Annotated in this window: 109 protein-coding genes, 3 tRNA genes, 3 rRNA genes and 1 pseudogene (2 of these 116 running past the window's edge); 43 read left to right on the top strand and 73 right to left on the bottom strand. The window is 72.6% G+C overall.

What is annotated here, in order from left to right; genetic code table 11:
• Window positions 1–2,781, top strand: the 3' portion of a protein-coding gene (gene aceE / locus LN652_RS20910) for a pyruvate dehydrogenase (acetyl-transferring), homodimeric type (protein ID WP_230442503.1). 3 nt of this gene lie to the left of the window's left edge; 2,781 of the gene's 2,784 nt are visible here — the last part of the coding sequence; its start codon lies beyond the left edge, outside the window; it ends in the stop codon at window positions 2,779–2,781.
• Window positions 2,782–2,882: 101 nt separating this feature from the next.
• On the opposite strand, the gene LN652_RS20905 is transcribed toward aceE, so the two are convergent.
• Window positions 2,883–3,686 carry a helix-turn-helix domain-containing protein gene (locus tag LN652_RS20905; protein WP_230442502.1) on the bottom strand — a complete coding sequence of 268 codons (804 nt, stop codon included), beginning with the start codon at window positions 3,684–3,686 and terminating at the stop codon, window positions 2,883–2,885.
• 102 nt (window positions 3,687–3,788) lie between these two features.
• Between LN652_RS20905 and LN652_RS20900 the strand changes: the two genes are divergently transcribed.
• A complete protein-coding gene (locus tag LN652_RS20900; RefSeq protein ID WP_230442501.1) occupies window positions 3,789–4,175 on the top strand; it encodes a VOC family protein in 387 nt (128 codons plus the stop codon).
• Window positions 4,176–4,184: 9 nt separating this feature from the next.
• Here the strand turns inward: LN652_RS20900 and LN652_RS20895 are convergent, their stop codons facing one another.
• Complete coding sequence (locus LN652_RS20895) at window positions 4,185–5,171, bottom strand: alpha/beta fold hydrolase (RefSeq protein WP_230442500.1); 987 nt, start codon at window positions 5,169–5,171, stop codon at window positions 4,185–4,187.
• A gap of 249 nt (window positions 5,172–5,420) precedes the next feature.
• On the opposite strand from LN652_RS20895, the pseudogene LN652_RS22205 reads away from it, so the two are divergent.
• The 8 genes and pseudogenes from LN652_RS22205 to LN652_RS20860 form a co-directional block, all read left to right on the top strand.
• Window positions 5,421–6,101, top strand: a pseudogene (locus LN652_RS22205) (PucR family transcriptional regulator); the annotation flags it as partial.
• Between the two features lie 100 nt (window positions 6,102–6,201).
• Window positions 6,202–6,516, top strand: coding sequence for a PucR family transcriptional regulator (locus tag LN652_RS22200; protein ID WP_407941565.1), 315 nt, complete (start codon window positions 6,202–6,204; stop codon window positions 6,514–6,516).
• 101 nt (window positions 6,517–6,617) lie between these two features.
• Window positions 6,618–7,802 (top strand): acyltransferase domain-containing protein, encoded by a 1,185-nt coding sequence (locus LN652_RS20885; protein WP_230442498.1) that lies wholly within the window; start codon window positions 6,618–6,620, stop codon window positions 7,800–7,802.
• A complete protein-coding gene (locus tag LN652_RS20880; protein WP_230442497.1) occupies window positions 7,802–8,815 on the top strand; it encodes a beta-ketoacyl-ACP synthase III in 1,014 nt (337 codons plus the stop codon). The genes LN652_RS20885 and LN652_RS20880 overlap by 1 nt, the downstream gene beginning before the upstream one ends.
• A 50-nt stretch (window positions 8,816–8,865) precedes the next feature.
• Window positions 8,866–9,111, top strand: coding sequence for an acyl carrier protein (locus tag LN652_RS20875; protein WP_129456799.1), 246 nt, complete (start codon window positions 8,866–8,868; stop codon window positions 9,109–9,111).
• Window positions 9,112–9,198: 87 nt separating this feature from the next.
• Window positions 9,199–10,449, top strand: a complete 1,251-nt coding sequence (gene fabF / locus LN652_RS20870) for a beta-ketoacyl-ACP synthase II (RefSeq protein WP_230442496.1) — start codon at window positions 9,199–9,201, stop codon at window positions 10,447–10,449.
• Window positions 10,450–10,472: 23 nt separating this feature from the next.
• The gene (locus LN652_RS20865) at window positions 10,473–11,903 is read left to right on the top strand and encodes an acyl-CoA carboxylase subunit beta (RefSeq protein ID WP_230442495.1); all 1,431 of its coding nucleotides are present in this window, start codon (window positions 10,473–10,475) and stop codon (window positions 11,901–11,903) included.
• A 71-nt stretch (window positions 11,904–11,974) separates the two neighbouring features.
• Window positions 11,975–12,397 carry a hypothetical protein gene (locus tag LN652_RS20860; RefSeq protein ID WP_230442494.1) on the top strand — a complete coding sequence of 141 codons (423 nt, stop codon included), beginning with the start codon at window positions 11,975–11,977 and terminating at the stop codon, window positions 12,395–12,397.
• Window positions 12,398–12,406: 9 nt separating this feature from the next.
• On the opposite strand, the gene LN652_RS20855 is transcribed toward LN652_RS20860, so the two are convergent.
• The 6 genes from LN652_RS20855 to tyrS all read right to left on the bottom strand — a co-directional run bounded on the left by LN652_RS20855 (window position 12,407) and on the right by tyrS (window position 21,610).
• Window positions 12,407–12,937: a DUF3145 domain-containing protein gene (locus tag LN652_RS20855; RefSeq protein WP_230442493.1), complete on the bottom strand. Its 531-nt coding sequence runs from the start codon at window positions 12,935–12,937 to the stop codon at window positions 12,407–12,409.
• Window positions 12,938–13,133: 196 nt separating this feature from the next.
• On the bottom strand, window positions 13,134–14,168 hold the full coding sequence (locus LN652_RS20850; RefSeq protein ID WP_230442492.1) for a tetratricopeptide repeat protein: 1,035 nt from the start codon (window positions 14,166–14,168) through the stop codon (window positions 13,134–13,136).
• 114 nt (window positions 14,169–14,282) lie between these two features.
• A 5S ribosomal RNA gene (rrf, locus tag LN652_RS20845) occupies window positions 14,283–14,400 on the bottom strand.
• A 153-nt stretch (window positions 14,401–14,553) separates the two neighbouring features.
• Window positions 14,554–17,689 (bottom strand): 23S ribosomal RNA (locus LN652_RS20840).
• Window positions 17,690–18,269: 580 nt separating this feature from the next.
• Window positions 18,270–19,791, bottom strand: a 16S ribosomal RNA gene (locus LN652_RS20835).
• Together the 16S, 23S and 5S rRNA genes form the textbook arrangement of a ribosomal RNA operon.
• Window positions 19,792–20,344: 553 nt before the next feature.
• The gene (gene tyrS, locus LN652_RS20830) at window positions 20,345–21,610 is read right to left on the bottom strand and encodes a tyrosine--tRNA ligase (RefSeq protein WP_230442491.1); all 1,266 of its coding nucleotides are present in this window, start codon (window positions 21,608–21,610) and stop codon (window positions 20,345–20,347) included.
• Between the two features lie 73 nt (window positions 21,611–21,683).
• Between tyrS and LN652_RS20825 the strand changes: the two genes are divergently transcribed.
• Window positions 21,684–23,057, top strand: a complete 1,374-nt coding sequence (locus tag LN652_RS20825; protein WP_230442490.1) for a serine/threonine-protein kinase — start codon at window positions 21,684–21,686, stop codon at window positions 23,055–23,057.
• 14 nt (window positions 23,058–23,071) lie between these two features.
• Here the strand turns inward: LN652_RS20825 and LN652_RS20820 are convergent.
• Window positions 23,072–23,145, bottom strand: a tRNA-Ile gene (locus tag LN652_RS20820).
• A 13-nt stretch (window positions 23,146–23,158) separates the two neighbouring features.
• Window positions 23,159–24,127: a GNAT family N-acetyltransferase gene (locus LN652_RS20815; protein ID WP_230442489.1), complete on the bottom strand. Its 969-nt coding sequence runs from the start codon at window positions 24,125–24,127 to the stop codon at window positions 23,159–23,161.
• A 124-nt stretch (window positions 24,128–24,251) separates the two neighbouring features.
• Between LN652_RS20815 and LN652_RS20810 the strand changes: the two genes are divergently transcribed.
• Together LN652_RS20810 and LN652_RS20805 are read left to right on the top strand one after the other, a co-directional pair.
• The gene (locus LN652_RS20810; RefSeq protein ID WP_230442488.1) at window positions 24,252–25,700 is read left to right on the top strand and encodes a DUF1800 domain-containing protein; all 1,449 of its coding nucleotides are present in this window, start codon (window positions 24,252–24,254) and stop codon (window positions 25,698–25,700) included.
• 1 nt (window position 25,701) lies between these two features.
• Window positions 25,702–26,988, top strand: a complete 1,287-nt coding sequence (locus LN652_RS20805) for a DUF1501 domain-containing protein (RefSeq protein ID WP_230442487.1) — start codon at window positions 25,702–25,704, stop codon at window positions 26,986–26,988.
• Window positions 26,989–27,001: 13 nt separating this feature from the next.
• On the opposite strand, the gene LN652_RS20800 is transcribed toward LN652_RS20805, so the two are convergent.
• The gene (locus LN652_RS20800; RefSeq protein WP_230442486.1) at window positions 27,002–28,204 is read right to left on the bottom strand and encodes a sulfite oxidase; all 1,203 of its coding nucleotides are present in this window, start codon (window positions 28,202–28,204) and stop codon (window positions 27,002–27,004) included.
• A gap of 67 nt (window positions 28,205–28,271) precedes the next feature.
• Between LN652_RS20800 and LN652_RS20795 the strand changes: the two genes are divergently transcribed.
• A complete protein-coding gene (locus tag LN652_RS20795) occupies window positions 28,272–29,024 on the top strand; it encodes a PIG-L deacetylase family protein (RefSeq protein WP_230442485.1) in 753 nt (250 codons plus the stop codon).
• A gap of 66 nt (window positions 29,025–29,090) precedes the next feature.
• On the opposite strand, the gene LN652_RS20790 is transcribed toward LN652_RS20795, so the two are convergent.
• The 3 genes from LN652_RS20790 to dnaG all read right to left on the bottom strand — a co-directional run bounded on the left by LN652_RS20790 (window position 29,091) and on the right by dnaG (window position 31,617).
• A tRNA-Asn gene (locus tag LN652_RS20790) sits at window positions 29,091–29,166 on the bottom strand.
• Window positions 29,167–29,218: 52 nt separating this feature from the next.
• Window positions 29,219–29,725, bottom strand: coding sequence for a hypothetical protein (locus LN652_RS20785; RefSeq protein ID WP_230442484.1), 507 nt, complete (start codon window positions 29,723–29,725; stop codon window positions 29,219–29,221).
• Window positions 29,722–31,617, bottom strand: a complete 1,896-nt coding sequence (gene dnaG / locus LN652_RS20780; RefSeq protein ID WP_230442483.1) for a DNA primase — start codon at window positions 31,615–31,617, stop codon at window positions 29,722–29,724. Before dnaG ends, LN652_RS20785 begins: the two co-directional genes overlap by 4 nt.
• A gap of 141 nt (window positions 31,618–31,758) precedes the next feature.
• Here dnaG and LN652_RS20775 point away from each other — a divergent pair, with 141 nt between their 5' ends.
• From LN652_RS20775 to LN652_RS20765, 3 genes are read left to right on the top strand one after another with little or no spacing between them, the layout of a single operon-like run.
• The gene (locus LN652_RS20775; RefSeq protein ID WP_230442482.1) at window positions 31,759–32,166 is read left to right on the top strand and encodes a phage holin family protein; all 408 of its coding nucleotides are present in this window, start codon (window positions 31,759–31,761) and stop codon (window positions 32,164–32,166) included.
• The gene (locus tag LN652_RS20770) at window positions 32,159–32,413 is read left to right on the top strand and encodes a DUF3618 domain-containing protein (protein WP_230442481.1); all 255 of its coding nucleotides are present in this window, start codon (window positions 32,159–32,161) and stop codon (window positions 32,411–32,413) included. The genes LN652_RS20775 and LN652_RS20770 overlap by 8 nt, the downstream gene beginning before the upstream one ends.
• Window positions 32,414–32,435: 22 nt before the next feature.
• The gene (locus tag LN652_RS20765) at window positions 32,436–32,768 is read left to right on the top strand and encodes a YtxH domain-containing protein (RefSeq protein ID WP_230442480.1); all 333 of its coding nucleotides are present in this window, start codon (window positions 32,436–32,438) and stop codon (window positions 32,766–32,768) included.
• Between the two features lie 6 nt (window positions 32,769–32,774).
• On the opposite strand, the gene LN652_RS20760 is transcribed toward LN652_RS20765, so the two are convergent.
• From LN652_RS20760 to LN652_RS20730, 7 genes are all read right to left on the bottom strand, one after another.
• Window positions 32,775–34,046 (bottom strand): deoxyguanosinetriphosphate triphosphohydrolase, encoded by a 1,272-nt coding sequence (locus tag LN652_RS20760; RefSeq protein WP_230442479.1) that lies wholly within the window; start codon window positions 34,044–34,046, stop codon window positions 32,775–32,777.
• A gap of 58 nt (window positions 34,047–34,104) precedes the next feature.
• Window positions 34,105–34,905, bottom strand: a complete 801-nt coding sequence (locus LN652_RS20755) for an SH3 domain-containing protein (protein ID WP_230442478.1) — start codon at window positions 34,903–34,905, stop codon at window positions 34,105–34,107.
• 289 nt (window positions 34,906–35,194) lie between these two features.
• Window positions 35,195–36,334, bottom strand: coding sequence for a tRNA dihydrouridine synthase DusB (gene dusB, locus LN652_RS20750; RefSeq protein WP_230442477.1), 1,140 nt, complete (start codon window positions 36,332–36,334; stop codon window positions 35,195–35,197).
• 54 nt (window positions 36,335–36,388) lie between these two features.
• Window positions 36,389–37,453, bottom strand: a complete 1,065-nt coding sequence (locus tag LN652_RS20745) for a hypothetical protein (RefSeq protein ID WP_230442476.1) — start codon at window positions 37,451–37,453, stop codon at window positions 36,389–36,391.
• Window positions 37,441–38,526: a hypothetical protein gene (locus LN652_RS20740; protein ID WP_230442475.1), complete on the bottom strand. Its 1,086-nt coding sequence runs from the start codon at window positions 38,524–38,526 to the stop codon at window positions 37,441–37,443. The genes LN652_RS20745 and LN652_RS20740 overlap by 13 nt, the downstream gene beginning before the upstream one ends.
• A 90-nt stretch (window positions 38,527–38,616) precedes the next feature.
• Window positions 38,617–40,017, bottom strand: coding sequence for a glycine--tRNA ligase (locus LN652_RS20735; protein WP_230442474.1), 1,401 nt, complete (start codon window positions 40,015–40,017; stop codon window positions 38,617–38,619).
• A gap of 39 nt (window positions 40,018–40,056) precedes the next feature.
• Window positions 40,057–40,425: an antibiotic biosynthesis monooxygenase family protein gene (locus LN652_RS20730; RefSeq protein ID WP_230442473.1), complete on the bottom strand. Its 369-nt coding sequence runs from the start codon at window positions 40,423–40,425 to the stop codon at window positions 40,057–40,059.
• Window positions 40,426–40,474: 49 nt separating this feature from the next.
• On the opposite strand from LN652_RS20730, the gene LN652_RS20725 reads away from it, so the two are divergent.
• The 4 genes from LN652_RS20725 to LN652_RS20710 are packed head-to-tail and all read left to right on the top strand — an operon-like array spanning window position 40,475 to window position 43,656.
• The gene (locus LN652_RS20725; protein WP_230442472.1) at window positions 40,475–41,461 is read left to right on the top strand and encodes a metal ABC transporter substrate-binding protein; all 987 of its coding nucleotides are present in this window, start codon (window positions 40,475–40,477) and stop codon (window positions 41,459–41,461) included.
• On the top strand, window positions 41,458–42,258 hold the full coding sequence (locus LN652_RS20720; protein ID WP_230442471.1) for a metal ABC transporter ATP-binding protein: 801 nt from the start codon (window positions 41,458–41,460) through the stop codon (window positions 42,256–42,258). The genes LN652_RS20725 and LN652_RS20720 overlap by 4 nt, the downstream gene beginning before the upstream one ends.
• Window positions 42,255–43,259 carry a metal ABC transporter permease gene (locus tag LN652_RS20715; protein WP_230442470.1) on the top strand — a complete coding sequence of 335 codons (1,005 nt, stop codon included), beginning with the start codon at window positions 42,255–42,257 and terminating at the stop codon, window positions 43,257–43,259. Before LN652_RS20720 ends, LN652_RS20715 begins: the two co-directional genes overlap by 4 nt.
• On the top strand, window positions 43,246–43,656 hold the full coding sequence (locus LN652_RS20710) for a Fur family transcriptional regulator (protein WP_230442469.1): 411 nt from the start codon (window positions 43,246–43,248) through the stop codon (window positions 43,654–43,656). Before LN652_RS20715 ends, LN652_RS20710 begins: the two co-directional genes overlap by 14 nt.
• A gap of 4 nt (window positions 43,657–43,660) precedes the next feature.
• On the opposite strand, the gene LN652_RS20705 is transcribed toward LN652_RS20710, so the two are convergent.
• The 9 genes from LN652_RS20705 to LN652_RS20665 all read right to left on the bottom strand — a co-directional run bounded on the left by LN652_RS20705 (window position 43,661) and on the right by LN652_RS20665 (window position 52,315).
• A complete protein-coding gene (locus LN652_RS20705; RefSeq protein WP_230442468.1) occupies window positions 43,661–44,437 on the bottom strand; it encodes an isoprenyl transferase in 777 nt (258 codons plus the stop codon).
• Window positions 44,438–44,532: 95 nt separating this feature from the next.
• The gene (locus LN652_RS20700; RefSeq protein WP_230442467.1) at window positions 44,533–45,087 is read right to left on the bottom strand and encodes a YdcF family protein; all 555 of its coding nucleotides are present in this window, start codon (window positions 45,085–45,087) and stop codon (window positions 44,533–44,535) included.
• 128 nt (window positions 45,088–45,215) lie between these two features.
• A complete protein-coding gene (gene recO, locus LN652_RS20695; protein ID WP_230442466.1) occupies window positions 45,216–45,944 on the bottom strand; it encodes a DNA repair protein RecO in 729 nt (242 codons plus the stop codon).
• 45 nt (window positions 45,945–45,989) lie between these two features.
• Window positions 45,990–46,853 carry an alpha/beta fold hydrolase gene (locus tag LN652_RS20690; protein WP_230442465.1) on the bottom strand — a complete coding sequence of 288 codons (864 nt, stop codon included), beginning with the start codon at window positions 46,851–46,853 and terminating at the stop codon, window positions 45,990–45,992.
• Between the two features lie 19 nt (window positions 46,854–46,872).
• Window positions 46,873–47,658, bottom strand: coding sequence for an FAD:protein FMN transferase (locus LN652_RS20685; protein ID WP_230442464.1), 786 nt, complete (start codon window positions 47,656–47,658; stop codon window positions 46,873–46,875).
• Complete coding sequence (locus LN652_RS20680) at window positions 47,655–48,176, bottom strand: FMN-binding protein (RefSeq protein ID WP_230442463.1); 522 nt, start codon at window positions 48,174–48,176, stop codon at window positions 47,655–47,657. Before LN652_RS20680 ends, LN652_RS20685 begins: the two co-directional genes overlap by 4 nt.
• A gap of 5 nt (window positions 48,177–48,181) precedes the next feature.
• The gene (locus LN652_RS20675; protein WP_230442462.1) at window positions 48,182–49,579 is read right to left on the bottom strand and encodes a ferredoxin reductase family protein; all 1,398 of its coding nucleotides are present in this window, start codon (window positions 49,577–49,579) and stop codon (window positions 48,182–48,184) included.
• 68 nt (window positions 49,580–49,647) lie between these two features.
• Window positions 49,648–51,375, bottom strand: coding sequence for a 2-isopropylmalate synthase (leuA, locus tag LN652_RS20670; RefSeq protein ID WP_230442461.1), 1,728 nt, complete (start codon window positions 51,373–51,375; stop codon window positions 49,648–49,650).
• Window positions 51,376–51,556: 181 nt separating this feature from the next.
• Complete coding sequence (locus tag LN652_RS20665; RefSeq protein WP_230442460.1) at window positions 51,557–52,315, bottom strand: class I SAM-dependent methyltransferase; 759 nt, start codon at window positions 52,313–52,315, stop codon at window positions 51,557–51,559.
• Window positions 52,316–52,350: 35 nt separating this feature from the next.
• On the opposite strand from LN652_RS20665, the gene LN652_RS20660 reads away from it, so the two are divergent.
• Entirely contained in the window at window positions 52,351–52,848 is a 498-nt protein-coding gene (locus LN652_RS20660; RefSeq protein WP_230442459.1) for a flavodoxin family protein, read from the top strand.
• Window positions 52,845–53,669 carry a septum formation family protein gene (locus tag LN652_RS20655; protein WP_230442458.1) on the top strand — a complete coding sequence of 275 codons (825 nt, stop codon included), beginning with the start codon at window positions 52,845–52,847 and terminating at the stop codon, window positions 53,667–53,669. The genes LN652_RS20660 and LN652_RS20655 overlap by 4 nt, the downstream gene beginning before the upstream one ends.
• A gap of 58 nt (window positions 53,670–53,727) precedes the next feature.
• On the opposite strand, the gene LN652_RS20650 is transcribed toward LN652_RS20655, so the two are convergent.
• The 5 genes from LN652_RS20650 to LN652_RS20630 form a co-directional block, all read right to left on the bottom strand.
• Entirely contained in the window at window positions 53,728–54,171 is a 444-nt protein-coding gene (locus tag LN652_RS20650) for a VOC family protein (RefSeq protein ID WP_230442457.1), read from the bottom strand.
• Window positions 54,172–54,253: 82 nt separating this feature from the next.
• The gene (gene era, locus LN652_RS20645; protein ID WP_230442456.1) at window positions 54,254–55,360 is read right to left on the bottom strand and encodes a GTPase Era; all 1,107 of its coding nucleotides are present in this window, start codon (window positions 55,358–55,360) and stop codon (window positions 54,254–54,256) included.
• A complete protein-coding gene (locus LN652_RS20640) occupies window positions 55,353–56,129 on the bottom strand; it encodes a siderophore-interacting protein (protein WP_230442455.1) in 777 nt (258 codons plus the stop codon). Before LN652_RS20640 ends, era begins: the two co-directional genes overlap by 8 nt.
• Window positions 56,130–56,149: 20 nt before the next feature.
• Complete coding sequence (locus LN652_RS20635; protein WP_230442454.1) at window positions 56,150–57,451, bottom strand: class I SAM-dependent methyltransferase; 1,302 nt, start codon at window positions 57,449–57,451, stop codon at window positions 56,150–56,152.
• Entirely contained in the window at window positions 57,448–58,809 is a 1,362-nt protein-coding gene (locus tag LN652_RS20630; RefSeq protein ID WP_407941564.1) for an FAD-binding oxidoreductase, read from the bottom strand. Before LN652_RS20630 ends, LN652_RS20635 begins: the two co-directional genes overlap by 4 nt.
• A gap of 246 nt (window positions 58,810–59,055) precedes the next feature.
• Between LN652_RS20630 and LN652_RS20625 the strand changes: the two genes are divergently transcribed.
• Entirely contained in the window at window positions 59,056–59,643 is a 588-nt protein-coding gene (locus LN652_RS20625; protein ID WP_230442452.1) for a response regulator, read from the top strand.
• Here the strand turns inward: LN652_RS20625 and LN652_RS20620 are convergent.
• The 7 genes from LN652_RS20620 to LN652_RS20590 all read right to left on the bottom strand — a co-directional run bounded on the left by LN652_RS20620 (window position 59,565) and on the right by LN652_RS20590 (window position 66,453).
• Complete coding sequence (locus tag LN652_RS20620; protein ID WP_230442451.1) at window positions 59,565–61,328, bottom strand: sensor histidine kinase; 1,764 nt, start codon at window positions 61,326–61,328, stop codon at window positions 59,565–59,567. The genes LN652_RS20625 and LN652_RS20620 overlap by 79 nt on opposite strands.
• A gap of 184 nt (window positions 61,329–61,512) precedes the next feature.
• The gene (locus LN652_RS20615) at window positions 61,513–61,863 is read right to left on the bottom strand and encodes a cytidine deaminase (protein ID WP_230442450.1); all 351 of its coding nucleotides are present in this window, start codon (window positions 61,861–61,863) and stop codon (window positions 61,513–61,515) included.
• 84 nt (window positions 61,864–61,947) lie between these two features.
• Complete coding sequence (locus LN652_RS20610; RefSeq protein WP_230442449.1) at window positions 61,948–63,264, bottom strand: hemolysin family protein; 1,317 nt, start codon at window positions 63,262–63,264, stop codon at window positions 61,948–61,950.
• On the bottom strand, window positions 63,261–63,719 hold the full coding sequence (gene ybeY / locus LN652_RS20605) for an rRNA maturation RNase YbeY (protein ID WP_230442448.1): 459 nt from the start codon (window positions 63,717–63,719) through the stop codon (window positions 63,261–63,263). Before ybeY ends, LN652_RS20610 begins: the two co-directional genes overlap by 4 nt.
• Window positions 63,716–64,762 (bottom strand): PhoH family protein, encoded by a 1,047-nt coding sequence (locus LN652_RS20600; protein ID WP_230442447.1) that lies wholly within the window; start codon window positions 64,760–64,762, stop codon window positions 63,716–63,718. Before LN652_RS20600 ends, ybeY begins: the two co-directional genes overlap by 4 nt.
• A gap of 105 nt (window positions 64,763–64,867) precedes the next feature.
• The gene (locus tag LN652_RS20595; RefSeq protein ID WP_230442446.1) at window positions 64,868–66,103 is read right to left on the bottom strand and encodes a hypothetical protein; all 1,236 of its coding nucleotides are present in this window, start codon (window positions 66,101–66,103) and stop codon (window positions 64,868–64,870) included.
• Window positions 66,100–66,453 carry an HIT domain-containing protein gene (locus LN652_RS20590; protein WP_230442445.1) on the bottom strand — a complete coding sequence of 118 codons (354 nt, stop codon included), beginning with the start codon at window positions 66,451–66,453 and terminating at the stop codon, window positions 66,100–66,102. Before LN652_RS20590 ends, LN652_RS20595 begins: the two co-directional genes overlap by 4 nt.
• 72 nt (window positions 66,454–66,525) lie before the next feature.
• Here LN652_RS20590 and LN652_RS20585 point away from each other — a divergent pair, with 72 nt between their 5' ends.
• From LN652_RS20585 to LN652_RS20575, 3 genes are all read left to right on the top strand, one after another.
• A complete protein-coding gene (locus tag LN652_RS20585) occupies window positions 66,526–67,482 on the top strand; it encodes a Gmad2 immunoglobulin-like domain-containing protein (protein ID WP_230442444.1) in 957 nt (318 codons plus the stop codon).
• A gap of 76 nt (window positions 67,483–67,558) precedes the next feature.
• Window positions 67,559–68,089 (top strand): SigE family RNA polymerase sigma factor, encoded by a 531-nt coding sequence (locus LN652_RS20580; protein WP_230442443.1) that lies wholly within the window; start codon window positions 67,559–67,561, stop codon window positions 68,087–68,089.
• Entirely contained in the window at window positions 68,086–69,117 is a 1,032-nt protein-coding gene (locus LN652_RS20575; protein ID WP_230442442.1) for a GerMN domain-containing protein, read from the top strand. The genes LN652_RS20580 and LN652_RS20575 overlap by 4 nt, the downstream gene beginning before the upstream one ends.
• An 86-nt stretch (window positions 69,118–69,203) precedes the next feature.
• On the opposite strand, the gene LN652_RS20570 is transcribed toward LN652_RS20575, so the two are convergent.
• From LN652_RS20570 to hrcA, 3 genes are read right to left on the bottom strand one after another with little or no spacing between them, the layout of a single operon-like run.
• The gene (locus LN652_RS20570) at window positions 69,204–69,944 is read right to left on the bottom strand and encodes a 16S rRNA (uracil(1498)-N(3))-methyltransferase (protein ID WP_230442441.1); all 741 of its coding nucleotides are present in this window, start codon (window positions 69,942–69,944) and stop codon (window positions 69,204–69,206) included.
• Between the two features lie 3 nt (window positions 69,945–69,947).
• Window positions 69,948–71,123: a molecular chaperone DnaJ gene (gene dnaJ / locus LN652_RS20565; protein WP_230442440.1), complete on the bottom strand. Its 1,176-nt coding sequence runs from the start codon at window positions 71,121–71,123 to the stop codon at window positions 69,948–69,950.
• Window positions 71,120–72,142 (bottom strand): heat-inducible transcriptional repressor HrcA, encoded by a 1,023-nt coding sequence (hrcA, locus tag LN652_RS20560; protein WP_230442439.1) that lies wholly within the window; start codon window positions 72,140–72,142, stop codon window positions 71,120–71,122. The genes dnaJ and hrcA overlap by 4 nt, the downstream gene beginning before the upstream one ends.
• Before the next feature lie 70 nt (window positions 72,143–72,212).
• On the opposite strand from hrcA, the gene LN652_RS20555 reads away from it, so the two are divergent.
• Both LN652_RS20555 and LN652_RS20550 read left to right on the top strand, forming a co-directional pair.
• The gene (locus tag LN652_RS20555) at window positions 72,213–73,076 is read left to right on the top strand and encodes an MBL fold metallo-hydrolase (RefSeq protein WP_230442438.1); all 864 of its coding nucleotides are present in this window, start codon (window positions 72,213–72,215) and stop codon (window positions 73,074–73,076) included.
• A 54-nt stretch (window positions 73,077–73,130) separates the two neighbouring features.
• A complete protein-coding gene (locus LN652_RS20550; RefSeq protein WP_230442437.1) occupies window positions 73,131–73,496 on the top strand; it encodes a hypothetical protein in 366 nt (121 codons plus the stop codon).
• Window positions 73,497–73,837: 341 nt separating this feature from the next.
• On the opposite strand, the gene LN652_RS20545 is transcribed toward LN652_RS20550, so the two are convergent.
• Window positions 73,838–74,053, bottom strand: coding sequence for a hypothetical protein (locus tag LN652_RS20545; protein ID WP_230442436.1), 216 nt, complete (start codon window positions 74,051–74,053; stop codon window positions 73,838–73,840).
• Window positions 74,054–74,147: 94 nt separating this feature from the next.
• Between LN652_RS20545 and LN652_RS20540 the strand changes: the two genes are divergently transcribed.
• Window positions 74,148–74,993 (top strand): DUF3097 domain-containing protein, encoded by an 846-nt coding sequence (locus tag LN652_RS20540; RefSeq protein WP_230442435.1) that lies wholly within the window; start codon window positions 74,148–74,150, stop codon window positions 74,991–74,993.
• Between the two features lie 361 nt (window positions 74,994–75,354).
• Here the strand turns inward: LN652_RS20540 and hemW are convergent, their stop codons facing one another.
• From hemW to LN652_RS20525, 3 genes are all read right to left on the bottom strand, one after another.
• Window positions 75,355–76,572, bottom strand: coding sequence for a radical SAM family heme chaperone HemW (hemW, locus tag LN652_RS20535; RefSeq protein ID WP_230442434.1), 1,218 nt, complete (start codon window positions 76,570–76,572; stop codon window positions 75,355–75,357).
• Window positions 76,573–76,619: 47 nt separating this feature from the next.
• A complete protein-coding gene (locus LN652_RS20530; RefSeq protein ID WP_230442433.1) occupies window positions 76,620–78,440 on the bottom strand; it encodes an AMP-dependent synthetase/ligase in 1,821 nt (606 codons plus the stop codon).
• Window positions 78,441–78,593: 153 nt separating this feature from the next.
• Entirely contained in the window at window positions 78,594–79,526 is a 933-nt protein-coding gene (locus LN652_RS20525; RefSeq protein WP_230442432.1) for an aminoglycoside phosphotransferase family protein, read from the bottom strand.
• 24 nt (window positions 79,527–79,550) lie between these two features.
• Between LN652_RS20525 and LN652_RS20520 the strand changes: the two genes are divergently transcribed.
• On the top strand, window positions 79,551–79,997 hold the full coding sequence (locus LN652_RS20520; protein WP_230442431.1) for an XdhC family protein: 447 nt from the start codon (window positions 79,551–79,553) through the stop codon (window positions 79,995–79,997).
• Between the two features lie 4 nt (window positions 79,998–80,001).
• The gene (locus LN652_RS20515) at window positions 80,002–81,099 is read left to right on the top strand and encodes a DNA glycosylase AlkZ-like family protein (RefSeq protein ID WP_230442430.1); all 1,098 of its coding nucleotides are present in this window, start codon (window positions 80,002–80,004) and stop codon (window positions 81,097–81,099) included.
• On the opposite strand, the gene LN652_RS20510 is transcribed toward LN652_RS20515, so the two are convergent.
• From LN652_RS20510 to lepA, 3 genes are read right to left on the bottom strand one after another with little or no spacing between them, the layout of a single operon-like run.
• Window positions 81,071–81,925, bottom strand: a complete 855-nt coding sequence (locus tag LN652_RS20510; protein ID WP_230442429.1) for an alpha/beta hydrolase fold domain-containing protein — start codon at window positions 81,923–81,925, stop codon at window positions 81,071–81,073. The genes LN652_RS20515 and LN652_RS20510 overlap by 29 nt on opposite strands.
• Window positions 81,926–81,960: 35 nt before the next feature.
• Entirely contained in the window at window positions 81,961–82,455 is a 495-nt protein-coding gene (locus tag LN652_RS20505; RefSeq protein WP_230442428.1) for a HutD/Ves family protein, read from the bottom strand.
• Window positions 82,455–84,329, bottom strand: a complete 1,875-nt coding sequence (gene lepA / locus LN652_RS20500) for a translation elongation factor 4 (protein WP_230442427.1) — start codon at window positions 84,327–84,329, stop codon at window positions 82,455–82,457. Before lepA ends, LN652_RS20505 begins: the two co-directional genes overlap by 1 nt.
• Window positions 84,330–84,421: 92 nt before the next feature.
• Here lepA and LN652_RS20495 point away from each other — a divergent pair, with 92 nt between their 5' ends.
• Window positions 84,422–85,357, top strand: a complete 936-nt coding sequence (locus LN652_RS20495) for a DMT family transporter (protein ID WP_230442426.1) — start codon at window positions 84,422–84,424, stop codon at window positions 85,355–85,357.
• Here LN652_RS20495 and LN652_RS20490 read toward each other — a convergent pair.
• Window positions 85,336–85,863, bottom strand: a complete 528-nt coding sequence (locus tag LN652_RS20490) for a GNAT family N-acetyltransferase (protein ID WP_230442425.1) — start codon at window positions 85,861–85,863, stop codon at window positions 85,336–85,338. The two genes, LN652_RS20495 and LN652_RS20490, sit on opposite strands and share 22 nt — an antisense overlap.
• An 83-nt stretch (window positions 85,864–85,946) precedes the next feature.
• Between LN652_RS20490 and LN652_RS20485 the strand changes: the two genes are divergently transcribed.
• Together LN652_RS20485 and rpsT are read left to right on the top strand one after the other, a co-directional pair.
• On the top strand, window positions 85,947–86,909 hold the full coding sequence (locus LN652_RS20485) for a phosphotransferase family protein (protein ID WP_230442424.1): 963 nt from the start codon (window positions 85,947–85,949) through the stop codon (window positions 86,907–86,909).
• 217 nt (window positions 86,910–87,126) lie between these two features.
• Window positions 87,127–87,387: a 30S ribosomal protein S20 gene (gene rpsT, locus LN652_RS20480; RefSeq protein WP_230442423.1), complete on the top strand. Its 261-nt coding sequence runs from the start codon at window positions 87,127–87,129 to the stop codon at window positions 87,385–87,387.
• Window positions 87,388–87,462: 75 nt separating this feature from the next.
• On the opposite strand, the gene holA is transcribed toward rpsT, so the two are convergent.
• The 4 genes from holA to LN652_RS20460 all read right to left on the bottom strand — a co-directional run bounded on the left by holA (window position 87,463) and on the right by LN652_RS20460 (window position 92,657).
• Window positions 87,463–88,449, bottom strand: coding sequence for a DNA polymerase III subunit delta (holA, locus tag LN652_RS20475; protein WP_230442422.1), 987 nt, complete (start codon window positions 88,447–88,449; stop codon window positions 87,463–87,465).
• A gap of 13 nt (window positions 88,450–88,462) precedes the next feature.
• Complete coding sequence (locus LN652_RS20470; protein WP_230442421.1) at window positions 88,463–90,757, bottom strand: ComEC/Rec2 family competence protein; 2,295 nt, start codon at window positions 90,755–90,757, stop codon at window positions 88,463–88,465.
• A gap of 10 nt (window positions 90,758–90,767) precedes the next feature.
• Window positions 90,768–91,646: a helix-hairpin-helix domain-containing protein gene (locus LN652_RS20465; protein WP_230442420.1), complete on the bottom strand. Its 879-nt coding sequence runs from the start codon at window positions 91,644–91,646 to the stop codon at window positions 90,768–90,770.
• Window positions 91,647–91,796: 150 nt separating this feature from the next.
• The gene (locus LN652_RS20460) at window positions 91,797–92,657 is read right to left on the bottom strand and encodes a DegV family protein (protein WP_230442419.1); all 861 of its coding nucleotides are present in this window, start codon (window positions 92,655–92,657) and stop codon (window positions 91,797–91,799) included.
• Window positions 92,658–92,720: 63 nt separating this feature from the next.
• Between LN652_RS20460 and LN652_RS20455 the strand changes: the two genes are divergently transcribed.
• Both LN652_RS20455 and LN652_RS20450 read left to right on the top strand, forming a co-directional pair.
• Window positions 92,721–93,590 carry an XRE family transcriptional regulator gene (locus LN652_RS20455; RefSeq protein WP_230442418.1) on the top strand — a complete coding sequence of 290 codons (870 nt, stop codon included), beginning with the start codon at window positions 92,721–92,723 and terminating at the stop codon, window positions 93,588–93,590.
• 89 nt (window positions 93,591–93,679) lie between these two features.
• Window positions 93,680–94,888, top strand: coding sequence for a S8 family peptidase (locus LN652_RS20450; RefSeq protein WP_230442417.1), 1,209 nt, complete (start codon window positions 93,680–93,682; stop codon window positions 94,886–94,888).
• Between the two features lie 70 nt (window positions 94,889–94,958).
• On the opposite strand, the gene leuS is transcribed toward LN652_RS20450, so the two are convergent.
• Window positions 94,959–97,457: a leucine--tRNA ligase gene (gene leuS / locus LN652_RS20445; RefSeq protein ID WP_230442416.1), complete on the bottom strand. Its 2,499-nt coding sequence runs from the start codon at window positions 97,455–97,457 to the stop codon at window positions 94,959–94,961.
• Between the two features lie 165 nt (window positions 97,458–97,622).
• Between leuS and LN652_RS20440 the strand changes: the two genes are divergently transcribed.
• Window positions 97,623–98,414 (top strand): hypothetical protein, encoded by a 792-nt coding sequence (locus LN652_RS20440; protein ID WP_230442415.1) that lies wholly within the window; start codon window positions 97,623–97,625, stop codon window positions 98,412–98,414.
• Here LN652_RS20440 and LN652_RS20435 read toward each other — a convergent pair.
• Window positions 98,392–98,847, bottom strand: coding sequence for a DUF4870 domain-containing protein (locus LN652_RS20435; protein WP_230442414.1), 456 nt, complete (start codon window positions 98,845–98,847; stop codon window positions 98,392–98,394). The genes LN652_RS20440 and LN652_RS20435 overlap by 23 nt on opposite strands.
• A 256-nt stretch (window positions 98,848–99,103) precedes the next feature.
• Between LN652_RS20435 and LN652_RS20430 the strand changes: the two genes are divergently transcribed.
• From LN652_RS20430 to LN652_RS20415, 4 genes are read left to right on the top strand one after another with little or no spacing between them, the layout of a single operon-like run.
• Complete coding sequence (locus tag LN652_RS20430; protein WP_230442413.1) at window positions 99,104–99,673, top strand: ArsR/SmtB family transcription factor; 570 nt, start codon at window positions 99,104–99,106, stop codon at window positions 99,671–99,673.
• The gene (locus tag LN652_RS20425; RefSeq protein WP_230442412.1) at window positions 99,670–100,920 is read left to right on the top strand and encodes an MFS transporter; all 1,251 of its coding nucleotides are present in this window, start codon (window positions 99,670–99,672) and stop codon (window positions 100,918–100,920) included. Before LN652_RS20430 ends, LN652_RS20425 begins: the two co-directional genes overlap by 4 nt.
• 9 nt (window positions 100,921–100,929) lie before the next feature.
• The gene (locus LN652_RS20420) at window positions 100,930–101,691 is read left to right on the top strand and encodes an SDR family NAD(P)-dependent oxidoreductase (protein ID WP_230442411.1); all 762 of its coding nucleotides are present in this window, start codon (window positions 100,930–100,932) and stop codon (window positions 101,689–101,691) included.
• Window positions 101,691–101,972 (top strand): ankyrin repeat domain-containing protein, encoded by a 282-nt coding sequence (locus LN652_RS20415; RefSeq protein ID WP_230442410.1) that lies wholly within the window; start codon window positions 101,691–101,693, stop codon window positions 101,970–101,972. Before LN652_RS20420 ends, LN652_RS20415 begins: the two co-directional genes overlap by 1 nt.
• Here the strand turns inward: LN652_RS20415 and LN652_RS20410 are convergent.
• From LN652_RS20410 to LN652_RS20370, 9 genes are all read right to left on the bottom strand, one after another.
• A complete protein-coding gene (locus tag LN652_RS20410; protein WP_230442409.1) occupies window positions 101,956–103,359 on the bottom strand; it encodes a DUF6226 family protein in 1,404 nt (467 codons plus the stop codon). The genes LN652_RS20415 and LN652_RS20410 overlap by 17 nt on opposite strands.
• A gap of 13 nt (window positions 103,360–103,372) precedes the next feature.
• On the bottom strand, window positions 103,373–104,629 hold the full coding sequence (gene rocD / locus LN652_RS20405) for an ornithine--oxo-acid transaminase (RefSeq protein ID WP_230442408.1): 1,257 nt from the start codon (window positions 104,627–104,629) through the stop codon (window positions 103,373–103,375).
• Window positions 104,630–104,745: 116 nt separating this feature from the next.
• Window positions 104,746–104,818, bottom strand: a tRNA-Ala gene (locus tag LN652_RS20400).
• Between the two features lie 75 nt (window positions 104,819–104,893).
• Window positions 104,894–105,364: a DUF4112 domain-containing protein gene (locus tag LN652_RS20395; protein ID WP_230442407.1), complete on the bottom strand. Its 471-nt coding sequence runs from the start codon at window positions 105,362–105,364 to the stop codon at window positions 104,894–104,896.
• Complete coding sequence (locus LN652_RS20390) at window positions 105,361–105,987, bottom strand: histidine phosphatase family protein (RefSeq protein WP_230442406.1); 627 nt, start codon at window positions 105,985–105,987, stop codon at window positions 105,361–105,363. Before LN652_RS20390 ends, LN652_RS20395 begins: the two co-directional genes overlap by 4 nt.
• On the bottom strand, window positions 105,984–106,343 hold the full coding sequence (rsfS, locus tag LN652_RS20385; RefSeq protein ID WP_230442405.1) for a ribosome silencing factor: 360 nt from the start codon (window positions 106,341–106,343) through the stop codon (window positions 105,984–105,986). The genes LN652_RS20390 and rsfS overlap by 4 nt, the downstream gene beginning before the upstream one ends.
• Complete coding sequence (gene nadD, locus LN652_RS20380) at window positions 106,340–106,933, bottom strand: nicotinate-nucleotide adenylyltransferase (protein ID WP_230444783.1); 594 nt, start codon at window positions 106,931–106,933, stop codon at window positions 106,340–106,342. Before nadD ends, rsfS begins: the two co-directional genes overlap by 4 nt.
• A gap of 41 nt (window positions 106,934–106,974) precedes the next feature.
• Window positions 106,975–107,127, bottom strand: coding sequence for a hypothetical protein (locus LN652_RS20375; protein ID WP_230442404.1), 153 nt, complete (start codon window positions 107,125–107,127; stop codon window positions 106,975–106,977).
• Between the two features lie 29 nt (window positions 107,128–107,156).
• Window positions 107,157–108,419: a glutamate-5-semialdehyde dehydrogenase gene (locus LN652_RS20370; RefSeq protein WP_230442403.1), complete on the bottom strand. Its 1,263-nt coding sequence runs from the start codon at window positions 108,417–108,419 to the stop codon at window positions 107,157–107,159.
• Window positions 108,420–108,475: 56 nt separating this feature from the next.
• On the opposite strand from LN652_RS20370, the gene LN652_RS20365 reads away from it, so the two are divergent.
• Window positions 108,476–109,951 carry a lysyl oxidase family protein gene (locus tag LN652_RS20365; protein WP_230442402.1) on the top strand — a complete coding sequence of 492 codons (1,476 nt, stop codon included), beginning with the start codon at window positions 108,476–108,478 and terminating at the stop codon, window positions 109,949–109,951.
• Window positions 109,952–110,052: 101 nt separating this feature from the next.
• Here LN652_RS20365 and LN652_RS20360 read toward each other — a convergent pair whose 3' ends face one another.
• The 5 genes from LN652_RS20360 to LN652_RS20340 all read right to left on the bottom strand — a co-directional run.
• Window positions 110,053–111,006 carry an electron transfer flavoprotein subunit alpha/FixB family protein gene (locus LN652_RS20360; RefSeq protein ID WP_230442401.1) on the bottom strand — a complete coding sequence of 318 codons (954 nt, stop codon included), beginning with the start codon at window positions 111,004–111,006 and terminating at the stop codon, window positions 110,053–110,055.
• Window positions 111,007–111,020: 14 nt separating this feature from the next.
• Window positions 111,021–111,806: an electron transfer flavoprotein subunit beta/FixA family protein gene (locus LN652_RS20355; protein WP_230442400.1), complete on the bottom strand. Its 786-nt coding sequence runs from the start codon at window positions 111,804–111,806 to the stop codon at window positions 111,021–111,023.
• 160 nt (window positions 111,807–111,966) lie between these two features.
• Window positions 111,967–112,641 carry an Ig-like domain-containing protein gene (locus LN652_RS20350; protein WP_230442399.1) on the bottom strand — a complete coding sequence of 225 codons (675 nt, stop codon included), beginning with the start codon at window positions 112,639–112,641 and terminating at the stop codon, window positions 111,967–111,969.
• 26 nt (window positions 112,642–112,667) lie between these two features.
• Complete coding sequence (locus tag LN652_RS20345; RefSeq protein ID WP_230442398.1) at window positions 112,668–112,967, bottom strand: hypothetical protein; 300 nt, start codon at window positions 112,965–112,967, stop codon at window positions 112,668–112,670.
• Between the two features lie 45 nt (window positions 112,968–113,012).
• Window positions 113,013–113,250 carry the end of an enoyl-CoA hydratase/isomerase family protein gene (locus tag LN652_RS20340; protein ID WP_230442397.1) on the bottom strand. Its footprint extends 539 nt past the window's final position, so the window shows 238 of its 777 coding nt (coding positions 540–777); its start codon lies off the right edge, out of view; its stop codon occupies window positions 113,013–113,015.

Raw genomic sequence — 113,250 nt, 5'->3', positions numbered from 1 at the left:
AGTGACGCCGAGAAGTCCCCGCAGAGCACGACCAGGCAGGCTCCTGCCACGCCGTCGGTCATCCACGAGGGACTCCCCACCCAGCTGCCCGACATCGACCCCGACGAGACCCAGGAGTGGCTCGCGTCCTTCGACGCGATGCTCGACGACCGCGGTCGGGACCGGGCCCGCTACGTCATGCTCCGCCTGCTCGAGCGGGCCCGCGAGAAGCAGGTCGGCGTCCCGGCGCTGCGCTCCACCGACTACATCAACACCATCCCGCCCGAGCGCGAGCCGTGGTTCCCCGGCGACGAGGAGGTCGAGCGCCGCATCCGCGCGTTCATCCGCTGGAACGCCGCGGTGATGGTGTCCAGCGCGAACCGCAAGGGCCTCGAGGTCGGCGGCCACATCGCGACCTACCAGTCCTCGGCCTCCCTCTACGAGGTCGGCTTCAACCACTTCTTCCGCGGCAAGGACCACGAGGGCGGTGGCGACCAGATCTACATCCAGGGCCACGGCTCGCCGGGCGTCTACGCCCGCGCCTTCCTCGAGGGTCGCCTCAGCGAGGAGCAGCTCTACCGCTTCCGCCAGGAGGTCCAGCACGGCACCGGCGCCGGCCTGCCGTCGTACCCCCACCCGCGCCTGATGCCGGACTTCTGGGAGTTCCCGACCGTGTCGATGGGCCTCACCGCCATCAACTCGATCTACCAGGCCCGGTTCAACCGCTACATGGACAACCGCGGCATCAAGGACACCTCGCAGCAGCACGTGTGGGCCTTCATGGGCGACGGCGAGATGGCCGAGCCCGAGTCGCTCGGCGCCATCCGCGTCGCCGCCCGCGAGGAGCTCGACAACCTCACCTGGGTGATCAACTGCAACCTGCAGCAGCTCGACGGTCCCGTGACGGGCAACGGCAAGATCATGCAGGAGCTGGAGGCCAACTTCCGCGGCGCCGGCTGGAACGTCATCAAGGTCGTCTGGGGCCGCGAGTGGGACGCCCTGCTCGCCAAGGACATGGACGGCGTCCTGGTCAACCGGATGAACTCCACGCCCGACGGCCAGTTCCAGACCTACTCCACCGAGGACGGCGCCTACGTCCGCGAGCACTTCTTCGGCTCCGACCCGCGCCTGCGCAAGATGGTCGAGCACATGTCCGACCAGCAGATCGAGAAGCTGCCGCGCGGTGGCCACGACTACCGCAAGGTCTACGCCGCGTTCGACGCCGCGACCAAGCACACCGGTCAGCCGACGGTGATCCTCGCCCACACCATCAAGGGATGGACGATCGACGCCCTCGAGGGCAAGAACGCCACCCACCAGATGAAGAAGCTCACGCTCCCGGACCTGAAGAAGTTCCGCGACCGGCTCTACCTCCCGATCAGCGACCGCGACCTCGAGGAGTCCTACGAGAAGACCGGCGGCGCGCCGTTCTACCACCCGGGCGCCGACTCGCCGGAGATCGCCTACATGCTCGAGCGCCGCCAGGCGCTCGGCGGCTCGATCCCCCGCCGCGTCAACCGGGCCACCGCGCTCAAGCTGCCCGGCGACGAGCTCTACGCCGAGCTGAAGCAGGGCTCGGGCAAGAACAAGTTCGCCACCACGATGGCGGCCGTGCGCCTGCTGCGCGACTGGATGAAGGACCCGGAGATCGGCGAGCGCCTCGTCCCGATCGCCCCCGACGAGTACCGCACGTTCGGCATGGACTCGATGTTCCCGAGCGCCAAGGTCTACAACCCGGGCGGCCAGCAGTACGAGTCGGTCGACCGCAAGATGCTGCTCTCCTACAAGGAGTCCGCGCAGGGCCAGATGCTCCACGAGGGCATCTCCGAGGCGGGCGCGATGGCGTCGGCCACGGCCGCCGGCTCGGCGTACTCCACGCACGGCGAGCACATGATCCCGTTCTACATCTTCTACTCGATGTTCGGCTTCCAGCGCACCGGCGACTCGGTGTGGGCGATGGCCGACCAGCTGTCCCGCGGCTTCCTCATCGGCGCCACCGCCGGTCGCACCACCCTCACCGGCGAGGGCCTGCAGCACGCCGACGGCCACTCGCCGCTGCTCGCGGCGACCAACCCGGCGGTCGTGCACTACGACCCGGCGTTCGGCTACGAGATCGCGCACATCATGCAGAACGGCCTCGAGCGGATGTACGGCGCCGACGCCGAGGACGTCATCTTCTACCTCACCGTCTACAACGAGCCGGTCAGCCAGCCCGCCGAGCCCGCCGACGTCGACGTCGACGGCATCCTCAAGGGCATCCACCGGGTGTCGACCGCCGAGGGCGAGGGCCCGCGGGTCCAGCTGATGGCCTCCGGCGTGGGCTACCCGTGGATCCAGGACGCGGCCCGCATCCTCGCCGAGGACTGGGGCGTCCAGGCTGACCTGTGGTCGGTCACCTCGTGGAACGAGCTGGCCCGTGACGGCGCCGCGGCCGAGCAGTGGAACCTGCTCAACCCCGGCTCCGACAAGCGCACCGCCTACGTCAGCGACAAGCTCGCCGGCGTGCAGGGCCCCGTCGTGGCGGTGTCGGACTACATGCGGGCCGTCCCGCTGCAGATCGCCCGCTGGGTGCCGGCCGACTACCGCGTGCTCGGCGCCGACGGGTTCGGCTTCGCCGACACCCGCCCGGCCGCGCGCCGGTTCTTCCACATCGACGCCGTCAGCGTCGTCGTGCAGGCCCTCCAGGCCCTCGCCGACGCCGGCGAGGTCCCGGTGGAGAAGGTCGTCGAGGCCGCCCGGCGCTACAAGATCGACGACCCGACCGCGACGCAGGACATCAAGCAGGAAGGCGGGGATGCCTGACCGGCGTCTCCCCCGGCACGACCACTTGGTGGGTCACGGGGTCCCCGCTGCGTTCTCGGAGGAGGAGCGCAGCGGGGGAACCGTGAACGCAGTGGGGTGGCTCACGCCTCCCGCGCGTAGGCAGCGGGAGGGTGGCCCACCAGCTGCGTGAAGGCCCGGACCAGGTGCGACTGGTCGGCGTAGCCCAGGCGCGCCGCCAGCCCGGCCCAGTCGACGTCGTCCTCGCCGTGGGCGGCCGCCACCGCGTCGAGCAGCCGGAACCGCTGCACGACCCACTTGGGACCGATGCCGACGTGGCTGCGGAACCAGCGCTGCAGCGTCCGCAGGCTCACCCCGGCCAGGTCCGCGAGCTGTCCGGCGCGCACCAGCGCCGGGTCCTGCTCGGCCCGCTCGACGAGGTCGGCGAGCCGGCCGACCAGCGGGTCGTCCTCGCGCGGCAGCGCCGCGAGCCAGCGGCCGAGCACCTCGGCCCCGTCCTCCGGGCGCTCGCACGCCAGGACCTCCTCGGCCACCGGGCGGTCGTCGACGCCGAGCACCTCCACCGCCCGGACCTCGCGGTCCTGCAGCGCCCCGACGTCACCGCGCAGCAGCGGCCGGAACCCCGCCGGCCGGAACCCGGCGGCGACCGTGTGCCCCTGCCCGACGAGACGCCTGCTGAACATCCGCTGGTGCACGCCGGTCACCACCAGCCGCGGGCCGTCGGCGAGGACCTCGGCCGAGACGTGCACGACCGGGCGCGGCACGACCTCCTGCTCGTGCGGCTCGGGCACGTCCCAGCGCACCCACCAGAAGTAGTCCACCAGGTCGGCGAGCCCGGCGTCCGGTCCGCTGCGGCCGACCTCGATCCGCTGGCGCGCGCGGCTGGGGTGCAGGACGGCGTGCGAGCGACCGGTCGGGGTGGGCACGACGCCACCCTAGGCCGCGCCCGTGTCGCGTTTGTCCAAGCGCGCGGCGCCCGGGCGAGGACAGGATGGGACGACCCCACCCGACGAGCAGAGGAGACGCCCGTGGCCGAGCAGGACCGGACCGCACGCATCGCGATGGTGACCCTGGACTGTGCCGAGGTCGCACCGTCCGCCGACTTCTGGTCGGCGTTCCTGGGCTGGGAGGTGGCGGCGAGCACCGACGACTACGCCATGCTCACCTCCCCCGACGGTGGCCCGGCCCTCGGCCTGGGACGGGTCGAGGGGCACCAACCGCCCGCGTGGCCCGACGAGGGCGGGCGCAAGCAGTTCCACCTCGACCTGGCCGTCGACGACCTCGACGCGGCGGCCGAGCGGGCCGTCGGCCTCGGTGCCCGCCTCGCGGACCCGCAGCCGGGCGAGACCTGGCGGGTGCTCCTCGACCCGGCCGGGCACCCGTTCTGCCTGACCGACGCGGCCAGCTGGGGCTAGGCGGGGCGTTCAGGCGCCCGTCGCGCGCCGCACGGAGTGGACGGGCGCCAACGGCGGCTCCCCCGCGCCGGCGTGCACCGGCGGCACGGGCGCGCCCTCCTCGAGCAGCTCGCGCCACCGCTCGCGGTCGTGGGCGGCGGGCCGGGTCGTGCGGATGAAGTCGCGCACGATCCTCACGAACCGCTCCGGGTGGTCCTTGTGCGGGAAGTGCCCCGCGTTGGGGATCACCTCGATCCGCGCGGTCGGCGCGAGCGCGCCGGCGTTGCTCGCGTGCGTCACCGGCACGACCATGTCGTCGGCGCCCCACACGACCAACATCGGCATCGCCTCGGTGAGGTAGGCGCGGTCGGCCATCGTCACGATCTGCCCGCGCCAGTCGACGACCGCGCGGACCACGTGGCGGATCGCGGCCCGGGTGCGCGGGTCGGCGAAGGAGTCGTAGATGTCGGCGACCTCGTCGAGGTCGCGCAGCTGGCTCACCCCCGAGCGGGACAGCAGGCGCATCGCCGTGGTGGTCGCGTGGCGGAGCCCGGGCAGCGCCAGCACGCCCATCGCCTGCTGGAAGCCGGGCGTGGTGATCGCGCGGACGGCCGGGCTGACCTCGGGGCCGAGGCCGCCGGAGCCGACCAGCACGAGCCGCTCGGTGCGCTCGGGGTACTGGTAGGCGAACTGCATCGCCACGCCGCCGCCGAAGCTGTGGCCGACGACGGTCGCCGTGTCGACGCCCAGCACGGTGAGCAGGTCGCGCATGCCGTTGGCGTAGCCGCCCACGCTGTAGTCGGCCCGGGGCTTGTCCGACGCGCCGTGACCCAGCAGGTCCGGCGCGATGACGGTGTGGGTGCGCGCGAGCGACTCGATCACCGGGTCCCACGTGGTGTGGTCGCACGCCAGCCCGTGCAGCAGCAGCACGACCGGCCCGGACCCGCGCCGGACGTACGCACGGCGGTGCCCGTGCACGGTGACGTGCTGCAGGTGCGGGTTGCTGCGACGGCGCACGCGGACTCCATGGGGGGTGGGCCGGGGGTGGGGGTCCCGGGATTCAACCAGACCGGCGACGCGCCGGGCCCACCCGCACCGGCGGGACGGCGCGCCGATGCCGGATCGTGACCTGTCGGGCGGCGTTCGTGGGAATCCCACTACCAGCCCACCCCCACTACAGTCGACCCCGTGCCCGCCTCCCGTCGTCGCGCCGCCGACGCGCTCCGCAGCTCCGCCGGTGCCCTGAGCACGGCCGCGACCGGCCGGATGGCCACCGACCTGCCCTGGTTCGACGACCTCAGCGCCGAGGACCGCTCGTGGGTCGGCCTGATCGTCCAGGCCGGGATCCGGGGCTTCGTGGACTGGTACGACGGCGAGGTCGAGGCCGCCGCCCACGACCCCCTCGCCGTGGTCGTGTTCGGCGCCGCGCCCCGCGAGCTCACCGGTGTCATCTCGCTGCAGCAGACGGTCGAGCTGGTCCGGCTCAGCATCCGGGTCGTCGAGACCACCATCGACGACCTGCTCCACCCCGAGGACGCCCGCCAGGTCCACGACGCGGTCCTGCGCTACGCCCGCGAGGTGGCGTTCGCCACCGCCGCGGTCTACGCCCGCGCCGCCGAGTCGCGCGGCGCGTGGGACGCCCGGCTCGAGGCGCTGGTCGTCGACGCCGTCGTGCGCGCGGAGGCCGACGAGACGGTGCTCTCGCGTGCCAGCGCGCTGGGGTGGGGTGCGCACGGCGACGTGGCGGTCGTGCTGGGCACCACGGCCCCGCACCGCGCCGAGCTCGACGTCTTCGAGTCCGTGCGCCGCTCGGCGCGCGCCGGCGGCATGGACGCCCTCTGCGCCACCCAGGGCGAGCGGCTCGTCGTGGTCCTCGGCGGGGTCTTCCGACCCGCTCAAGGCCGCCACCCGCCTGCTCGACCACTTCGGCGACGGGCCGGTCGTCGTCGGCCCGGTCACCGCCGACCTCGCCCACGCCAGCGCGTCGGCGCGGGCCGCGCTGTCCGCCCACCGCGCCGCGGCCGGCTGGCCCGACGCCCCGCGCCCGGTGGCCAGCCGCGACCTGCTCCCCGAGCGCGCGCTGGCCGGCGACGGCCACGCCCGGCGACACCTGGTCGACGAGGTCTACCTCCCGCTCGTGGCCACCCGCGGCACCCTGCTGGAGACACTGGGGGCGTGGTTCGAGCACGGCGCCTCGATCGAGGGCACGGCCCGCGCGCTCTTCGTCCACCCCAACACCGTGCGCTACCGGCTGCGCCAGGTCACCGAGGTCACCGGGTGGTCGCCGACGCGCCCGCGCGAGGCGTTCGCGCTCCAGCTCGCGCTCATCCTGGGGCGTCAGTCCGGCCGCACGGAGCTCTGACCCGGTCGCACCGCTTTTGTAGGGAACCTACAAGGTTCCGGGGGTGACTTTCGTCGGCGTCGGACCCGCGGCCACGCCGTCGGACCCGGCAGAGTGGTCCCGTGCTCGTCATCGTCGCCCCCGGTCAAGGGGCCCAGACCCCCGGTTTCCTCACCCCCTGGCTCGAGGACCCGGTGTTCGCCGGTCGCTTCGAGTGGCTCTCCACCGTCGCCGGCATCGACCTGCCGCACTACGGCACCGAGGCCGACGCCGAGACGATCCGCGACACCAAGGTCGCGCAGCCCCTGCTCGTCGCCACCGGCCTGGTCGCCGCGCTGGACCTGTTCCCGCACCCGGCCGACGCGTTCTCGCGCATCGGCGCGGTCGCGGGCCACAGCGTCGGCGAGCTGACCGCCGCGGCGGGCGCGCGGGCGATCACCGCCGAGCAGGCGATGGTCCTCGTGCGCGAGCGGGGCAACGCGATGGCCGAGGCCGCCGCCACCACCGCGACCGGCATGACCGCCGTGCTGGGCGGCGACCGCGACGAGGTCCTCGCCGCCATCGAGGCGCACGGCCTCACCGCCGCCAACGACAACGGTCCCGGCCAGGTCGTCGCCGCCGGCACCATGGAGCAGCTGGCCGCCTTCGCCGAGCAGCCCCCCGCCAAGGCGCGCCTGATGCCGCTCAGCGTCGCCGGCGCCTTCCACACCCACCACATGTCGCCCGCCGTCGACCGGCTCGGCCACCTGGCCCGGTCGGTGTCGACCCACGACCCGCGCACCCCGGTCATCTCCAACAAGGACGGGCAGGTCGTCCACGACGGCCGCGAGGTGCTGCGCCGGATCGTCGGCCAGATCTCGAACCCCGTCCGCTGGGACCTGTGCCTGGAGACGATGACGGACCTCGGCGTGACCGGCATCCTGGAGATGCCTCCGGCCGGCACCCTCACCGGCATCGCCAAGCGGGCCCTCAAGGGCGTCGAGACCTTCGCGCTCAAGACACCCGACCAGCTCGACGCCGCCCGCGAGTTCTGCGACAAGCACGGCGAGGCCTCGATGATCGAGACCACCCCCACCTGGCGGATGATCGTCTCCCCCGCGAAGGGGACCTTCCACCTGTCCTCGGAGGCCGTCGAGCGCGACATGCTCGCCCCGGGCGCCACCATCGGCGCCGTGGCCAGCCTGCGCGACCGGACCGACATCACGGCCCCGCACGGCGGCTCCGTGGTCGAGTGGCTGGTCGAGGACGGCGACCTCGTCTCCCCCGGCCAGCCCCTGCTCCGCCTGCACCCCGAGGCCACGCACTGATGGCTCCCATCGCCGCCACCACCGGCGCTCCGCACGCGCGCATCCTGGGAATGGGCTCCTACCGCCCGACCCGCCTCGTGCCCAACTCCGAGGTCGTCGACGCGATCGACTCCAGCGACGAGTGGATCCAGCAGCGCTCCGGCATCCGGACGCGTCGCTGGGCGGGCCCCGAGGAGTCCGTCCAGATGATGTCGGTCGAGGCGTCGCGAGCCGCGATCGAGCGCGCCGGCCTGTCGGTCAACGAGATCGACTGCGTCGTCGTCGCCACCGTGAGCCACCTGCTGCAGACCCCCGCCGTCGCCACCGCGATCGCCCACGAGCTCGGCACCGACGGCGCGGCCGCCTTCGACATCTCCGCCGCGTGCGCCGGGTTCTGCCACGGCATCGCGATGGCCTCCGACATGGTCCGGGCCGGCAGCGCGCGCCACGTCCTCGTCGTGGGCGTCGAGCGGCTCACGGACATCCTCGACCTCACCGACCGCGGCACCGCGTTCATCTTCGCCGACGGCGCGGGCGCCGCCGTCGTCGGCCCGAGCGACACCCCCGGCATCGGCCCGGTCGTGTGGGGCTCCGACGGCGAGCAGTTCGACCTGATCCGCCAGCGCGAGGACTGGCGCGACGTCGTCGGCACCACCACGCAGCCCGGCTCCGGCGTGATGCCCCACCTGACCATGCAGGGCAACCCGGTGTTCCGGTGGGCGTCCTTCGCGATGGCCAAGATCGGCCAGCAGGCGCTCGACGTCGCCGGCGTGTCCCTCGACGAGCTCGACGTCTTCGTCCCCCACCAGGCCAACATGCGCATCATCGACGCCATGGCGCGGTCGATGAAGCTCCCGCCCTCGGTCCGGATCGCCCGCGACGTCGCGGACCAGGGCAACACCTCCGCCGCCTCGATCCCGCTCGCGCTCGACCGGATGATGCTCGAGGGCGAGGCCCGCAGCGGCGACACCGCCCTGCTCATCGCGTTCGGCGCCGGCCTGGCCTACGCCGCGCAGGTCGTCACCGTCCCCTGACGCACCCCCCGTACCCACCCAGCACCACCACACAGAAGAAGGGAAGGCCCATGGCCACCACCGAAGAAATCCGCGCCGACCTCGCCGACATCGTCAACGAGGTCGCCGGCGTCGACGCCGACGACGTCCAGCTGGACAAGTCGTTCGTGGACGACCTCGACGTCGACTCGCTCTCCATGGTCGAGGTCGTCGTGGCCGCCGAGGAGAAGTTCGGCGTGACCATCCCCGACGACGAGGTCAAGAACCTCAAGACCGTCGGCGACGCCGTCGCCTACATCGAGCGCGCCCAGGGCTGAGCCCGCCCGCGCGTCGCGGGCGGCCGTCCAGCACGGCCGCCCGCGTCCCGGTCCCCTCCACCACTGCGAGAACGGATACCCCTCCTGATGCCCTCGACCCGCGTAGTCGTCACCGGCCTCGGCGCCACCTCCCCCGTCGGCGGGGACGTCCCCACGACCTGGCAGGCCCTGCTGGCCGGCACGTCCGGCATCGCGCGCCTCGACGACGAGTGGGTCGACCAGCTCCCCGTGAAGATCGGCGGCCGCGTCGCGGTCGACCCCTCCGAGGTCCTCGAGCGGGTCAAGGCCCGCCGTCTCGACCGTTCGAGCCAGTTCGCGATGGTCGCGGCCGACCAGGCCTGGGCCGACGCCGGTCTCGAGGGCTCGGGCCTGGAGCCCGAGCGGCTCGGCGTGGCGATCGCCTCCGGCATCGGCGGCGTGACCACGCTGCTCGCCAACTACGACGCGCTGCTCGAGAAGGGCCCGCGCCGCGTCTCGCCGCTGGCCGTCCCGATGCTCATGCCCAACGCCCCGGCCGCCAACGTCAGCCTCAAGTACGGCGCCCGCGCCGCCGTCCACGCACCGACCTCCGCCTGCGCCTCCGGCAACGAGGCCATCGCGATGGCCATCGACCTGATCCGCCTCGGGCGGGCCGACGTCGTCCTGGCCGGCGGCACCGAGGCCGCGATCCACCCGCTCCCGATGGCCGCGTTCGCCAACATGATGGCGCTCTCCAAGACCGGCACCGACGACGACCGCGACCCCGCGTCGGTCTCGCGCCCCTGGGACGTGGCCCGCGACGGCTTCGTGCTCGGCGAGGGCGGCGCCGTGCTGGTCCTCGAGTCCGAGGAGCACGCCCGCGCCCGTGGTGCCACGATCTACGCCGAGGTCCGCGGGGCCGGCATCAGCAACGACGCCCACGACATCGCCCAGCCCGACCCCGAGGGTCGCGGCGGCACCCGCGCGATCCGGATGGCCCTGCGCGAGGGCGACGTCGACCCCGCCACCGTGGTCCACGTCAACGCCCACGCCACCTCCACGCCCAAGGGCGACATCGCCGAGGGCCTCATGCTCCACGCCGTGCTCGGTGAGCACGTCGACCGCTGCGTGGTCACCAGCACCAAGTCGATGACCGGTCACCTGCTCGGTGGTGCCGGCGCGCTGGAGGCCGTCGCGACCGTGATGGCGCTGCACGACCGGGTCAGCCCGCCGACGATCAACCTGGACGACAAGGATCCCGAGGTCGACCTCGACATCCCCACGTCGCGCCGCGACCTGCCCGCGGGCGACGTCGTCGCGCTCAACAACTCCTTCGGCTTCGGGGGCGCCAACGTCGCCGTCGCCTTCTCCAGCCTCTGATCCGCCTCGGAAAGGCCACCACTGTGACTGCCACCGCTGCGAAGCCGGCCAGGCTCCCCCGCGAGGAGGACCCGCGCAACCCGGTCCACCGCCTCACCGCGCTGCTCGACGAGGGCACCCTCGAGCTGATCACGCCGGACGACGAGTCGGGCATGCTCGCCGCGGTCGGTCGCGTCGACGGCACGCAGGTCGTCGCGTTCTGCAGCGACGCCACGGTGATGGGCGGCGCCATGGGCGACGTCGGCTGCCGGGTCGTGGTCGACGCCTACCACCGGGCGATCACCGACGGCGTGCCGATCATCGGTCTCTGGCACTCCGGCGGCGCCCGCCTCGCCGAGGGGGTGCTCTCCCTCCACGCGGTCGGCCGCATCTTCCAGGTGATGACCCAGGCATCCGGCGTGATCCCCCAGATCTCCGTCGTGCTGGGCCCCGCCGCCGGCGGCGCCGCCTACGGGCCGGCGCTCACCGACGTCGTCATCCTGGGCCCGGAGGGCCGGATCTTCGTCACCGGACCCGACGTGGTCCGCTCGGTCACCGGCGAGGACGTCGACATGCTCCGGCTCGGCGGACCCGAGCCGCACGGCCGCCGTTCGGGCGTCGTGCACATCCTCACCGAGTCCGAGCGCGAGGCGCTCGACCGGGCGCGCACCGTGGCGTCCCTGCTCGGCGCCCAGGGCAGCCTGGCCGCCGACTCCGTCGAGGACCGCGACCTCGGCGCCCTGCTGCCGGAGTCGAAGAAGCGGGCCTACGACGTGCACCCGCTGGTCGACGGGCTGCTCGACGAGGGCACCATGCAGGAGCTCCACGCCCGCTGGGCGCCCAACATCGTCACCGCCCTCGGCCGCTTCGGCGGTCGCACCGTCGGCGTCGTCGCCAACAACCCGCTGCGCCTCGGCGGGTGCCTCGACTCGCTGTCGGCGGAGAAGGCGTCCCGCTTCGTCCGCATGTGCGACGCCTTCGGGGTGCCGCTGGTCGTGCTGGTCGACGTCCCCGGCTACCTCCCCGGCGTCGGCCAGGAGTGGGACGGCGTCGTCCGACGTGGCGCCAAGCTGCTGCACGCCTTCGGTGAGTGCGTGGTCCCGCGGGTCACCCTGGTCACCCGCAAGACCTACGGCGGCGCCTACATCGCGATGAACGCCCGCTCGCTCGGCGCGACTCGCGTCCTCGCCTGGCCCGGCGCCGAGGTCGCCGTGATGGGGGCGGTCGCCGCGATCCGCATCCTGCACCGGCGCAAGCTCGCCGAGGTCTCCCCCGAGATCCGTCCCCAGGTCGAGGCCGAGCTTGCCGCCGAGCACGAGCGGATCGCCGGCGGCGTCGACAAGGCCGTCGAGATCGGCGTGGTCGACGAGGTCGTCGAGCCGACCCGGACCCGCGGCGCCATCGCCGCGGCCATGCGCCACGAGATCGACACCGCCGGCGTGCGGCGCGGCCGGCACGGCAACATCCCGCTCTGAGCGCGGGCGACCCGTGACGTAACGCAGGTCACACCCGCTCGTTGGACCTCCAGACCCACTCGGAGGTGCCGATGACGAGCCTGCTCGTGACCGCGGTGATGACGGCCTCGACGCTGCTGCCGCTCCCGCCGCTGCCGCCCACCGGCGAGCCGACACCGGAAGCCACCCCGGACCCGGTCTCCGCGGTCGTCGAGGGTCCGGACGACCGGCTCCGCCGGGGGTGCCACGACTACGCGCTCCGCTACGCCGTGACCGTCCCGGACGACGACTGGTCGCTCGACCTCGCCATGCGCGCCCGCGACGGGCGCGGCGTCAACGCGCAATCGCTGCTCGGCCCGAACGACCCGGTGTCCGGCGTGCTGCCCTTCCGGCTGTGCGGGCGCGCCACGAGCCCCGGTCGGTTCACCGTCACCGGGGTGCTCGTCTCCTACAGCAGCACGCAGGAGGCGCGGGCGGCGGTCACCGAGACCTTCCGCCTGCGCCGGCGTCGCTGACGGCTGCTCTCAGACGACCTGGTGCAGCCACCGCACCGGAGCGCCCTCACCCGCGTGCCGGAAGGTCTCGAGCTCGTCGTCCCACGGCTTGCCGAGGAGCTGGTCGATCTCGAGGAGCAGCGTCGTGTCGCCGAGCGCGGCCTTGACCACGGCGGCCTTGAGCCGGTCCTCCGGGATCAGGATGTCGCCGTGCGGCCCGGTGATCGCGTGGAAGATGCCGAGGTCGGGCGTGCACGAGAAGCGCGTGCCCTCGGTGGAGCTCGTCGGCTCCTCGGTGATCTCGAAGCGCAGGTGGTTCCAGCCCCGCAGCGCCGAGGCGACGGCAGCAGCCGTGCCGGCGCTGCCCGTCCAGGACAGCTCCGCACGGTAGGCCCCCGGCTGGGCAGGCTGAGGCGTCCAGTCGAGCGACACGGCCACGCCGAGCACTCCGCCGACGGCCCACTCGATGTGCGGGCAGAGTGCGGAGGGCGCAGAGTGCACGTAGAGGATGCCCCTCGTTCCCGGACCGTCCGGGCGCGAAGCAATGCGTGTGGTCACCATGACCTCCTTGAGTTCCGACGCTCCAGATGCGCCTTCCCCAGCGTTCTGTCGTCGTTGCTCTCGGAGCCGTAGTGACACGTATGTGATTAGTGGCTCCATTGTGACCCATGAGGCGGCCGAAAGCCAGCACGCCGCGACACGTCCGGGGACGCGTCGCGGCGCGGTTGCTCCGAGGGCCCGGAGGCCGGGGACGGCGCTAGGCCTGGCGGCGCTCGAGCAGCTCGGCACGCTCCGCGGCATCGGTCAGCTGCTCGCTGTCGATCGCGTGGGTGCGGTGGAACCAGGCGAGCGCGTCGGCCTCGCGGCCCGCGGCCTCGAGGGTGTCCGCGTACGCGTAGCGCAGCCGGACCACCCAGGACGAACGGCTCTTGGACATCAGCGGCGCGAGCTCCAGGGTGCGCAGGGCGGCGTCGAGCTGGCCCATGTCGCGACGGGCGCCGGCCTCGACGAGCGTCATCTCCGCCTTCGCCTCGGGGATGAAGTTCGCGACCGACGGGCTCTTCGCCAGCTTGATGGCCTGCTCGGGGTTGCCGAGGGCGCGGTGGCAGTCGGCCATGATCGGGAGGTAGTCGGTGGCGCCGTTCATGCGCTTGGCGGCTCGGAGCTCCGCGAGGGCCTCGGCGTAGTGGCCCGCGGCGTAGGCCGCCTCCCCCGTCGCCTCCCGCACGACCGCGAGGCGCGAGGCGCGCGCGCGAGCCGCGAGGGTGTGCTGGTAGGCCGTCTCCGGGTCCTCGTCGATCAGCAGCCCGGCGGCGGCGAGGTGCCGCGCGACCCGCGCAGCCAGCTTCTCGGGCAGACCCTTCAGCTGCGCCCGCACGCCCCGGTCGAGCTCGGCGCCGGTGACGTCCTCGGGCAGGTCGGGGCCGTCGTAGACCGACTGCTCGGTCGTGCGCGGCCGCTCCTCGGAGCGCGGTCGGAACGCACGGTCCTGCGAGCCGACGGGACGCCGGCCGCTGCCGCCTCCCTTGCCGGCGGGCTTGCCGCCGGCCGGCTTGCCACCACCCGCGGGCTTGCCGCCCTGGTAACCGCCGCGCGACGAGGACCCCTTCGGGCCACCGGTCCGGCCGGCGCCACCCCGGGAGTCGCTGCGGGAGTCGCCACGGGAGTCGCTGCTGCGGCCGCCGCCCTGGGCGCCCCTCGAGGAGCCGCTCCGGCCCGATCCGGACGCGCCACCGCGCCCGCCGCTCGCTCCACCACGAGACGGTCTCTGTCCTCGACGGTCCTCGGCCACAGCCGCACTTCCCTTCTCACGCATCCGGCCCCCGGTCCCGGGGCAACCGTACTCACTTCTGCCATGAAATGGCGCAGGGGCCACCAGTGAACTGGTGGCCCCTGCCAAATGTTTGTCCGGCGGCGTCCTACTCTCCCACAACCTCTCGGTTGCAGTACCATCGGCGCTGAAAGGCTTAACTTCCGGGTTCGGTATGGGACCGGGTGTTTCCCGTTTCGCTATGGCCGCCGTAACTCTTTCAACTCAACTCGTCCTGACTTCACCCCCCGTTTCGCACGTGTGTGCGTGTGGGGGGTGTGTCTGGGTGTGTTGGTTGGGAACTGCCTAGTGGACGCGAACATGTGTGTTCGTTGTTTTTGCGCGTGTGTGTGGTCTTGTACGTGGTTGGGACAAGCCCTCGGCCTATTAGTACCGGTCGGCTGGGCATTACTGCTGTACACCTCCGGCCTATCAACCCCATGTTCTGTGGGGGGCCTTACCCCATTATTGGGTGGGAAACCTCATCTTGAAACGTGCTTCCCGCTTAGATGCATTCAGCGGTTATCACTTCCGAACGTAGCCAACCAGCCGTGCTCTTGGCAGAACAACTGGCACACCAGAGGTTCGTCCATCCCGGTCCTCTCGTACTAGGGACAGCCTTTCTCAAGTTTCCTGCGCGCGCGGCGGATAGGGACCGAACTGTCTCACGACGTTCTAAACCCAGCTCGCGTGCCGCTTTAATGGGCGAACAGCCCAACCCTTGGGACCTACTCCAGCCCCAGGATGCGACGAGCCGACATCGAGGTGCCAAACCATCCCGTCGATATGGACTCTTGGGGAAGATCAGCCTGTTATCCCCGGGGTACCTTTTATCCGTTGAGTGACCACGCTTCCACATGCCGTGGCCAGATCACTAGTTCCGACTTTCGTCCCTGCTCGACATGTCTGTCTCACAGTCAAGCTCCCTTGTGCACTTACACTCGCCACCTGATTGCCAACCAGGCTGAGGGAACCTTTGAGCGCCTCCGTTACATTTTAGGAGGCAACCGCCCCAGTTAAACTACCCATCAGGCACTGTCCCTGATCCGGATAACGGACCTAGGTTAGACATCTAGTACGACCAGAGTGGTATTTCAACGTTGACTCCACCCCCACTGGCGTGAGGGCTTCACAGTCTCCCACCTATCCTACACAAGCCGTACCAAACACCAATACCAAACTATAGTAAAGGTCCCGGGGTCTTTCCGTCCTGCCGCGCGTAACGAGCATCTTTACTCGTAGTGCAATTTCGCCGAGTCCATGGTTGAGACAGTGGGAAAGTCGTTACTCCATTCGTGCAGGTCGGAACTTACCCGACAAGGAATTTCGCTACCTTAGGATGGTTATAGTTACCACCGCCGTTTACTGGGGCTTAAATTCTCAGCTTCGGCCTTGCGGCCTAACCGGTCCTCTTAACCTTCCAGCACCGGGCAGGAGTCAGTCCGTATACATCGTCTTACAACTTCGCACGGACCTGTGTTTTTAGTAAACAGTCGCTTTCCCCTGGTCTCTGCGGCCATCACCGCTTCCCCCAGCAAGTGGGTTCACGGATCCGGCCCCCCTTCTCCCGAAGTTACGGGGGCATTTTGCCGAGTTCCTTAACCATGGTTGTCTCGATCGCCTTAGTATTCTCTACTTGATCACCTGAGTCGGTTTGGGGTACGGGCGGCTCGTTTCTCGCTAGAGGTTTTTCTCGACAGCATAGGATCACCCACTTCACCAAAAGTGGCTCCGCGTCACGTCTCAGACTCCACACCCAAGTGGATCTGGCGGATTTGCCTACCAGACGTCCTACACGCTTGCCCACAGACAACCATCGCTGTGGCTGGGCTACCTTCCTGCGTCACCCCATCGCTTGACTACTACCAGCTCGGGTCCCACGCTCCACACCACGGCCTCGCCCCGAAGGGTCCGGTCCACGATGCTTCGGGTGGTTAGCATCACCAGGTTCGTCATGGGCGAAACTTCGCCGGTACGGGAATATCAACCCGTTGTCCATCGACTACGCCTGTCGGCCTCGCCTTAGGTCCCGACTTACCCAGGGCAGATTAGCTTGACCCTGGAACCCTTGATCATTCGGCGCACGGGTTTCTCACCCGTGATTCGCTACTCATGCCTGCATTCTCACTCGTGTGGCCTCCACACCTGGATCACTCCGGCGCTTCACTGCCCACACGACGCTCCCCTACCCATCCAGCGCACTGAACACCGATCGAGTCGATGCTGATGTATTCGCTGAATGCCATAGCTTCGGCGGATGACTTGAGCCCCGCTACATTGTCGGCGCGGAATCACTTGACCAGTGAGCTATTACGCACTCTTTCAAGGGTGGCTGCTTCCAAGCCAACCTCCTGGTTGTCAATGCGACTCCACATCCTTTTCCACTTAGTCACCGCTTAGGGGCCTTAGCTGATGGTCTGGGCTGTTTCCCTCTCGACTACGGAGCTTATCCCCCGCAGTCTCACTGCTGCGCTCTCACTTACCGGCATTCGGAGTTTGGCTAACGTCAGTAACCTTGTAGGGCCCATCGGCTATCCAGTGCTCTACCTCCGGCAAGAAACACGCAACGCTGCACCTAAATGCATTTCGGGGAGAACCAGCTATCACGAAGTTTGATTGGCCTTTCACCCCTATCCACAGGTCATCCCCTCAGTTTTCAACCTAAGTGGGTTCGGTCCTCCACGTCGTCTTACCGACGCTTCAACCTGCCCATGGATAGATCACTTCGCTTCGGGTCTTGAGCGCGCTACTGAATCGCCCTATTCGGACTCGCTTTCGCTACGGCTTCCCCACACGGGTTAACCTCGCAACACACCGCAAACTCGCAGGCTCATTCTTCAAAAGGCACGCCGTCACCCCGACCAACAAGTTGGCACAAGGCTCCGACGGATTGTAGGCACACGGTTTCAGGTACTATTTCACTCCCCGCCAGGGGTACTTTTCACCTTTCCCTCACGGTACTTGTCCGCTATCGGTCATCAAGGAGTATTTAGGCTTAACGGGTGGTCCCGCCAGATTCACACGGAATTTCAGGGGTTCCGTGTTACTTGGGAACACGCTCCAGAGCCAGCGCTTTACGTCTACGGGCCTATCACCCTCTACGGTACGGCTTTCCAACCGACTTCGACTTCCACACTGGTTTCTTACTCTGCACTGAGCCGGCAGACTCAATCGAGCGGTCCCACAACCCCCCAGATGCAACCCCTGCCGGGTATCACACACCTGAGGTTTAGCCTCATCCGATTTCGCTCGCCACTACTCTCGGAATCACTGTTGTTTTCTCTTCCTGTCGGTACTGAGATGTTTCACTTCCCGACGTTCCCTCCACACACCCTATGTGTTCAGGTGCAGGTAACACGACATGACTCGTGCTGGGTTTCCCCATTCGGACACCCCCGGATCACAGCTTGGTTGCCAACTCCCCAGGGCTTATCGCAGGCTCCAACGTCCTTCATCGGCTCTTGATGCCAAGGCATCCACCATGTGCCCTTCATAGCTTGTCTCAACAACGTCAAGACAACACACATGAACAACACCACCGACACACCCCAATCAAAGATGCGCCGGCAACGCCAGCCAGTCCCCTCAAGACAAGGAAGAACCAGCCAGCAAAAAACACTATTCACAACCAGCCACCAACACCCACCCCACCCAACACGCACACACATGCGTACATGCGCACATACGGGGGGAACAGGCACGGCACCGGCTGCAAAAGATGCTCGCGTCCACTATGCAGATCTCAAACAACAACCCCACCAACCCCCACCCACACCCCACGGGCACAGACAGGTAGCAGGAGGACCAGAAGACACCAACCAGGACCACCCACACGGGCAACCCCATCCAGAAGGCCCGAAGACCCCCACGGCTGATCCTTCAGGACCCAACAGTGTGTCCAACCACCACCCCACCCAACGGCAGGCCTGATGCCCACAACCCCACCCACCCAGCCCCCCGAAGAGGACCAGACAGACAAGCTGTGACAGTCGACGATTCCACTAGTGAGACACCACCATGCGCCACCAGACCTCACTGGACCTTGTGGCCAGCTAGCTGATGATCGGGGTGTGTGCTCCTTAGAAAGGAGGTGATCCAGCCGCACCTTCCGGTACGGCTACCTTGTTACGACTTCGTCCCAATCGCCAGCCCCACCTTCGACGGCTCCCTCCACAAGGGTTGGGCCACCGGCTTCGGGTGTTGCCGACTTTCGTGACGTGACGGGCGGTGTGTACAAGGCCCGGGAACGTATTCACCGCAGCGTTGCTGATCTGCGATTACTAGCGACTCCGACTTCATGGGGTCGAGTTGCAGACCCCAATCCGAACTGAGACCGGCTTTTTGGGATTCGCTCCCCCTCACGGGATCGCAGCCCTTTGTACCGGCCATTGTAGCATGCGTGAAGCCCTGGACATAAGGGGCATGATGACTTGACGTCATCCCCACCTTCCTCCGAGTTGACCCCGGCAGTCTCCTATGAGTCCCCACCACCCCGAAGGGCGTGCTGGCAACATAGAACGAGGGTTGCGCTCGTTGCGGGACTTAACCCAACATCTCACGACACGAGCTGACGACAGCCATGCACCACCTGTACACCCCCAAAAGAAGCCCCATCTCTGGAGCGGCAGGGTGTATGTCAAACCCAGGTAAGGTTCTTCGCGTTGCATCGAATTAATCCGCATGCTCCGCCGCTTGTGCGGGCCCCCGTCAATTCCTTTGAGTTTTAGCCTTGCGGCCGTACTCCCCAGGCGGGGCGCTTAATGCGTTAGCTGCGGCACGGAATCCGTGGAATGGACCCCACACCTAGCGCCCAACGTTTACGGTGTGGACTACCAGGGTATCTAATCCTGTTCGCTCCCCACACTTTCGCTCCTCAGCGTCAGGATATTCCCAGAGAACCGCCTTCGCCACCGGTGTTCCTCCTGATATCTGCGCATTTCACCGCTACACCAGGAATTCCGTTCTCCCCTGAATACCTCTAGTCTGCCCGTATCGAAAGCAAGCGCCGTGTTAAGCACGGCGTTTTCACTCCCGACGCGACAAACCGCCTACGAGCCCTTTACGCCCAATAATTCCGGACAACGCTCGCACCCTACGTATTACCGCGGCTGCTGGCACGTAGTTGGCCGGTGCTTCTTCTGTACCTACCGTCACTTGCGCTTCGTCGGTACTGAAAGAGGTTTACAACCCGAAGGCCGTCATCCCTCACGCGGCGTTGCTGGATCAGGCTTCCGCCCATTGTCCAATATTCCCCACTGCTGCCTCCCGTAGGAGTCTGGGCCGTGTCTCAGTCCCAGTGTGACCGGTCACCCTCTCAGGCCGGCTACCCGTCGAAGCCATGGTGAGCCATTACCTCACCATCAAGCTGATAGGCCGCGAGCACATCCCTGGCCGAAAAACTTTCCACCATCACCCATGCAGGCAATAGTCATATCCGGTATTAATCACCGTTTCCGGTGGCTATCCCGAAGCCAGGGGCAGATTACTCACGTGTTACTCACCCGTTCGCCGCTCGAGTACCCCCGAAAGGGCCTTTCCGCTCGACTTGCATGTGTTAAGCACGCCGCCAGCGTTCGTCCTGAGCCAGGATCAAACTCTCCATCGAAAACCATCAACCCCCACCACCCACCCCACCCCAACAAAAAGAAGAGCAGGAACAGACAGCAGAAGCGACTATCAATAAGAGCCACATCCCCTGACCGAACAAAACTGACTGTTGTCAGAATCATCGTCAAAGAAACCGCGACACCACCACCCACCAAAAGGCAGACCATGATGCCAACGGGGCAAAACAAACTAATTCGTCGACTAATCAAACACACTGTTGAGTTCTCAAGAATCAGACGCACCCGAACCTCGCCAGAACACCTGGCTCAGCCACCGGGGCAACCTGCAGAAACTTACCGGGCGACTTCGAGACGAAGCAAATCCTCGTCCGTTCCGCCCTGACCCACTGGTGTCACCGTGACCGATGACCGCTTCGGGCCGAGCCGCTCCGGGGCCGGGAGCCCAGCCTGACCGGCCTTGCTCCCCGCCGCTCCCTGGCGACAAAGAGAACAGTATGCGTACTCAGGACAGCGCGCAAATCGAAACGGTGTGACCGCGGGCACACCGACGTTTGCGCAGGTCAGAGGCCTGCAGCCGGCCGACACGCCCCCTCAGCGCACCTCGATGCCCGCGAACTTCTTCTTGCCGCGGCGCAGCACCAGCCACGCGCCGCCCACCAGGTCGGCCGCCGTCGGCCGGAGCTCGGGGTCCTCGACGCGCACGTTGTTGAGGTAGGCACCGCCCTCGGACACGGTGCGTCGGGCGTCGCCCTTGCTCGTGGCGAGTCCCGCGCTGACGAGCAGGTCGAGGATGTCGGGCAGCTCTCCGGCCGGCACGGTCGTCCCGCCGGCCTCGCGCAGCGCGGAGGCGAGGGTGTCGGGCTTGATGTCGGCCAGGTCTCCCCCGCCGAACAGGGCCGCGGCGGCGGCCTTCGCCTGCTCGACCTCCTCGGCGCCGTGCACCAGCGCGGTCACCTCGTCGGCGAGGCGCTTCTGCCCCGCGCGCAGGAACGGCTTCTCGGCCGTCTGCTGCTCGAGGTCCTCGATCTCCTCGCGGGTGAGGAAGGTGAAGATCCGGAGGAGCTCGCCGACCTTCTCGTCCTCGACGTTGAGCCAGAACTGGTGGAACGCGTAGGGCGAGAGCATCTCGGCGTCGAGCCAGAGCGCGCCACCCTCGGTCTTGCCGTACTTGGTCCCGTCGGTCTTGGTGATCAGCGGGGTGGCGAAGCCGTAGGCGTTCTCCCCCGTCACCCGGCGCACCAGCTCGGCGCCGCCCGTGATGTTGCCCCACTGGTCGGAGCCGCCGAACTGCAGCGTCACGCCGTGCTCGCGGAACAGGTTCAGGTAGTCCATCGACTGCAGCAGCACGTAGGAGAACTCGGTGTAGCTGATGCCCGACTCGAGACGACGCTTCACCGTGTCCCGCGCGAGCATCCGGTTGACCGGGAAGTGCTTGCCGATGTCGCGCAGGAAGTCGATCGTCGACAGGGACGCGGTCCAGTCGTAGTTGTTGACCGTCGTGGCAGCGTTGGCGCCCTCGAAGGTCACGAACCTCGACACCTGCGCGCGTACCCGCTCGGTCCACTCCTTGACCGTGTCGAGGGAGTTGAGCGTCCGCTCGCCTGAGTCGCGCGGGTCGCCGATCATGCCGGTCGCGCCGCCGACCAGGACGTACGGCGTGTGCCCCGCCTCCTGCAGCCGCCGTGCGGTCACGAGCTGCACCAGGTTGCCCATGTGCAGGCTGGGAGCGGTCGGGTCGAAGCCCACGTAGAACTTGACGCTCCCCGCGCCCAGCGCCGCGCGCAGCGCGTCGCGGTCGGTGGAGTGGGCGATCAGGCCGCGCCACTCCAGGTCGTCGAGGACGTTGGGGCTGCTCACGTGGGTTCCTTCGGGGTGAGGTGGGTTGGACGTCGCGCACTAGCCTAGGGCGAGGTCTGGAGGAAGGACGCACGTGATCGCAGGCAGGTACACGCTCGAGCGGGAGATCGGACGCGGCGGCGCCGGCACCGTCCACCTCGCGCACGACGAGGTGCTGGGCCGCACGGTCGCGATCAAGCGGATCGGGGTGATGCCCGGCGGCGACGACGTCCAGCTCGAGCGCGCCGCGCGCGAGGCCCGGCTGGCCGCGGCGCTCAACCACCCGCACGTGGTGTCCGTCTTCGACCTGGTCGCGGAGGGCGACGTCCACTGGCTGGTGATGGAGTACGTCGCCGGCCGCACGCTCAGCGACCTGGTCCGCTCCTCCGGCCCCCTCGAGGCCACCGCCGCGGCGGGGCTGCTGGCGCAGACCGCGGACGCGCTCACCGAGGCGCACGCCGCCGGGATCGTGCACCGCGACGTCAAGCCCAGCAACATCCTGGTCGCCGACGGCGTGGCCAAGCTCGGCGACTTCGGCATCGCCCGGTCGGCCGACGACGCCTCCCTCACCCAGACCGGGCTGGTCACCGGCTCCCCCGCCTACCTCGCTCCCGAGGTGGCGTCCGGCTCGTCCGCGACGCCCGCGAGCGACGTGTGGTCGCTCGGCGCCACGCTCTACCACGCGGTCACCGGCCGCCCGCCGTACGAGGTCGGCGACAACCTCATCGGCGCGCTCTACAAGATCGTCCACGAGGACCCGCCGCGCCTGCCCGAGGACCACCCGATGGCCGGGCTGCTGTCGGTGATGATGACCCGCGAGCCGGAGAACCGCTGGCCGATGCGCCGGGTGCGCGACGAGCTGCGTCGCCTCGAGCACGGCCAGCGCTCCACGATCGCCGCCGGCCCCGTGCCGGCGCGCCCGGCCGAGGCGACCGGCGTGCTCCCCCGCGTCACCGCGGCTCCCCCCACGTCGCCGCGAGCACGCCGCGGGCACGGGGCCCGGTGGGCCGGGATCGCCGCGCTGCTGGTCCTCGCCGTGGCCGCCATCGCGACGGCGTACGTCTGGGGCGGGCGGGGCGACACCCCCGAGGCGGCGGACCCGACGGGCTCCACGTCGTCGACGCCGCCCACCTCCGAGAGCCCCTCGGTCTCGCCGGAGGAGCGCCAGCAGCAGATGGACGCCTTCGTCTCGTCCTACATCGCCACCGTCACCTCGGACCCCCGGGCGGCCTTCGAGATGCTGACCCCGGAGTTCCAGACCGAGAGCCGCGGGTTCGAGGGCTACATGGGCTGGTGGGGCAGGGTGCGCTCGGCGCAGGTCACCAGCATCGAGAGCAACCCCTCGGACCTCACCGTCGACTACGCGGTGGACTACGTGATGAAGACCGGCGCGCGGTCGTCCGACCAGATCCGCCTGCAGCTGACGCCGGCCGACGACGGCGGCTACCTCATCGCGGGCGAGGCCTGAGCCTCCGGCGCTCGTAGGGCGGGTGGGGCTCGAACCCACGACCCAAGGATTATGAGTCCTCTGCTCTGACCGACTGAGCTACCGCCCCTCGGGGGCAGACCCTAGGCGATCGTGGGCCCGAGGGCCGCCTCCACCTCGTACATGTGCTCGACGACGCGGAAGCCCATCGCGGTGTTGGTGCGGTGCATCGCGGTGTTCGACGGCGCCGTCCAGGTGTGGACGAGCGTGACCTCGGGCGGCAGAACGGCGTAGTTCGCCGACTTGAGCGCGGCTCCCAGGCGGCGGCCGCGGTGGTCGGGCATCACGAGGGTGTCGTCCTGCCAGCCGTAGGTCGCGCCGTGCGGGACGAACAGCAGCGAGTAGCCGCCCCAGGCGCCGTCGGAGCGTCGCCGGGCAGCCGCCACGCGCACGTCGTACGACCGCGCCAGCCGTTCCTCCGACGCGGCGAGGCGGGCGTCGTCGAGCACGGCTGCCTGCAGGTCGAGGTCGCCGACGGGCACGTCGGCGTTCATCTGGTTGCGCATCGCGAGGTAGGCGGCTCGGTGCTCGTCCGGGCAGCGACCGCGCCAGGCGACGAGCTCGTAGGCGGCGTCGACGGGAGCCGGGCGGACCGGCAGGTCGGCGACGAGGTGGTCCTCGCGGTGCTGCTCGACCGCGCCCATCGCGGCGGCGAAGCGTCGCGCCACCTCCGCCCCCTCCGGCACCACGGTGACCTCACCGCCCATCCGGGTCCGGTCGGCCGCGGCGGCGCGGGCGGCGAGCGCCTGCCAGAGGGCGCGTCCCACCCCGCGCCGCCGGTGGGTCGCGACGACGTCGACCTCCACCCACGCGACCTCCCGGTTCTCGCTCAGGGGCAGCTCGAGCGACGCCGTGCCGACGACGTCCCCGTCCTCGACGACCTGCAGCCACCGGCGCTCGGCGTGCGCGGAGGGCTCGGTCGCCTGCAGCTCCCACGCGTCGTAGGCCTCGAGCAGCGCCTCCGGCCGGTCGGCGCGGATCGCGCGCTCCTGGGCGGCGTACCAGCGCCGGCGCGCGTCGGGGTCGGAGGTGTCGAGGTCGGTGACGTCCACCGCGTCATCCGACCCCAGCGCGGCGCACGGGGGCAACCGGATATCGGCACCCGCCTTCGCGAGAGGGGGTCGACGTGGGACAGTGAGGCGTCTCGGAAGCGTCACGGGTACTGGGAGGACCTCGGTGGCCAAGAAGCCAGAAGCGCTGCTGCCTGCGTCGCAGCGGCACCTCGTCACACGATTCGGCTACGGCGTCGACGCCGCGCTCGCGCGCGACGTCCGCCGGGCGGGCGGCGCCGACGCGTGGTTCGAGCGCCAGCTCACCCGCCCCGGCTCGTTCCCCGACGGCGACGCCGAGGCGGTGCGCCGCTGGTGGCCCGACCTCGACCGCGGGCCGATGGAGCTGTGGAAGCGGCAGGTCCAGGAGGTCCGCGGCGGCTGGGAGGTGATGGAGGACTACGGCCGCTGGCTGCTGGTCCGTCGGATCCGGACCCGACGCCCGGTGCTGGAGAAGATGACCGAGTTCTGGGAGGGCATGCTCCACGTGCCGGTGAGCGGCGACGCCCAGTTCACCTGGCGCGTCGACTACGGCGACACGATCCGCCGCCACGCGCTGGGCCGCTTCGACCAGATGCTGGCCGCCACGACCACGCACCCCGCGATGCTGATCTTCCTGTCGGCCGCGACGTCGACCAAGCGCGCGCCGAACGAGAACCTCGGCCGCGAGCTCCTCGAGCTGCACACCGTCGGGGCCGGCAACTACAGCGAGGACGACGTCAAGGCGTCCGCCCGCATCCTCACCGGCCACCACGTCGACCTGTGGAACACCTGGAAGGCCTCCTACGTGAAGGAGGACCACTGGACCGGGAAGGTGCGGGTCAAGGGGTTCACCCACAAGAACCGCAAGGGCGACGGCCGCGAGGTGATGAAGGAGTACCTCCACTACCTCGCGCACCACCCGCAGACCGCGGAGCGGATCGCGGAGCGGCTCGCGACCAAGTTCGTCCAGGACGACCCGCCCCGCGCGCTGGTGAGGCACCTGGCCAAGGTCTACCTCAGGAACGACACCGCCGTCGTGCCCGTGCTCCGGGCGCTCGTCGCGAGCAAGGAGTTCCGCCGCGCGGCCGGCAAGAAGCTGCGCGACCCCAGCGAGGACGTCGTCGCGACCTACCGCGCCCTCGGCGTACGCCTGGACCGTCCCGGCAGCGACGACTCCGGCGTCAACGCGATGCTCTGGCAGGCGTCAGGCCTCGGGCTCTCGCCGCACGCCTGGCCGCGCCCCGACGGCACGCCCGTCCGCAACGACATCTGGGCCTCCCCCTCGCGGGCGCTCGCGTCGATGAGCATGCACTGGTCCATGTCCGGGGGCTGGTGGCCCACCGTCGACCTGCACTACCGCGAGCCGAGCGCGTGGGTGCCGGCGAAGAAGGCGATCCGCTTCGACGACCTCGTCGACGCGGTCAGCCGCGACCTGCTCCACCGTCCGGCGACGAAGAGCCTGGTCACGACCGCCGCGCTGGCGACCGGCTGTCGCACCAGGGAGAAGATCGACCGCGAGCACGGTCTCTACCAGTGGGGCTTCGCGCGCCTGCTCTCCGCCGTCCTCGACTCCCCCGACCACCTGGCGTGCTGACATGACTGACGAGACCCACCTGCCCACCCGCTCCTGCGGCTGCCCCGACTACGACGAGGCGCGGCTGGCGCTGAGCCGCCGGGCGCTGCTCGGCACCGCCCTCGCCGGCGGCGCGGTCGCCCTCGGCCCCGCCCTCGGCGGCGAGGGCCCCCGCGCGTACGCCGTCACCGGCCGCCCGGCGGGACGCCAGTCCAGCCCGCTCGGCTCGGTGCTGGTGCTGCTCAGCCTGCGCGGAGCGGCCGACGGCCTCTCGCTCGTGGTGCCGCACGGCGACCCGGCCTACTACGCCGCGCGCCCGCGGATCGGCGTCCCGCACGCCTCGCTGCTCGCGCCCGACGCGATGTTCGGCCTGCACCCGGCGCTCGCACCGGTGCTCCCCATGTGGCAGGCCGGCACCCTCGCCGCGGTGCACGCCACCGGCATGCCCACCCCCAACCGCTCGCACTTCGCGGCGATGGAGGCCATCGAGGACGCCGCCCCCGGGTCGACCGCGCGCAACGGGTGGCTCAACCGGCTGCTCGGCGAGCTGCCGGGCGGCTCGCCGCTGCAGGGCACGGCGCTGGGCAACCAGGTCCCGACCTCCCTCTTCGGCACCAACCCGGCCTTCGTGGTCGGGCGGGTCGACGACGCCAAGGTCGCGGGGACCGAGGAGGACGGGCGCCGCCTGGCCTCGCTCAAGCACGCCTGGAAGGGCACCGGGCCGATGAACCGCGCGGTCCGCGACGCCATCGCCGGCGCGGAGACCTTCGGCGCCGCCCGCGACACGGCCGCCGGCACCCCGACCCCGGCCTACCCCGGCAGCTCGCTCGGCAAGGCGCTGTCCGGCGTCTCGCGCATCATCCGGTCGGGCGTCGGCGCCGAGGTGATCACGGTCGACCAGGGCGACTGGGACATGCACACCGACCTCGGCACCCTCGAGTGGGGGGACATGAAGCGCAACGCCGGCGACCTGGCGAGCTCGATCGCGGCGTTCTTCGCCGACCTCGGGCCGCTGGCCGACCGGGTCACGCTGGTGACGCTGAGCGAGTTCGGCCGGCGGGTCCAGGAGAACGACAACTACGGCACCGACCACGGCTTCGGCAACGTGATGTTCGTGGCCGGGGCCGGCGTCAGGGGCGGTCGCTACTACGGCACCTGGCCGGGCCTGCAGGACACCCTCGACGGCGACCTGCTGGTCACCACCGACTACCGCAGCGTGCTCACCGAGATCGTCACCCGGCGCTTCGGCGTCACCGTCGGACAGGTGTTCCCGGGCTTCACCCCCCAGGCCGTCGGTGTGATGGCCTGAGGGGCTGCTCGCCTCAGGCGACGACCTGGACGGGGTGGCGCACCACGGCGTCGAAGAAGTAGCCCTGGGTGTTGTAGGCCGCGACCAGCGGCTGCGTCCGGCCCTGCTCGTCGGTGGCGCGGGCGAGCAGCTCGTGGCGGCCGGGGCGCGGGCGGGCCCAGCGCACGGACCACTGGGTCCAGCCCTGGTCCTCGTGCGAGCGGCGGTCGACCGCGGCGGGACGCCACGACGCGCCGCCGTCGAGGCTGACCGAGACCCGGCGGATCCGTCCGGCGCCGCTCCACGAGCGACCGGTCAGGGTGACCGGCCGGGCCGGGAGCACCGCGTCGCGCGCCAGCTCCCACGCCGAGCGCACCGGGTTGACCGTCAGCGGCGGGGAGTCGGCGGGCCAGTCGGGGCCGGTCATCCGGTAGAACGTCGTGTTCCACGGCGAGGTCAGCTCCGTGCGGGAGACCTCGAGCGAGCCGAGCCACTTGATGCTCGCGATGCCCACCCATCCCGGCAGCACCAGCCGCAGCGGGAAGCCGTGGTCGGGCAGCAGGTCCTCGCCGTTCATGCCCCACGCCAGGATCGCGTCGTCCAGCGCCTTGGACACCGGGAACGGCCGGCGCACGCGGCCGTAGTCGGTGCCGCCCGAGACGAAGGGGTCGTCGAGCCCCGTCGCCTGGACCGACACCGCGTCCGGTGCCAGCCCGAGCCGGGCCAGGACGTCGCGCAGGCGCACGCCGGTCCAGCGGACGGAGCCGACGGCACCGAGCGTCCACGCCGTGCCGGACACCGTCTGCCCCTGCTGGGAGGTGAAGAAGCTGCGGCCGTTGCCGGTGCACTCGTGGACGGTGACCACCTCCCGGCGCGGCAGGCGGCGCAGGTCGGCCAGCGTCAGCGACAGCGCCTCCCCCTCGGTCCGGGGCGTGGCCAGGCCGTCGCCGAAGACCCGCAGCGCGTAGGTCGCCGGGTCGATCACGGGCGTACGGGTGTGGTTGCGCACGAACAGCCGCGACTGCGGGGTGAGCCGGCGGCGCGGGTCGACCGAGCTCCACAGCATCTCGGCGTTGGTCCCGAAGTCGGTGAACCACGCGGGCGGCGTGGGCTTGAGGATCGCGGGCGCGGCCGACGAGGCCGGCAGCCGCCACGTCGTCGCCGGGGCGAGGGCCGCACCACCGGCGACCGCGGCCGCGGCGAGGAACCCGCGGCGGGTGAGCGAGGAGGTCGTCATGCCGTCGACCCTATACGAGTAAGTCATGCGGTTCACTACACAACAGGGTCGGTGCCATGCTCGGACCATGACCGAGGACCGCCCCGCACCCCCGTCGTACGAGCCGCTCCCGGAGGACTGGGCGACCGCGCTCTTCGTGGTCGCCCATCCCGACGACGTCGAGTACGGCGCCGCAGCCGCCGTCGCGCGCTGGACCGGCCAGGGCAAGCGCGTCGTCTACTGCATGGTCACCAGCGGCGAGGCCGGGATCGACGGCCTGCACCCCGAGGAGTGCCGCACGGTCCGCGAGGCCGAGGAGGTCGCGTCCGCCCGCGCGGTCGGGGTCGACGAGGTGGTGTTCCTGCGGCTCCCCGACGGGATCCTGGAGTACGGCGTCGCCCTGCGCCGCGCGATCGCCCAGGTGGTGCGCCAGCAGCGGCCCGACATCGCGATGACCATCAACTTCCGCGAGACCTTCGGCGGGACGAACCTCAACCAGGCCGACCACATCGCGGTGGGCCGGGCCCTCCTCGACGCCGTCCGGGACGCCGGGAACCGGTGGATCTTCCCCGAGCAGCTCGCCGGCGGGCTCGAGCCGTGGGGCGGCGTGCGCGCCGTGTGGGCCGGCAGCTCCCCGCAGGCGACGCACGCCGTCGACGTCACCGGCACCTTCGACGCCGGCGTCGACTCGCTGAAGGAGCACCGGGCCTACATCGACGGCCTCGGCTGGGAGGGCTGGGACCCCGAGGAGTTCCTCGACGGCATCCTGCGCGCCGGCGGGCAGGGCCTCGGCGTCACCCACGCCGCGACCTTCGAGGTGTTCCCGATGGGCTGGGGCTGAGCGCCGCCGCTCCTCCGCGCAGCGGGAACGACGAAGGGCCCGAGGCAGTCGCCTCGGGCCCTTCTCTGGCTCCCCCGGTTGGACTCGAACCAACAACCCTCCGGTTAACAGCCGAATGCTCTGCCAGTTGAGCTACAGGGGATCGCTTGTGCAGCGAGGTGGAACATTAGCAAGGCCCGACGGCGCGGGGGAAATCAGGGTAGCCCCACGTCGCGTCGCATGCCGTCGAGCGCCTGCCGGGCGAGCGCACGGACCGCGGGATCGTCGGGGTCGACGCCCTCGTCGTACTCGTAGACCCACTGCACTCCCCCGTCGCCGGACGGTGCCCGGCGGGCGATCACGCGCAGGCCGCGGCGACCGTCGACGCCGACGTGGCGCTGCAGGACGACGCTGGCGGTGACGCGCTCGTGGACCAGCTCGAGCAGCCGGCCGGGCTCCTCGAGGCGGGCGGTGTGCACCGGGCGCTCCTCGCCCCAGGTGCCGACCTCGGACAGCCGGAAGGTGTCGGTGTCCCGGTCCCAGCCGGCGGCCTCGACCTGCTCCCACGGCACCCGCCGGGTCTCGCCGTCGACCACGACGTAGAACGCGTCGCGGGTGCCGGCGAGCACGGTGCCCTCGGCGCTGGTCGCCGCGGCGAGCACCCGCTCGCCGGCCGCGACGGCGACCGCCGGGGACGGGGGGCGACGGCGGAACGGGCTCATGCCTGGCCCCCGACCGCGCCCTCGCGCAGCTTGCGGCGGTGCTGCTCGAGCATCACCAGCTCGCCGAACATCCGGTTGTAGTCGAGGGCGTGCTCGACGGGGTTGGTGCGCTGCAGGCGCGCCTTGACGTCGGCGATCCGCCGCGACGTGGTGAGCTCCTGGAGCCGGTAGACGTAGGCCACCGCGAAGGTCGGGTTGGGGTCGGAGGTGCCGCGCACCGGCTCCACCCCGAGCTCGGTGATCGCGGCGACCACGGCGGGATCGGTGGCCGCGCCGCGGACGCGGTTGGCCCAGCCCGCGTCGTCGCCGGCCGAGGCCGGGCCCCCGGCCTCGGTGACGGCCGCCCACACGCCCTGGAAGGTCGGGTGGGTGAAGTCGTCGGCGGTGACGTGGGTGGTGGTCCGGCCGACGCCGGCGGGGTGCTGGATGACGAGCTTGAGCAGCTCGCGCTCGATCATGAAGCGGGGGTCGGACAGGCTCGGGAGCGCGGGGCGCGGCGGCTCGGCCGGCGCCGGCTGGTCGGTCGTCCGGGAGGTGCGGCGCGGCTCGTCCGTGCGGGCCGGGCGGCTCGCGGCGCGGCGCACCTCGCCCCGGACCTCGTCGAGGTCGAGGCCGACCATGTGGGACAGCTCGCGCGAGAACGCCTCCACCTTGGTCTTGTCGCGGATGCTCGCGACCAGCCCGGCCGCGTCGCGGAGCGCGTCGACCCGGCCGTCGGCGCGGTCGAGGTCGTGGCGCGACAGGATGTTGTCGAGGGCGAAGCGGTAGAGCGGCTGTCGGCGCGCGACCAGCTCGCGCACCGCCTCGTCACCCTCCTCGATCCGCAGCTCGCAGGGGTCCATCCCCTCCGGGGCGACCGCGACGTAGGTCTGGGAGGCGAAGACCTGGTCGCTCTCGAGCACCTTCATCGCCGCCTTCTGCCCGGCGGAGTCGCCGTCGAAGGTGAAGATCACCTCGCCGCTGGTGGTGCCGTGGTCGCCCATGAAGCGGCGCAGCACCCGCGCGTGGTCGGTGCCGAAGGCGGTGCCGCAGGACGCCACCGCCGTGCGCACGCCGGCGAGGTGGCAGGCCATCACGTCGGTGTAGCCCTCGACGACGACGGCCTGCTGGCTGTCCTTCATCGCGGTGCGGGCCAGGTCGATGCCGTAGAGGACCTGGCTCTTCTTGTAGATCGCGGTCTCGGAGGTGTTGAGGTACTTCGCCTCGATCCGGTCGTCGTCGAAGATCCGCCGGGCGCCGAAGCCGATGGTGTCACCGTTGGCCTCACGGATCGGCCACACCAGCCGGCCGCGGAACCGGTCGTAGTGGGAGCGGCCGAGCGCGACGAGCCCGGCCGCGACGGTCTCCTCGTCGCTGAACCGGCGACCGCGCAGGTGGCGGGTCAGCGCCTCGCCGTCGCGCGGTGCGAAGCCGACGCCGAACATCTCCGCGGCGGCCTGGTCGAAGCCGCGCTGGTGGAGGAACTGGCGCGCCACGACGGCGTCGGCCGACGCGAGCTGCTCGGCGTAGAACTCCTGGGCCACCTTGTGGGCCTCGACGAGGCGGCCGCGCGCCGGGCCGCGCGGGCGCGACGGGGCGTCGTCGCCCTCCTCGCGCCGCAGCTGGACGCCGACCTTCTCCGCGAGCCGCTCGACGGTCTCGGTGAAGGTCAGGCCGTCGACCTTCATCACGAACGAGATCACGTCGCCGCCCTCGCCGCACCCGAAGCAGTGCCAGAACTGGCGCGCGGCGTTGACGTTGAACGACGGCGTCTTCTCGTCGTGGAACGGGCAGAGGCCCTTCATCGAGCCGCCGCCGGCCCGCTTGAGGGTGACGTACTCGGAGACGATGTCGTCGATCTGCGCCTTCTCGCGCACCTCGGCGATGTCCTCGTCGCGAATCCGGCCTGCCACGCCGGGGAGTCTACGGGCGCGCACCCATCCGCCGGCCCCGGTCTCCACATCGTCCGCGGCGTCGCGGGCGGCCGGTCGGCCGACACCCCTACGGGGGTGAGCGGTCTGGTCCTCGGTGCTGGTGTCTGTGAGGGTCGAGGAATGACCGCTCAGCAGGGAGCGCCGGAGGGTCAGACCCTCGGGCAGCTCGTCCACCAGCTCTCCCAGCAGATCCCGGAGCTCATCCGCTCCGAGATCCACCTCGCCCAGGCCGAGGTCGCCCAGAAGGGCAAGCGCGCCGGCGTCGGGATCGGGATGTTCAGCGTCGCCGGGCTGCTGGCCTTCTTCGGGCTCGCCGCGCTCGTCACGACCGCCATCCTCGGCCTCGCCGCGGTGCTCGACGCCTGGCTGGCCTCGCTGCTGGTCGCCGTCGTGCTGCTCCTCGTCGCGGCCGCGGCGGGGCTCGGCGGCAAGAAGGCCGTGTCCGAGGCCACGCCTCCCGCGCCCGCACGGGCGATCGAGGGCGTCAAGGAGGACATCGCGACGATGAAGGGGGACCACCATGGGTGAGGCCGGCAAGACTCCCGAGGAGCTCGAGGCCGAGATCGCGCAGCAGCGCGAGCGGCTCGCCGAGACCGTCGACGCGCTGACCGACAAGCTCGACGTGAAGGCGCAGGCGCGGCACAAGGTCGCCGACCTCAAGGACGCCGCGACCACCGACGACGGCACGCCGCGGGCCGAGGTGCTCGCCGCGGCCGGCTCGCTGCTCGCGATGGCCGTCGTGCTCGTCGTGTGGCGCCTGCGCCGCGACCACTGACACCCACCCAGGAGGAACCACCATGAAGAAGCTGTCACTGCTCCTCGCCGCGGGAGCGGGCTACGTGCTCGGCACCCGCGCCGGCCGCGAGCGCTACGAGCAGATCAAGAAGTCCGTCAGCCGCGTCAAGGACGACCCCCGCGTGCAGGAGAAGGCGCACCAGGCCGCCGACCTGGCCAGGGAGAAGGCCCAGGCGGCCGCGCCGGTCGTCAAGGACACCGTCGCGTCCGCGGCCGGGGCGGCCAAGGACCGGGTCACCCCGTCCGGGAGCTCGCGCTCGCACCTCGAGGACCAGCTGCACCCCGACAACGTGGCGCTCCAGGACGACCCCTACCCGAAGGGCGACCTGCCCTGACGCAGGTCAGCGGGTCAGGGACTGGTGCCGCGCCACGGCGCTGGCGTCGGTGAGCGAGGCCACCTGGTCGATCACCACGCGCCGCCGCGCGGCGTCGTCGCTCGCCTCGCGCCAGTCGCCGGCGAAGACCGCGTCGAGGGCGTCCTCGCCACGGCTCCACAGCGCCTCGACCAGCTCGGCGACCAGCTCGCGCTGGCGCTGCATCAGCGAGACCCGGTCGTCGGCCTGCATGACGTAGAGCGACGCGATCGCCTTGAGCACCGCGATCTCGACCTCGGTCGCGGCGGGCACCACGAGGTCGGCGCGGTGGCGGACCAGGTCCTCTCCCCCGGTGGCGGCGAAGGTGGCGCCCTGCACGCTCCCGCAGAACCGGCCGATGAGGTCGCTGGAGAGGTTCTTGATGGCGGCCAGGCTCCGGCGGCTGCCGTCGTAGGGCGCGACCGGCCAGCTCTGGACGGCGCGCAGGTCGGCCAGGGCGCCGTCGAGCACCGCGTCGTCGGCGCCGGGGAGGTACCAGGAGCGCACGGTCTCCCAGAGCGCGTCGCGGTCGAGCCGGGTGAGGTCGAGGCGCCCGGCGACGATGCCGTCCTCGACGTCGTGGACGGAGTACGCGACGTCGTCGGCGAGGTCCATCACCTGCGCCTCGACGCACCTGCGACGACCGGGGACGCCCTCGCGCAGCCAGCCGAACACCGGCAGGTCGTCGTCGTAGACGCCGAACTTCACCACGACGCGGGGGGTGCCGTCGGCGTGGACGCCGTGCGGGCCGGTGGCCTCGGCGCGGGTCCAGGGGTACTTGGTGCAGGCGTCGAGCGTGGCCCGGGTCAGGTTGAGCCCGGCCGAGCGCCCCTCGGCGTCGAAGGTCTTCGACTCCAGCCGGGTCAGCAGCCGCAGCGTCTGGGCGTTGCCCTCGAAGCCGCCGCAGTCGACGCTGAGCCCGGCGAGCACGCGCTCGCCGTTGTGGCCGAACGGCGGATGGCCGAGGTCGTGGGCCAGCGCCGCGGTCTCCGCGATGTCGGGGTGGGTGCCGAGCGCGCGGGCGAGGTCGCGGGCGACCTGGGCGACCTCGAGGCTGTGGGTGAGCCGGTTGCGGACGAAGTCGTCGGTCTGCGGACCGACGACCTGCGTCTTGGCCGCCAGCCGGCGTGACGCCGCGGCGTGGACCACCCGGGCGCGGTCGCGCTCGAACGCGAGTCGCACGGGCGCGTCGACCCGCTTGGGCGGCTCGGCGACGAGGCGCTCGCGCGCCGGGTCGTCGTAGAGGTCCTCGATGCTCATCGGCCGGCCAGCCTAGCGAGCACCGGGGACACCCCGGACGACGACCCGGGCGGGGCGATCAGTAGACCGTGACGTGGACGTGGTCGTAGTGGTTGGCGGTGACCGACCCGCGGTCGGACATCCCGCGCCAGCCCTCGCCGGAGCGCTCCACCGACCAGATCTGCTGGGAGTAGATGAGGTACTCGATGCCCAGCGCCGCGTAGTTGGCGCGGAGGAACTCCGCGATCTCCCACCCGGTCTCGCCGCTCACCATGATGTCGATGGCGCGGCCCTGGCCGTGCTCGCCGTCGCCGCGCCACGTGCCGTAGCTGGTGATCTCGGGCCAGTTGGCGCAGACCACGTCGTGGATCTCGTAGAGCGAGGAGCGCCCGGCGGAGATCGACGAGCCGTTGGAGCACGTGCCGCCCAGGCTCGGGCCCTCGGGCTCGGGCTTCGGCTTGTCGGCGCTGAGGTAGTCGGCGGTCACCCACCGCGACTGGCCGTCGATGACGACCTGCACGCGACCGTCCTGCTTGCGACCGGTGACGGCCACCTGCCGGATCGCCGGGATCTCGCCGAGCTTCGCGGTCTTCTCGCCCGGACCCTCCCAGAGGTTGAGCGCCTCGGTGGTCCACATGCTGCGGTCGAGGTCCTTGGCCATCCGGCGGGCCTTGCGGTCCACGGCCATGTCCTCGCGCGCCGCCGACTCGGCCTTGGCGGCCGTCCGGATCTGGGAGCGGGACGCGATGTCGCCGCGGCGCGCCAGCGAGGTCGCGTTGGAGAGCGACTGGCTGCTGCTGGAGGCGGCGAGGAGGTCGGTGTCGGGCTTCTCGGGCGTCGCCGACAGGACACCCATGGTCACCGCGGAGAGCGTCGCCACGACGGCGAGCGGTGCGGAGACCTGGACGGAACGGGGGACTCGGGACGGACGGGGGGTGGGGGTAGCAGGGGTTTCCCGCTTGTGGCGAAGATGTGCCACAGCGCTGATCCTTTGCACTTGCTGACGGGGGACTCGCGCCGCTCCCGGAGGCTGTGGGGCCCGAGCCCACGCGACGCGATCATCGAGTGAAGCACAGGGTTTCGCGGGCGTCCCAATCTTCCACGTCAATTTCCGGCGTGTCCCGGCTCACGAGACACCGATCACCTCGCACGTCGCGAGGCCCCACCTGTCAGCCGCCGGTGGCCTCGTCGGCGTCCTCGCGCAGCTGCGAGCCGCGCCCGTCGGTGTCGTCCAGCCAGCCGTCCGGGAGCACCACGCGCTTGCGGGGGGCGCCCTGGCGACCGCGGGGCGTGCCGAGCTCGTGCTCGGGGAACGGGGCGTCGTCGTCGAGGTCGGCGAGCAGCTCGTCGAGGGCGACCAGCGAGTCGACGAGGGCGAGCCGGTGGCGCAGCTCGCCGCCGGCCGGGAAGCCCTTGAGGTACCAGGTGACGTGCTTGCGGAACTCCTTGCAGCCGCGCTCCTCGCCCATGTGCTCGGACAGCAGCTCGGCGTGCCGGCGCATCATCAGCCTCACCTCGCCCAGGCGCGGGAGCGTCGCGACGTCCTCGCCGTGGAACGCGGCCGCGAGGTCGCGGAACAGCCACGGCCGGCCGAGGCAGCCCCGCCCCACGACGACGCCGGCGGCGCCGGTCTGCTCGACCATCCGCACCGCGTCGGCCGCCTCCCAGATGTCGCCGTTGCCGAGCACCGGGATGTCGACGTGGTCGACGAGGGCGCCGATCGCCTCCCAGTCGGCCTGGCCGGAGTAGGCCTGCTGGACGGTCCGGCCGTGCAGCGCGATCGCCGCGACGCCGCTCTCCTGCGCGATCCGGCCGGCGTCGAGGTAGGTCAGGTGGTCGTCGTCGAGCCCCTTGCGGGTCTTCATCGTGACCGGGACGTCGTAGGGCGTGGCGGCGGCGACCGCGTGCTCGAGCACCTTGGCGAGCAGCCCCCGCTTCCACGGCAGCGCTCCCCCGCCGCCCTTGCGGGTCACCTTGGGGACCGGGCAGCCGAAGTTGAGGTCGACGTGGGCGACGCCGAAGTCGGCGCACAGGATCTCGACCGCCTTGCCGATGTAGACCGGGTCGGTGCCGTAGAGCTGGACCGAGCGGGTCGTCTCGAGGTCGTCGAAGACGAGCATCTTGCGGGTCGTCTCGTCGCCCTCGACGAGGCCGCGGCTGGTGATCATCTCGCAGACGTAGAGCCCGGCCCCCTGCTCGGCGCAGAGCCGGCGGTAGGCGGCGTTGGTGATCCCTGCCATCGGGGCCAGCACCACCGGGGTGTCGACGTGCACGGACCCCAGGGTGAGCGAGTCGGGCAGCGCGGTCATGCCTCCATTGTCGGCCGGGGACGTGTCCCCGCCGAAATCGAGGTCCGGTCGTCGTCAGGCCTCGGGTCCGGCGCCCAGCACGAGGGTGGTCGGGCCGCGCAGGCGAGCCACGGTCGTGCAGGTGCCGGCCGGCAGGTCGCACGCGGCGACCCGCACCCGGGTCCGCTCGTGCGGCTGGCGGACGTAGCTGAAGCGCTTCGGGAGGGCGACGTAGACGGTGTCCGCGTCCTGCCACCCCGCGAACCAGCGCCACCTGCTGTCCCACTCCGGGTCGACGCGCGCGCCGGTCGCGGCGTCGGTGATCTTCAGCCGCGCGGTGGCGCTGACGTTGAAGGCGAAGCGGCCGTCCGGGGAGACGAAGCCCGGCTCGATGCCGTCGGTCGAGGGTCGTCCGTCGTCGAGGGTCACCGGGGTCCCGGTGTAGGGGTCGAGCGGCAGGCCCACCGGTCGCTCCCACCCGTCCTCGTCCACCGTCGCCGCGGGCGAGGTCTCCCAGGTGGTCAGGTCGGTGCGCACCCGTCGGACGTCGCCGGTCACGCGGTTCCAGTAGGCGTACTGGCCGTCGAAGCCGAGGAACGAGGCGTAGATCTCCTCGTAGAGGTCGGTGTCGTCCCCCATCCACCGCGAGGTGGAGAAGACCACCCGCCCGGTGAGCAGGTCGACGACGACGATGCGCCCCGACCGACCGTGGTCGATCCGGGGTCCGCCGCGATCGGCCCACCCGGCGAGCCGGCCGTCGGGCGAGACGTTCGGCATCGACGCGCCGAGCCCGATCCACGTCAGCCGGTGCCCGTCGTACCACCCGAGTCGGTGGTCGTCGTGGCGCGCACGCGAGACGTCGACGAAGAAGCCGTGGGGCGTGCGCTGCATCTCGTGCACGCGCCACCTCCCGAGGTCGATGACCTCTCCCCCGTCGTGGATGCGGGACCCCTTGGCCCACACGAGGTGGCTCGGGTCGTAGGCCTTGGTGGCCGGGGCGAAGGCCCGCGTGCCGACGGCGAGCGTGCCGGCGGGGAGCGCTCCGGGCTCGGGGGCGCGCGGGTCGTCGGCCTGCGCCGACGGCGGGACCGAGAGGGCCAGGGCGAGCAGGGTCGCGAGCGCCATCCTCACCGGGGCCACATGAAGTACTCGTAGGGCGTGCTGACGTCGCCGCCGACGTCGGATGCGCGCTCGCACCGACCGCCGACCCGGCAGCGCACCAGGACCGCGTCGCGACCGACGGGGAGCTGGACGACGTAGTGGGAGTCGTCCTCCCAGCGCACGGTCTGCTCGTGGGACGTGGTGATGGACCAGGTGTCCATCGTGATGTGGTCACCGAGGGAGAGCGCGTCGAGCAGGCGCCCGTCGTCCATCGCGCGGACCTCGAGGACCCCGCGGTCGTCGAACCCGGACCGGGAGATGCGGAGGCCGACCGCGAGCGCACCGTCCGGCGAGACGTCGAGCGGCGCGAAGGGGGCGGCCCACGCGGGCTCACCCGGCGCGGCCACCGAGGTCGGCCCGAAGTCACGGCCGGAGACCCGGACGAAGGCGAGGTCGCGCCGCAGGTCGACGTGGGCGACCCGCCTCGCGATCGTGGTCTCCCCCACGCCCGGCTGCCAGTCGACGACCCGCAGGCGACCGAGCTCGCTCTCGGCGAACGTCGCGACGTGGCCGTCGGCGACGTCGAACGGGGTGAAGAAGCCGCCGGAGAACCGGGTGTCGATCCGGTGGCCGGTGGCCACGTCGCGCACGGTCGCGCCGGTGCCGCCGCGGTCGTACGTCGTGCTGACCAGGCGGGTGCCGTCGCGGTCGAGCCGCCACCCGTGGAAGTCCTCGCCGTAGGACGTCACCCGCTGGCGCGGCACCTCGACGGGCGCGTGGCCCCTCCGGACGCGCACGACGTGGAAGCGGTGGCCGGCCGGGCCGGCCCCGGTCCCCCACGCGACCAGCCAGGCCCCACCGCTGCGACCGAGCAGCGCGACCTGGTCGTCGCCGGAGGGCACCCGCACGCGCAGCGTGCGACCCGACGCCGTGCGGATCACCCCGTCCTGGAGGTGGTCGAGCGCCGCGTCCGCCCCGCGCGGCAGCCGCAGGGGGTGAAGCGTGCGGACCGGGACCTCGGCCGCGACGGCGTCACGGTCGGGCACCGCGTGTGCCGCGGTGGGAGCGCTCAGCGCGAGCAGACCGGCGAGACTGACGAGCGTGCGGCGCATGGCATCCCCCGATGGCATGGTGTGGTCGACGACTCACTGTGCCACAGGGGGCTCGAGACGGTCGCTGCGCGACCTCCTCGACCATCGGGGTCAGCAGCCGAGCAGCTTGTCGGCGAACCAGCGGCTGATGCCGTCGAGGCTGACCCGCTCCTGGGCCATGGTGTCGCGCTCGCGCACGGTGACGGCGTCGTCCTCGAGGGTCTCGAAGTCGACGGTCACGCAGAACGGGGTGCCGATCTCGTCCTGGCGGCGGTAGCGGCGACCGATCGCGCCGGAGTCGTCGAACTCGACGTTCCAGTTCTCCCGGAGCTCGGCGGCCAGCGCCTTGGCCTTCGGCGAGAGGTCGGCGTTGCGGCTGAGCGGGAGCACCGCCACCTTGACCGGCGCCAGGCGCGGGTCGAGCTTGAGCACGACGCGCTTGTCGACGCCGCCCTTGGTGTTGGGGGCCTCGTCCTCGGTGTAGGCGTCGATGAGGAAGGCCATCAGCGAGCGGGTGAGGCCGGCGGCCGGCTCGATGACGTAGGGCAGGTAGCGCTCGTCGTTCGCCTGGTCGTAGTAGGACAGGTCCTTGCCGGAGAACTCGCTGTGCTGCTTGAGGTCGAAGTCCGTGCGGTTCGCGATGCCCTCGAGCTCCTCGAAGTCACGGCCCGAGAACCCGAAGCGGTACTCGATGTCGGTCGTGCCCTTGGAGTAGTGCGACAGCTTCTCCTCCGGGTGCTCGTAGTGGCGGAGGTTGTCGGGGTTGATGCCGAGGTCGACGTACCAGCGGGTGCGCTCCTCGATCCAGTAGCGGAACCACTCGTCGTCCTCGCCGGGCTTGACGAAGAACTCCATCTCCATCTGCTCGAACTCGCGGGTGCGGAAGATGAAGTTGCCGGGCGTGATCTCGTTGCGGAAGCTCTTGCCCATCTGGGCGATGCCGAAGGGCGGCTTCTGGCGGCTGGAGGTCACCACGTTGGCGAAGTTGAGGAAGATGCCCTGGGCGGTCTCGGGGCGCAGGTAGTGCAGGCCCGACTCGTCCTCGATGACGCCGAGGTAGGTCTTGAGCATCATGTTGAAGTTGCGCGGCTCGGTCCACGCGTTGCGGGTGCCGCAGTTGGGGCAGGCGACCGACTCGTTGATGTCGACCGTGTCGGGGTCGTCGATGCCCTTCTTGGCCGCGTAGTCCTCCTGCAGGTGGTCCTCGCGGAAGCGCTTGTGGCACGACTGGCACTCGGTCAGCGGGTCGCTGAACGTGCTGAGGTGGCCGCTGGCCTCCCAGGTGCGGGTCGGGAGGATGACGCTGGAGTCGAGGCCCACGACGTCGTCGCGCCGGGTGACCATGAACTTCCACCACTGGCGCTTGATGTTCTCCTTCAGCTCCACGCCGAGCGGGCCGTAGTCCCACGCGGACTTGGTGCCGCCGTAGATCTCACCGCACGGGTAGACGAAACCTCGGCGCTTGGCGAGGGAGACGACGTTGTCCAGGGCGGTCGGGGCGGGCTTGGCCACGGTGGATGTCCTTCAGGGGCTCGGAGCGGAGCGGTCACCCTATCGACCCTTCGTGACGGGCTCGTCCCTCGCCCTCCTCAGGACGGCGTCGCGGCTCTTCGCCTCGTTGAGGTCGGTCCCCTCCTCGACCGCCTCGTAGGCACTGGGCTCGTCGACGGCGTGCACCATCAGCGGCTGGACGTGCATCTTGGCCTCGAAGGACCCCATCGCCCGCCGGTAGGAGCCGACGTTCTCCCAGCGGGTGGAGATCACCCACAGGCCGGGGTCGTCGACGTTGCGTCCGACCTCTCCCCCGACGTAGCCGGGTGCGGCAGCGAGGATCGAGAGGGCGTGGAGCAGGCCGGCGCGGAGGTCCGCCCCGGTCGCCGCACCGGTGTCGGGCGTACGGAGGCGGGTCACGACGAGCACGGGGGCCAGCCTAGTCGTCGCGCGAGTTTGACAATGGTTCTCAATCGCCATGAGAATCGTTCTCATGTCGCTCGCCACCCGCCTGCTCCCCGTCACCAGCGTCCTGACCGCGTCCGTCCTCCTTGCAGGATGCGGCCAGCTGGGCGACAGCGCGTCCGGAGATGGTCGCCGGGCCGTCGCGTCGTTCTACCCGCTGGCGTGGGTCACCGAGCGGGTGGCGGGCGACGCCTGGACGGTCGAGAACCTCACCCAGCCCGGCTCCGAGCCGCACGACCTCTCGCTGACCATCGCGCAGACCGCGGCGCTCGAGCAGGCCGACCTGGTCGTGCTCGAGGACGGCTTCCAGCCCGCCGTCGACGCGACCGCCGCCGAGGCCGACGCGCCCGTGCTGGACGCGGCGGAGGTCGTCGACCTGCTGCCGGCCTCCGAGACCGAGGAGGAGCACGCCGCGCACGAGGAGCACGAGGAGCACGAGGAGTCCGGTGAGGAGGGCCACGACCACGACCACGACCACGGGGACGTCGACCCGCACTTCTGGCTCGACCCGCTGAAGGTCGCCGACCTCGCCGACGCCGTGGCCGAGGAGCTCGCCGACGCCGACCCCGACAACGCCACGACCTACACCGACAACGCCGCCGACGTGCGCGCCGAGCTCGAGCAGCTCGACCAGGACTACACCGCGGGCCTCGCCTCCTGCGAGCGCACGACGACCGTCGTGAGCCACGACGCCTTCTCCTACCTCTCGCGCTACGGCCTGGAGTTCGAGCCGATCGCCGGTCTGTCGCCCGACGCCGAGCCCACGGCGGCCGACCTGGCGCGCCTGCAGGAGCTGATCCGCGAGGAGGGCGTGACCACGGTGTTCTCCGAGCGGCTGGTCAGCGCGAAGATGGCGGAGACCCTCGCGGACGACCTCGGCGTCACGACCGCGGTCCTCGACCCGATCGAGGGGCTCTCCGACGACACCTCGGACGAGGACTACCTTTCCCTCATGAGCGAGAACCTCACCGCCCTCCAGCAGGCCAACGGCTGCTCGTGACCAGCGCCCACGCCCCGGACCCCGTCGTCCTCGACGGGGTCTCGGTCGCGATCGGCGGCCGACCGATCCTCCGCGACGTCGACCTCGCCGTCCGCACCGGCGACACCGTGACCCTGCTCGGGCCCAACGGGTCGGGCAAGTCGACGCTCGTGCGCGCCGTGACCGGGTTGCTGCCGGTCGCGCGCGGGACCGTACGGCTCTTCGGGACCGCGCTGCCGGACTTCTCCGACTGGAGGCGGATCGGCTTCGTGCCGCAGCGCTCGACCGCGACCGGGGGCGTGCCGTCCACGGTGCGCGAGGTCGTCGCGTCGGGACGCGTGGGACGTCGCCGGCTGTTCGCCCCCACCTCCGCCGCCGACCGGCGTGCGGTGGCGTCGGCGCTCGAGGTCGTCGGGCTGGCCGACCGGGCGTCGCTGGGCGTCTCGCAGCTCTCCGGCGGACAGCAGCAGCGTGTGCTGATCGCCCGGGCGCTCGCCGGCGAGCCGGACCTGCTGGTGCTCGACGAGCCCACGGCCGGCGTCGACCTCCCCAACCAGCAGGCGCTCGCCGACGCGCTCGGCCGGCTGAAGGCCCGGGGCGCGACGATCCTGCTGGTCGCCCACGAGATCGGCCCGATGATGCCGCTGATCGACCGCACCGTGGTGATGCGCGACGGTCGGGTGGCCTACGACGGACCGCCGCTCACGCAGGAGGTCGCGTCGCACACCCACCACGACCACGACCACGAGCCACCCGGGACCCACGACCACGCCCCGCACGTCGCCTCGCCGTTCGACTGGGAGGGGCGCACGCCGTGACCTACCTCGACCTGTTCTCCCTCGGCTTCATGCAGCGCGCGCTGATCGCGGCGCTGCTCACCGGCCTCGCCGCGCCCGCCATCGGCACGTTCCTGGTGCAGCGCCGCCTGGCCCTGCTCGGCGACGGCATCGGCCACGTCGCCGTCACCGGCGTGGCGCTGGGCCTCCTGACCGGCACCTCACCCACGTGGACCGCCGTCGTGGTCGCGGTCCTCGGCGCGGTGCTGATGGAGGTGATCCGCGAGCGCGGGCACACCAACGGCGACGTCGCGCTCGCGCTGCTGTTCTACGGCGGCCTCGCCGGCGGCGTGCTGATCGCCGGCATCGCCCGCGAGGGTGCCGCCACGCTCCAGGAGTACCTCTTCGGCTCGCTCAACAGCATCTCCTCGCAGGACGTGTGGTTCACCGCGGCCCTGACCGTCGTGGTGCTGGTCGTCGCGCTCGGCCTCCTGCCCCAGCTGTTCGCCGTGGCCAGCGACCAGGACTTCGCCCGGGTCGCCGGGCTGCGGGTCCGCGGCTACAACCTGCTGATCGCGGTGCTAGCGGCCGTCAGCATCACGGTCGCGATGCGTACGGTCGGGCTGCTGCTGGTCTCCGCGCTGATGGTGGTGCCGGTCGCGACGTCGCAGCAGCTCGCGCGGTCCTTCCGCGCGACGCTGCTCGGCGCGATGGTCGTCGGCTGCGTCGCTTCGGTCGGCGGCCTGCTGCTGAGCGCCGGGCTGTCGTTCACCGTCCCGGTGGCCCCCGGACCGACGATCGTGCTGCTCGCGCTCGCGATGTTCACCGCGACGTGGCCGCTGGGGGCGTGGCTGCGTCGCCGCAGCCGGCTGATGGCGCCGTTCCCGGAGGTCGCGGTCACCCCGCACCGCTCGAGCGCCGACCACCCGCACGCGCACGGTGACGACTGCGGCCACCCGGCGGTCCCGCACGGGGACCACGTCGACTACGTCCACGACGGCCACCGCCACGCAGCCCACGGGGAGCACTATGACGAGCACTGAGGAGCGCGGCGCCCGCCCGGCCGTACGCCCCACCCGCCAGCGCCGGGCGGTCGCCGCCGCGCTGGGCGCCTTCGACGACTTCCGCAGCGCCCAGGAGATCCACGACCTGATCACGCAGCGCGGCGAGCCGGTCGGGCTGGCGACGGTCTACCGCACGCTCGGCGCGCTGGCCGAGGCCGGCGAGGTCGACATGCTGCGCAACGAGGACGGCGAGGCGATCTGGCGCAGCTGCTCGGCCACGCACCACCACCACCTCGTGTGCCGCAACTGCGGCGCGACCGTCGAGGTCGAGGGGCCGGCGGTCGAGCGCTGGACCACCACGATCGCCGCCGAGCACGGCTTCGCCGACATCAGCCACACCCTGGAGCTGTTCGGCACGTGTCCGCGCTGCGCCTGAGGGCCTAGCCGTTCGGGACGGCCCCGCCGTAGCGCCGGTCCCGGCTGGCGTAGGTCTCGATCGCGGACCAGAGGTGGCGCCGGTCGACGTCGGGCCACAGGACGTCGGTGAAGACCATCTCGCTGTAGGCCGCCTGCCACAGCATGAAGTTGGACAGCCGCTGCTCCCCCGACGTGCGCCACACCATGTCGGCGTCGGCGAGCTCGGGGACGTACAGGTGGCGGGCGAAGGTCTTCTCGTCGACCTTGTCGGCTTTGAGCCGTCCGGCCGCCACCTCGCGGGCGATCGAGCGCGCGGCGTCGGCGAGCTCGGCGCGGCCGCCGTAGTTGACGCACATGGTGAGGGTGAGGACGTCGTTGTCCCGGGTGAGCTCCTCGGCGACCTGGAGCTCCTTGACGACCGACTTCCACAGCCGCGGCGCGCGGCCCGCCCAGCGCACCCTGACCCCCAGGTCGTGCATCTCGTCGCGGCGCCGGCGGATGACGTCGCGGTTGAAGCCCATCAGGAACCGCACCTCCTCGGGGCTGCGCGACCAGTTCTCGGTGGAGAAGGCGTAGGCCGAGACGGCCTTCACACCGATCTCGATGGCGCCCTCGACGACGTCGAAGAGGCTGCTCTCGCCCTCCTCGTGGCCCCTGGTGCGCGGCAGCCCGCGCTCCTTGGCCCACCGGCCGTTGCCGTCCATGACGATCGCGACGTGCTCCGGGACGAGCTCGCGCGGCACGGCGGGCGGCGTGGCGCCGCTCGGGTGCGGGGTGGGGGCCTTGACCTCTCGCTTCACGGGAGCAGCCTAGGGGCCGGGGCGGTCCCGCGCCCTCGGTGGACGAGGTGCGAGGAGGTCAGCCGCGCGACCCGGTCGAACGCGACGTGCGCCGCTCAGCGCTCCGTGCGCGGAATCCGACGCAAGGACAGCAGCCCGTGCAGGGCGAGCGCCGGCTTCGCGAGCAGCCACTCCCCCGGGACGTGGTCGCGGGCCGGGGCGAGCCGGGCGGCGAGGTCGGGGCGCTGGCGGCGGAGGTAGACCCGCGCCTTGAGCGCGTGCGCCGGCTGCGAGACCAGGGCGATCGTGTCGTGGGCCTCGACGAGCGGCACGACGAAGGTGATGTTCTCCCAGGTGCTGCGGCTCTCCTCCTCCAGCACCACCGGGCCGGTCCAGCCGCGCTCGGCGGCGTACGCGGCGAGGATCCGCGCCTCGGGCACCGGCGAGCCGACCGGCCCGCCGCTGAGCACGAGCGTCGTCTCCCGGGCCGGATCGACCGATCGCAGGGCCGCGCGCACCCGCCACCGGTTGACCACGTTGGCGCGGGTGCCGCGGTTGCGGAAGCCGAGCACGACGACCGCCGCCGTACGTCCGGGCCGCGGTGCGACGAGGGTGCGGGACCACCGGTGGTGCTGCCACTCGGCCCACGCGAGGACGGCGGCGGCGCCCAAGACCGGCAGGAGACTGGGGATCCGGGTCTCGTGACGGTCGCTGCGCGACCTCCTCGACCAGCGAGGGGCAGGCGACCTCCTCGACCAGCGAGGGGCAGGCGACCTCCTCGACCAGCGGGGGTCGTCCCTCACCGCTCGACGTAGGCCATCGAGCGCAGGCCGCGCTCGAGGTGCCAGGCGAGGTAGGCCGACACCAGGCCGCTGGCCTCGCGGAGGTGGCGGGGGTCGGCGGCGTGCACGACCGGCCACTCGCCGACCAGCAGCGCGCCCAGCACGCGCACGGTCTCGGGCGCGGGCGTGGCCGACCCGGGCAGCTTGTCGGCCGCGCACATCACGCCACCGGCGGAGGGGTTGAAGAAGCGGTGCGGGCCCTCGACGCCGCACTGCACGCAGTGGTCGAACGACGGTGCGTAGCCGGCGACCGCGAGCGAGCGGAGGAGGTAGGAGTCGAGGACCTGCTTGGCCGGGTGCTCTCCGCCGGACATCGCCCGCAACCCGCCGACCAGCAGCAGGAACTGCTGCACGGCCGGCTCCTTGTCCTCGGTGACCAGCCGCTCGGCGGTCTCCAGCATCACGGTGCCGGCGGTGTAGCGGTCGTAGTCGAGCCCGAGCCGGGCGTGGAACGGGTCGAGGGTCTCGGCCTGGGTGATCACGTCGAGGCTGCGCCCCTCGGCGAGCTGGAGGTCCACGTGGGTGAACGGCTCGAGGCGCGAGCCCCAGCGCGAGGTGGTGCGCCGTACGCCCTTCGCGACCGCGCGGACGCGACCGTGGCGGCGCGTCAGGAGGGTGATGATGCGGTCGGCCTCACCCAGCTTGTGGGTGCGGAGGACGACCGCCTCGTCGCGGTAGAGGGGCACCGGACCATTGTCCCCCACGTACCCCGGCGCGGCGGGCTGCGCGGGTCAGCGTTTCCGGCCGCGCGCGGTGCCGGCGACCCGCGCGCTCCAGCACTCCGCGGCGAAGTCGGTGGCGGCAGCGGTGAGCCGCTCGGGGCGGAAGCGCCACTCGAGGATCGACGTGGCGCGCTCCATCCGCACGTGCGGCAGCTCCACGGCCAGCATGTCGGCGTCGACGAAGGGGTGGATCGGGTCGACCGGGTGACCGACGACGAGCGTCGGCGCCTGGATCCGGCGCCGCTGGCGCGAGGACGGCGCGACCCGGCCGAAGATCACCCCGTGCAGCATCGCGGCGGTGGTCTCGGCGCGGTGGTCCACGGTGTCGAGCGCGACCCCGACCCAGAACGGCACCAGGCCGCGCGGCACCGACCGGGCCGCACGCTGGAGCGCGTTGGCCGTGAACGGCAGGTAGCGGGCCGCGAACATGATCGGCACGAACGCGACGATCCCCGCGACCAGCGCGTTGTCGAGGACCGGCATCTCGACGACCAGGCCCCTGACCCGCTCCGGGGCGATCACCGCCACCTCGAGCGCGACGTTGGCGCCGAGCGACGTGCCGCCCACCACGGCCTGCTCGGCCCCGAGGTGGTCGAGCAGCGCCACCACCTGCTCGCCGAACGCCGTCATCGAGTAGACCAGCGGGTCGCCCGGCTGGTCGGAGCGACCGTGGCCGAGCAGGTCGAGGGTGACGACGTGGAGCCCCCGGGCGGCCATCGCCCGCGCCAGCGGCTGCTGCATCCGGCGCGGCATCAGCAGGCCGTGGAGCAGCACCACCCACTGGTCGCCGGAGCCGTACTCCGTGTACTCGAGCCGGTCGCGACCGCCGTCGGACTCGACGAAGAACTGCCCGATCCGCTCGCTCACCAGCATGGACCGAATCTAGCCCTCCTCAGCCCGCGCGTCCGAACGTCTCGCAGCGGCCGTCGTCCCACACCACGAGTCCCGCCCGCCCGGTGCGGGTGGCGAGCCACGCCAGCGCACCCGGCCCGAGGGCGTAGGCCGCGGTGGCGTCGACGTCGGTCCAGGTGAGGTCGGCGCCCACCACGGTCACCTGCGCCACGCCGGTCGCGGTGGCACCGGTGCGGGCGTCGACGATGTGCTCGCCGCGGTGCGCGGTGCCCGAGGTGGCCACGGCGCCGTGCCGGACCGGCACCCGCGCCAGGACGCGGGTCGGGTCGTGCGGGTCCTCGATGCCGACCAGCCAGGGGTCGCGGTCGGGGTCCGCGACGTGGCAGACCATGTCGCCGCCCGCCGAGAGGCACACGTCGGTGTCGTCGAGGGCCAGCAGGGCGCGGACCGCGCGCTCGACGGCCCAGCCCTTCACCACGCCGCTCGGGTCGAGCACCGTCCGGCCGTCGGGCAGCGGGCGTCGCACGTCGAACGCCCCGCCGGACTGGATCCGGGCGACCTCACCGATCGCCAGCACCTCGGCGACCTCCGGGGGGCACTCGGCGAGCCCGATCTCGCCGCGCCCGAGCCGGCTCACGTGGGAGTCGGCCCGGTAGGTGGAGAACACCCGGTCGACGTCGCGGAGCGTCGCCACGGCCTCGAGCCAGGCCCGCTCGCCCGCCGCGGTCGTGGCGTGCCGGCCGCGCAGGGCGAGGCTGATCGGCATGCCCATCACGTGGGCCACCTGCCGGGTCGTCCGCGGAGGGGCCGCGGCCACGGTGCTCACAGCCCCGCCTGGTCGAGCGCGCTCTGCAGCGACTGGACGTAGCCGGCGCTGGTGAAGGTGGCGCCGCTGACCATGTCGATCGAGGCGCTCTGCGCGGAGACGGTCTCGTCGGCGAGGACCGGGAGCGCGTAGGTGCTGATCTGGGAGCTGCGCGGGTCGCCCGAGGGGTACTGCAGGACCGACACGCTGTCGATCGTGCCGCCGTTGACGGACAGCTGCACCTGCACCGGGCCGTAGCGGGTCTGGACGGTGTCGCCGGTGACCTGGCTGGCCGAGCCGGACGAACCGGAGCCCGACGAGCCGGAGCCCGACGAGCCGGCGCTCGACGAGCCCGAGGAGCCGGACGTCCCGCCCGAGGTGGTCGCGCCGCTGCCGGAGCCCGACCCCGCGACGGTTCCGGAGGAGATGACGGTGTCGGCGACCTGTCCGGCGACGGTCGAGGAGGTCGAGGTGTGGTAGCCGAAGAGCAGCACCAGCATCGTGACGGTGGTCGAGGCCCAGGCGATGATGCGTCCCATCCCGTTCACCACCCGAAGCTCTCGACGTGGATGCGCCGGGCGGGGACGCCCAGCGCTAGGCAGCTGCGCCGCACGGCGTCGGCCCACGGGGCCGGGCCGCAGACCCACACGTCGCGCTCGGCGAGGTCGGGCACCCAGCCGTGCAGCAGCGTCGTGTCGTCGACGAGGGGTGCGTCGCCGAGCCACGACTCGGGGTGCCGGCGGCGTCCGGGGAGGTCGACGACCTGCAGCCCGCGGGTGGCGGCGAGGTGGGCCAGCTCGCCGGCGAACAGCGGCTCGCTGGTCCAGCGGTGCAGCAGCACCGCCTCGCCCGGCCCGTAGTCCATCCCCTCCGCCAGCGAGCGAAGCGGCGTGATGCCGACGCCGGCGCCGATGAGCGCGACCTTGCGGCGGGTCCGCACCCGCGGCGTGAGGCGGCCGTACGGGCCCTCGACGGCCACCCTGCTGCCGGGCACCAGGCGCGAGGCCGCGCTGCTGCCGTCGCCGGCGTGCTTGATGGTGACCCGGAGGTGGCGGCCGTCGGGCGCCGCGGAGATCGAGTACGGGTTGGCGCGGGTCCAGCCCTCGCGGTCGAGGAAGCGCCAGTTGAAGTACTGCCCCGGCGAGACCCGCATCCGGTGCAGGTGGCGCCCGGTGAGGTGCACCGTGACCACGTCCGGCGCCTCGTGGACCACCCCGGCGACGACGAGCTCGTGGCGCAGCGTGCGGACCAGCGGCAGCAGCACCCGCCACACCAGCACCGCCGCGGCGGTGGTCCCCCATGCGGACCACCAGAAGAGCGTACGGCCGGGTGAGGAGGTGAAGCTGGCGCCGGTCCACAGCTGGTGCGGCAGGGCCAGGCCGACGCCGAGGTAGGCGTAGAGGTGCATCAGGTGCCACGACTCGTAGCGCAGCCGGCGGCGGGCGGCGCGCAGGCTGGTGACGACCACCATCACCAGCGCGACGGTGCCGGCGGCCGCCAGCAGCATCCCGGGGCTGTCCACCACCAGCTGCCACAGCATGCCGGGCGTCTCGAGGAGCCGGCCGGCGGCGTAGCCCCAGGTGACGAGCACGATGTGCGCGAGCATCAGGGTGAAGGAGGAGAACCCGACCCAGCGGTGCAGGTGCACCAGCCGGTCCTGGCCCCACGACGCCTCCAGCAGCGGCAGGCGCGCCATCAGCAGCACCTGGACCAGCAGGAGGACGGACGCCACGAGCCCGGTCCACTGGCCCACCGACGTGAGCGCGGTCGACCAGGCACCGAGCGCCGTGACCCCGCCGTCGGAGGCCCACCAGGTGGTCACGAGCAGGAGGGCGCATCCGAGCAGCGCCGTGGACGCGGTCCGCACCAGCCGGTCGGCATGCGCCCGGGTGGCCCGCACGGGGGCCGGGTGCGGGACCCGGGCGGCGTCGAGGGTTGTCATGCCCTCAGGTTCGGCCCGCCTCCTGTGCGCCTGCTGTGAGGGAGCCCTGAGGCGGGTACGAGCTGTCGTCAGGCGCGGTTGACGGCGCTGACGACGGCCTTGAGGGAGGCGGTGACGATGTTGGCGTCGAGGCCGACGCCCCACACCACCTTGTCGCCCACCGCGCACTCGACGTAGGCGGCCGCGATCGCGTCGCCACCGGCCGACAGCGCGTGCTCGGCGTAGTCGAGGACCCGCACGTCGTGGCCCACCTCGGCGATGGCGTCGACGAACGCCGCGATCGGTCCGTTGCCCTCCCCGGTGAGCTCGCGCCGCTCGCCGTCGACGTGGACGCCGACGGTCAGCTGGTCCTTCTCCCCCGCGGCGCTGGAGGTGTGCACGGAGTCGAGCTGGAGCGGCACCTCGCGGTCGAGGTACTCGGCACGGAAGACCGACCAGATCTCCTCGGGCGTGATCTCGCCGCCCTCGGTGTCGGTGTGCTGCTGCACGACCCTGCTGAACTCGATCTGCGCGCGGCGCGGCAGGTCGAGCTTGTGCTCGGACTTCAGCACGTAGGCCACGCCGCCCTTGCCGGACTGGCTGTTGACCCGGATGACGGCCTCGTACGTGCGGCCGACGTCCTTGGGGTCGATCGGCAGGTAGGGGGCCTCCCAGGCGATGTCGCGCACGTCGATGCCCTGGTCGGCCGCGCGCCGCTCGAGGTCCTCCAGGCCCTTCTTGATGGCGTCCTGGTGGGAGCCGGAGAACGCCGTGTAGACGAGGTCGCCGGCGTAGGGGTGGCGCGGGTGGACCGGCAGGCCGGTGCAGTACTCCACGGTGCGGCGCACCTCGTCGATGTCGCTGAAGTCGACCTGCGGGTCGATGCCCTGGCTGAACAGGTTCATGCCCAGCGTGACCAGGTCGACGTTGCCGGTGCGCTCGCCGTGGCCGAACAGGCAGCCCTCGACGCGGTCCGCGCCGGCCATCAGCGCGAGCTCGGTCGCGGCGACGGCGGTGCCGCGGTCGTTGTGGGGGTGCAGGCTGATCGCGGAGTGCTCGCGCCGGGTGAGGCCGCGGCCGAAGTACTCGATCTGGTCGGCGTAGGTGTTCGGGGTCGACATCTCGACCGTCGCCGGCAGGTTGAGGATGATCTCGCGGCCGGCCTCCGGCTGCCACACGTCGGAGACGGCCTCGCAGACGCTGAGCGCGAAGTCGGTGTCGGACTGCGTGAAGATCTCGGGGCTGTACTGGTAGCCGAAGTCCTCGGTCCCGACGATCGCCCCGAGCCGCTCCTCGGCGTACTTCATCACCATCTCGGTGCCGCGCACGGCGATGTTGCGGCACTCGTCCGGGGTGACGTGGAAGACCACGCGCTGGAACAGCGGCGCGGTGGCGTTGTAGAGGTGGACGGTCGCGCGGGGCGCGCCGACCAGCGAGTCGACCGTGCGCTCGATGAGGTCCTCACGGGCCTGGGTCAGCACCGAGATCTGCACGTCGTCGGGGATCCGGTCCTCCTCGACGAGCTTGCGCACGAAGTCGAAGTCGGTCTGGCTGGCGCTCGGGAAGCCGACCTCGATCTCCTTGTAGCCCATCGAGACGAGCAGCTCGAACATGGTGAGCTTGCGGGCCGGCGTCATCGGGTCGATGAGCGCCTGGTTGCCGTCGCGCAGGTCGGTGGACAGCCAGCGCGGCGCCTTCTCGACCTTCTTCGTCGGCCACGTGCGGTCCGGCACGTCGACGGGCACGAACGGCGTGTAGCGGCCGAACGGCATCGGGCTCGCGCCCTGGCTGTTGGCGGTGTTGCTCAGGTTGGTCATGGTGTCCCTCGGGGGTCGGTCGGTGCTGGGCGACCGGCGCGCGCCACACTCCGCAACGAGGGGGCCGGTTTCTAGGCCTCGCTGCGGCAGCGAAGGAGGAGGCTGCGCATCATGACGGTGCCAGCGTACGCCGCCCTCGCGCGCGGTGCACCGCGATGTCCGAACCCCGGACGGAGCCCGGTCAGGCGCGGCCGCGGGCGGCGTAGGCCACCGCGGTCAGCTCGAACGGTCCGGGACCCAGGTTGCGCCGCAGCGCCGCCTCGAGGCGTTCGCGGCCGTCGGCGCCGAGTGCGGCGAGGGCGTCGCCCACCGGGCCGACGCCGTGGAGGTGGGGCTCCCACCACTCCTCGAACGTCGGGTGGGTGACGGTCACCGACAGCTCCTCCGACTCCACGTGCCGCACGCCGGCGTCCTCGAGGACGGCCACCAGGCTCGCGCGCGAGCCGCCCTGGAAGTCGCGCTCGCCGGGGTGGTCGGGGGCGATCTCGGCCATCGCCTCCCAGATCGGGCGCATCGGCGCGCGGTTGGCGGCGAGGTCCCACACGGTCGCCCCGACGGTCCCGTCCGGGCGGGTCACGCGCGCCATCTCGGCGAGCCCGCCGACCGGGTCGTCCATGAAGTGCACCACCAGGCAGGCCGCGGCGACGTCGTGGACGCCGTCGTCGAAGGGCAGCGACTCCGCCGTCCCGAGCCGGACGTCGACGCCCGGGAAGCGGGCCCGGCAGGCCGCCAGGAACGGCTCCGAGGGGTCGATGGCCGCGACGTGCGTGGCGCCGAGCCGGGCGACGAGCGGCTCGGTCAGCGCGCCGGGGCCGCAGCCGACGTCGAGTGCGTGCTGGCCGGGCTCGACGCCGAGGAAGTCGGCGAAGCGCTCCGCGAGCGGCCGCGAGTACCGGCCCATGAACCGGTCGTACGCCTCACCCGCCACGTCGAATCCCACGACGGTCGACGCTACTCCCCTCGTAGGCTCTCGTCATGCCCACGTTGTTGGTGGTCCACCACTCCCCGACCGCGTCCGTCGCCGCCCTCACCGAGGCCGTCGTCGGGGGCGCGTCGGACGACGCGCTCGCCGGGGTCGACGTGGTGGTGCGACCCGCCCTGGATGCCGGCGCCGACGACGTGCTGGCGGCCGACGGCTACCTCCTCGGGACGCCGGCCAACTTCGGCTACATGAGCGGAGCGCTCAAGCACTTCTTCGACACCGTCTTCCTCCGGGTCGGGGGCGCGCTGGCCGACAACGGTGCGGCCGCGACCGCGTCCGGCGGGCGCAAGCCGTACGGGCTCTACGTCCACGGGCGCTACGACACCGCCGGGGCGGTGCGGTCGGTGCAGTCGATCGTCGGCGCGCTGCCGTGGCGGCAGGCCGCGCCCGTGCTGGAGGTGCTGGGCGAGGTCGGTCCCGCGGAGCGGGAGCAGGCCCACGAGCTGGGCGGCACCCTCGCCGCCCTGCTCGAGCCGGAGCCCGGGGCGTGAGCGGCGTGCTGCGGGCGCTGGTCGCCTCGCTGGCGCTCGTCGTGCTGGTCACCGGCTGCACCTTGGGTGACCCCGAACCGGCCGCCGACTCCCCGTCGCCGTCGCCGGCGACCACCTCGACGGCGCCGCCGCCCGATCCCGGTCCCCGGCCCCGCGTGGGCGAGTGCCACGCCCTCACCTTCCGCCAGGCGGTGACCGTGGCGGGACGGACCGCCCCCGTCCCGTGCCGTCGCCCGCACACGGCCCAGACCTACTTCGTGGGCCGCCTCGACCTGGACACCAAGGCCGGCCACACCCGCCGCCCGGACTCCCGCGCCGCGCAGGCCCAGGCCCGCCGGGCGTGCACGGCCCGCCTGCCGCGCCACCTCGGGCGCGACCCGCGCGACCTGCGGCTCAGCATGGCGCAGGCGGTGTGGTTCACCCCGAGCCCCGCACGGGCGGCCGCCGGTGCCGACTGGTTCCGCTGCGACGTCGTGGTGGTCGCCGCACCGCGCGTGCTCCTGCGGCTCCCCCGCACGACGAAGGGCTGGTCCGACGCCCCGGGCACCGCGATGTGCGCCACCGCCGAGCCCGGCACCCGCGCCTTCCGGCGCGTGACCTGCGGGTCCCGGCACGCGTGGGTCGCGGTCGCGACCGTCGACCTCCCCGGCGCGAGGCTCCCGGCGGAGGCAGCGATCGCCGACCGGATGGAGGCGCCCTGCCGCGACGCCGCCCGCGCCCGCTCCGGCGATCCGCTCGACCTCACGTGGTCGCAGGAGAGCCCGACCGCCGAGCAGTGGGCGGCCGGTCGGCGCTACGGGATCTGCTGGGTGCCGGCCTGACCTTCGCTGGTGGAGGAGGGACGAAGTCCCGTCACGAGGCCGGCCGCCCGGCTTTCGCTCAGAACACGTCGAACTCGTTGCCCTCGGGGTCGAGCATGGCCACGGCGTAGTGGTCGGCCTCGCCGTCGAACGACGTCCGGACGCGGGTCGCGCCGAGGTCGACGAGGCGGTCGACCGCCGCGTCGATGCGCTCGCGGCGCACGTCGAGCGGGTGGGACCTGCCACCGCTGGCGTTGACGTCGAGGTGGAACCGGTTCTTCACCTGCTTGGTCTCCGGGACCACCTGGAACCACAGCATCGGTCCCTCTCCCCGGGGATCGACGATGCGGTCGTTTCCTCCCCCGAGCTCCTCCTCCGGGACGCCCACGGACCGGTAGAACGCGTCCCACGACTCGTGACCGTCGGGTGGGGGCGCGAGGACGTAGTCGAGGGCCGCTGCCCAGAAGCGGGCGAGCAGGTCGGGGTCGGCGCAGTCGACGGTGAGCTGGAAGTTCACGGGCACCCGGCCAGACTGGCACGGGGGTCGGACATCCGACCCGGATCCCGTCTCCTGGCCTCGGACACGTGTGCCCGACGGGCAGTCGTCAGAACCCGAGCTTGCGCAGCTGGCGCGGGTCGCGCTGCCAGTCCTTGGCGATCTTGACCTGGAGGTCGAGGTAGACCGGGGTGCCGAGCAGCGCCTCGATCTGGTGCCGGGCGGCGGTGCCGACGGCGCGCAGCCGCGAGCCCTTGTGGCCGATCATGATCCCCTTCTGGGAGTCGCGCTCGACGTAGAGGTTGGCGACGATGTCGAGCAGCGGCTTGTCGGCGGGGCGGCCCTCGCGCAGGCCCATCTCCTCCACGACGACCGCGATCGAGTGCGGCAGCTCGTCGCGCACGCCCTCCAGCGCGGCCTCGCGGATCAGGTCGGCGGCGAGCGCCTCCTCGGGGGCGTCGGTGAGGTCGCCGTCGGGGTAGAGCGGCGGGCCCTCGGGCATCTGCGCGACCAGCAGGTCGGCGAGCAGGTCGACCTGGTCGCCGGCGACGGCCGAGACCGGGACGATCTCGGCCCACTCCGTCGACGTCTCCTGCCCCAGCGCCTGGATGTCCAGGAGGTGCTGGCCCAGCTGCTCCGGGGTGACCAGGTCGGTCTTGGTGGCCACCGCGATCCGGACCGTGCGCCGCACCTTGGCGAGCTCGGTGACGAGGAACCGGTCACCGGGTCCGATCTTCTCGTTCGCCGGGAAGCAGACCGCGACGACGTCGACCTCGGCCCACGTCGTGCGGACCAGGTCGTTGAGCCGCTCGCCGAGCAGGGTCCGCGGGCGGTGCAGGCCGGGGGTGTCGACCAGGATCAGCTGGGCGTCGTCGCGGTGCACGATGCCGCGCACCACGTTGCGGGTGGTCTGCGGCTTGGAGGAGGTGATGACGATCTTCTGCCCGACCAGGGCGTTGGTCAGGGTCGACTTGCCCGCGTTGGGCCGGCCGACGAACGACGCGAAGCCGCTGCGGAAGCCCTCGGGCGTCTCGTAGAAGGCACCCGCCGGCGCGACGCCCGACAGGTCGAAGTCCTCGTCGAGGTCGTCCTCGTCGTCGTCCTCGTCGCCGTCCTCGGGGTCGTCCTCGGGGTCCTCCGCGTCGGCCAGGTCGGCGAGGTCGTCCTCGACCACCTCGTCGGCGTGCGGGTCGTCCCGCTCCTCGTGCTCAGCCATCGTTCGCCTCCTGCGCCGCGTCGTAGTCCGCCCAGATCTGCTCGTCACTCTTCCCTGCCGCCTTGCCCGCGCGCCAGACGGGGCCGGGGTCGACCGCGCGGGGCTGGCGTGCGGCGGTGGCGCGCCAGTAGCCCATCACGTCGTAGTGGCTGGTCGGCAGCTTCACCTTGCGCATCAGGTGCTTGCGGATCGCGCGCATCTGCGCGGACTCCCCCGCCATCCAGAAGTAGCCCTCGCCCTCGGGCCAGTCGATGCCCTCGACGACCTCGGCGAGCGCACTCTGCCCCGACGACGGAGGCGCCAGCCACGTGGTGTCGACGTGGTCGGGGAGGTAGCCGGCGAGGTCGTCGGGCACCTCGGCCAGCACCCGCGTGGGCAGGTCGGGACGGGTCTCGGCGATCCGCGCCATCGCCGGCATCGCGGTCAGGTCGCCGACGAGCAGCAGCCAGCCGGCGCCGGCCGGCGGGGCGAACGACGACTTGGGCTCGGTGACGGTCACGGTGTCGCCCACGCAGTCGCGCATCGCCCACTCGGTGACCAGCCCGACGTCGTGCACGACGACGTCGAGGGTCAGCGCGCCGTCGGCGAAGGACCGGACCGTGTAGTAGCGGCTCTGGAACTGCCCCGGCACGACCAGGCCGACCCACTCGTCCGGCACGCCGCTGCTGGCGAAGCCGTCGAGTCCGTCGAGCACCAGCCGGACCAGGTGGTCGGTCAGGGGCTCGCGTCGCGCGACGCGGGCCTGGAACTGTGCTGCCCGGGTGCTCACCCGCGAAGGCTACCGACGACTCACCAGTCGGGACGCATCGGGAAGTCGGAGCGGCCGTCGTCGTGGTTGCGCGTGGCCAGCACCTGGTGGAGCTCGACCTCGCCGCGCTCGAACCCGACCCGGGAACCGGCGATGTAGAGCCCCCAGACCCGGGCGGTGCCCTCGCCGACCTCGGCGACGCACTCGTCCCAGTTCTCGGTCAGGTTGCGGTTCCAGTCGCGCAGGGTGGCGGCGTAGTGCAGCCGCAGGTTCTCGCTGTGCTGCACCTCCAGCCCCTGGTCCTGGGCGGCGGCGATGATCGTGCCGGAGCCGATCAGCTCGCCGTCGGGGAAGACGTAGCGGTCGATGAACGCGCCGGTCTCCTGGCGCCGGTTGTGGCTGCGGGTGATGCAGTGGTTGAGCAGCCGGCCGCCGGGCTTGAGCCGGTCGCGCAGGTGGGAGAAGTACGACGGGTAGTTGCGCACGCCGATGTGCTCGGTCAGCCCGATCGAGCTGACCGCGTCGAAGTCGGCCTCCGCGACGTCGCGGTAGTCGAGGTGACGCACCTCGGCGAGGTCGCCGAGGCCCTCGCGGTCGATGGCCTCCTTGGCCCACTGCGCCTGCTCGAGCGACAGCGTGACGCCGACGGCCTTCACGCCGTAGTCCCGGGCGGCGTGGCGCACCATCGTGCCCCAGCCGCAGCCGACGTCGAGCAGCCGCTGGCCGGGCTGGAGGGCGAGCTTGCGGCAGACCAGGTCGAACTTCGCGGCCTGGGCTTCCTCGAGCGACGCCGCGGGGTCCTCGTAGAGCGCGCACGTGTAGGCCATCGACGGGCCCAGCACCAGCTCGTAGAAGCGGTTGGACACGTCGTAGTGGTGGGAGATGACCTCGGCGTCGCGCATCATCGAGTGCCGCAGGCCCTCCACGGCCCGGCGCCAGCGCGGCAGGTGCTCCTGCGGCGGGGGCGGCGGCGGGCGCAGGTGGGCGAAGCCGAGGCCGCGCGCGATCTGGAGCGCCTCCGCGGGCGTCGGCACGCGGAACTTCGTGTGGTCCTTGAGCAGCACCAGGGCGTCGTAGGGGTCCCCGGGGTGCACCCCGGTGATGTCGAGGTCGCCGCTGACGTAGGCCCGCGCCATGCCGAGGTCGCCGGGCGCGGTCATCAGGTAGGCCAGGCCGCGCTCGGTGCGCAGGTCGAGCCCGATCTCCGCGTCGGGGGGACCGGCGCTGCTGCCGTCGTACGCCGTGAAGCGCACCGGCAGGCCGCCCCTCACCAGACGCTCCATCGCGTCGCCGATGGCCATCCGCCGGGCCGTGCCCGAGCCCACCCTCGATGCCGTGCTCATCGTCCTCCCACCACCTTGTCGTAGAGACCGGTCAACCGGTCGTCGGGGTCGAAGCGCGCCTTGACGCGCGCCAGCTGCTCACCGCCGTAGAGGCGGTCGAAGGTCTCCGGGTCGTAGAACGCCTCGGAGTAGAGGCTCTTGTGACCACCCAGCTCGGTCACCTTGGCCTCGATCGCGCGGTTGCGCGGGGCGTGCGGGGCGTCGGGCCCGACGTTGACCACGCCCCAGAAGCCGACGTTGACGTAGGTCTGCCCCGACGTGAGCGGGTACGTCGGCCAGGGCCGGCCGGCCTCCTGGCGGCGCAGCCGCAGCGGGCACAGCCACACCGGACGCATCCCGACCTCGCGGTCGAACCACGCCAGGAACTCGGGCAGCGCCTCGACCGGCACCTCGACGTCCTGCACCACCCGCTCGCCCTGCGGCCGGCCCGCCCGGCGGTCGAGCCGGTCGCCGACGTGGAACCGCCGGTCGAGCGCGACGAGCCTCCAGTAGACGTCGGAGCGACGCAGCCGCCGTGGCCACACCCGGCGTACGAGCGGGTGCTGGGCGCCGAACGCGCGCGAGCACCAGAACCAGTCGGTGTCCCAGCGCCAGAGGTAGTCGTGGGTGGTCAGCTCGTCGGTGCGGCGCTGCTGGATCGAGCGGTAGTAGACCTGCTGGCCGACGTAGTCGCTCGGGCGACGGGCCGGGCCGTCGCGCCAGCGCGCGAGCGTCAGGTAGACCTCGCCGGGCGCGAAGGCGGTGCCGTCGATCGCGTCCACCCGCTCGCCGCCGTGCTCCCCCGTCACCACGACCTGCTCGACCGTCGCGGCGAGCTCGTCGAGGTCGTCGACCCGCACGTGCTCCAGGGCGACGTGGCCGGGCGCCCGCTCGAGCTCGATCCGCAGGCGGGTGGCGTAGCCGAGCGACCCGTAGGAGTTCGGGAACGCGTCGAAGAGCTCGTCGCCGGGCTTCGTCGTGACGATCTCCCCCGACCCGGTGACGACGTCCATCTCGAGGACGGACTCGTGCGGCAGGCCGCTGCGGAAGCTCGTCGACTCGATGCCGAGCCCGGTCACCGCGCCCCCGAGGGTGATCGTCCGCAGCTGGGGCACGACGAGCGGGATCCGCCCGTGGGCCAGCGTCACGTCGACGAGGTCCTCGTAGGTGCACATGCCCTGGACCTCGGCGACGTCGTCGTCGACCTCGATCACGCCGGTGAGCCCGGAGACGTCGAGGCCGGCGACCTGCCGGTCCCGGCCGCGGAAGAGGTTGCTGGTGCGCTTGGCGAGCCGCACCGGTGCACCCGGTGGCAGCGCGGCGAACGACTCCGTCAGCCTCGCCACGCCCCGCTCGTGTCCGTCCCACCCGACCGGCATCCGCACGGTCGCCACGCTAGCGACTCGCGGGGCGGACGGCGAGGGGGTTGTTCGTCCGGTCCCGGACCGCGGGGCGGCCGCCGGCCCAGACCGGCAGGCCATTGGTCCCGTCCTGGTCGGGCAGGAGTCCCGAGCCGCTCCCGCGGGGTACCGCCGAGGCACGCCCGCGCCCTACCGTCGACGACACCTCGGGTGCCCCAACTAGTCATCGCACCGGCTCGGCGGCGCGCAGGAGCGAGGTGTGTGATGGGTGACGTCCTGGTGGTCGACGACGACCCCGAGATCTGCGACGTGGTCGCGTACAAGCTGCAGCGCCTGGGGCACCGGGTGCGGAGCACCTGCGACCCACGCGAGGCGCTCGCGATGTTGGCGGTCGATCCGTTCGACGTGGTCGTGCTGGACTGGAACATGCCCCACATGACGGGCGTGGAGATGTGTGCGCTGATGCGGTCGGTTCCGCACCTGGCCGGCGTCCCAGTCGTCATCGCCACCGCGTTCTGCGACGGGGAGGCGTCCCGTACGGCGTTCGCCGCGGGCGCGACGGCCTTCCTGTCCAAGCCGTTCCCGCTGGGCGCGCTCGGCGCGCTCGTGACGGAGCTCGTGCGCCGCGGTGAGGGCGCCGACGCCGACCCGGCCACCACCTCGGGCCGCGCCACGGCGCTGGACCCGGCCACCCCGTGCGGCGACGGGCTGGTGCCTGGTCGCGGCTGCCGCGCGGGACTTTCCCAGAGGTGTGCGGGACCGTCCGGGTGCGCCTACGTCAGGTGGGCCCGCAGCGGCAGCCACACGGTGAAGGTGGTGCCCTCGCCGAGGACGGAGGCGACGTCGACCTGACCGTCGTGCAGCCGGGTGACGCGGTCGACCACCGCGAGCCCGAGGCCGGTGCCGGGCCGGCGCCGTGCGGCCGGGTCCTGGGACCGGAAGAAGGCGTGGAAGACCTGCGCCACCTCGTCGGCGCTGATCCCGATGCCGGTGTCACCGACGGTGAGCCGGACGCCGTCGACGCCACCGCTCACCGCGGGCTGCAGCGCCACGCTCACCGTGCCGCCGCCCGGCGTGTACTTGAACGCGTTGGAGAGCAGGTTGGTCACCAGCCTCTGGAGACCCGCGGGCTCGCCCTCGACGACCAGGCCGTCGGCGACGTCCATCTCGAGTCCGACGCCGTCCAGCGCCCCCATCGGGGACAGGAACGCGGCCGCCTCGAGCACGATGTCCGAGAGCGGGACCTCGATCGGTGACTGCGGGTGGAGCCCTTCGACGCGGCCGAGGGCCATCAGGTCCTCCACCATGCTCTCGACGCGTCGCGCGGCCCGCTCGATGGCCGCCAGCGGGGCGCTCATCTCCGGCGTGGGACCGTCCTCCTCGATCAGCTCGAGGTTGGCCCACAGCACGCTGACCGGGTTCCGGAGCTCGTGGGCGAGGGTGAAGATCATGTCGTGGCGGTAGTCGCTGAGCGCCCGGAGCTCGGCGTTGAGCTCGCGCTCGCGCTCGACGACCCGGGCGTCGAGGATCATCGTGGCGAGGTCGGCGGCCACCGTGCTCGCGGCGTGGATCTCGGAGGCGGTCCACCGGTCGACCTCGGACGAGCGTCCCATCCCGAGCGTGCCGAGATAGTCCTCACCCATCCCGATCGGGACGAGGAGCAACGACTCGAGGCCGTGGCGCTCCATCAGGGACACCATCAGGGCGTGGGTGCGCACAACCGTCCCGGAGATCCCCCAGGTCTGCGTCGGCTCGACGATGACGTGGCCATGGTCCAGCCACACCCGACGCATCACGCCCTCCATGAAGGGGAGGTCGGGCTCGAGGTCCGGGGCCGCGGAGCCCGCCAGCAGCACGGCGACGTGGTCCACCTCCATCGCCGCGACCATCGCGTCGGACATCTCGCGGAGGAAGTCCCCCACCCCGAGCCCGGGGCGTACGCCGCGCAGCGCGGTCCGCGCCTGCGTGACCATCCGGACGTGCTCGCCGTAGAGCTCGCGCTCCACGAGGCCCACGATCGCGTCGAACATCACCTCGATCTCGGCGTCCATGGCCGTGACCGACGCGAGGGTGGGGCGCAGCCCGGACAGGGGCTCGTCGAGGTAGAGCGTCGCGCGCAGGTCGCCGTCGGGATTCCTCAGCAGGCGCACCATCCGGTCCTCGGTGTGCCAGCCGCCCTCCAGGTCGCTGTCCGGCCCGTCGGGAGTGTGGCCGTACTGCGCCATCCACTCACGGGTCTCCTCGTCGACGCGCTCCTCGGGGATGTGCAGCCAGCCGTCGATCGGGATGCCGAAGGAGACGATGCTGTCGAGCCGCAACGGAGCGGCCTGGCCCAGCAGCTGCGCACGGGCCTCCGCGCTGCCGGCGACGGCGACGAACTCGAGGTTGCCGTCCGGGCGCAGGGCCTCGATCGCGGCGACCCGGTAGCCCGAGCGACGCACCACCTCCTCCGCGACGGCGTGCAGGAGCGCGCGTTGGGCCTCGTCGCCCCACGCCCGACCTCGTGGACGCATCCGCGTCCCCGCCTCCTCGCTCACGCTGCGCCCGCTCCCCTCACCGCGTCGGCAGCTGGGAGGCTACGTCGCCACACGGGGCGGCGGGGCGGGTCCGGCCGGAGATGACCCGGCTGGGTGGCCCGCTGGCCGATGACGGACTACTCACGGCTCCCGGGAGCACGAGTCGAACGTCCCGCCCTCCGCCCCGGCTCCGAGGCGGCCGTGGTCAGCCCGCGGTGCTGGTGCGGGTGTGCAGACGCCCGTCCGGCCCGCCGACGAGGACCGGCACGTCCGGGCCGGCGAAGTCGCGGGCCGCGTCCACGTCGACCGCGTCGCCCTCGGTCAGGACGACCGCGGCCTCGAGGCCGGTGGACCCCGACGAGACCGCCATCGCCACGCACACCTCGAGCGCGGAGAGCCGCAGGTGCTCCAGCGCGACGCTCGCGGCGGCGTACGTCCGCCCGTCGAGGTCGCGCACCGCAGCACCGTCGGCGGCACGGGCGCGGGCCCGCGTGGCGCGGGCGAGGGTCACCAGCTTGGCGTCCTCCGCGGAGAGGTCGGCCTGCACGTCGTCCATGCCGACCAGCCTAGTGAGCCGGTCGCGGCACCCCCGCGAAGGGCGACGGCAGGAACCGGCCGGGGAGGTGGGAGCGCCTGCTGGTCAGCGGCCGCCGGCGCTGACGTCGGCGGGCGGGTCGTCGCGGTCGCCGTCGGCCGGCAGCACCGACACGAGCACGGTCTCGATCTTGTTGCGGCGCCCGGTGGCGCGCTCGGCCTCGAGCCGCAGGCCGTGGCACTCCACCACGGAGCCGGGGATCGGGACCTTGCCGAGGTGCTTGGCCATCAGGCCGCCGACGCTGTCGACGTCGTCGTCCTCCACGGCGAAGCCCACGATCTCGTCGAGGTCGTCGACGGGGTAGCGCGAGGACACCCGGATCGCGCCGTCCTCGAGGTGCTCGACCTCGACCTCCTCGACGTCGTACTCGTCGGTGATCTCGCCGACGATCTCCTCCAGCACGTCCTCGATGGTGATCAGCCCGGCGGTGCCGCCGTACTCGTCGACGACGACCGCGATGTGCTGGCGACGGGCCTGGAGCTCGCTGAGCAGGGAGTCGACGGGCTTGGAGTCCGGCACGTAGTGGACCGGGCGCATCACCTCGTCGACGCGCTGGGTGAACTCCACGTCGGGGGCCTCGAAGTCGCGGCGGACCAGGTCCTTGAGGTAGGCCATGCCGACGATGTCGTCGAGGTTCTCGTCGACCACCGGGATGCGGGAGTAGCCGCTGCGCAGGAACAGCGACAGGGTCTGGCGGATGTTCTTGTGCCGCTCGATGTAGACCACGTCGGGCCGGGGCACCATCACCTCGCGGGTGATGGTGTCGCCGAGCTCGAAGACCGAGTGAATCATCCGGCGCTCACCGGACTCGATGACCGCGGACGCCTCGGCGAGGTCGACGAGCTCGCGCAGCTCGGTCTCGGTGGAGAACGGCCCCTCGCTGAAGCCCTTGCCCGGGGTGATCGCGTTGCCGAGCAGGATCAGCAGCGCCGGGATCGGCCCGAGGATGGTGGTCACCGCCGACAGCGGGCCCGCGGAGGCGAGTGCGACCGACGCGTCGTGCTGGCGGCCGATCGTGCGCGGCGCCACGCCGATCACGACGAACGACACCACGAGCATCACGCCGACGGTGGTGAGCACGCTCGGCAGCAGCGCGTCCTGGTAGGCGTCGCGCGCCCACGTGCCGACCAGCACGATGGCACTGATCTCGCACAGCAGGCGCAGCAGGAGCGCGGTGTTGAGGTAGCGCGGCGGGTCGTCGAGGATCATCACCAGGCGCTTGGCGCCGGCACGCCCCTCAGCCCTCAGCTCCTCGGCGCGGGCGCGCGAGAAGCTCCCGAGAGCCGCGTCGGCGGCGGAGAACAGCCCGGCGAGCAGCACGAGCAGTGCGGCCGACCCGAGCTGCCAGATGTCGGCGGTCACGTCGTGAGGCTCGCGCGCCACTTCTCGAGCAGCTCGCCCTGCAGCCCGAACATCACCGCGTGCTCCTCCGGCTCGGCGTGGTCGTAGCCGAGGAGGTGCAGGATGCCGTGGACGGTGAGCAGGTCGATCTCGGCCTCGCGACCGTGCCCGGCCTCGACGCCCTGCCGCTCGGCGACCGACGGGGACAGCACGAGGTCGCCGAGGACGCCCTCCTCGGGCTCCTCGTTGACCTTGCCGGGACGCAGCTCGTCCATCGGGAAGGCCAGCACGTCGGTCGGGCCCTCCTTCTCCATCCACTGCTCGTTGAGCCCGGCGATGGTGTCCTCGTCGACGGCCTTGATGCACAGCTCGGCCTGCGGGTGGACGCGCATCTGGTCCATGACGAAGCGCGCCAGCTGGGACAGCCGGCGCACGTCGACGTCGTGGCCCGACTCGTTGAGGACCTCGATGCTCATCGCTTGCTCCCGCCCCTCGCACGGTCGGGACGGGCGGACGTCGGCCGCTTCGCCTCGCGCTCGGCGTCGAAGACCTCGTAGGCCTCCACGATCCGGCCGACCAGGCGGTGGCGCACGACGTCGGTGCCGGTGAGCCGGCAGAACGCGATGTCGTCGACGCCCTCGAGGATCCCCTCGACGACGCGCAGCCCGGACTGGGTGCCGGAGGGCAGGTCGACCTGGCTGGTGTCGCCGGTGACGACGATGCGCGAGCCGAAGCCGAGCCGGGTGAGGAACATCTTCATCTGCTCGGGCGTGGTGTTCTGCGCCTCGTCGAGGATGATGAAGGAGTCGTTGAGCGAGCGACCGCGCAGGAACGCCAGCGGCGCGACCTCGATGGTGCCGGCGGCCAGCAGCTTGGGGATCGTCTCGGGGTCGACCATGTCGTGCAGCGCGTCGTAGAGCGGCCGCAGGTAGGGGTCGATCTTCTCGCTGAGCGTGCCGGGCAGGAAGCCGAGCCGCTCCCCCGCCTCGACGGCCGGGCGGCTCAGGATGATCCGGTTGACCTCCTTGGCCTGCAGCGCCTGCACGGCCTTGGCCATCGCGAGGTACGTCTTGCCGGTGCCGGCCGGGCCGATGCCGAAGGTGATCGTCGACTTGTCGATCGCCTCGACGTACTTCTTCTGGTTCAGCGTCTTCGGCCGGATCGTGCGGCCGCGGTTCGACAGGATGTTGAGGCTCAGCACGTCGGCCGGGCGCTCCTGGGTCTCGGTGCGCAGCATCTGCACGATCCGCTCGACGGTCTCGTCGCTGACCCCCTGGCCGGTGCGCACGAGGGTGACGATCTCGTCGAGCAGCCGCTCGGCCATCGCCACCTCGGCGGACTCGCCGGTCAGCGTGATCCGGTTGCCGCGGACGTGGACGTCGGCGTTGAAGACCCGCTCGATGACCCGCAGGTGCGCGTCGCCGGGGCCGAGGACCGAGACCATGTCGATGCTGTTGGGGACGACGACGGTGTGCGCCGGCTTCTCCTGGGGAGCGCCTGGCTGGTGGGAGTCAGTCATGGATGCCCGTGTCGGGCGGCCTTCCGAGTCGGTGGCAGAGCCCTTCCATGCTACCGAGGAGGCGGCGTCCGGCCCACTCGGTTGTGGTGCACACCCGCGAAGGCGTCAGGGACGGGTGATCTGCAGCATCCCGAGGCACATCTCGTCCGTCGTGCCCTCGCCCCACACGACGTAGCGGTCGGGCTGTCCCTCGAACGCCGGGAGCTTGTCGCGCAGCCACTGCACGTGGCGGCAGGTCACCTTGACCTGCTCGAACGGCTCGAGGCGGATCGGCTCGATCGGCCGGCTGCCCTGGTCGTCGAAGTCCCACACCGGGATGTCGAGGATGGTGCGTGCCCGGGGGGTGCCGGGGTTGACCTCGATCCTGATGGAGCGGCCGAGCAGGTGCATGTGGGCGGCGACGCCGTGGATGACGATCGGCTCGGCGAGGTTGCGCACGCAGGACTGGGTGTTGCCGGGCTTCGGCGTGCCGCCGCAGAGGACGTAGAGCGCGTCCGCGGTGTTGCCCTCGGAGCCGAAGCGCTGCTTGACGTCGGCGAGCGAGGCGTCGCGGTCGCACAGCGGCCCGTCGTCGTGGGCGCGACGGCACGGCAGCTCGACCGGTGCGGGCAGCAGCATCGTGTGCAGCGCCTGGTAGTCGCGCCGGCCCGGCGCGAGTCGCAGCTGGGCGGCCGAGGTGTCGGGTCCCGGACCGGCGAGCAGGTTGTAGTGGACCTGCATGACGATGCGGGTGCCCTTCTCCAGCCGGGTGCCGAAGCCGGGCTTGACGACCGACTCCTCCCCGCCGGGCGCCCAGGCACCGATCCACGACGCGTCGTTGACGTCCTGGAACGGGTCGAGGCCGGTGCCGCCGAAGCAGGTCCAGCCCTCGCCGTCCTCGGCCGCGTCCTTGGCCTCGGCGGCCTCGACCTGGTCGGGCCGCACGCGGAACAGGATGACGTGGTGGACCACGTCGGGGTTGCCGGGCAGCACGTGGGTGCCGGTGAGCCACGCCGGCTCGTCGAGCTCGGGGTCGAGGAGGAAGCACCGGTAGTCGTCGGTGCCGGCGCCGTAGGGGGCCGACGGGGTGTAGCTGCCGGGCATCGCGATCGTCGTGCGGGTCTCCCCGCGACGCAGCGGCTTGCCCTTGCGCGGCACGGAGTAGTGGCCGGCGTGGCCGGCCCCGGCGGCCGCCTCCTCGGCGGTGCTGCCGGGGGTGGCAGGCGTGGCGGCCGGCTGGGTGGCGGAGCCGCCCGTGCCGTCTCCGCCCTCGCTCCCGCCGCTGCCGCCACAGCCGGCGAGGAGCACCGCCGCGGCGGTCACGGCGACCGCGGCGCGCAGGCGCGACCGGAGCGCGCTCACACCAGTGCCTCGGACATCCGCGACGTGCCGGCGAGCACGTGGAGGTGGGTGTGGAACACGGTCTGACCGGCTCCCGCGCCCGTGTTGGCGATGAGGCGGTAGTCGTCGTTGCCGGCGGCGCGGGAGACCTCGTCGGCCAGTGCGACGAGGTGGCCGAGGACGGCCGGGTCGGCGGCAGCGGAGGCCGCCGCGTTCTCGTGGTGGTCGAACGGGATGACCAGGGCGTGGAACGGGGCCTGCGGGTTGAGGTCCGCGATGGCCAGGGCGCGGTCGGCGCGCCCGAGCACCTCGGCGGGCACCTCCCCCGCGACGATCCTGCAGAAGATGCAGTCGGCATCCGTGACGGTCATCGCACCAGCCTAGGGCGTCGCGGCGCGGCGTGGGACCCGTTGCCGTCCGGTCCGCGCGCCTACCGTGGCGCCATGACCTTCCCCGTCCGCGTCTCCGCGCGCCCCGACGTACGCCGCTGGGCGGGCGCGGCGGCGCTCGCGGCCGTGTGCAGCCTGACCCTCGCCGCCTGCGGGGGCGACCCGGCCCCGGTCTCCGACGAGACGAGCGAGCCCCCGGCCGGCGGGTCGTCCGAGCCCGCGCCGACCGCGTCGCCGTCCGAGCCGACGGGGTCGCCCACCGCGTCGGAGTCCCCGACGGAGTCCCCGTCCGGCACGACCGTCCCGGTCTACTTCGCCGGCGACGGCCCCGACGGGTCGACCGTCCTGTTCCGCGAGTTCCACCGCGTCGAGGGCGACCCCCTGCTCGAGGCCGCTCGCCTCGTCGTCGGCGGCGCGCCCGACGACCCGGACTACCGCACGCTGTGGCCACAGGTGGAGATCAGCTCGGTGGCCGCGACCGACGGGCTGCTGGTCGTCGAGATGCCCGGCGACGGGTTCACCGACCGCCCCGACGGCATGGGCGAGCGTGACGCGCGGCTGGCGCTCCAGCAGCTGGTCTACACGCTCCAGGGAGTCCAGCAGGAACGCGTGCCGGTGCTGGTCAGGCGGGGTGGCAGCGACTTCCGCATCTTCGGGCTGCCCACCGACGTCGAGCTCGAGGCCGCGAACCCGATCGAGACCCTCAACCTGGTCAACATCACCTCGCCCGCCCAGGGCGACACGGTCACCGGCGACACCCTCACCGTCACCGGCGTCGCCAGCTCGTTCGAGGCGGCCGGACCGTGCCGGCTGCTGCGCGGCGACGAGGAGCTGGCGATGGCCGGCTACCAGGCCGAGGGCTGGCTGGACCGGCTCTTCCCCTTCGAGGCGCAGCTGCCGCTCGACGGCGTCACCGGCGAGGTGACGCTGCAGTGCGAGACCGACGACCCGTCCGGCGGCACGGAGGGTCCCGGCCCGGCGGTCGACACGAAGACGATCACCGTCGGCTGACACGTCAACCGTTCGGCGCGCCGGGGCGTCCCACTGCGTGACCATCCAGACCAGATCCCGTCGAGAGAGGGCTCCCGTGGCGGACCACCTCAGCCTCGTGGGCGCCGACGCCGACGTCGCGGTCGAGCAGATGTACGCCGCCCACTGGCGCCAGCTCGTCCGGCTCTCGGCGCTGCTCGTCCACGACCAGCAGGCCGCCGAGGACGTCGTCCAGGACGCGTTCGTCGCGATGCACGGCCGCTGGTCGCGGCTGCGTGACCCCGAGAAGGCGCTGGCCTACCTGCGCCAGGCGGTGGTGAACCGGTCGCGCTCGGCGTTGCGGCACCGCGCCGTCGTCGAGCGGCACGTCCGGACCTCGACCACCCACGAGACGACGGTGGAGGGACCGAGCCTCGGCGGCGCCCGTCGTGACGCGGTGCGCGAGGCGCTGGGCCGGCTCACCGAGCGGCAGCGCGAGGTGCTGGTGCTGCGCTACTACCTCGACTGGTCCGAGGCGCAGATCGCCGACGCCATCGGCGTCTCGCGCGGCGCCGTCAAGCCACACGCATCCCGCGACAGCGCAGCCCTGCGCGAGCTGCTCGGCGACTGGTGGGAGGACCCGTCATGAACGACGAGCTGATCCGCGACCTCCTCCACGAGGTCGCCGACGACGTCGAGCCGGGCGACCGGCTGGACGCGATCCGCGCCGCGACCGCGCCGGCCCGTCGTACGCACCGTGGGTGGTGGGTCGGCGGCGGCGCCGGGCTCGTCGCGGCCTCCGTGGTCACGGCACTCGCGCTGACCACCGGCGGCGCGCCGCAGACGGACGGTCCGGGTCCGGCCGACGTCCCCTCGGCCCCGCCGTCCTCGCCGACGACCGCGCCAGCTGCGCCGACCGCCGTGCCGACCGACCCCGGCCCCGGCAGCGGGGTGGTGGCCGTCTACTTCGTCGGTGACACGACCCGCGGGCCGCGGCTGTTCAGGGAGTTCCAGCCACGGGCGGACCGTGGCGACGCTGCGGCGGAGGCCCTCGTGGCCGCCGTCGAGGGCCGGGCTCTCGACGCCGACTACCGATCGGCGTGGCCGCTCGGGGCGTCGGTCCGCAGCGTCGAGAGGACCGCGAGCGGCATCGTCGTCGACCTGCGCGACGTCCCGGACGAGCGGCCCGACGGCGTGAGCGCGCAGGATGCCGGGCTGGCGGTCGAGCAGGTCGTCCGCACGGCCCAGGCCGCCTACGGTCTCGGGAAGCTCCCGGTCAGGCTGGTGCTCGACGGGGCCGAGTCCAGCAGGATCCTCGGCGTCGCGACCGCCGAGGCGCTCACCGGCGCACCGGACGCCGACGTGCTCGCACCCGTGTCGCTGTCCGAGCCCGCCGAGGGCCAGGTCGTGCGAGCGGGCCGATTCATCGTGACCGATGGCCGGGCCATCAGCACCGACGGGAGGATCACGCTCCGGGTGCAGCGCTGGCAGGGCACGGCCGTGGCGCTGGGTCCTGTGACCTTCACCCTCAGCCCGGTGGACGGCCCGTTCGAGGCCTTCGGCGGGGACCTCGGTAGCGACGACCTGCAGCCCGGCGAGTACGCCGTCATCGCGACGGTGCAGAACGCCGACGGCACGGTGGACTCCGACACCCGGCGGATCACCGTCGTCGACTGAGCCCGCACCCTACGGCCGCCTCCGGCAGCGGTGGGTGAGGGCCCCGGATCCCCTTCACACACCGCCCGCCGGCGCGACGTGTCGGGTCAGCCCCAGCGCGGCGTGCGCGCGAGCAGCGCGGCGACGGCGACCACGCCGGCGGTGGACGTGCGGAGCACCTCGGCGCCGAGGCGTACGGTCCGGGCGCCGGCGTCCTCGAGCGCGGCCAGCTCGTCGGGGGCGATGCCGCCCTCGGGACCGACGACGACGACGATCCGGCCGGTGGCCGGGACGTCGAGCGACGCGAGCGGCTCGGTGGCGTCCTCGTGGAGGACGACGGCGAGGTCGGCCTCGGCGACCACCGCGGCCAGGTCGGCGGTGGTGGCGAGGGGGACGACGGTGGGGTGCCACGAGCGGCGCGACTGCTTGGCGGCCTCGCGGGCCGTCGCCTGCCACTTCGCGTGCGACTTCGCCGCTCGCTCGCCCTTCCACACCGCGACCGACCGCGCAGCGGCCCACGGCACGACCCTGTCGACGCCGACCTCGGTGAGGACCTCGACCGCGAGCTCGCCGCGGTCGCCCTTGGGCAGCGCCTGGACGACGGTGAGTGCCGGCTCCGGCTGCTCGCTCGTGACGACGTCCTCGACGGAGACGGTGAACAGCCGCTTGGCGGTCGAGGCGACCGCGCCGGTGGCGGCAGTGCCGAGGCCGTCGGTCAGGACGACCCGTTCGCCCTCGCGCAGGCGGCGTACGGCGACCGCGTGGTGCGCCTCGTCACCGGTGACCTCGACGACGGAGCCGACCGCGACCCCGGCCAGCGACCCGACGAGGTGGACCGGCAGCGACACGGCTCAGCTGCCCTGGAAGGCGTCGCGCAGCCGGCCGAACATCGACTTGTGCGGCGCCTCGACGCGCCCGTCGGGCGTCTCCTCGCCGCGGATGGCGGCGAGCTCGCGCAGCAGCTCCTCCTGGCGCGGGTCGAGCCGGGTCGGGGTGTCGACGCGGACGCTGACCACGAGGTCGCCGCGACCACCGCGCAGGCTCGGCACGCCGAAGCCCTTGATGACCTGCTCGCTGCCGGACTGCGTGCCGGGCCTCACGTCGAGCTCGAAGGTGGTGGCGGTCTCGGAGTCCTCGGCCTCCCCCACCTGCGGGAGGTCGGCCTCGAGCAGCGGCAGGGTGAGCGTGGTGCCGAGGGCCGCCGCGGTCATCGGCAGCGAGATCGTGGTGTGCAGGTCGTTGCCGTGACGGGTGAAGGTGGCGTGCGGCTCGACGTGGATCTCGACGTAGAGGTCGCCGGCCGGACCGCCGCCCGGGCCGACCTCGCCCTGGCCGGTGAGCTGGACGCGGGTCCCCATGTCGACGCCGGCGGGGATCTTCACGGTCAGCGTGCGGCGCGAGCGGACCCGGCCGTCGCCGGAGCACTCGCGGCACGGGTCGGGGATCACCGAGCCGTAGCCGCGGCACGCCGCGCACGGGCGCAGGGTGCGGATCTCGCCGAGGAACGAGCGCTGCACCACCGCGACCTCGCCCTGGCCGTGGCAGGTCTCGCAGGTCGTCGGCGACGTGCCGGGAGCGGTGCCCTGGCCCTCGCAGGCCTCACAGGTCAGCGCGGTGTCGACCTTGAGGTCGCGGGTGACGCCGAACGCCGCCTCGGCGAGGCTGACGTCGAGCCGGATCAGGGCGTCCTGGCCGCGCCGGGCGCGCGATCGCGGGCCGCGGGCCTGGCCGCCGGCCGCCGCACCGCCGCCGAAGAAGGCGTCCATGATGTCGGTGAACGAGAAGCCCTGGCCGGCGCCGCCGAAGCCCTGGCTGAACGCGTCGCCGCCACGGTCGTACGCCTGGCGCTTCCCGGGGTCGCTCAGCACCTCGTAGGCGCGGGAGACGTCCTTGAACCGCTCCTGCGTCGCCGGGTCCGGGTTGACGTCGGGGTGGAGCTGTCGGGCCAACCGGCGGTAGGCCTTCTTGATCTCGTCGGCGCTGGCGTCACGCGAGACGCCGAGGATCTCGTAGGGGTCCTGGGTCACTGGTTTCCTTCATCGAGGATCCGCGAGACGTAGCGCGCCACCGCGCGCACGGCCGCCATGGATCCGGGGTAGTCCATCCGGGTGGGTCCGACCACGCCGAGGGAGCCGAGGTGGAGCTCCTGCGGTCCGTAGCCGGTGGCCACGACGCTGGTCGCGGCGAGCTCGGAGTAGGGGCCTTCGTGGCCGATCCGCACGGTGAGCGCGTCGACGCCCGACTCCCCCAGCAGCTTGAGCAGCACGACGTGCTCCTCCAGCGCCTCGAGCAGCGGGCGCACGGCGGTGTCGAAGTCGCCGTAGCGCGCGAGGTTGGCGGCGCCGCTCACCGCGACGCGCTCGTCGCTGCGGTGGTCGGACATCGCCTCGGCGAGCACCTGCACCACGGCGCGGGTCACGTCGACCTGCTCCGGGCGCACCGCCTCCGGCAGGTCGGTGACCGCCGCGGCGGCGGCCGCGATCTGCACGCCGGCGCTGGCCTGGTTGATCGCGGCCCGCAGCTCGCCGAGGTCGGCGTCGGCCACCGGCGCGTCGAGCTCGACGAGGCGCTGCTCGACCCGTCCGGTGCTGAGGATCAGGATCAGCATCAGGCGGGTCGGGGTGAGCGCGACCAGCTCGACGTGGCGCACCGTGGAGCGCGACAGCGTCGGGTACTGCACGATGGCGACCTGCCGGGTCAGCTGGCTCAGCAGCCGCACCGAGCGCTGCACCACGTCGTCGAGGTCGACCGCGCCGTCGAGCAGGGTGGAGATCGCCCGGCGCTCCGCGGCGCTCATCGGCTTGAGCGTGGCCAGACGGTCGACGAAGAGGCGGTAGCCCTTGTCGGTGGGCACGCGCCCGGCGCTGGTGTGGGGCTGGTGGATGTAGCCCTCCTCCTCCAGCACCGCCATGTCGTTGCGGACGGTCGCGGGCGACACGCCGAGCCCGTGCCGCTCGACGAGGGCCTTGGAACCGACCGGCTCCTCCGTCGCGACGTAGTCCTCCACGATGGCGCGCAGCACGTCGAGCTTGCGGTCGTCGACCACGGCGGCCCTCCTCGCTGGCACTCGTCTGACGGGAGTGCCAACTCTACTCGCACACCGTAGGGTCGCGAACATGACCGACGACACCCCACGGTTCCAGGAGGTCGCACCCCGCGTGTGGGTGGCGCACTACGACTGGATGCACGTCAACATCACCCTCGTCGGCGGCTCGGACGGCCTGGTCATGGTCGACACGCACGGGTCGGCGGCGCAGGCACGGGTCGTCGCGGACGACGTGCGCCGCCTCGGCGCCGGCCCCCTCACCGCGCTGGTCAACACCCACGAGCACTGGGACCACCACTTCGGCAACGCCACGATGGTCGAGCAGTTCGGCGAGATGCCGATCCACGCCACGGAGTGGGCGCGCGACCACATCGAGGTGTCCGCCGGCCACACGTTCGACATGTACGAGCAGGCCACCGACCACCCGCGGCGCGAGGAGGTCCTCGCCACGACGGTCCGCCTGCCGGACCGGACCTTCTCCTCCGCTGTCCAGCTCGACCTCGGCGACCGCGCGGTCGAGCTGATCCACCCGGGCCGCGGCCACACCGCCGGCGACCTCGTCGTCCGGGTGCCGGACGCCGACGTGGTCCTCGGGGGCGACCTGATCGAGGAGTCCGACCCGCCCTTCATCGGCGACGACTCGTGGCCCATGGAGTGGCCGCTCACCCTCGACCTCGTGCTGGGCCTGATGAGCGACCGCACCGTCGTCGTCCCCGGCCACGGCCAGGTCGTCGACAAGGCGTTCGTCCAGGACCAGCGCGCCGAGCTCGGCGTGATCGCCGAGACCATCCGCGACCTCGCCTCGCGCGGCGTGCCCGTCGACCAGGCGCTCGAGGTCGGCGAGTGGCCCTGGGAGCCCGAGCGCCTGCAGAGCGCGGTCCGGCTGGGCTACGAGCACCTGCCCCGCAGCCAGAAGCGGCTGCCGCTCGTCTGAGCCCCACCCGCAGGGGGCTGGCCCACCGTCCGGCGCCCCGGGTAGACCGGGACGATGAGCGATGACAACGCCCCCGACCCGGCCCTGTCGACCGAGCAGCCCGAGGCCTCGAGCGGCACGAGCCCGGCCGACGACGACCACTCCGGCGGCACCGCGTCGCCCGACGACGCGACGCTCGGCGGGATCTCCGACGACCAGCTCCCCGACGACCTGCAGCCGGGCGAGGACAACCCGCTCGCCGAGCCGCTCGACCCGGACGCGGAGGAGACCAAGAGCCGCGACGAGCTCGAGATGGACGCCACCCAGGAAGACCTGGGCAACCCGCCGGTCGAGTCGTCGGACGACGGCGAGGACTCCGAATCCGCCGCCGACGCGAACGACGGCGACGGTGCCCAGGGCGCGGGGATCAGCGGCGGCTGAGCCCCGCTCGTACGCCGTCTGCTCGGTGAGTCGCCCGGAGACTCACGTCCGAGGGTGGCGGCAGACGACATCCGCCGCCGCAGGGTGGCGGCAGACGACATCCGCCGCCGCAGGGTGGCGGCAGACGACATCCCGTGCGCCGATCCCGACGTCGTGTGCCGCCACGGTCGGCGGCGGGACGTCGTGTGCCGCCACGGTCGGCGGCGGGACGTCGTGTGCCGCCACGGTCGGCGGCGGGACGTCGTGTGCCGCCACGGTGGGCGGCGGCGGGACGTCGTGTGCCGCCACGGTCGGCGGCGGGACGTCGTGTGCCGCCACGGTGGGCGGTGGGCGTACGTCGCCTATCCCTGGGTCCTGGCCAGCCAGCCGAAGAAGACGACCCAGCAGGCCACGACGAAGAGGATGATCAGCAGCGCGGCGCTCAGGTCGATCCACAGCGGGAGCCGCACCGGACGGTTGGTGCCGTCCTCCTCGTAGTCACCCTTGAGCCGCGCGACCGCGCGTTGCAGACGCGTCCGGCTGCCCGGCGACGCCGCCGCCCTGTCGCTCCTCGTCACGCCGCCGGTCGTGCCGGTCGATCCGTCTGCTGTCGCGCGTGTCTGCACGGCGTGCCACCCCCATGTCCGAGTTCCGAGTGCCTAACGTAGACCAGTGCCTGCCGATCGATACGGAACCGACGTACTCTCCACCGACTGGCGCCGCCCCGCCAAGGGCCGCGCGGTCGAGGTGCCGACCGAGCTCGGCATGGTGGTCGAGGAGGTCACGACCGACTGGTGCGGCGAGGTCGTCGCCGTCGACCGCGACATCGACACGCTGACGCTGGAGGACCGGCGCGGCAAGCGTCGGACGTTCCCCCTCGGCCCCGGCTTCCTGCTCGAGGGCAAGCCGGTCATCCTCACCCGCCCGGTACGCGCGGGCGCACCGGCCGCCCCGACCCGCACGGCCTCGGGCTCGATCGCGGTCGCCGGCGCGAAGGCCCGCGTCGCCCGGCAGAGCCGGATCTTCGTCGAGGGCCGCCACGACGCCGAGCTCGTCGAGAAGGTCTGGGGCGACGACCTGCGCATCGAGGGCGTCGTCGTGGAGTACCTCGGCGGCGTCGACGACCTCGCCGACCACCTGCGCGACTTCCGGCCCGGACCGGAGCGCCGGGTGGGTGTCCTGGTCGACCACCTGGTCGCCGGCTCGAAGGAGGCACGGATCGCCCAGGGCATCGCGCGCTCCCCCATCGGCAAGCACGTGCTCGTCGTCGGGCATCCGTTCATCGACATCTGGCAGGCCGTCAAGCCCGACCGTCTCGGCATCCCCCGCTGGCCGCACGTCCCCAAGGGCATCGACTGGAAGAAGGGCACCTGCCAGCAGCTCGGCTGGCCGCACCGCGACCAGGCCGACATCGCCCGCGCCTGGAAGCACGTGCTGGGCCGGGTGACCTCCTACGCCGACCTCGAGCCCGCCCTGCTCGGCCGGGTCGAGGAGCTCATCGACTTCACGACGGCGTAATTGGCTCGCTCCGCTCGCGGTGTCCCCGGCGCCTGAGCCCGCTCGTTCGTCGTCGGTCTGCGACCTCCCCCGCTGCGCTCCTCCGCTCGCAGCCCTCCTCCTGCACTCCCGGGCGCGCCAGGGGACGGGCAGCTCCCGGAGCCAGCCGGCCCGGTGTGCGGCTGGGGCGTCGGGGGCTCGTCGCGGCGCGCCCGTGACGTGCAGGAGGAGCGGCAAAGCCCGGAGGAGCGAAGCGGAGGAGGGGTGCGGGCGCGACGACGAACGAGCGGGTTACGAGCGCCGCGACATGCGAGCGGAGCGAGCCAATCAGCACGGCGGGCTCAGGCGCCGGGGACACCGCGAGCGGAGCGAGCCAAATGACTCAGTCAACGAGGTCGCGCACGACCGCGTCGGCCAGCAGCCGGCCGCGCGCGGTGAGGACCAGCCGCTCGGCCGCGAGCTCGACCAGCCCGTCGGCGACGAGCCGGGCCACCTGCGCGCGCCCGGTGGCCTCGAGCGCCGAGACCGGAAGGCCCTCGACGAGCCGGATCTCCAGCAGCACCCGCTCGACGCGCTGGTCGCGGTAGCCCAGCACCTCCCGGGCCAGCGCGGGCGAGACGCCGCGGGCGAGCCGCTCGGCGTAGGCCGCGGGGTGCTTGACGTTCCACCACCGGGTCCCACCGACGTGCGAGTGCGCCCCGGGCCCGACGCCCCACCAGTGGCCGCCGGTCCAGTAGAGCAGGTTGTGCCGGCACCAGTGGTCGGGCGACGTGGCCCAGTTCGACACCTCGTACCAGCTCATCCCGGCGGCGGCGAAGCGCTCGTCGGCGAGCTGGTACTTGTCGGCGAGGTCGTCCTCGTCGGGCATCGGCAGCTCGCCGCGGGCGACCTGGCGACCCATCGCGGTGCCGTCCTCGACGATGAGCGAGTACGCCGAGACGTGGTCGGGCTCGCAGTCCAGCGCGGTGTCGACCGAGGTCTCCCAGTCGGCCAGCGATTCACCCGGGGTGCCGTAGATCAGGTCGAGGCTGACGTCCTCGAACCCGGCCCGGCGGGCCCACTCCACTGCCGCGGGCACCCGCATCGGGTCGTGGGTGCGGTCGAGCGTGCGCAGCACGTGGTCGACGGCCGACTGCATGCCGAAGCTGATCCGGTTGAAGCCGGCGGTGCGTAGCTCCTCGAGGTCCCACGCGGCGACGCTGTCGGGGTTGGCCTCGGTGGTGATCTCGACGTCGTCGACCAGGCCGAACTCCGCTGCCGCGCTGGCCACGATGGCGCCGAGGTCGGCCGGCTTCAGCAGGGTGGGAGTGCCGCCGCCGAAGAAGATCGTCTCGATCGGGACGTCGCGGTGGCCGAGCACCTGCCGGGCGAAGCGGATCTCGCGGATCGCCGCCTCGGCGTACGACGAGCGGCTGGCGCCCACCTCGTCGCCGAGCTCGTGGGCGGTGTAGGTGTTGAAGTCGCAGTAGCCGCACCGCACGCTGCAGAACGGCACGTGGACGTAGAGGCCGAACGGCTTGCGGCCGAACTCGGCCCACGCCTCGTCGGGCAGCAGGCCGTCCTCGGGGGCGACGTCGCCGTCGGGTTGAGCGGGGGGCACGCGGGTATCCAACCACGCGGGCACCCCCGCTCAGCAGTCCCGGTCGCTCAGGCGTACATCTCCTCGATGAGCGCCTTGTGGTTGTCCTCGACCACGTTGCGCTTGACCTTCATCGACGGGGTGAGCTCGCCCGACTCGACCGTGAGGTCGTGGTCGAGGAGGCGCCACTTCTTGATGGTCTCCCAGCGGTTGAGGTGGCTGTTGAGGTCGTCGACGTAGTCACCCACCATCTTCTGCACCGCGTCCGAGCGGACGATGTCGGTGTAGGACGCGCCCTCCATGCCGTTCTCCGCGGCCCAGCCGGCCATCGCGTCGGGGTCGAGGGTGACGAGCGCGACGCAGTAGTTGCGCTCGTCGCCGAAGACCATGAACTGGCTGGCGTAGGGGCACACGGCCTTGAACTTCGACTCGATCGCCGGCGGGGCGATGTACTTGCCGCCGGAGGTCTTGAACAGCTCCTTGATCCGGCCGGTGATGACCAGGTGGCCGTCCTCGTCGAGGGCGCCCTTGTCGCCGGTGTGCAGCCAGCCGTCGGAGGTCAGCGTGCGCGACGTCTCCTCGGGCAGGTTGTGGTAGCCGTCCATGACGCCCGGGCCCTTGATCATGATCTCGTCGTTGTCGCCGAGCTTGACCTCGCTGCCCGGGAAGACCGGTCCGACCGTGCCGAACTTGTTGGCGTCGGGGTGGTTGACGAACGACCCGGCCGAGGTCTCGGTGAGCCCGTAGCCCTCGAGGATGGTGATGCCGGCCGCGCCGAACCACTCCGCGATGTCGCGGTTGAGCGCCGCGGCGCCGGAGATGAAGAAGCGCACGCGTCCGCCGAAGCGGTCGCGGATCTTGGTGAAGACGAGCTTGTCGAACAGGCCGTGCTGCGCCTTGAGCGCCAGCGGGACGGACCGGCCCTCGCGCTTGCGCCGCTCGACCTCGAGGCCGACCTCGAACGCCTTCTTGAAGATCTTCTCCTTGGCGCCGCCCTCGGCCGCCTGCATGGTCACGATGCGGCCGTGGGCCTTCTCGAAGATGCGCGGCGCGGCGCCCATGAAGGTCGGCTTCACGACGCCGAGGTTGTCGACGATCTTGTCGACGCGGCCGTCGATCGCGGCGGCGAAGCCGCAGGCCATCTGCGTCGACATCAGCACCTTGCCGAACGAGTGGGCCATCGGCAGCCAGCGGAACTCGAGGTCGCTCTCGGAGAGGATCCCCTGGGCGCGGATGGCCTCGCCCTCGTAGACCCACGACGAGTGCCGCAGCCGCACGCCCTTGGGCCGGCCGGTGGTGCCCGAGGTGTAGATGAGGGTGGCGAGCTGGTCGGGCCGGATCGCCTGGGACGTGCTGCGCACGACGTCGGGCTGCTCGGCGAGCTTCTGGGCGCCGAGGGCGGCGAGGTCGTCGAGGGTGATCACCCAGTCGCCGTCGGCCTTGCCGTCGAAGGTGACGACCTTGCTGACGTGCGGGAGCTCGGCGCGGTGCGCGGTGAGCTTGGCGAGCTGCTCGTCGTCCTCGGCGAAGACGACGTGGCTCTCGGAGTCTCCGAGGATGTAGACGGTGTCCTCGGCGTTGGTGCTCGGGTAGACCGTCGTGGTGGCGCCTGCGGCGCACATGATCGCCAGGTCGGCGAGGATCCACTCGTAGCGGGTGCCGGACGCGATGCCGACCCGCTGCTCGGGCTGCACGCCGAGGGCGATGAGGCCGGCGGCGAGCGCCTCCACGCGGTCACCGGCCTGCTTCCAGGTGACCGACTCCCACGCCTCCCCCCGCGGGAAGCGGAACGCCTCGGCGTCGGGGGTCGCGGTGACCCGGTCGAAGAACTGGACGGCCACGTTGGCCGGCATCGTGTCGAGGAAGCTGGTGTCGATCGGGACCGCCATCTGGGACCTACTCATTCCGTCGGGGCGAGGCGCGCGGACGCCTCGTTGCGGGTGTGGCTGCTGACTTGGGCTGTAACCTAGATCACTCGGTTTACCGGGCGGTAGCAAACTCGCCCATTTCGTCCGACAGACGGGACCGATCCCGCCCGTCGGTCAGTCCTGCACGGCCTTGGTGATCGCGATGCAGCGGGTGATCCAGTCCTGCTCGTCGGCGCCGAGGGAGCGGCCCGCCTCGCGCGCGTCCTGCACGGTCCAGCCCGCGTTGACGACCATCCGGACCACCACCCAGTCGCGCGCCCGCTCCTCGTCGAGGCCGCCGGCGTCGACGAGGGCGTGGAAGCGGCGGCGCAGACCGTCGCGCAGCGAGCCGACCGCGAGCGGTCCGGTCAGCTCGTCCATCCGGTTCCACAGCATCGGCGCCGGTTCGTAGTGCGGGTCGCCGGCCATCGGCTTGGGGTCGATCGCGAGCCACCCGCCCGCCTCGTCGGCCATCACGTTGGCGTAGTGCAGGTCGCCGTGCACGATCACCGGGTCGGGGGCGTCGGCCAGCAGGTCGGGCCCGAGCGACAGGGCCTGCTCGACGTAGCGGCGCGGGACCGGGATGTCGCGCCCGAGGCCGTCGAGCTCGCGCAGCCACCGCTCGACGTGGGACCCGACGCTCGCCAGCTGCGGCAGCGCCGGCAGGTGCAGCCGCCCGTAGAGCCCGCCGACGACCTCGCACGCCTCCACGTCCCAGGCGTCGGAGAGGTCGGGCCCGGGCAGCCAGTCGAGCAGCAGCGCGCGACGGCGCGGGTCGGCGCGCCGGAGGCGTACGGCGCCGTCGCCGCCCCAGCGCTGCAGGGCCAGGCCCTCGTGGAGCGACTCGTCGTCGCCGTCGAAGGTGACCTTGAGCGCGCCCGGCACCCCGTCGGCGTCGGCGACCGGCACGACCAGCGAGCAGAACCCGTGGCGGCTCTCCCCCGCCGGCCGAAGGTGCCACTCGTCGAGCAGGTCGGCGGCGAGGCGGGGCAGCCGGTCGAGCCAGGCGCCCCAGTCCGCACCGAGGGCGCGCTGCTCCAGCAGGTCCTCGGGGATGGTGACGGGCACGGTCGCGAGCCTAGGCTGACGCCCATGAGGGAGCAGCCGTGGTCGGACGACGGGGTCGAGCACGACAGGATCCTCGTGCTGAGCGACAACCCGATCGCCCGGGCGATCGTCGCGATCGCCGCCACCGTCGGGCGGGAGGTCGTCGTCGTCGCCGAGGACGACGGGGGGCCCGGGGTCGACCCGCGTCCGGGAGACGCCGTCGTGCTGTGCGACCACGACGCCCCGGACGCACCGGCGGTGCTGCGCGCGGCGCTCGCCTCCGACGCGGCCTACGTCGCGATGATGGCGAGCCGGCGCCGGGCGGCCGGCCTGCTGGAGGACCTGGAGCGCGAGGGCGTCGACACGACGACCCTCCACGTCCCGGCCGGTCACGACCTCGGCGGCAAGGGCCCCGGGGAGATCGCGCTGTCGGTGGTCGCCGAGGTGGTCGCCGAGTCCTACGGCCGCTCCGGCGGACCGATGCGCGGCTGAGGACGTGCCGCTCACCTGGGACGACCTGGCGGGAGCCGCACTGGCCCGGCAGTTCCCCGAGCCGGTCGGCGACGTCGCCGCGCGCCTGGGACGGGTGGGTGCGGTGCAGTCCCAGACCGCGCGCTCGCCGTTCCTGGCGCTCGCCGCGCGGTTCCCCGGGACCACCCGGGCCCAGGTCGAGGCCGCCTACGAGGCCGGCACGATCGTGCGCGGCAGCACCGTGCGCGGCACGGTCCACACCGCCACGCCCGCGCATTACGCCGCCCTCGGCGCCGCCACGCGCGTCGGCCAGCGCACCCTCTGGCAGCGCCTGCTGCGGCTGGAGACGTCGCGTCTCGAGGACCTCTGGGACGACACCGAGGCGTTCGCCGACGACTGGCGCACGCCGGACGAGCTGCAGCAGCACCTGCACGACTGGCTGCTCGCCCACGAGGGCCGCGACGAGGTGACCGCGACGCAGCCGGGCCGCTACCTCGCCTTCGGGCACGGCGGGCTCGTGCGTCGCCCGGTCAACGGCGACTGGGCCGGCCAGGGCGCAGCGGCGTACCGCACCCTGCGTCCCGCCGTGGCCGCCACGTTGCGCGACGCCGCCCTGCTCCACCTGCGCAGCCACGGCCCGGCCTCGCGCCAGGACCTGGCCTGGTGGTCCGGGCTCGGGCTGCGGGTCGTGGACGGCCTGCTCGCCGACCTCGGCGAGCTGGTCTGCGAGGAGGGGCCCGACGGCCGGACCTACGTCGACCTGCGCGACGCCCCGTCGCCCCGAGGCGTCGAGGGGGTCCGCCTGCTCCCGGAGTTCGACGCGCTGATGTGCGGCTACGAGCCGTCGGCGCGGGTGCGCTTCGGCGAGGCCCACCACCTCCACCGGCTGTGGTCGGGGGCGAACGGCCTGCTGCTGCCTCCCCTGCTGGTGGACGGACGGATCACGGGCTACTGGCGCTCGACCGGCACCACCCGGCGCCGCCCGCTCGAGGTGGTGTGGTTCGCACGCACCCGGCGCCCCCGCCGCGAGGAGCTGGACGCGCCGGTCGCGGCGCTCGAGGCGGCGCTCGACATCGAGGTCAGCACGCTCACCCTCACCCGCGAGGTCGTCCCGCGCCGCTGACCTCCCCGGCGACCATCGCCATCGTGGTGCGCGCCCGCACCGGGTCCTCGGTGAGGAAGTAGTGGTCGACGCCCGGTGTCACGTCGTGGACGACCCGCACGCCGGAGGCCCGCAGGCGGTGCGCGTACGCGTCGCCCTCGGCGCGCAGCACGTCGCGCTCGGCGGTCAGGACGACGGCGGGCGGCAGCCCCCGCACGTCCGAGGCCAGCAGCGGTGAGGCGTACGCCTCGAGCCGGGTCGACGGGTCCGGGAAGTAGACGCGACGGACCAGCCGACGCAGGTCCGGGGAGATCATGCCGCGGTCACTGTCGCGGGGCTCGGCGGAGAGGTCGAGCGCGGGGATGCCGAGCACCTGCAGGGTCGGGGTGAAGGTGCCGGCGTCGCGCGCCTGGAGCGCGACGGACGCCGCGAGCCCGCCGCCGGAGCTGAACCCGCCCACCGACACCGGGGTGCCGTCGGCCGCGAGCGCGGCCGCGACGTCGTGGGCCTGGTGCTGGGCGACGGGGTAGGCCACGCGGGGCGCGACCTCGAAGTCGACGTTGGCGACGACGACGCCCGCGGTCGCGGCGAGGTAGCGGCACCACCAGTCGTCCATCTGCGGGTGGCGCATCAGCCACGCACCGCCGTGCAGGTGCACGTGCACCGGGAGCGGTCCGGCCGCGGGCCGGTAGAGGTGCACGGGGACGGGGCCGTGGCGGGTCGGAAGCCGCACGCGCGTCGGCGCGGGCAGGTCGCTCCCGGCGAACCGCAGCCCCTCTCCGTACGACACGGTGAAGCGGGCGGTGGCGCGGATGGCCTCGACGCGGATCCGGTCGGTGAGCCTCATGCTCGACGTTCGCCGCGACCCGGCGCTCGGATGGGTCAGCCCCGCTCGAGCGTCACGACCGCCACCGTGCACCGGCCGGACACCTCGCCCGGGCCGACGACGAGGCTGCGGGCGTCGGGCCCGGTGAGGACGTAGGCCACCTGGTCGTCGGCCAGCGGAAGCGCGGAGCCGCGCCCGAGCTCGAGCACGGTGACATACGGCGTCACGCCGGGGTCCACGACGACGTTGAGCGCGCGCACGGGCCCCTCGGGCAGCCGCGCCTCCACGGCGACGTCACCGGAGAAGGCGAACGGGCGCTGCGGCTCGACCACGTGCGGCTCGCCGTCAACCAGGAGCTCGAGGACGGGGCCCTCGACGACGGTCAGCAGCCGACCGCGTCCCGGGAAGGCCGAGAACGGGCCCGCGGACGCGACGTCGGCCAGGCTGATCCGCCACGCGCCGTCGTCGGCGACCAGCAGCTCACGGGTCGTGCCGCCGCCGTTGGCCCACGGCTGCGGCGCGACCTCGTCGCTGCGGACGACCCGGGCCACTACTTCTTGCCGGCCTTCTCCGTCGGCTGCGTGGTCGACAGGGCGGCGACGAAGGCCTCCGGCGGCACCTCGACCGAGCCGATGTTCTTCATCCGCTTCTTGCCGGCCTTCTGCTTCTCCAGCAGCTTGCGCTTGCGGCTGATGTCACCGCCGTAGCACTTGGCGAGCACGTCCTTGCGGATCGCCCGGATGGTCTCGCGGGCGATCACGCGCGCACCGATGGCGGCCTGGATCGGCACCTCGAACTGCTGGCGCGGGATCAGGTCCTTCAGCTTGCCGGCCATCATCACGCCGTAGGAGTAGGCAGCATCGCGGTGGATGATCGCGCTGAAGGCGTCGACCGGCTCGCCCTGCAGCAGGATGTCGACCTTGACCAGGTCGGCGGCCTGGTCGCCCGAGCGCTCGTAGTCGAGCGAGGCGTAGCCCTTGGTGCGCGACTTCAGCTGGTCGAAGAAGTCGAAGACGATCTCGCCCATCGGCAGCGTGTAGCGCATCTCGACGCGGTCCTCGGAGAGGTAGTCCATCCCCTGCAGGCTGCCGCGCTTGAGCTGGCAGAGCTCCATGATCGTGCCGATGAAGTCTGACGGCGCGAGGATCGTCGCCTTCACGACCGGCTCGCGGACCTCGGCGACCTTGCCGTCGGGGTACTCGCTGGGGTTGGTGACCTCGTGCTCGGCGCCGTCGTCCATGACGACCTGGTAGACCACGTTCGGCGCGGTCGAGATCAGGTCGAGGTTGAACTCGCGCTCGAGCCGGTCGCGGGTGATCTCCATGTGGAGCAGGCCGAGGAAGCCGCAGCGGAAGCCGAAGCCCAGCGCGCCGGAGGTCTCCGGCTCGTAGGTCAGCGCCGCGTCGTTGAGCTGCAGCTTCTCCAGGGCGTCGCGCAGGCCCGGGTAGTCGTCGCCGTCGATCGGGTAGAGGCCGGCGTAGACCATCGGGTTGGGGTGCTTGTAGCCGCCGAGCGACTCGGTGGCCCCGTGGTGCTGGGAGGTGACCGTGTCGCCGACGCGCGACTGGCGCACGTCCTTCACGCCGGTGATGAGGTAGCCGACCTCGCCGACGCCGATCTCCCCGGCCTTCACCGGCTCGGGGCTGATCACGCCGACCTCGAGCATCTCGTGGACCGCGTTGGTCGACATCATCTTGATCCGGTCGCGGTGGCTGAGCTTGCCGTCGACGACCCGGACGTAGGTGACCACGCCGCGGTAGGTGTCGTAGACCGAGTCGAAGATCAGCGCGCGGGCCGGGGCGTCGGCGTCGCCGACCGGCGCCGGGGTCTGCTTCACGATCTCGTTGAGGAGCGCCTCGACCCCGACGCCGGTCTTGGCGCTGGTCAGGAGCACGTCCTCGGGCTCGCAGCCGACGAGGCCGGCCAGCTCGGCGGCGTACTTCTCGACGTTGGCGCTCGGCAGGTCGATCTTGTTGAGCACCGGGATGATGTGCAGGTCGGCGCCCATGGCCAGGTAGAGGTTGGCCAGCGTCTGGGCCTCGATCCCCTGCGCGGCGTCGACCAGCAGGATCGCGGCCTCGCACGCCTCCAGGCTGCGCGACACCTCGTAGGTGAAGTCGACGTGGCCCGGGGTGTCGATCATGTTGAGGATGTAGGTGCCCGGCTCGGCCCCGGCCTCGTTGTCGGCCGGGACCGTCCACGGCATGCGCACGGCCTGGCTCTTGATCGTGATGCCGCGCTCGCGCTCGATGTCCATCCGGTCGAGGTACTGCGCGCGCGACGCCCGCTCGTCGACCACGCCGGTCAGCTGCAGCATCCGGTCGGCCAGCGTCGACTTGCCGTGGTCGATGTGCGCGATGATGCAGAAGTTGCGGATGATCGACGGGTCGGTCGAGCCAGGCTGCGGCGCGTTCTTGAGGCTCACGGACTGCTTTCGGGAGTACGACGGACGGGTCGGCCCATTCTTCCACGCGGCCCCGGCCCCGCCGAACCGACGACGCTCGCTAGCGTGCAGCGGTGACCCGCCCGCAGACCCGACCGCCGCACGCAGCCCACCTGCCGCTCGTCCCGGCGGTCGCGTTCGTGCTCGTCTGGTCGTCGGGCTACATCTCCGGGCCGGCGGCCGTGCACGCCGCCGCGCCGTTCACCGTGCTCGGCTGGCGCTTCGTGCTGGCGGCGGTCATCGGTGCCGTCCTGGCGCGGCTGCTGCGGCGCCGCCCGCGGATGGACCGTGCGGTCCTGGCCCGGGTCGCCGCGGTCGGGTTCGTGATGAACGCGGTGCAGTTCGGGCTGATGTACGTCGCGTTCGACCTCGGCCTCGGCGCCACCCTCGCCTCGCTGTTCCACGCGCTCAGCCCGGTGCTCACCGCCCTGCTGGCGGCCGCGCTGCTCGGCGAGCGGGTGAGCCCGCTGCAGGTGGGCGGCTTCGTCGTCGGCGTGCTCGGGGTGCTCCTCGTGCTCGGCGCCGACCTCGGCCACGCGGGCGGTCCGGTCGCGGTCGCGGTGGGCTGCCTCAGCATGCTCACGCTGAGCCTGGGCACCCTCGGCCAGCGCTGGATCGGCGCGCAGCCCGACCTGCTGTGGTCGGCGGCCGTGCAGTTCGCGGTGTCCGCTCCCCCGCTGCTGGTGCTGGGCTGGCTCACCGAGGGGGCCTGGCCGGTGACCGACACCCGCCAGGCGGTGGTGTCGGTGCTGTTCCTCGCCGTGGTCAACTCGATCGTCGGCCTGGTGCTGCTGTCCCTGCTGGTGCTGCGCGGCGGGTCCGGCGCGGCGGCCAGCCTGTTCTTCCTCAGCCCGCCGGTCACCGCCGTGCTGGCCTGGCTGGTGCTCGACGAGACGCTCTCGGCGCTGCAGCTCGTCGGGCTCGTCGTCGCGGTGGTCGGCGTCGGCGCCGCCACCCGCACCCGGCGTGCGCCGGAGCCGGTCGCGGCTCAGGAGGTCGGGACCCAGTAGCGCCGCTTGACGCCGCGCACGTCCTCCAGCACGCCGCCCGCGGACTCGATGACGCGCGCGGACGGCAGGTTGTCGACGTCGCAGGTGATCAGCGCGGGGTCGATCCCGAGGTCCCGCGCCCACGGCAGCGCCGCCCGCAGCATCGCGGTGGCGTGGCCCTCGCGCCGGCGCGAGGGGCGTACGTCGTAGCCGATGTGGCCGCCCACCTCGAGCAGGAAGTCGGTGAGCCGGTGGCGGATCGCGAGCCGTCCCAGGTAGGTGTCGCCGTCGACCCACCACCCCGTGGTGCACGGCACGTGCCACTCCGGGCGCGGCGAGTCCTCGAGGGCGTCGGCGCGGACCGCCTCGACGAACGCCGCGAAGCCCTCGTCGGTGTCCCAGCGGGCGCCGTGGACGTCGATCCACGCCGACGTCTGGCTGTTCTCCACGCCCTCGGCGGTGAACTCCGCCATCGCCTCGAGGAAGGAGTCGCGGACGGAGACGGTCGGCAGGACGAGCTCTGGCATGCGGCAGTTCTACCCGCCCGCCCGACGCCGGCTCCACCGATATCCGGTGGGGGCGGCGGGGCTCGTGGGGAAGGATGCGCGGCATGTCCCGGACCAGCCGCACCCCGCACGCCCCGTACCCCGTCCCGCACGAGGCGACCGCGCGACGGCTGGAGTGGGCGTTCCTGCCGCCGAACCTGCGGGCCTACGTCGAGCGCAGGTGTGGCTCCCCGGTCGTCGAGGCGATCTCCCAGACGAGCGGCTTCACGCCGGGGTTCGCGTCCGTGCTGGTGTGCGAGGACGGCTCGCGCCACTTCGTGAAGGCGGCGTCGGTGAAGGCCCAGCGCCTGTTCGCCGAGTCCTACCGCGAGGAGGCGCGCAAGCTCGGCGCGCTGCCGGCCGACGTCCCCGCGCCGCGGCTGCTGTGGCACCTCGACGACGACTGGGTCGTCCTCGGCATCGAGCACGTCGAGGCGCGCACCCCGCACCGCCCGTGGCGTGACGACGACCTGGCCGCGCTGCTCGACGCGCTCGAGGAGACCGCCGACCTGCTCACCCCGCCGCCCGCCGGTCTCGAGCTGGTCGACGCGGCTGAGGACATGGCGCCCCTGGCCGACGGGTGGGCCGCGGTGCGCGAGGCACGCCCCGACCTCCCCCACCTCGACGACGCGGAGGCGCTGGCCCGCCGCCTGGACGAGGTCGTCGGCGGCGACACCATGGTCCACACCGACGTGCGCTCCGACAACGTGCTCATCGACGCCGACGGCCGCGCCCTGCTCTGCGACTGGAACTGGCCGGTCCGCGGCTGCGCGTGGTTCGACTCGTTCGCCGCCCTGATCGCGCCCCGCGGCGAGGGCATCGACGTCGACGCCGTCCTCGCCTCGCGGCGGCTGCTGCGCGACGTGCCGGCCGAGTCGATCGACATCATGCTCGCGATGTACGCGGGCTACTTCCTCTCCCAGTGCGAGCAGTCGGTGCCGCCGACCTCCCCGCACCTGCGCGACCACCAGCGCTGGCAGGGCGAGGTGTGCTGGGCCTGGTTGGCCGAGCGCCGGGGCTGGTCGTGACCGCGCAACGATTTCCGGATCCGGGAGTCGGGGCGCATGCTGGAGGCCGTCGCGCGGCGCGCAGGACGACGGTCCGCCTGAGCGATTTGGGCGCCCGCGAGGCGTGCCGGTAGAGTTTCTCCCTGCGTGTCCGGCACCCGACCCTCTACCCGGGGTTGCCAGGCAGCCGACAAGCACCAGACTTTCCGAATCCGGACGAGCACCCAAGGATCCACACGTGGCGAACATCAAGTCCCAGATCAAGCGCAACAAGCAGAACGAGAAGGCGCGCCAGCGCAACCAGGCCGTGAAGTCGCGCCTGAAGACCGCCGTTCGCAAGTTCCGCGAGCTCGCCGAGGCCGGCGACAAGGACGCCGCCGTGGTGGCCGGTCGCGACGCGATGAAGCAGCTCGACAAGGCCGCCTCGAAGGGTGTCATCCACTCCAACCAGGCCGCGAACCGCAAGTCGTCGATCGCCAAGAAGACCGCCGCGCTCTGATCGCAGCAGTCACAGCCGAGCACCCGCCCTCGTGGCGGGTGTTCTGCATTTCGGGGGCCGGCCCGGAGGCGGTGGTCAGCGCGTCTCGCGCAGCCCGGCGACGGTGAGCACGAGCCGCTCGAGGGTGTAGGACGCGTCGTGCGCGCGGCCCTTGATGTCGGCGTCGGCGGCGGCGACCGCCTGCACGGCGGCGGCGATCGCGTCGGGGCTCCACGCGCGTGACTGGTCGCGCACCGTGCGCACCTTCCACGGCGGGACGCCGAGCTCGCGGGCCAGGTCTCCGTCGCGCGCGCCGCGCGGGGCGCCGAGGTAGCGCGCGATGCTGCGCGCGGACGCCGCCATCGCCGAGGTGACCAGCACCGTCGCGGTGCCGGCGTCGAGCGCCCAGCGCAGCTCCTCCAGCGCCTGCGCGCGCCGGCCGGCGAACGCGGCGTCGGCGACCGTGAAGGACTTCGCCTCCGCCCGACCGCCGAAGTAGCGCTGGACCTTCTCGATGGTGAGCTGCTCGTCGGGGAAGTCGTTGGTGAGCTGGTCGGCGGCCGCGGCCAGCGAACGCAGGTCGCTGCCGATGGCCTGGACGAGGAACGTCGCCGCGTCGGGGGTGATGCGCGCGCCGTGGGAGGCGACCTCGGAGGTCACGAAGGCCGGCATCTCGGAGGCCTTGACCTCCTCCGACTTCACCTCGGTGACCGCGGCGAGCTTGCGCAGCTTGGTGAGCACGCCGCTGCCCTTCTGCCCGCCGCCGTGGACGAGGACCAGCGCGACGTCGTCGGACGGGGCGGCGCAGTAGCCCAGGAGGCCGTCGACGGACTCGTCGGGGAGGTCCTCCAGCCCGCGCACGACCACGCAGCGGATCGAGGAGAAGAGCGACGGCGCCGACATCTCCCCCAGCGAGGCCAGGGTGAGGTCGGAGGCCTGCGACTCGGCCATCTCGGCGTCGCCGTCGTGGGCCCGGACGGCGTCGCGCACCGACGCCACCGTGCGCGCCGAGAGGTACTCCTCCTTGCCCGTCACGAGGACGACGTGGCCGAGGACCTGAGCGGCGGAGGGGGTGCGTGCCATGGTGCGGGCGATCCTATCGGCGGGTGGCGACAGCCACCTCGCCGTCCCGCACCACCACGGCGACGTCGCCGGAGAGGTCGGTGCGCCACACCCGCGCCCCGGAGGCGGTGAGCGCGGCGACCAGGTCGGGCGACGGGTGGCCGTAGTCGTTGTCCGCCCCGACCGAGACCAGCGCCACGCGGGCGTCGAGCGAGGTCAGCCAGTCGAGGTCCTGGTGCCGGCTGCCGTGGTGCGGGACCTTGAGCACGTCGACCTCGAGGCCCGGCAGGTCGCGCGCGAGCGCCGCCTGCGCCGACGGCTCGACGTCGCCCGTGAGCAGCACCCGCAGCCCGCCGACCTCGGCCAGCAGCACCACGCTGGCGTCGTTGGGGGCGCTCTCACCCGCCTCCCCGATCGTCGCCCCCGGCCGCGGCCACACGGTCTGCAGCGTCACGTCGCCGACGCGGCGGGTGAGTCCGTACGCCGCCACCGCCGGAGCCCGGCCGACCGCGTCGCCGACCACCCGCACGCCCCCGGCCGGCTCGAGCAGCGAGGTGCCCTCGACGCCGCCCACGCGCCGTCCGTCCAGCACCCCGTCGAGGCCGTCGACGTGGTCGGCGTGGAAGTGGGTCAGCACGACCAGGGGCACGGCGCGCACCCCCAGCCGGTCGAGGCAGCCGTCGATCGCCTGCGGGTCGGGACCGGCGTCGACGACCACCGCGGTCCCGGGTCCGGCCCGCAGGACCAGCCCGTCGCCCTGGCCCACGTCACAGGCCACCAGCACCCAGCCCGGCGGCGGCCACCCGGGCGTCGGTGGACGCACCAGCACGGTGACCACGAGCAGACCCGTGCAGGCCAGGGCCGACGCCGGACGGCGCAGCACCCGGGGTGCGACCAGCACCGCCGCCACGCACCCGAGGGTCAGCGCGGTGAGCGCGAGCGGGCCGGTGCCCCAGGCGACCGCCGCGGTCGGGACCTCGGCCCCGGCCCGCGCCACCGCGATGATCCACGCCGCCGACCAGGCGGCAGGGGCCGCGACCACCACGCCGAGCGGGTGCCACAGCAGCCCCGCCAGTCCCCCGGCCAGCCCGAGCACCGTCGCCGGCGCCACGGCCGGCGCGACGACCAGGTTGGCGCCGACGGCGACCAGGCTGACCTGGCCGGACAGCCCGGCGACGACGGGGGTGCAGGCGACCTGCGCGGCGAGCGGCACCGACACGGCCTCCGCCACCCAGCGCGGCGTCCAGCGCACCAGCGCGTCGCGCCACACCGGCGCCAGCAGCAGGATCCCCGCGGTCGCGAGGGCCGACAGCGCGAACCCGGCGGTGGTCGCCAGCCGGGGCCAGACGAGGAGCAGAACCAGGACCGCGACCCCGAGCCCGCGCGCACCGCGGGACCGGCCGTTGCGGCCCATCCCGACCAGCGCGACGGTGCCCATCGCGGCCGCCCGCACCACGCTGGGCTCGGCGCGGGCGGTCATCACGAAGCCGACGATCCCGACCGCGGCGAGGAGGTGCAGGCCGCGTCCGCGCACCCCGACCCAGCGGCCGAGCACGAGAAGGAAGCCGACGACGAGCGTCAGGTTGGTCCCGCTCACCGCGAGCAGGTGGGTGAGCCCGGTGGTGCGGAAGTCGTCGGCCAGGTCGGGGTCGAGGCCGCCGTCGTCCCCCACCACGAGCGCCGGCACCAGCTCGCGGGCGTCGGCGTCCCGCCCGGACACGACGGCCCGCACCGACGTGCGGATCGCCGCCGCGCCGTCCCACCAGGCCCGTGGCGGTGCGACCACGCGCGGCTCCCCCAGCGGCCGCACCAGCGCGGCCGCGCCGTCGGTGGCGGGGACCAGGCGGGCCGCCGTGTCCAGCACCGTGCCGAGCGGCAGCCGCGGCCAGTCGGCGTCGGCCATCACGACGACCGGGACGTCCAGCGTCCACGCGCGGCCGCGTCCCTCGACCCGCTCGACCCGCGCCTGCACCACCTGCACGTCGCCGAACTGCCCGGCCACGACCCGTACGTCCGAGGTCAGCGCGACCCGGAGGTCGACCACGGCCCCCTCGTCGGCCAGGCGCGCCACCGGCGAGGCGGACACCACGACCTGCTGCAGCGCGGCGACCCCGGCGACCGCGACCAGCGCCGCCAGCGGTCCGAGCCACCCGACCGCCCACCTGCCGCGCCGGACGCCGGCGACCACCGCGACGGACACGGCCGCCACCGACGCCACGGCGGCCGGCCCCGGCAGGAGCAGCGCGAGCAGCGCCCCGCACCACGCGCCGGCCCCGAGCGCGAGCGCGCGCAGGTCGGGCCGGTCGGATTGGTCGGGCTGGTCGGGCACCGGGTGACCGTCAGAGCGTCACGTGCGGGGCGATCTCGGCGAGCGTCGCCTCGCCGATGCCGTCGACCTCGAGCAGCTCGTCGACGGAGGTGAACCCGCCGTGCTCGGAGCGCCACGCGAGGATCGCCCCCGCCGTGACCGGTCCGACCCCGGGCAGCGACTCCAGGGCGGTCTGGTCGGCGAAGTTGAGGTTGACCAGCGCACTGCCCGCCGCCGGGGGCGGGGTGCCGACCGCCCCGGCGGGACCCGCGGGGGCGGCCTGCCCGACCAGGATCTGCTCGCCGTCGACCAGCAGCCGGGCGAGGTTGAGCGAGGACAGGTCGACGCCGCGGCGCGCTCCCCCGGCAGCCTCCAGCGCGTCGACCACGCGCGACCCGGACGGCAGCACGGCGATGCCGGGGCGCCGCACCTTGCCGGCCACGTCGACCACCACCTCGGTGGCGGCGTCCTGCCCGGCTCCCGCCCCGGTCGCGCCCGCTGGCTCCCCCGCCGTCGGGGGCAGCGACGCGAGCGGCGACGGGTCGCCGGCCGGGCCAGGCTCCCCCGCACTCGCGGGGGCGACGGCCACGGGCTCGGCCTGGTCGCGCACCGCCCACCAGGCGGCCAGCGCGACCGCAGCGGCCACCACGACGGACACGACCGCCAGGTGCAGCGGCCCGAGCTGGAACCCGGCCACGCGGAGCCGCCGCGACGCGTGCCGGCCCGGCACCGGCAGCACCACGGGGGCGGGCGGGTCGACCGGCTGGCGCACCCGGGTGTGGGTCGGCCCCTCTCCCCGGTCGGGGTGACTGCCGGGCTCGCCGCGCACCGCCGCGAGCTCGGCGCTCAGGGTCGCCAGCCGCCGCGACACCGCCTCGGCGTGCTCGGAGGAGGACTGGGACCGTCGCATGCCCCCCACGCTAGGAAGCGCGGACCGGCCACCGACAGGGGCCGACGGCGATCTGTGGACGAACCTGTCAGGCTCTCGCTGAACTTGTCGGCCCGTGCACGGCCTGACAAGTTCAGCGATCCCCGGCCAGCCGGGGATCGCTGAAGGAGATCAGGGGCGCGGCGAGACGCACACGGCGACCATGCCGGGGCCGACGTGCGCGCCGAGCACCGCGCCGAGCTCGCCGCACATCACCTCGCGGCCCTCGAGCCCCGCCGCGAGCCGCTCGGTCAGCACGGCGGTGAGCTCCTCGGCCCGCTCGGGGTTCGCGAGGTGGGCCACGCAGACGTCGACGGACGCGTCGCCGGCCGCCTCGACCGCGAGGTCGCCGAGCCGCGCCAGGGCCCTCGACGCCGTACGCACCCGCTCGCGCGGCACCACCTTGCCGTCGACGATCTCCAGCAGGGGCTTCACCGAGAGGGCGCTGCCGACCAGGGCCGCGGCGGCACCGATCCGGCCGCCGCGTCGCAGGTGCTCGAGGGTGTCGACGTAGAACAGGGAGGTCGCGGCCTGCCCGCGCGCGAGTGCCGCCTCCGCGGCGTCCTGCCCGGAGCCCCCGGCCTCGAGCACGTCGGCGGCGGTCAGCGCGGCGTAGCCGGTGGCGATGCCGACCTGCCCGGAGTCGACGACGTGGACCGGCAGGTCGACCTCGAGCGCGGCGAGCTGGGCGGACTCGAAGGTGCCGCTCATCTCCCCCGACAGGTGCACCGAGACGACCTCCTCGGCGCCGGCCGCCTCGAGCGAGCGGTAGAGCTCGGCGAACAGCGCGGGGGCGGGGCGCGAGGTGCTCACGGGGACGAAGTCGCGCAGCGCCTCGGCCACCACGTCCGGGGTCGCGCCGTCGGGCCCCTCGTCGAGCACCCTCGCGCCGATCACCACCTGCAGCGGCACCACGCGGATGCCGCGGGCGTCCGCCAGCTCGGGGGGCAGGCTCGCGGTCGAGTCGGTGACGACGACGCGGGAGCGGGACATGGCGCGACCCTAGCGCCCGACCCCGAGGTGGTCCGGCAACCAGGTGCCGGGTTGGATGTGCTCGTGTCCGACGCTATCGGGAGCTTCGCCGACACGCTGCGGGAGGCGATCGACCGCCGAGGACTGGCCCTCCACCGGGTCAGGGACCGGCTCGCGCACCGCGGCGTGGTGATCAGCGTGGCCACGTTGAGCTACTGGCAGTCCGGCCGCAGCGTGCCCGCCCGCCGCGGCTCCCTGGCCGCGCTGCCGCACCTCGAGGAGATCCTCGGCCTCGAGCCGGGCGAGCTCGGCCGGGCCCTCGACGCGACCCGCCCGTCGCCCGACGGGCCGCCCTGCCTCACCTCGCTCTGGCCCGACCACGCCGACGTGCTGGCCCGGCTCGACACCCGCTGGGACGCCGAGCTCGACCGCCTGGTCCTGCACGACCTGCTCCGCGTGGGCCCCGACCGCCGGCTGGCGTCGATGACGACCCGGCAGGTGCTGCGCGCCACGGCCGACGGCCCCGACCGGCGGGTGATCCTGCACCACCAGCGCGACTCCTCGGTCGACCTCCCGCGGATCCGCCCGGTCCGCGGCTGCACGCTGGGTCGGGTCGTACGCCGACGGACCGAGGGCGTCATCGCCGCCGAGCTCCTGTTCGCCCGGCCGCTGCGGCGCGGCGAGACCGTGCTGATCGAGCACGAGGTGACCTCGGTCGGCCCGGGGCCCCTCGACCTGCGCCACGGCCGTCGGGCGCGGACCTCGATGCGCGAGTACTGCCTGGAGGTCGAGTTCGACCCGACGGCCCTGCCGGCGTCGGTGTCGGCCTACTGCGGCGAGGACGCGTGGCCGGTCGAGCTGGACCCGTCGCACACCGCCCACCTGGTGCGCTCGGACGCGCCGAGCGGGTCGACCGGGCTCAGCTGGACGTGGCCGGACGCCGACCCGAGTTAACTGTTAACGCGCCCCGACCCCTTGTCGCGGTCCGGTGCGAGCGGCGAGATTCTGCGCGTCCATCTTTTCTCGGGAAGGAACAACCTCTCATGCGCAACCCCCACCGCCGGGTACTCGCCGGCATCGCGACGCTCGCCACCGCTGCACTGGCCCTCACCCCGGCCGCCACGCACGCCGAGCCGAGCACCCCGGCCACCGCCGGGCAGCAGGACCAGGCGCCGCTCCTCGGCTCCGCGTCGGCCGAGCGCTACATCGTCGTCATGGACGAGCAGGTCACCCAGGCCGACGTGAAGGCCGCCAAGACCGACGCCCGCGGCGACGGTGCCACGGTCGAGCACACCTACAAGGCCGTCGTCGACGGCTTCGTCGCCGACCTCACCCCGGCCGCCATGGACGCGCTCCGCGCCAACCCGGACGTCGCCTACATCGAGGCCGACAAGCCGGTCACCGCGACCGCGACCCAGTCCCCCGCCCCCTGGGGCCTGGACCGCATCGACCAGCGCACCCGCCCCCTGTCGGGCAGCTACACCTACAACCAGACCGGCGCCGGCGTGACGGCCTACATCGTCGACACCGGCATCCGCGCCGCGCACGCCGACTTCGGCGGCCGGGTCACCTCCGGCTACACCGCGATCAACGACGGACGCGGCACCGAGGACTGCAACGGCCACGGCACCCACGTCGCCGGCACCGTCGGCGGCGCGACCTACGGCGTCGCCAAGGGCGTGCGCCTGGTCCCCGTCCGCGTGCTCGACTGCAACGGCTCCGGCACCACCGCCGGCGTCATCGCCGGCGTCGACTGGGTGACCGCCAACCACGCGGCCGGCGCCCCGGCCGTGGCGAACATGAGCCTCGGCGGCGGCGTCTCGACGACGCTCGACAACGCGGTCGCGCGCTCGATCTCCGACGGCGTCTCCTACGCCGTCGCGGCGGGCAACGACTACGCCGCCAACGCGTGCAGCAGCTCGCCGTCGCGCGTGTCGGCGGCGCTGACGGTCGGCTCGACCACCAGCACCGACGCCCGCTCGAGCTTCAGCAACATCGGCTCGTGCCTCGACCTGTTCGCGCCCGGCTCGAGCATCACCTCGGCCTGGTACACCTCCAACACCGCCACCAACACCATCAGCGGCACCTCGATGGCCACCCCGCACGTCGCGGGCGCGGCGGCGCTCTACCTGCAGACCAACCCGTCGGCCAGCCCGGCGACGGTCAGCAGCTACCTCATCGGCCGGGCCACCACCAACGTGGTGACCGACGCCGGCACCGGCTCGCCGAACCGCCTGCTGTTCGTCGGCTGACCCACCCGCAACGACGGCAGCGGCCCCGGGGCGATCGCCCCGGGGCCGCTGTCGTGCGTCTGCTCGGACGTCAGACGACGATGTTGACCAGCTTGGGCGCGCGCACGACGACCTTGCGCACCTGCGCCCCGTCGATCGCGCGCTGCACGCCCGGGTCGGCCAGCGCCAGCGCCTCCAGGTCGGCCTCGGAGATGTCCGGGGAGACCTCCAGGCGGCCCTTCACCTTGCCCTTGACCTGCACGACCGCGGTGACGGTGTCCTCGACCAGCAGCGCCTCGTCGACGACCGGCCAGCCGACGCGGGCCACGGTGGGCTCGTGCCCCAGCCGCTCCCACATCTCCTCGGCCGTGTAGGGCGCGACCAGCGACAGCAGGATCGTCACCGCCTCCGCCGCCTCGCGGACCGCCGGGTCGGCGGGCCCGCAGCCGGAGTCGATGGCCTTGCGGGTCGCGTTGACCAGCTCCATCACCCGGGCGACCATCACGTTGAAGCGGTACGTCTCGACCAGCCCGGCCGCGTCGTGCACCGTGCGGGCGGTCACCCGCCGCAGCGCCTGGTCGCCGGCGGCGACGTCGACGCCCGGCTCCGAGGTGACGTCGCCGGACAGCCGCCACGCGCGCTGCAGGAAGCGCAGCGAGCCGTCGGGCGACATGTTGGCCCAGTCGATGTCGTCCTCCGGCGGGCCGGCGAAGACCAGGGTCAGGCGCACGGCGTCGACGCCGAAGGCGGCCAGCTGCTCCCCCAGGTTGACGCCGTTGCCCAGGGACTTGCTCATCTTCTTGCCCTGGTTGATCACGAAGCCCTGGTTCAGCTGGGCCGACCACGGCTCGCGGAAGTCGACCAGACCCATGTCGTTCAGGACCTTCGTGAAGAACCGGCCGTACAGCAGGTGCAGCACGGCGTGCTCCACCCCACCGACGTACAGGTTGGTCGGCATCCAGGCGTTGACCTTCGCGCTGTCGAAGGGCGCGTCGGCCTCGTGCGGGGAGCAGTAGCGGAACATGTACCAGGACGAGTCCACGAAGGTGTCCATGGTGTCGGTGTCCCGGGTCGCGGGACCGCCGCAGGTCGGGCAGGTCGTGTTCACCCAGTCGGTCGCCCCGCCCAGCGGCGAGGTGCCCTGGGGCTTCAGGTCCGCGCCCCGCAGCATCGGCAGGGTCACCGGCAGCTGGTCCTCGGGCACCGGCACCTCGCCGTGCTCGGGGCAGTGCACGATCGGGATCGGCGCACCCCAGTAGCGCTGGCGGCTCAGCAGCCAGTCGCGCAGGCGGTAGTTGACCGCGCCGGACCCGCGGCCCTCGGCCTCCAGTCGCTCGATGATCGAGTGGATGCCCGACGCCTTGTCCGACAGCCCGTCCAGCGGACCGCTGTTGACGTACGTCCCGTCGCCCGAGGTCGCGACGCCGCTCTCCTCCGGGTCGTCGGCGCCGGCCACGTCGATGACGCGGCGCACCGGCAGGCCCATGGCGCGGGCGAAGTCCAGGTCGCGCTGGTCGTGGGCGGGCACCGCCATGATCGCGCCGGTGCCGTAGTCGGCCAGGACGTAGTCGCTCGCCCAGACCGGGACCTGCTCGCCGGAGACCGGGTTGGTCGCGGTGATGCCCAGGTCGACGCCGGTCTTCGGGCGGTCGGTGGCCAGCCGGTCGATGTCGGAGGCCTTGCGGACCTCGACCAGGTAGTCCTCCAGCGCCTGCGCGCGGTCGGGGTGCACGATCTCGGCGGCCAGCGCGGCGTCGGCGGCGACCACCATGAACGTGGCGCCGTACAGCGTGTCCGGTCGGGTCGTGTAGACCTCGACGTCGCGCTCACCGCCCGCCGTGGCCAGCGTGAAGGTGACGTGGGCGCCCTCGGAGCGGCCGATCCAGTTGCGCTGCGCGGTGACGACGCGGTCCGGCCAGGTCTGCTCCAGCTCGTCCAGGCCGTCCAGCAGCTCCTGGGCGTAGTCGGTGATCTTGAAGTACCACTGGGTCAGCTCCTTCTTGGTCACCTCCGCCCCGCACCGCTCGCACTGCCCGCCCACGACCTGCTCGTTGGCCAGCACCGTCTGGTCCTGCGGGCACCAGTTGACCGGGCTGTTCTTGCGGTAGGCCAGGCCGCGCTCGTGGAACTTCAGGAACAACCACTGGGTCCAGCGGTAGTAGTCCGGGTCGGAGGTGTTGAACGTCCGCGACCAGTCGAACGACGCGGCGTACCTGCGGCACGACTCGATCGACTTCGCGATGTTGGCGCGCGTGTAGGTGTCGGGGTGCTCGTCGTTGCGGATCGCCGCGTTCTCGGCCGGCAGCCCGAAGGAGTCGAAGCCCATCGGGTTCAGCACCTCGTAGCCGCGCTGCCACCAGTAGCGCGCGACGACGTCGTGCAGGGCGAAGACCTCGGCGTGGCCCATGTGCAGGTCGCCGCTCGGGTAGGGGAACATCGTCAGCGCGTAGCGCTTCTCGCGCGGGCTGTCGTCGTCGGCGCGGAAGGGGTCCAGCTCCTCCCACACCCGCTGCCACTTGGTCTCCGTGGCCGCGATGTCGTAGGTCGTCTCGCCGTGGCTGGACTCGGTGGTGGTCTGCTCGGGGTTCATCTCTCTCGCTCCTGGTGGGTCCTGCTGCCGACATGAAAAAACCCCTCACGCATGGAGGGGTGGCCGCGATGACTGCCTGGACGGTGGGTCAGCGCGGCTGTCGAAGGAGCAGGATCTGCGACGGCACGTGCCCATGGTAGCCCCTCGCCGCGCGATACTGCCCCGGTGACCGACCTCGGCAGGTACGACGACTGGCTCGACTTCCTGCGCGGCCTGCCCGCACAGGTCCCGCAGGTGCGCGTGGTGGTGGTCAGCGGCTCGGCCGTCACCGGCGGCTACGACGAGCACTCCGACCTCGACGTGCAGGTGTGGTGCGACGCGCCCGCCCCCGCGACGTACGACGCCACGATGGCGCTGGTCCACGAGCGCTTCGACGTCGACCACGTGTGGCGCGTGGGCGCCGACCGGTGGCCGACCGCCGCGCAGGGTTTCGTCCACCTCCAGCCCGACGCGGCCGACCTGTCCCGCCCGACCCGGCTCGTCGACCTCTACGTCGACGCGCTGCCCGAGCGGCTGACGATCGACGTGCGTCGGCACGGCACGCCGCTCGTCCTGCACGACCCGGACGGGCTGCTGGTCCTCGAGCACGACGCCGAGGAGCCGATGGCCGAGCAGCGCGCCCGCGCGGTGGAGCAGGCTGCGGCACGTCGCGAGACCGGCGCCTGGCTGGTGCAGCGGGCGATCGCGCGCGGCGACCTCGCCGAGGCAACCTGGTTCCACCTGCGCTTCGCCGTCGAGCCGCTGGTGATGCTGCTGCGGGTCCGGCACTGCCCGGCCCGCCACGACTTCGGGCTGCGCTACCTGCGCACCGACCTGCCGCCCGGCACGGCCGAGCGGGTCGAGGCGCTGCTGCCCGGGCCGGACCTCGCCGCCCGGGCGCGAGCGGCGTTCGCCTGGCAGGACGAGGTGCTGGCCGAGCTGGGCGTCGCGCCGGTCAGCGGACGATCTGCGGGGTGAGCGGCGGGTTCCACCACTCGCCGTTGTAGGCCTTGACCGCGCCGATGACGTGCAGGATGCCGGCGATGACGAACGGCACGGCGAAGATCGGCAGGAAGAACACGAAGCCGATGCCGAGCGTGACGAGGCCGAGGATCACGTAGAGCACGCCGGCCACGACGAGCCAGACGAACATCGAGATCTGGACGTTGATCGAGTTCGCGGCGTGCGAGCGCACGAACGGACCGCGGTCCTTGTGGATCATGTAGACCGCGACCGAGGCCACGAAGCCCAGGAACCCGGCGGAGAAGAGCATCGCCACGACGGCTCCGGCGTGGCTCAGCATGCCCCAGGTGCGCTCGTCCTGCGGCGACATCGGCGGCTGCGGCGGGCCGTACGACGGCTGGCCGTGCGGCTGCTGGCCGTAGGGCTGCTGCGGGTACTGCTCGGACATCTCTCGCTCCTCGGTGGGCCCGGTCGCCCGGGTGGTGGATGCCTCCAGCCAACCACGTCCGCGGGCCGTTTTCACCGGTTCCCGGGGTGCGTTCAGGGTCGGGTCAGGGTAGTCCAGTGAGGGTTGGCTGCCCGGATGCCGTCACGACGACCATCCCTCACTGGACTACCGGGCGGAACGACTCCCCAAGAGGTGTTTGACAGTCGGCGCGGCATCCCCCAGACTCACTCCCCAACAACTCATGGAGGGTGGGGCCGTGGACGAGACCGACACCGAGACGGTGGCGCGGCTGCGCGCGATCGCACACCCCGTGCGGCTGCGGATCCTCTCGCTGCTGACGGCGGAGGCGATGAGCGCCGCCGAGGTGGCGCGCGCCCTCGACCTCACCCACGCCAACGCGTCCTACCACCTGCGCCAGCTGCACGACAGCGGCGAGCTGGTGGTGGAGAGCGAGGAGAGGGTCCGCGGCGGGTTGGCCAAGCGCTACCGCTACGACGCCTCGCGCGCGGTCGCCGACCGCTCCCACGCGATCGACGACCGGGTGGCCTACGCCCGCGCCACCGGGCTGGAGGTGGAGCGGCGCCTGCTGGACGCGGCGCCCGGCGCGGGCTCCTCCAGCGACCTCGAGACGTGGGTGCCGGTCGCCGTGTGGCACGAGGTCCTCGACCTGCTCCACGAGGCGTCCGTCCTGCTGCACGCCGAGGCCCGGCCGGCCGGGACCCCCGACACGGTGCACGTCTCCGCCACGAGCAACGCCTTCACGATGGCCGGCGGGCTCGGCGGCGAGGAGACCCGCTGGGTCCCTCGGACGGAGGGCCCGCGATGAGCTGGAAGGCGTCGCTCGCGCCGCTCGCCGAGCGGAACTTCGCGTGGTACTTCTCCTCGCGCCTGGTCAACACCCTCGGCGCGATGATGGCCAACATCGCGCTGACCTTCGCAGTGCTCGACATCGACGGCCGGGCCATCGCGATCGGGCAGGTCCTCGCCGCGCACACGGTGCCGATGATCCTGCTGCTGCTCTGGGGCGGGGTGATCTCCGACCGGTTCCCGCGCGCCGTGGTGCTGCAGGTCTCCAACGTGCTCTCCGCGCTGTCGCAGGGCACCATCGCGTTCCTCGTGCTCACCGACCGCGCCGAGCTCTGGATGATCATCGTGCTGAGCGCCGTGCACGGTGCCGTGTCGGCGATGTCGATGCCCGCGATGGCGGGCCTCGTGCCGCAGCTGGTGCCGCGCGAGTCGCTCCAGCAGGCCAACGCCCTGCTGTCCCTGACCCGCAACGGGCTCACCGTCCTCGGGCCGTCGCTCGGCGCGTTCATCGTCGTCACCTCCGGCCCGGGCTGGGCGCTGGCCGTCGACGCGCTGACCTGGGCCGTGGCCGCCGTCCTGCTCGCGCCGGTGCGGATCCCGCCGCGACCGGCGCGCGCCGAGGCGTCCTCGACGTGGGCCGACCTGCGCGAGGGCTGGACGTTCTTCCGCAGCGTCACGTGGCTGTGGGTGGTCGTCCTGGGCTTCGGCGGGCTCAACATGATCCACAACGGGGCGCTGCTCACCCTGGGCCCGGTCGTCGCCGAGGACACGATCGGGCGCCAGGCCTGGGGCTTCGTGCTCTCCGCGGAGGCGGCCGGCCTGCTCGTGATGGCGGTGGTCCTGCTGCGGTTCCGGCTCGAGCGGCCGCTGCTGTGGGGCATGGCCTCCATCGCGACGATGGCGCTGCCGATGCTGATGCTCGGTGTCGAGCCGGTCGTCGTCGCGCTCGTCGCCGCGGCCTTCGTCGGCGGGATGGGGATCGAGGTGTTCTCGATGGGATGGGCGCTCGCCATGCAGGAGAACATCGACGACGACATGCTCAGCCGCGCCTACTCCTACGACATGCTCGGCTCGTTCGTCGCGATGCCGGTCGGCCAGCTCGCGTGGGGACCGCTCGGCCTCGCGTTCGGCAACGAGCGGGTGCTGGTCGCGTCCGGCATCGCGTACGTCGCAATCTGCGCCCTGGTCCTCTGCTCGCGGGCGGTGCGCGACCTCCCGCGCGCCCCGACCACCCCGGCGCCGTCGGTGACGACCGCCACGCCGTAGGGTCCCGCCATGGGAGTCATGGACCTGTTCCGCCTCGACGACAAGGTCGTCATCGTCACCGGCGCCTCCAGCGGGCTGGGCGTCGCCTTCGCGCACGTCTTCGCCGAGGCGGGGGCCGACGTCGTGCTCGGTGCCCGTCGCGCCGACAAGCTCGAGCGGGTCGCCGAGTCGGTGCGCTCGACGGGTCGCCGCGTGCTCACCGTCGAGACCGACGTGGCCGACCCCGAGCAGTGCCAGCGGCTCGTCGACGCCGCGATGGAGAAGTTCGGCCGGGTCGACGTGCTGGTCAACAACGCCGGCGTCGGCACCGCCGTCCCGGCCACCCGCGAGACCCCGGAGCAGTTCCGCTCGGTGATCGACGTCAACCTCAACGGCTGCTACTGGATGGCGCAGGCGTGCGGCCGGGTCATGCAGCCCGGGTCGAGCATCATCAACATCTCCTCGATCCTCGGGATCACGACCGGCGGCCTGCCGCAGGCGGCGTACTCCGCCTCCAAGGCCGGCCTCGGCGGCCTCACCCGCGACCTCGCGCAGCAGTGGACCGGTCGCAAGGGCATCCGGGTCAACGCCCTCGCGCCCGGTTTCTTCACCTCCGAGATGACCGAGACCTACCCCGAGGGCTACCTCGACCTCGCGCTCCAGCGGGTGCCGGCGGGGCGCAAGGGCGACCCGCACGAGCTCGCCGCGACCGCCGTGTGGCTGGCCTCCGACGCCGCGGGCTACGTCACCGGCCAGATGATCCCGGTCGACGGCGGCCTGACCATCGGCTGATGTCGCACGGCGACTACAAGGCGTTCTTCGCCGCCGCCTGCGCGGGTGACGTCGCGCTCGTCGAGCACCACCTCGACGCGGGCGTCGACGTCGACTTCGTCCACCCCGAGCTGCAGTCCACCGCGCTCGTCGCCGCCATCGAGGACGGTCGCGAGGACGTCGCGCTGCTGCTCCTCGACCGGGGCGCCGCACCCGACCTCAGGTCGCCGCTGGAGGGGACGACGCCGCTCGAGGCCGCCCGCTCGGCCGGACTCGCGCGGGTCGTCAGTCGGCTCGGCTGAGCCAGGGCTCGCCCGCGACGACGCCGTCCGTACGCCGTCCGTCGGCCGCCTCGGCGAGCCAGCGCTCCGCCTCGTCGAGCCCGAAGGAGCCCGTGCCGCTCCAGCCGTCGAGCGAGCGACGCACCACCCGGTCGCCGGCGCGCACCACGTGGACGCCACCCGACAGGGCCAGCAGGAACGCCGCGTCGACGGCCTCGAGCAGGTCGGCCGACCCGGTGTCGCAGGCGTCGCAGCCGCAGTCGGGCTGGAGGTCGAGCACCTCGACGGGCTCGCCCACACCCACCCGGACGAACGTCTCGTCGTCGAGCAGCGCGACCACCACCGCGAGCGTGCCCGGGCGACCGCGCAGGACCGTCGTGCGACTGGCGGGCAGGGGCGACGGGTCCACCCACGCCACCGCGCCCGGGTCGACCCGCTCGGCCGTGCCGAGGCCCGCGCCGACGACCGCGTCGACCCAGGCGTCGGTCCGCGCGGCGAGCAGGCGGTAGCGCTCCGGGCGGTCGCGGCGGGAGTACTCCTCCTCCGCCGGTGGGACCCCGACCGGGTGCGGGTTCGGCCAGTCGGCAAGGTCGCCGCGCATCCGGGCGAAGGCCTCGTCGACGGCCGGGAGCAGGGAGGCGGCGGGGAAGCGGCGGCGGTCGGACCGCGTCGACACCGCGACCCCGTCGAGCAGGTGCCCGGCGAGGTCACCGGACGGGACGGCGAGGGTGAGCGAGGCGAGCGGCTCGTCGCGGGGAGGCTCGGCCTCCGCGCCGACGAGGACGACGGCGCCGCCCGGGACGTCGACCGGCTCGCCGACCGGTGACAGCGTGACCTGGAGGCCCGCACCGTCGTGGAGCACCCGGCGTGGCCAGTGCGCGCTCGGCGCGAACCCGAGCGCGAGCAGCAGGTCGGCGACCCGGTCGGGGTCGGGCGGGGTGAGCCCCAGCCACTCGACCACCGGTCCGTCCGCAGGGCCGGGCGGCATCGGGGTCGTCCACTGGATGAGGAACGGGAGGGTCCAGTCGTAGGGCTGGGAACCGATGTCGCACACCACCCACTCGACGACGTCACCGTCCGGGGTGCGCCGCGATCCCGGCACGGCCGGACCCGGCTCGAAGCCGGCGGCCGCCAGCGTCGTGCGCGCGGCCTCGACGTCGTCGACGGCGACCGCCCACGAGATCGGCCCGCGCGCCCCACGGACGCGGTCGAGCCACGGGTTGTGCTCGTCGCGGCCGGCCGCGATCAGCTCGACGTAGGCCCGACCGGGACCCCGCACCAGCACGTTCTCCGTGCCGACGGGGTGCGCTCCCCCACGCCCGGCGCGCAGCCCGGCCGCGGACCACCGGGCCGCCGCCTCGTCGAGGTCCTCGACGGCGACGACCAGGTGGTCGAAGCGGGCTGCCACGACCGGTCCCGCCTCAGGCGCGGGCGGCGGCGAGGATCTCGGTGACCGCGGTGACCAGCACGGCGACGTCCTCGTCGCTGGCGACCAGCGGCGGGGCGAAGCGGACGGTCGAGCCGTGGGTGTCCTTGGCGAGGATGCCGCGCGCCATGAGCGCCTCGGACATCTGGCGACCGGTCATCAGGCTCGGGTCGATGTCGATGCCGGCCCAGGCGCCGCGCACCCGGACGTCGGACAGGCCCTGGCCCACCAGCGGCCCGAAGCCGGCCGTGAGCTGCTCGCCGATCTCGGCGGAGCGGGCCTGGAAGGTGCCCTCCTCGAGCATCGCGACGACCTCGGTGCCGATGGCCGCGGCCAGCGGGTTGCCGCCGAACGTCGAGCCGTGCGAGCCGGGGGTGATGACGTCCATGACGTCGCGGTCGGCGGCGATGGCGGAGACGGGGTAGATGCCGCCGCCGAGCGCCTTGCCCATGATGTAGATGTCGGGGACGACGCCCTCGTGGTCGCAGGCGAAGGTCTTGCCCGAGCGGGCCAGGCCGGACTGGATCTCGTCGGCGATCATCAGCACGTTGCGCTCGGTGCAGAGCTCGCGGAGCCGGGTCAGGAAGCCCTCGGGCGGCATGACCACGCCGCCCTCGCCCTGGATCGGCTCGAAGAGCACGCCGACCGTGGTCTCGTCGATCGCCGCGGCGATCGCCTCGATGTCGCCGTACTTCGCGCTGCGGAAGCCGGTGGTGAACGGCGCGTAGCCCGAGGTCGCGACGTCGTCGTCGGAGAAGCTCACGATCGTGGTGGTGCGGCCGTGGAAGTTGCCCTCCATGGTGATGATCGTGGCCTGCCCGGCCGGCACGCCCTTCACCTCGTAGCCCCACTTGCGGCTCACCTTGATCGCCGTCTCGACGGCCTCGGCGCCGGAGTTCATCGGCAGGATCATGTCCTTGCCGGTCAGGCGGGTCAGCGCCTCGGCGAAGCCGCTGAGCTTGTCGTTGAAGAACGCGCGGCTGGTCAGCGTGAGCGTGCCGAGCTGCTCACGCGCCACGGCGACGAGGCGCTCGTTGGAGTGCCCGAAGTTGAGCGCGGAGTAGCCCGCGAGGCAGTCGAGGTAGCGCTTGCCGTCGACGTCGACCACCCAGGCGCCCTCGCCGCGCGCGAGCACGACCGGGAGCGGGTGGTAGTTGTGCGCGGCGTGGCGCTCGGTGGCGTCGATGTGGGCGGCCGTGCGCTCCGAGACGCCCTCGGCGGTGGTGCTGGTGGAGAGGTCAGACGCGGTCATGGGCACATGGTGCCACCGGCGTCACGAATTGGCCGAGTCGACGACCGGTGCCCCGGGCCGACGGCGCCGGGAAACGCAGGAAGCCCGGCGCTCGGCGCCGGGCTTCCTGGTGTCGGTGGAGCTGAGGGGACTCGAACCCCTGACCCTCTGCATGCCATGCAGATGCGCTACCAGCTGCGCCACAGCCCCAACTTCGCCGCCCGCGAGGGGCAACGCGGAGAACATTAGCCGACACCGGCGGCGAGGTGAAATCCGGGGGTCGGTCTAGGTGAGCAGCCGCCACAGCAGCCAGATCCCGACCACCATGGCGACCACGCCGGCCACGACCGGGACCAGCATGAGGGCCACCGCCCCGGCGACGTAGGCGGCCGAGGGAGGCTCGCGCAGCGGCTCCCGCTCGACCTCGCGCAGCAGCAGGCGGAGGTTCTTGCGGTTCGCCCGGTGGGCGACGTCGAGGAGGTCCCCGATGCCGGGGACGAGGCCCAGCACGGCGTCGACCAGCAGGTTGAGGCCCATCCGCGCCAGCACCACCACCGGGACCCGGGCGCGGATCGCGTCGCGGACGATGATCCCGGAGAGCGCGCTGCCGAGCGCGTCGCCGATGCCCGGGACCAGGCCGAGCAGGGCGTCCGCGCCGATCCCGATCTTCGTGCCGGGGACGGTGACGGCGTCGTCCATCACCCGCGCGAGCCGACGGCTGGCTGCGACGTCGACCTCGCGCGCGCGGTCGGTCACGGGGCCACCCGGTTCCAGGCGTCCAGCCGCCAGCGTGCCTCGCCGCCGGTCCAGACCGACGCGGAGTGGGTCAGCTCGATCCAGCCGCAGTTGGCGAGCACCCCGAGGCTCTCCCCCGGCTCGTCGCCCCAGCCGAGGAACGCCGGCACGACCACGCGCAGCGCGGCGCCGTGGGAGACCAGTACACCGGTCTCGCCGTCGCCGAGGCCCTCGGCGTACGCCGTGAGCGCGGGCAGGAAGCGACCCAGCACGTCGTCGCGGGTCTCGCGGCCGGGGATCGCGTCGATGTTGCCCGCGAGCAGGTCGGCGTGCTCGCCCGGGTGCGCGGCGGCGTACTGCTCGGAGGTCAGGCCCACGCGGTTCGGACCGATGTCGAACTCGCGCAGCCGCGCGTCGAGGACGGGCTCGAGGCCGCACTCGGCGCCCACGGCGGCCGCCGTGGCGGCTGCGCGGGCGAGGTCGGAGGACCACAGCGAGACCGGGCGCATCGCGGCGAGGACCGGCGCCACGGCCTTGGCCTGCGCGGCGCCGACGTCGTCGAGCGGCACGTCGGCGTGCCCCTGCGCCCGCCCCGAGTCGTTCCAGGCGGTGCGACCGTGGCGCAGGAGGACGATCCGCCTCACGTCAGGGTGAGCGGGATGACCGGGCAGTCGGCCCACAGTCGCTCGAGGGCGTAGAACGAGCGCTCCTCCTCGTGCTGGACGTGCACGACGATGTCGCCGTAGTCGAGCAGCACCCAGCGCCCCTCCTTGTGCCCCTCGCGCCGGATCGGCTTGGCGCCGGCCTCGCGGAGCTTGTCCTCGACCTCGTCGACGATCGCGCCGACGGCCCGCTCGTTGCTGGCGCTGGCCAGCAGGAAGGCGTCGGTGATGGCGAGCTGGTCGCTGACGTCGAACGCCAGGACCTGGTCGGCCTTCTTGTCGTGCGCCGCCTGGGCGGCGACGGCGACGAGGTCGAGGGCGTGGTCGGTGGCAGTCATGCGGGGTCCTTGCTGCTGGGAGAGGTGTAGAGGTCGTGCTTGGCGATGTACTGGACCACACCGTCGGGGACGAGGTACCAGACGGGCTCGCCGCGGCGCTTGCGGTCGCGGCAGTCGGTGGAGGAGATCGCCAGCGCCGGGATCTCGACCATCGTGACCCGGTCGGACGGGATCTTGGCGAGCGTCGCGGGGTCCATCGTGTAGCCGGGCCGCGTGCAGCCGACGAAGTTGGCGAGCTCGAAGAGCTCCTCGGCGTCGCGCCAGGTGAAGATGTCGGCGAGCGCGTCGGCCCCGGTGATGAAGAACAACTCCGCGTCGGGCATCTCGGTGCGCAGGTCGCGCAGGGTGTCGATCGTGTAGGTCCGCCCGGTCCGGTCGATGTCGACCCGGGAGACGTTGAAGCGCGGGTTGGCCGCGGTCGCCACCACCGTCATGAGGTAGCGGTGCTCGGCCGCGGTGACGTCGCGCTCGCTCTTCTGCCAGGGGTCACCGGTGGGGACGAAGACGACCTCGTCGAGGTCGAACCACGACTGGACCTCGGAGGCGGCCACCAGGTGGCCGTGGTGGATGGGGTCGAAGGTGCCGCCCATCACCCCGACGCGGCGCGTCGCCTGCTGGTCGAGCACGTCGCTCAGCTGTGCTCGCGCCCGCCGCCGAAGGACACCACGGCCAGCAGCAGGGCGAGCAGCAGCGCCAGCGCGATCGCCCCCACGACGTAGGGGTGGACCAGGGGGTCGCCGTGCTCGGCGGACTCGGCGGCAAGCGTGGTGACGGTGCTCAGCATGGCGCGATCCTATCGCCTGCCCCCGCGGGTCAGCGCACGTGGCCGTCGCCCACGACGACGTACTTGGTCGAGGTCATCTCGGGCAGGCCCATCGGACCGCGCGCGTGCAGCTTCTGGGTGGAGATGCCGATCTCGGCGCCGAAGCCCAGCTCGCCTCCGTCGGTGAACCGCGTGGACGCGTTGACCAGCACCGCCGCGGAGTCGACCGCCGCGACGAAGCGCCGGATGGTCGCCTGGTCCCGCGCCACGATCGCCTCGGTGTGGCCGGAGGAGAAGCGGCGGACGTGGGCGATGGCCGCCTCGACGTCGTCGACGACCGCCGCGGAGATCTCGAGGGCGAGGAACTCGGCCGCGTGGTCCTCGTCGGTCGCCGGAACCACCCCGTCCCGGGCCGCGAACACCGGGTCGCCGTGCACCAGCACGCCGGCGTCCTGCAGCGCCGCGACGACCCGCGGCACGAACGCGTCGGCGACGTCGCGGTGCACCAGCAGCGACTCGGCGGCGTTGCAGACGCTGGTGCGCTGGGTCTTGGCGTTGAGCACGATCGCGAGGGCCTGGTCGAGGTCGGCGGACGCGTCGACGTAGACGTGGCAGTTGCCGACCCCGGTCTCGATGACCGGCACCGTCGAGCCCTCGACGACGCTGCGGATCAGCCCGGCGCCGCCGCGCGGGATCAGCACGTCGACCAGGCCCCGCGCCCGCATCAGCGCCGTGACGCTGTCGCGCGACTCCCCCGGCACCAGCTGGACCACGTCGGCGGGCAGTCCGGCCGCGGTCACCGCGCCGCGCATCGCCTCGACGAGGGCGGCGTTGCTGGACCGGGCGTTCGACGACCCGCGCAGCAGGACGGCGTTGCCGGACTTGAGGCAGATCCCGGCCGCGTCGACCGTGACGTTGGGGCGCGCCTCGTAGACCATCGCCACCACCCCGAACGGGACCCGCACCTGCCGCATCTCCAGGCCGTTGGCCAGCGTGCTGCCGCGCACCACCTCGCCGACCGGGTCGGGCAGCCCGGCCACGTCGCGCAGGCCCTGGGCCATCGCGGCGAGCCGGTCGTCGTCGAGCCGCAGCCGGTCGACGATGTTGCCCGGCGTGCCGGAGGCCTCGGCTCGCGCCACGTCCTCGGCGTTGGCGGCGAGCACGGCGGGCGCCGCGTCGAGGACCGCGGCGGCCATCGCGTGCAGCGCCGCGTCCTTGCGCGAACGGGTGGCGGTGGCGAGCACGTGGCTCGCCTCGCGGGCGCGCACCGCGACCTCGCGGACGCCGTCCTCGGCGGTGGTGGAGGGGGTCACGGGAAGAACCCTAGGTGTCGGGGCAACCAATCGGGGCCCTGCGGCGTCCATCAGTCATGGCACCTCGCACCCTCCTGTCGACCCTCGCCTGCCTCGGGGTCGCTGCCGCCGGTCTCGCCGCGGCCACCGTCCCCACGACCGCCACTGCCGACGCGCCGTCCGCGCGCGCCGGAGCAGGTGCGGTCCTCCGGCTCTACGCCCCCGACGCGGTCGAGGCCTACGGTGACGGCGGCCGCGTCTGGGCCGACATCGGCGTGCGCATGATCGCCCCCCAGTCCAACGTGGAGGTGTGGTCGCACCGCGCGTCCTACGACCAGCCGATCGTCTCCGAGGTCCGCACGCCCAGCGGGACGACCGCGCTCCCGGCGGGCGCGATGGACGACTTCAGCGGCCTGTCCGGCTTCATCGTGATGGACGTGCGCAAGGCAGGCAGCAGCAAGAAGCTCGTGCACCGCTCGATCGACGCGTGCCTGTCCGCCACCGGCGAGCGGGTCCAGCCGGACGCGGCGCCCACCTCGCCGTACCCGCGGTACTGCCCGTGGAACCCCTACACCGTCGGCTCCGTGATGGGCATCCAGAAGGGGTGGGCCGCCAACGTCTTCGAGTCCAGCGGCCTGCGCCCCTTCCGGCTGCCCGACGGGACGTACGTCGTGGAGACCCGGGTCGCCAAGCGGTTCTGGCCGGCGTTCGGCCTCACCGCCGACACCGCGACCGCGACGACCCGGATGACCGTCAGCGCCGAGTGCCACGAGTGCCGCCGCCCGCACCCGGGCGCCACCGGGCGTGCCGCCGACGGACCCGACGCGGCCCCCGGCCCCCGGCCCGTCGCGGCCTCGAACGGGCGCGTGGCCGGGCCGGTGCCCGACCTGCGCTCGCTCCCCGCGTTCGGCATCGCGCTCAACAACAAGGGCACCGCGCTGCGGTTCTCCGCGACGGTGTGGAACGCCGGCAACAGCCCGCTCGTCATCGACGGGTTCCGTCGTCCCGGCGGCGAGGTGATGGACGCCTACCAGTACTTCTTCGACGCCGCCGGCACCCAGACCGGCTACCAGCAGGTCGGGACCATGGAGTTCCACCACGCCAACCACAACCACTGGCACTTCGAGGACTTCGCGCGCTACGACCTGCTCGACGCCGACAAGGCGTACGTGAAGAAGTCGCGCAAGCAGTCCTTCTGCCTGGCCAACACCGACGCGGTCGACTACACCGTGCCCGGCGCCGACTGGCAGCCCGAGAACACCGACCTGGCCACCGCGTGCGGCAGCGAGGGCGCCCTGTCGATCCGCGAGGTCCTCGCGGCCGGCTCCGGCGACACCTACGCGCAGTACCGCGCCGGCCAGGCCTTCCGGATCGACGGCCTCCCCAACGGCGTCTACTACATCCGCGTCGAGGGCAACCCCGAGCGCAACCTCACCGAGTCCGACACCACCAACAACGTGGCGGACCGGCGGATCCGCATCGGCGGCACGGGCGCCGACCGCTGGGTGAAGGTGGCACCGCTGGGCGACATCGTCGACCCGGAGATCTACTGACGTGCGACGACCGCCGGGCGCGCTGAGCGCCTGAGCGCCGGTGGACGCACGACGCCCCGCCTCCCTCACGGGTGGCGGGGCGTCGCGGCGTGCGGGCGGGCTCAGCCCTTGCGCTCGTTGACCTTCTCGGTCGCGGCGGGCAGCACGGCGTGCAGGTCGCCGACGACGCCGAAGTCGACGAGCTCGAAGATCGGCGCCTCGGGGTCCTTGTTGACCGCGACGATGGTCTTCGACGTCTGCATGCCGGCACGGTGCTGGATCGCACCCGAGATGCCGTTGGCGACGTAGAGCTGCGGCGAGACCGTCTTGCCGGTCTGGCCGACCTGGAAGGCGTGCGGCATCCAGCCGGAGTCGACCGCCGCGCGCGACGCGCCGACGGCCGCACCCAGGGAGTCGGCAAAGCCCTCGACCGGCGCGAAGTCGCCGCCGGTGCCGCGACCACCGGAGACCACGATCGCGGCCTCGGTCAGCTCCGGGCGACCGGTCGACTGGCGCGGCTGGGTCGCCACGACCTGCGCACCGCGGGCCGCGTCGGACACGGTCGCGGCGAACGCCTCGACCGTGGCAGCACCCTCGGCCTCCTCCGGCGCGGCGGAGTTCGGCTTGACCGTGATGATCGGCGTGCCGGTGGTGACCTTGGCCTGGACGGTGTAGTTGCCGGCGAAGACCGACTGGGTGGTGACGCCACCCTCCTGCACGTCGACGGCGTCGGTGATCAGGCCCGACCCGAGCTTGACCGCCAGGCGACCGGCGACCTCCTTGTTCTCGAAGGTCGACGGCAGCAGGATCGCCGCCGGGCTGGTCTTCTCCGCGAGCTGCTGGAGCGCCTCGGCCTTCGGCGCGACGAGGAAGCCCTTGATCGGGGCGTCGTCGACGACGTAGACCTTCGCGGCGCCGTACTTCTTGACCTTCTCTGCGACCGCGTCGCCCTGGGCGGGCGAGCCGAAGAACACCGCGGACGGCTCGCCGAGGCGGCGCGCGATGGTCAGCAGCTCGTAGGTCGGCTTCTTGACCTCGCCCTCGGCGTGGTCGATGACGACAAGAACCTCAGACATGTCTACGCAGCTCCTCAGATGAACTTCTTGGACGCGAGGAAGTCGACCAGCGCGGTGGCGCCCGAGCCGTCCTCGTCGGTGACGACCTCGCCGGCCGTGCGCGGCGGGCGGGCGGTGGTGTCCTCGACCTGGGTGTAGGCGACCGACAGGCCGACCTGGTCGGCGGCGAGGCCGAGGTCGGAGAGCGCGTAGGTCTCCAGCGGCTTCTTCTTCGCCGCCATGATGCCCTTGAACGACGGGTAGCGGGCCTCGCCCGACTGGTCGGTCACCGACAGCACGATCGGCAGCGTCGCACCGATCACCTCGGTCGAGCCCTCGTTGTCGCGCTTGATCCGGACCTGGTCGCCCTGCGACTCCACCACGGAGGCGAGGGTGACCTGCGGGAGGCCGAGGCGCTCGGCGAGCATCGCCGGCACGACCGAGCCCGACGCATCCGTCGAGGCCATGCCGCACACGACCAGGTCGACCGAGCCCGCGGTCTCCTTGATCTTCTCGATCGCCTTGGCCAGCACCAGCGAGGTGCCGAGGTAGTCCGAACCGGCGATCGCGTCGTCGACGACGTGGACGGCCTGGTCGGCACCCATCTGCAGCGCCTTGCGCACCGCGTCGACGGCCTTCTCCGGCCCCACGGTCAGCGCGGTGACGGTGATCTCCTCACCCTCGCGCTTCTCGCGGAACTGCAGCGCCTGCTCCACGGCGTACTCGTCCAGCTCGGACAACAGGCCGTCGACGCCGACGCGGTCGACGGTGTAGTCGTCCTCGAACTTGCGGTCGGCCGTCGCGTCCGGCACGTACTTCACACAGACAACAATGTTCATGGTGGTGTGGCCTCGCGGCCCCTCCTGTGCACTCGGATGTGCTCTGGAGGCTACAAGTCAGCGCCCCCGGACCGGAATGGTGATCGGCGTGGGTTCTCTCACAGTGGAACTGTCACGGTCGCGGGACCCCGCGGTCGGTCGCTCAGCGCTGGCGCACCCGGAACCGCACCACGCGCTGCGCGGGGAGGTGCGAGGCGTCGCCGCGGTAGCGGACCACCGCGCGGTAGCGCCCGCGGGGCAGTCGGCCGAACCCCACCCGCAGCACCGTCCCGGTGAGCGTCGCGGTCGCGCTGTCGACCCGCCTCCCGGCGCGACGCAGCCCGACGCCGACCTCGCCGCGCGGGGTGGTGCCGAAGTCGCCGGACACGGTGATCGCCAGGTAGGTCGGGATGCGCAGCCCCTTGCCGACCGCGCGGGCCTGCAGGCGGGTGCGCGCCGGCGCCACCGCCCACGGCAGGGCGGCGGAGGCGCTCCCCTGCTGCTGCAGCGCGTCGGCGGGGACGAAGGTCGCGGTCACCGCGTGCTGGCCGACCCCGGCGCGGGGCAGGACGAGGGTCGCGGTGCCGCTCCCGCCGAGGTTGGCCTTGTAGGCCAGCCCGTCGACCGCGAAGACGACGTCGCCCTCCGCCGGGCCCGGCGAGGTCGCGACGGCCGCGCTCGCGGTGACGGTCTGGCCGAAGGCCGACGCGGTCGTGCTCAGCGTGAGCGTGGTGGTCGAGGGGGCGGCAGTCGCGGCCTGCGCGGGCGCGACGGCCAGGCTCGCCACGCCGAGCAGCAGCGCGGCGCCGAGCGTCGCCGTACGAGACACCTGCCTCACCCCCGTCGACGATCCTAGGCGACGCGTCAGGGCTTGACGATGCGATCGAGGATCCGGCCCGCGACGAGCCACGCGATCGCGCCCAGGCCCCAGTTGAAGAGCGCGTTCTTCACGTCGGCGCCCTCGCCGCGGAACTGCTTGATGCCGTCGACGCGGGAGAAGACGCCCAGGTCGACGGTGTCCGCGGCACGCAGGACGAAGTGGACCAGCTCGTTGGACCGGTTGGCGTCGAGGGCGACCAGCAGGGCGCCGACGGCCAGGACCAGGGCGCAGAGCGCGGCGACCAGCCAGATCAGCTGGGCCAGGCCCGAGCGGAGCTTCGTCACGGTCAGATCTCCTTCAGGTTCGGGTCCGGCAGGCGCCGGGACCGGTCAACGCCCGACGAATGTTGCCTTGCCGGGCCCGTTCTCAACGAACGAGGTGATGCCGCGGGTACGGTCCTCGGTCGCGAAGACCCCGGCGAACTGCTGGCGCTCGATCTCCAGGCCCGTGTCGAGGTCGACCTCGCTGCCGCGGTCGATGCACTCCTTGGCGGCCCGGATCGCGAGCGCGGCGGCTCCGCTGAACTGCGACGCCCACGCCACGGACTCCTCGAGCACCTTGTCGGCC

It is taken from the genome of Nocardioides okcheonensis, assembly GCF_020991065.1.
GTDB lineage: Bacteria > Actinomycetota > Actinomycetes > Propionibacteriales > Nocardioidaceae > Nocardioides > Nocardioides okcheonensis.
The sequence above is the reverse complement of the archived record's forward strand: the minus strand, read 5'-3'. Positions and strand labels throughout refer to the sequence as shown.

Excerpts from the sequence above, each read along its gene's own strand:
- LN652_RS20880 (WP_230442497.1), top strand. The coding sequence starts at position 7,802 with ATGGCTCCCATCGCCGCCACCACCGGCGCTCCGCACGCGCGCATCCTG.
- LN652_RS20875 (WP_129456799.1), top strand. The coding sequence starts at position 8,866 with ATGGCCACCACCGAAGAAATCCGCGCCGACCTCGCCGACATCGTCAAC.
- fabF (WP_230442496.1), top strand. The coding sequence starts at position 9,199 with ATGCCCTCGACCCGCGTAGTCGTCACCGGCCTCGGCGCCACCTCCCCC.
- LN652_RS20860 (WP_230442494.1), top strand. The coding sequence starts at position 11,975 with ATGACGAGCCTGCTCGTGACCGCGGTGATGACGGCCTCGACGCTGCTG.
- LN652_RS20855 (WP_230442493.1), bottom strand. The coding sequence starts at position 12,937 with ATGGTGACCACACGCATTGCTTCGCGCCCGGACGGTCCGGGAACGAGG.
- LN652_RS20805 (WP_230442487.1), top strand. The coding sequence starts at position 25,702 with ATGACTGACGAGACCCACCTGCCCACCCGCTCCTGCGGCTGCCCCGAC.
- LN652_RS20800 (WP_230442486.1), bottom strand. The coding sequence starts at position 28,204 with ATGACGACCTCCTCGCTCACCCGCCGCGGGTTCCTCGCCGCGGCCGCG.
- LN652_RS20795 (WP_230442485.1), top strand. The coding sequence starts at position 28,272 with ATGACCGAGGACCGCCCCGCACCCCCGTCGTACGAGCCGCTCCCGGAG.
- LN652_RS20785 (WP_230442484.1), bottom strand. The coding sequence starts at position 29,725 with ATGAGCCCGTTCCGCCGTCGCCCCCCGTCCCCGGCGGTCGCCGTCGCG.
- LN652_RS20775 (WP_230442482.1), top strand. The coding sequence starts at position 31,759 with ATGACCGCTCAGCAGGGAGCGCCGGAGGGTCAGACCCTCGGGCAGCTC.
- LN652_RS20770 (WP_230442481.1), top strand. The coding sequence starts at position 32,159 with ATGGGTGAGGCCGGCAAGACTCCCGAGGAGCTCGAGGCCGAGATCGCG.
- LN652_RS20765 (WP_230442480.1), top strand. The coding sequence starts at position 32,436 with ATGAAGAAGCTGTCACTGCTCCTCGCCGCGGGAGCGGGCTACGTGCTC.
- LN652_RS20760 (WP_230442479.1), bottom strand. The coding sequence starts at position 34,046 with ATGAGCATCGAGGACCTCTACGACGACCCGGCGCGCGAGCGCCTCGTC.
- dusB (WP_230442477.1), bottom strand. The coding sequence starts at position 36,334 with ATGACCGCGCTGCCCGACTCGCTCACCCTGGGGTCCGTGCACGTCGAC.
- LN652_RS20740 (WP_230442475.1), bottom strand. The coding sequence starts at position 38,526 with ATGCGCCGCACGCTCGTCAGTCTCGCCGGTCTGCTCGCGCTGAGCGCT.
- LN652_RS20725 (WP_230442472.1), top strand. The coding sequence starts at position 40,475 with ATGAGAATCGTTCTCATGTCGCTCGCCACCCGCCTGCTCCCCGTCACC.
- LN652_RS20710 (WP_230442469.1), top strand. The coding sequence starts at position 43,246 with ATGACGAGCACTGAGGAGCGCGGCGCCCGCCCGGCCGTACGCCCCACC.
- LN652_RS20690 (WP_230442465.1), bottom strand. The coding sequence starts at position 46,853 with ATGCTGGTGAGCGAGCGGATCGGGCAGTTCTTCGTCGAGTCCGACGGC.
- LN652_RS20680 (WP_230442463.1), bottom strand. The coding sequence starts at position 48,176 with ATGGGACGCATCATCGCCTGGGCCTCGACCACCGTCACGATGCTGGTG.
- LN652_RS20675 (WP_230442462.1), bottom strand. The coding sequence starts at position 49,579 with ATGACAACCCTCGACGCCGCCCGGGTCCCGCACCCGGCCCCCGTGCGG.
- leuA (WP_230442461.1), bottom strand. The coding sequence starts at position 51,375 with ATGACCAACCTGAGCAACACCGCCAACAGCCAGGGCGCGAGCCCGATG.
- LN652_RS20660 (WP_230442459.1), top strand. The coding sequence starts at position 52,351 with ATGCCCACGTTGTTGGTGGTCCACCACTCCCCGACCGCGTCCGTCGCC.
- era (WP_230442456.1), bottom strand. The coding sequence starts at position 55,360 with ATGGCTGAGCACGAGGAGCGGGACGACCCGCACGCCGACGAGGTGGTC.
- LN652_RS20635 (WP_230442454.1), bottom strand. The coding sequence starts at position 57,451 with ATGAGCACGGCATCGAGGGTGGGCTCGGGCACGGCCCGGCGGATGGCC.
- LN652_RS20630 (WP_407941564.1), bottom strand. The coding sequence starts at position 58,809 with ATGCCGGTCGGGTGGGACGGACACGAGCGGGGCGTGGCGAGGCTGACG.
- LN652_RS20625 (WP_230442452.1), top strand. The coding sequence starts at position 59,056 with ATGGGTGACGTCCTGGTGGTCGACGACGACCCCGAGATCTGCGACGTG.
- LN652_RS20615 (WP_230442450.1), bottom strand. The coding sequence starts at position 61,863 with ATGGACGACGTGCAGGCCGACCTCTCCGCGGAGGACGCCAAGCTGGTG.
- ybeY (WP_230442448.1), bottom strand. The coding sequence starts at position 63,719 with ATGAGCATCGAGGTCCTCAACGAGTCGGGCCACGACGTCGACGTGCGC.
- LN652_RS20600 (WP_230442447.1), bottom strand. The coding sequence starts at position 64,762 with ATGACTGACTCCCACCAGCCAGGCGCTCCCCAGGAGAAGCCGGCGCAC.
- LN652_RS20590 (WP_230442445.1), bottom strand. The coding sequence starts at position 66,453 with ATGACCGTCACGGATGCCGACTGCATCTTCTGCAGGATCGTCGCGGGG.
- LN652_RS20585 (WP_230442444.1), top strand. The coding sequence starts at position 66,526 with ATGACCTTCCCCGTCCGCGTCTCCGCGCGCCCCGACGTACGCCGCTGG.
- LN652_RS20575 (WP_230442442.1), top strand. The coding sequence starts at position 68,086 with ATGAACGACGAGCTGATCCGCGACCTCCTCCACGAGGTCGCCGACGAC.
- LN652_RS20555 (WP_230442438.1), top strand. The coding sequence starts at position 72,213 with ATGACCGACGACACCCCACGGTTCCAGGAGGTCGCACCCCGCGTGTGG.
- LN652_RS20550 (WP_230442437.1), top strand. The coding sequence starts at position 73,131 with ATGAGCGATGACAACGCCCCCGACCCGGCCCTGTCGACCGAGCAGCCC.
- LN652_RS20530 (WP_230442433.1), bottom strand. The coding sequence starts at position 78,440 with ATGGCGGTCCCGATCGACACCAGCTTCCTCGACACGATGCCGGCCAAC.
- LN652_RS20520 (WP_230442431.1), top strand. The coding sequence starts at position 79,551 with ATGAGGGAGCAGCCGTGGTCGGACGACGGGGTCGAGCACGACAGGATC.
- LN652_RS20510 (WP_230442429.1), bottom strand. The coding sequence starts at position 81,925 with ATGAGGCTCACCGACCGGATCCGCGTCGAGGCCATCCGCGCCACCGCC.
- LN652_RS20490 (WP_230442425.1), bottom strand. The coding sequence starts at position 85,863 with ATGCCAGAGCTCGTCCTGCCGACCGTCTCCGTCCGCGACTCCTTCCTC.
- LN652_RS20485 (WP_230442424.1), top strand. The coding sequence starts at position 85,947 with ATGTCCCGGACCAGCCGCACCCCGCACGCCCCGTACCCCGTCCCGCAC.
- holA (WP_230442422.1), bottom strand. The coding sequence starts at position 88,449 with ATGGCACGCACCCCCTCCGCCGCTCAGGTCCTCGGCCACGTCGTCCTC.
- LN652_RS20465 (WP_230442420.1), bottom strand. The coding sequence starts at position 91,646 with ATGCGACGGTCCCAGTCCTCCTCCGAGCACGCCGAGGCGGTGTCGCGG.
- LN652_RS20460 (WP_230442419.1), bottom strand. The coding sequence starts at position 92,657 with ATGTCCCGCTCCCGCGTCGTCGTCACCGACTCGACCGCGAGCCTGCCC.
- LN652_RS20450 (WP_230442417.1), top strand. The coding sequence starts at position 93,680 with ATGCGCAACCCCCACCGCCGGGTACTCGCCGGCATCGCGACGCTCGCC.
- leuS (WP_230442416.1), bottom strand. The coding sequence starts at position 97,457 with ATGAACCCCGAGCAGACCACCACCGAGTCCAGCCACGGCGAGACGACC.
- LN652_RS20435 (WP_230442414.1), bottom strand. The coding sequence starts at position 98,847 with ATGTCCGAGCAGTACCCGCAGCAGCCCTACGGCCAGCAGCCGCACGGC.
- LN652_RS20425 (WP_230442412.1), top strand. The coding sequence starts at position 99,670 with ATGAGCTGGAAGGCGTCGCTCGCGCCGCTCGCCGAGCGGAACTTCGCG.
- LN652_RS20420 (WP_230442411.1), top strand. The coding sequence starts at position 100,930 with ATGGGAGTCATGGACCTGTTCCGCCTCGACGACAAGGTCGTCATCGTC.
- LN652_RS20415 (WP_230442410.1), top strand. The coding sequence starts at position 101,691 with ATGTCGCACGGCGACTACAAGGCGTTCTTCGCCGCCGCCTGCGCGGGT.
- rocD (WP_230442408.1), bottom strand. The coding sequence starts at position 104,629 with ATGACCGCGTCTGACCTCTCCACCAGCACCACCGCCGAGGGCGTCTCG.
- rsfS (WP_230442405.1), bottom strand. The coding sequence starts at position 106,343 with ATGACTGCCACCGACCACGCCCTCGACCTCGTCGCCGTCGCCGCCCAG.
- nadD (WP_230444783.1), bottom strand. The coding sequence starts at position 106,933 with ATGGGCGGCACCTTCGACCCCATCCACCACGGCCACCTGGTGGCCGCC.
- LN652_RS20375 (WP_230442404.1), bottom strand. The coding sequence starts at position 107,127 with ATGCTGAGCACCGTCACCACGCTTGCCGCCGAGTCCGCCGAGCACGGC.
- LN652_RS20365 (WP_230442402.1), top strand. The coding sequence starts at position 108,476 with ATGGCACCTCGCACCCTCCTGTCGACCCTCGCCTGCCTCGGGGTCGCT.
- LN652_RS20360 (WP_230442401.1), bottom strand. The coding sequence starts at position 111,006 with ATGTCTGAGGTTCTTGTCGTCATCGACCACGCCGAGGGCGAGGTCAAG.